The sequence below is a fragment of the Hymenobacter cellulosilyticus genome (assembly GCF_022919215.1).
Classification (GTDB): Bacteria; Bacteroidota; Bacteroidia; order Cytophagales; family Hymenobacteraceae; genus Hymenobacter; species Hymenobacter cellulosilyticus.
Genome location: NZ_CP095046.1, coordinates 5,647,871 through 5,761,008, shown reverse-complemented (window position 1 = coordinate 5,761,008; position 113,138 = coordinate 5,647,871). Strand labels below are relative to the sequence as shown.

At 58.6% G+C, this 113,138-nt stretch carries 113 protein-coding genes and 5 pseudogenes (1 of these 118 cut by a window edge); 43 read left to right on the top strand and 75 right to left on the bottom strand.

What is annotated here, in order from left to right; all coding sequences use genetic code 11:
* Positions 1-32: 32 nt before the first annotated feature.
* Both MUN79_RS28175 and MUN79_RS28170 read left to right on the top strand, forming a co-directional pair.
* Entirely contained in the window at positions 33-611 is a 579-nt protein-coding gene (locus MUN79_RS28175; RefSeq protein WP_244675759.1) for a hypothetical protein, read from the top strand.
* A 42-nt stretch (positions 612-653) separates the two neighbouring features.
* Entirely contained in the window at positions 654-1,214 is a 561-nt protein-coding gene (locus MUN79_RS28170) for an acyl carrier protein (protein ID WP_244675758.1), read from the top strand.
* 73 nt (positions 1,215-1,287) lie between these two features.
* Here MUN79_RS28170 and MUN79_RS28165 read toward each other — a convergent pair whose 3' ends face one another.
* The 3 genes from MUN79_RS28165 to MUN79_RS28155 form a co-directional block, all read right to left on the bottom strand.
* Positions 1,288-1,443 (bottom strand): hypothetical protein, encoded by a 156-nt coding sequence (locus MUN79_RS28165; protein ID WP_244675757.1) that lies wholly within the window; start codon positions 1,441-1,443, stop codon positions 1,288-1,290.
* Positions 1,444-1,864: 421 nt separating this feature from the next.
* A complete protein-coding gene (locus tag MUN79_RS28160) occupies positions 1,865-2,224 on the bottom strand; it encodes a hypothetical protein (RefSeq protein ID WP_244675756.1) in 360 nt (119 codons plus the stop codon).
* A gap of 33 nt (positions 2,225-2,257) precedes the next feature.
* Positions 2,258-2,677 carry a hypothetical protein gene (locus MUN79_RS28155; RefSeq protein WP_244675755.1) on the bottom strand — a complete coding sequence of 140 codons (420 nt, stop codon included), beginning with the start codon at positions 2,675-2,677 and terminating at the stop codon, positions 2,258-2,260.
* Positions 2,678-2,912: 235 nt separating this feature from the next.
* On the opposite strand from MUN79_RS28155, the gene MUN79_RS28150 reads away from it, so the two are divergent.
* Positions 2,913-3,179, top strand: coding sequence for a hypothetical protein (locus MUN79_RS28150; protein ID WP_244675754.1), 267 nt, complete (start codon positions 2,913-2,915; stop codon positions 3,177-3,179).
* Between the two features lie 239 nt (positions 3,180-3,418).
* Here the strand turns inward: MUN79_RS28150 and MUN79_RS28145 are convergent, their stop codons facing one another.
* Positions 3,419-3,880 carry a DUF4268 domain-containing protein gene (locus tag MUN79_RS28145; protein WP_244675753.1) on the bottom strand — a complete coding sequence of 154 codons (462 nt, stop codon included), beginning with the start codon at positions 3,878-3,880 and terminating at the stop codon, positions 3,419-3,421.
* Positions 3,881-4,136: 256 nt separating this feature from the next.
* Between MUN79_RS28145 and MUN79_RS28140 the strand changes: the two genes are divergently transcribed.
* Entirely contained in the window at positions 4,137-4,493 is a 357-nt protein-coding gene (locus MUN79_RS28140; protein WP_244675752.1) for an HIRAN domain-containing protein, read from the top strand.
* Positions 4,494-4,504: 11 nt separating this feature from the next.
* On the opposite strand, the gene MUN79_RS28135 is transcribed toward MUN79_RS28140, so the two are convergent.
* Positions 4,505-5,509: a hypothetical protein gene (locus MUN79_RS28135; RefSeq protein ID WP_244675751.1), complete on the bottom strand. Its 1,005-nt coding sequence runs from the start codon at positions 5,507-5,509 to the stop codon at positions 4,505-4,507.
* A gap of 194 nt (positions 5,510-5,703) precedes the next feature.
* Between MUN79_RS28135 and ruvB the strand changes: the two genes are divergently transcribed.
* Together ruvB and queG are read left to right on the top strand one after the other, a co-directional pair.
* Complete coding sequence (gene ruvB, locus MUN79_RS28130; RefSeq protein ID WP_244675750.1) at positions 5,704-6,795, top strand: Holliday junction branch migration DNA helicase RuvB; 1,092 nt, start codon at positions 5,704-5,706, stop codon at positions 6,793-6,795.
* Positions 6,796-6,984: 189 nt separating this feature from the next.
* Complete coding sequence (gene queG, locus MUN79_RS28125) at positions 6,985-7,947, top strand: tRNA epoxyqueuosine(34) reductase QueG (RefSeq protein WP_244675749.1); 963 nt, start codon at positions 6,985-6,987, stop codon at positions 7,945-7,947.
* Between the two features lie 7 nt (positions 7,948-7,954).
* Here the strand turns inward: queG and MUN79_RS28120 are convergent, their stop codons facing one another.
* From MUN79_RS28120 to MUN79_RS28100, 5 genes are all read right to left on the bottom strand, one after another.
* Positions 7,955-8,143: a hypothetical protein gene (locus MUN79_RS28120; protein WP_244675748.1), complete on the bottom strand. Its 189-nt coding sequence runs from the start codon at positions 8,141-8,143 to the stop codon at positions 7,955-7,957.
* A gap of 236 nt (positions 8,144-8,379) precedes the next feature.
* Positions 8,380-9,261 carry a ferritin-like domain-containing protein gene (locus MUN79_RS28115; protein WP_244675747.1) on the bottom strand — a complete coding sequence of 294 codons (882 nt, stop codon included), beginning with the start codon at positions 9,259-9,261 and terminating at the stop codon, positions 8,380-8,382.
* A 29-nt stretch (positions 9,262-9,290) separates the two neighbouring features.
* A complete protein-coding gene (locus MUN79_RS28110; protein ID WP_244675746.1) occupies positions 9,291-9,980 on the bottom strand; it encodes a ferritin-like domain-containing protein in 690 nt (229 codons plus the stop codon).
* Between the two features lie 205 nt (positions 9,981-10,185).
* The gene (locus MUN79_RS28105; protein WP_244675745.1) at positions 10,186-10,983 is read right to left on the bottom strand and encodes a ferritin-like domain-containing protein; all 798 of its coding nucleotides are present in this window, start codon (positions 10,981-10,983) and stop codon (positions 10,186-10,188) included.
* Positions 10,984-11,011: 28 nt separating this feature from the next.
* Positions 11,012-11,734 carry a ferritin-like domain-containing protein gene (locus MUN79_RS28100; protein ID WP_244675744.1) on the bottom strand — a complete coding sequence of 241 codons (723 nt, stop codon included), beginning with the start codon at positions 11,732-11,734 and terminating at the stop codon, positions 11,012-11,014.
* Positions 11,735-11,997: 263 nt separating this feature from the next.
* On the opposite strand from MUN79_RS28100, the gene MUN79_RS28095 reads away from it, so the two are divergent.
* From MUN79_RS28095 to MUN79_RS28085, 3 genes are read left to right on the top strand one after another with little or no spacing between them, the layout of a single operon-like run.
* Positions 11,998-12,771, top strand: coding sequence for a BatD family protein (locus tag MUN79_RS28095; protein ID WP_244675743.1), 774 nt, complete (start codon positions 11,998-12,000; stop codon positions 12,769-12,771).
* A 38-nt stretch (positions 12,772-12,809) separates the two neighbouring features.
* Complete coding sequence (locus tag MUN79_RS28090; protein WP_244675742.1) at positions 12,810-13,274, top strand: BatD family protein; 465 nt, start codon at positions 12,810-12,812, stop codon at positions 13,272-13,274.
* Positions 13,271-13,483, top strand: a complete 213-nt coding sequence (locus tag MUN79_RS28085) for a hypothetical protein (RefSeq protein WP_244675741.1) — start codon at positions 13,271-13,273, stop codon at positions 13,481-13,483. Before MUN79_RS28090 ends, MUN79_RS28085 begins: the two co-directional genes overlap by 4 nt.
* A gap of 35 nt (positions 13,484-13,518) precedes the next feature.
* On the opposite strand, the gene MUN79_RS32150 is transcribed toward MUN79_RS28085, so the two are convergent.
* Both MUN79_RS32150 and MUN79_RS28080 read right to left on the bottom strand, forming a co-directional pair.
* Entirely contained in the window at positions 13,519-13,764 is a 246-nt protein-coding gene (locus tag MUN79_RS32150; RefSeq protein ID WP_375378206.1) for a T9SS type A sorting domain-containing protein, read from the bottom strand.
* A gap of 34 nt (positions 13,765-13,798) precedes the next feature.
* Positions 13,799-15,052, bottom strand: a complete 1,254-nt coding sequence (locus tag MUN79_RS28080) for a receptor L domain-containing protein (protein ID WP_244675740.1) — start codon at positions 15,050-15,052, stop codon at positions 13,799-13,801.
* A 375-nt stretch (positions 15,053-15,427) separates the two neighbouring features.
* Between MUN79_RS28080 and aroC the strand changes: the two are divergent.
* Positions 15,428-16,502: pseudogene (gene aroC, locus MUN79_RS28075) on the top strand (chorismate synthase).
* A gap of 203 nt (positions 16,503-16,705) precedes the next feature.
* Positions 16,706-17,322 (top strand): annotated as a pseudogene (locus MUN79_RS28070) (NifU family protein).
* 188 nt (positions 17,323-17,510) lie between these two features.
* Here MUN79_RS28070 and MUN79_RS28065 read toward each other — a convergent pair.
* The 13 genes from MUN79_RS28065 to MUN79_RS28010 all read right to left on the bottom strand — a co-directional run bounded on the left by MUN79_RS28065 (position 17,511) and on the right by MUN79_RS28010 (position 27,439).
* A complete protein-coding gene (locus MUN79_RS28065) occupies positions 17,511-18,191 on the bottom strand; it encodes a DUF5777 family beta-barrel protein (RefSeq protein WP_244678409.1) in 681 nt (226 codons plus the stop codon).
* Positions 18,191-18,427, bottom strand: a complete 237-nt coding sequence (locus MUN79_RS28060; protein ID WP_244675738.1) for a hypothetical protein — start codon at positions 18,425-18,427, stop codon at positions 18,191-18,193. The genes MUN79_RS28065 and MUN79_RS28060 overlap by 1 nt, the downstream gene beginning before the upstream one ends.
* Positions 18,424-18,660, bottom strand: coding sequence for a YceI family protein (locus tag MUN79_RS28055; protein WP_244675737.1), 237 nt, complete (start codon positions 18,658-18,660; stop codon positions 18,424-18,426). Before MUN79_RS28055 ends, MUN79_RS28060 begins: the two co-directional genes overlap by 4 nt.
* Positions 18,651-18,998, bottom strand: coding sequence for a YceI family protein (locus tag MUN79_RS28050; RefSeq protein ID WP_244675736.1), 348 nt, complete (start codon positions 18,996-18,998; stop codon positions 18,651-18,653). Before MUN79_RS28050 ends, MUN79_RS28055 begins: the two co-directional genes overlap by 10 nt.
* Before the next feature lie 12 nt (positions 18,999-19,010).
* Positions 19,011-19,382, bottom strand: a complete 372-nt coding sequence (locus tag MUN79_RS28045; protein WP_244675735.1) for a hypothetical protein — start codon at positions 19,380-19,382, stop codon at positions 19,011-19,013.
* A 55-nt stretch (positions 19,383-19,437) separates the two neighbouring features.
* Positions 19,438-21,033 carry a hypothetical protein gene (locus MUN79_RS28040; protein ID WP_244675734.1) on the bottom strand — a complete coding sequence of 532 codons (1,596 nt, stop codon included), beginning with the start codon at positions 21,031-21,033 and terminating at the stop codon, positions 19,438-19,440.
* The gene (locus MUN79_RS28035; protein WP_244675733.1) at positions 21,008-21,604 is read right to left on the bottom strand and encodes an RNA polymerase sigma factor; all 597 of its coding nucleotides are present in this window, start codon (positions 21,602-21,604) and stop codon (positions 21,008-21,010) included. The genes MUN79_RS28040 and MUN79_RS28035 overlap by 26 nt, the downstream gene beginning before the upstream one ends.
* Before the next feature lie 189 nt (positions 21,605-21,793).
* Complete coding sequence (gene secF / locus MUN79_RS31575; protein ID WP_311136627.1) at positions 21,794-22,759, bottom strand: protein translocase subunit SecF; 966 nt, start codon at positions 22,757-22,759, stop codon at positions 21,794-21,796.
* An 11-nt stretch (positions 22,760-22,770) separates the two neighbouring features.
* Positions 22,771-24,810: a protein translocase subunit SecD gene (secD, locus tag MUN79_RS28030; protein WP_311136626.1), complete on the bottom strand. Its 2,040-nt coding sequence runs from the start codon at positions 24,808-24,810 to the stop codon at positions 22,771-22,773.
* A 128-nt stretch (positions 24,811-24,938) separates the two neighbouring features.
* Positions 24,939-25,304, bottom strand: a complete 366-nt coding sequence (locus tag MUN79_RS28025) for a hypothetical protein (RefSeq protein WP_244675732.1) — start codon at positions 25,302-25,304, stop codon at positions 24,939-24,941.
* Positions 25,305-25,538: 234 nt separating this feature from the next.
* Positions 25,539-26,168: a uridine kinase family protein gene (locus MUN79_RS28020; protein ID WP_244675731.1), complete on the bottom strand. Its 630-nt coding sequence runs from the start codon at positions 26,166-26,168 to the stop codon at positions 25,539-25,541.
* A 108-nt stretch (positions 26,169-26,276) separates the two neighbouring features.
* Positions 26,277-26,867, bottom strand: a complete 591-nt coding sequence (locus MUN79_RS28015; protein ID WP_244675730.1) for a non-canonical purine NTP diphosphatase — start codon at positions 26,865-26,867, stop codon at positions 26,277-26,279.
* A 164-nt stretch (positions 26,868-27,031) separates the two neighbouring features.
* The gene (locus MUN79_RS28010; protein WP_244675729.1) at positions 27,032-27,439 is read right to left on the bottom strand and encodes a hypothetical protein; all 408 of its coding nucleotides are present in this window, start codon (positions 27,437-27,439) and stop codon (positions 27,032-27,034) included.
* A gap of 192 nt (positions 27,440-27,631) precedes the next feature.
* Between MUN79_RS28010 and MUN79_RS28005 the strand changes: the two genes are divergently transcribed.
* The 7 genes from MUN79_RS28005 to hemC all read left to right on the top strand — a co-directional run bounded on the left by MUN79_RS28005 (position 27,632) and on the right by hemC (position 32,246).
* Positions 27,632-27,877 (top strand): type B 50S ribosomal protein L31, encoded by a 246-nt coding sequence (locus tag MUN79_RS28005; RefSeq protein WP_244675728.1) that lies wholly within the window; start codon positions 27,632-27,634, stop codon positions 27,875-27,877.
* A 204-nt stretch (positions 27,878-28,081) separates the two neighbouring features.
* Positions 28,082-28,285 (top strand): putative sugar nucleotidyl transferase, encoded by a 204-nt coding sequence (locus MUN79_RS31570; RefSeq protein WP_311136625.1) that lies wholly within the window; start codon positions 28,082-28,084, stop codon positions 28,283-28,285.
* Positions 28,269-28,640, top strand: coding sequence for a putative sugar nucleotidyl transferase (locus tag MUN79_RS31565; protein WP_311136624.1), 372 nt, complete (start codon positions 28,269-28,271; stop codon positions 28,638-28,640). The genes MUN79_RS31570 and MUN79_RS31565 overlap by 17 nt, the downstream gene beginning before the upstream one ends.
* Positions 28,598-29,314 (top strand): hypothetical protein, encoded by a 717-nt coding sequence (locus MUN79_RS31560; RefSeq protein ID WP_311136806.1) that lies wholly within the window; start codon positions 28,598-28,600, stop codon positions 29,312-29,314. Before MUN79_RS31565 ends, MUN79_RS31560 begins: the two co-directional genes overlap by 43 nt.
* Positions 29,315-29,327: 13 nt before the next feature.
* Positions 29,328-29,870 (top strand): hypothetical protein, encoded by a 543-nt coding sequence (locus MUN79_RS27995; RefSeq protein ID WP_244675727.1) that lies wholly within the window; start codon positions 29,328-29,330, stop codon positions 29,868-29,870.
* Positions 29,871-29,978: 108 nt separating this feature from the next.
* A complete protein-coding gene (locus MUN79_RS27990; RefSeq protein ID WP_244675726.1) occupies positions 29,979-31,115 on the top strand; it encodes a DNA polymerase III subunit in 1,137 nt (378 codons plus the stop codon).
* Positions 31,116-31,304: 189 nt separating this feature from the next.
* Positions 31,305-32,246, top strand: coding sequence for a hydroxymethylbilane synthase (gene hemC, locus MUN79_RS27985; RefSeq protein WP_244675725.1), 942 nt, complete (start codon positions 31,305-31,307; stop codon positions 32,244-32,246).
* A 49-nt stretch (positions 32,247-32,295) separates the two neighbouring features.
* Here the strand turns inward: hemC and MUN79_RS27980 are convergent, their stop codons facing one another.
* Entirely contained in the window at positions 32,296-32,892 is a 597-nt protein-coding gene (locus tag MUN79_RS27980) for a DUF2238 domain-containing protein (RefSeq protein WP_244675724.1), read from the bottom strand.
* Positions 32,893-33,204: 312 nt separating this feature from the next.
* Between MUN79_RS27980 and MUN79_RS27975 the strand changes: the two genes are divergently transcribed.
* Together MUN79_RS27975 and MUN79_RS27970 are read left to right on the top strand one after the other, a co-directional pair.
* Positions 33,205-33,849 (top strand): peptidylprolyl isomerase, encoded by a 645-nt coding sequence (locus tag MUN79_RS27975; RefSeq protein ID WP_244675723.1) that lies wholly within the window; start codon positions 33,205-33,207, stop codon positions 33,847-33,849.
* A gap of 92 nt (positions 33,850-33,941) precedes the next feature.
* A complete protein-coding gene (locus MUN79_RS27970) occupies positions 33,942-34,769 on the top strand; it encodes an SDR family oxidoreductase (RefSeq protein WP_311136623.1) in 828 nt (275 codons plus the stop codon).
* Positions 34,770-35,241: 472 nt separating this feature from the next.
* On the opposite strand, the gene MUN79_RS27965 is transcribed toward MUN79_RS27970, so the two are convergent.
* The 4 genes from MUN79_RS27965 to MUN79_RS27950 all read right to left on the bottom strand — a co-directional run bounded on the left by MUN79_RS27965 (position 35,242) and on the right by MUN79_RS27950 (position 39,273).
* Positions 35,242-35,739 (bottom strand): ABC transporter permease, encoded by a 498-nt coding sequence (locus tag MUN79_RS27965; RefSeq protein ID WP_244675722.1) that lies wholly within the window; start codon positions 35,737-35,739, stop codon positions 35,242-35,244.
* Positions 35,740-36,220: 481 nt separating this feature from the next.
* Positions 36,221-37,285: an ABC transporter permease gene (locus MUN79_RS27960; RefSeq protein ID WP_244675721.1), complete on the bottom strand. Its 1,065-nt coding sequence runs from the start codon at positions 37,283-37,285 to the stop codon at positions 36,221-36,223.
* A 3-nt stretch (positions 37,286-37,288) separates the two neighbouring features.
* Positions 37,289-39,028, bottom strand: a complete 1,740-nt coding sequence (locus MUN79_RS27955; protein WP_244675720.1) for an ABC transporter substrate-binding protein — start codon at positions 39,026-39,028, stop codon at positions 37,289-37,291.
* A gap of 80 nt (positions 39,029-39,108) precedes the next feature.
* Positions 39,109-39,273, bottom strand: a complete 165-nt coding sequence (locus tag MUN79_RS27950) for a hypothetical protein (protein ID WP_244675719.1) — start codon at positions 39,271-39,273, stop codon at positions 39,109-39,111.
* A 371-nt stretch (positions 39,274-39,644) separates the two neighbouring features.
* On the opposite strand from MUN79_RS27950, the gene MUN79_RS27945 reads away from it, so the two are divergent.
* Entirely contained in the window at positions 39,645-41,186 is a 1,542-nt protein-coding gene (locus MUN79_RS27945) for a hypothetical protein (protein ID WP_244675718.1), read from the top strand.
* Here MUN79_RS27945 and MUN79_RS27940 read toward each other — a convergent pair.
* From MUN79_RS27940 to MUN79_RS27915, 6 genes are all read right to left on the bottom strand, one after another.
* Complete coding sequence (locus MUN79_RS27940; RefSeq protein ID WP_244675717.1) at positions 41,183-41,743, bottom strand: hypothetical protein; 561 nt, start codon at positions 41,741-41,743, stop codon at positions 41,183-41,185. The two genes, MUN79_RS27945 and MUN79_RS27940, sit on opposite strands and share 4 nt — an antisense overlap.
* A gap of 330 nt (positions 41,744-42,073) precedes the next feature.
* Positions 42,074-42,817: a LytR/AlgR family response regulator transcription factor gene (locus MUN79_RS27935; RefSeq protein WP_244675716.1), complete on the bottom strand. Its 744-nt coding sequence runs from the start codon at positions 42,815-42,817 to the stop codon at positions 42,074-42,076.
* A gap of 51 nt (positions 42,818-42,868) precedes the next feature.
* Positions 42,869-43,675 (bottom strand): response regulator, encoded by an 807-nt coding sequence (locus MUN79_RS27930; protein ID WP_244675715.1) that lies wholly within the window; start codon positions 43,673-43,675, stop codon positions 42,869-42,871.
* 34 nt (positions 43,676-43,709) lie between these two features.
* Positions 43,710-45,746 (bottom strand): OmpA family protein, encoded by a 2,037-nt coding sequence (locus MUN79_RS27925; protein WP_244675714.1) that lies wholly within the window; start codon positions 45,744-45,746, stop codon positions 43,710-43,712.
* Positions 45,747-45,797: 51 nt separating this feature from the next.
* On the bottom strand, positions 45,798-46,862 hold the full coding sequence (locus MUN79_RS27920) for a tetratricopeptide repeat protein (RefSeq protein WP_244675713.1): 1,065 nt from the start codon (positions 46,860-46,862) through the stop codon (positions 45,798-45,800).
* Between the two features lie 123 nt (positions 46,863-46,985).
* On the bottom strand, positions 46,986-47,285 hold the full coding sequence (locus tag MUN79_RS27915) for a hypothetical protein (RefSeq protein WP_244675712.1): 300 nt from the start codon (positions 47,283-47,285) through the stop codon (positions 46,986-46,988).
* Between the two features lie 167 nt (positions 47,286-47,452).
* On the opposite strand from MUN79_RS27915, the gene MUN79_RS27910 reads away from it, so the two are divergent.
* Positions 47,453-47,875, top strand: a complete 423-nt coding sequence (locus MUN79_RS27910) for a BrxA/BrxB family bacilliredoxin (protein ID WP_100337443.1) — start codon at positions 47,453-47,455, stop codon at positions 47,873-47,875.
* 76 nt (positions 47,876-47,951) lie between these two features.
* Here the strand turns inward: MUN79_RS27910 and MUN79_RS27905 are convergent, their stop codons facing one another.
* Positions 47,952-50,039 (bottom strand): M3 family metallopeptidase, encoded by a 2,088-nt coding sequence (locus MUN79_RS27905; RefSeq protein WP_244675711.1) that lies wholly within the window; start codon positions 50,037-50,039, stop codon positions 47,952-47,954.
* Positions 50,040-50,528: 489 nt separating this feature from the next.
* Positions 50,529-52,724, bottom strand: a complete 2,196-nt coding sequence (gene recQ, locus MUN79_RS27900; RefSeq protein ID WP_244675710.1) for a DNA helicase RecQ — start codon at positions 52,722-52,724, stop codon at positions 50,529-50,531.
* A gap of 83 nt (positions 52,725-52,807) precedes the next feature.
* Here recQ and MUN79_RS27895 point away from each other — a divergent pair, with 83 nt between their 5' ends.
* Positions 52,808-53,785: a KpsF/GutQ family sugar-phosphate isomerase gene (locus MUN79_RS27895; protein WP_375378205.1), complete on the top strand. Its 978-nt coding sequence runs from the start codon at positions 52,808-52,810 to the stop codon at positions 53,783-53,785.
* An 82-nt stretch (positions 53,786-53,867) separates the two neighbouring features.
* A complete protein-coding gene (locus MUN79_RS27890; protein ID WP_244675708.1) occupies positions 53,868-54,959 on the top strand; it encodes a mannose-1-phosphate guanylyltransferase in 1,092 nt (363 codons plus the stop codon).
* 87 nt (positions 54,960-55,046) lie between these two features.
* Here the strand turns inward: MUN79_RS27890 and MUN79_RS27885 are convergent, their stop codons facing one another.
* The 9 genes from MUN79_RS27885 to MUN79_RS27845 all read right to left on the bottom strand — a co-directional run bounded on the left by MUN79_RS27885 (position 55,047) and on the right by MUN79_RS27845 (position 62,676).
* Positions 55,047-55,502, bottom strand: coding sequence for a hypothetical protein (locus MUN79_RS27885; protein ID WP_244675707.1), 456 nt, complete (start codon positions 55,500-55,502; stop codon positions 55,047-55,049).
* A gap of 407 nt (positions 55,503-55,909) precedes the next feature.
* Entirely contained in the window at positions 55,910-56,881 is a 972-nt protein-coding gene (gene rlmB / locus MUN79_RS27880) for a 23S rRNA (guanosine(2251)-2'-O)-methyltransferase RlmB (RefSeq protein ID WP_311136622.1), read from the bottom strand.
* Positions 56,865-57,395: a GWxTD domain-containing protein gene (locus MUN79_RS27875; RefSeq protein WP_244675706.1), complete on the bottom strand. Its 531-nt coding sequence runs from the start codon at positions 57,393-57,395 to the stop codon at positions 56,865-56,867. The genes rlmB and MUN79_RS27875 overlap by 17 nt, the downstream gene beginning before the upstream one ends.
* Positions 57,395-58,066, bottom strand: coding sequence for a hypothetical protein (locus tag MUN79_RS27870; RefSeq protein WP_244675705.1), 672 nt, complete (start codon positions 58,064-58,066; stop codon positions 57,395-57,397). The genes MUN79_RS27875 and MUN79_RS27870 overlap by 1 nt, the downstream gene beginning before the upstream one ends.
* Positions 58,067-58,231: 165 nt before the next feature.
* Positions 58,232-59,956 carry a hypothetical protein gene (locus tag MUN79_RS27865; protein ID WP_244675704.1) on the bottom strand — a complete coding sequence of 575 codons (1,725 nt, stop codon included), beginning with the start codon at positions 59,954-59,956 and terminating at the stop codon, positions 58,232-58,234.
* Positions 59,953-61,032, bottom strand: coding sequence for a glycosyltransferase family 117 protein (locus MUN79_RS27860; RefSeq protein WP_244678407.1), 1,080 nt, complete (start codon positions 61,030-61,032; stop codon positions 59,953-59,955). Before MUN79_RS27860 ends, MUN79_RS27865 begins: the two co-directional genes overlap by 4 nt.
* Positions 61,033-61,375: 343 nt before the next feature.
* Positions 61,376-61,588 carry a T9SS type A sorting domain-containing protein gene (locus MUN79_RS27855; RefSeq protein ID WP_244675703.1) on the bottom strand — a complete coding sequence of 71 codons (213 nt, stop codon included), beginning with the start codon at positions 61,586-61,588 and terminating at the stop codon, positions 61,376-61,378.
* Complete coding sequence (locus MUN79_RS27850; protein ID WP_244675702.1) at positions 61,588-61,782, bottom strand: hypothetical protein; 195 nt, start codon at positions 61,780-61,782, stop codon at positions 61,588-61,590. The genes MUN79_RS27855 and MUN79_RS27850 overlap by 1 nt, the downstream gene beginning before the upstream one ends.
* 177 nt (positions 61,783-61,959) lie before the next feature.
* Positions 61,960-62,676: a biotin--[acetyl-CoA-carboxylase] ligase gene (locus MUN79_RS27845; RefSeq protein WP_244675701.1), complete on the bottom strand. Its 717-nt coding sequence runs from the start codon at positions 62,674-62,676 to the stop codon at positions 61,960-61,962.
* A 91-nt stretch (positions 62,677-62,767) separates the two neighbouring features.
* On the opposite strand from MUN79_RS27845, the gene rsfS reads away from it, so the two are divergent.
* The 7 genes from rsfS (at position 62,768) to MUN79_RS27810 (ending at position 70,740) form a co-directional block, all read left to right on the top strand.
* Positions 62,768-63,154 carry a ribosome silencing factor gene (gene rsfS / locus MUN79_RS27840; protein WP_100337452.1) on the top strand — a complete coding sequence of 129 codons (387 nt, stop codon included), beginning with the start codon at positions 62,768-62,770 and terminating at the stop codon, positions 63,152-63,154.
* A gap of 80 nt (positions 63,155-63,234) precedes the next feature.
* Positions 63,235-65,346, top strand: coding sequence for an ATP-dependent zinc metalloprotease FtsH (ftsH, locus tag MUN79_RS27835; RefSeq protein WP_244675700.1), 2,112 nt, complete (start codon positions 63,235-63,237; stop codon positions 65,344-65,346).
* A gap of 145 nt (positions 65,347-65,491) precedes the next feature.
* Complete coding sequence (locus MUN79_RS27830; RefSeq protein WP_244675699.1) at positions 65,492-66,142, top strand: LutC/YkgG family protein; 651 nt, start codon at positions 65,492-65,494, stop codon at positions 66,140-66,142.
* Complete coding sequence (locus MUN79_RS27825; RefSeq protein ID WP_244675698.1) at positions 66,117-66,923, top strand: UDP-2,3-diacylglucosamine diphosphatase; 807 nt, start codon at positions 66,117-66,119, stop codon at positions 66,921-66,923. Before MUN79_RS27830 ends, MUN79_RS27825 begins: the two co-directional genes overlap by 26 nt.
* A gap of 28 nt (positions 66,924-66,951) precedes the next feature.
* Entirely contained in the window at positions 66,952-67,860 is a 909-nt protein-coding gene (locus MUN79_RS27820) for an NHL repeat-containing protein (protein ID WP_244675697.1), read from the top strand.
* A gap of 364 nt (positions 67,861-68,224) precedes the next feature.
* The gene (locus MUN79_RS27815) at positions 68,225-69,649 is read left to right on the top strand and encodes a S8 family serine peptidase (protein WP_244675696.1); all 1,425 of its coding nucleotides are present in this window, start codon (positions 68,225-68,227) and stop codon (positions 69,647-69,649) included.
* Positions 69,650-69,732: 83 nt separating this feature from the next.
* On the top strand, positions 69,733-70,740 hold the full coding sequence (locus MUN79_RS27810) for a T9SS type A sorting domain-containing protein (RefSeq protein WP_244675695.1): 1,008 nt from the start codon (positions 69,733-69,735) through the stop codon (positions 70,738-70,740).
* A gap of 279 nt (positions 70,741-71,019) precedes the next feature.
* On the opposite strand, the gene MUN79_RS27805 is transcribed toward MUN79_RS27810, so the two are convergent.
* The gene (locus MUN79_RS27805) at positions 71,020-71,829 is read right to left on the bottom strand and encodes a M57 family metalloprotease (protein WP_244675694.1); all 810 of its coding nucleotides are present in this window, start codon (positions 71,827-71,829) and stop codon (positions 71,020-71,022) included.
* Positions 71,830-71,954: 125 nt separating this feature from the next.
* The gene (locus tag MUN79_RS27800; protein WP_244675693.1) at positions 71,955-72,326 is read right to left on the bottom strand and encodes a hypothetical protein; all 372 of its coding nucleotides are present in this window, start codon (positions 72,324-72,326) and stop codon (positions 71,955-71,957) included.
* Positions 72,327-72,349: 23 nt separating this feature from the next.
* Here MUN79_RS27800 and ricT point away from each other — a divergent pair, with 23 nt between their 5' ends.
* Positions 72,350-74,473 (top strand): regulatory iron-sulfur-containing complex subunit RicT, encoded by a 2,124-nt coding sequence (gene ricT / locus MUN79_RS27795; protein WP_244675692.1) that lies wholly within the window; start codon positions 72,350-72,352, stop codon positions 74,471-74,473.
* A gap of 97 nt (positions 74,474-74,570) precedes the next feature.
* Here the strand turns inward: ricT and MUN79_RS27790 are convergent, their stop codons facing one another.
* The 4 genes from MUN79_RS27790 to MUN79_RS27775 all read right to left on the bottom strand — a co-directional run bounded on the left by MUN79_RS27790 (position 74,571) and on the right by MUN79_RS27775 (position 77,391).
* Positions 74,571-74,765 carry a cold-shock protein gene (locus MUN79_RS27790; protein ID WP_100337462.1) on the bottom strand — a complete coding sequence of 65 codons (195 nt, stop codon included), beginning with the start codon at positions 74,763-74,765 and terminating at the stop codon, positions 74,571-74,573.
* Between the two features lie 225 nt (positions 74,766-74,990).
* Entirely contained in the window at positions 74,991-75,182 is a 192-nt protein-coding gene (locus tag MUN79_RS27785) for a cold-shock protein (RefSeq protein WP_100337463.1), read from the bottom strand.
* A gap of 403 nt (positions 75,183-75,585) precedes the next feature.
* Positions 75,586-76,470: an SDR family oxidoreductase gene (locus MUN79_RS27780; RefSeq protein ID WP_244675691.1), complete on the bottom strand. Its 885-nt coding sequence runs from the start codon at positions 76,468-76,470 to the stop codon at positions 75,586-75,588.
* Positions 76,471-76,527: 57 nt separating this feature from the next.
* A complete protein-coding gene (locus tag MUN79_RS27775) occupies positions 76,528-77,391 on the bottom strand; it encodes a YjiK family protein (protein ID WP_244675690.1) in 864 nt (287 codons plus the stop codon).
* 188 nt (positions 77,392-77,579) lie between these two features.
* Here MUN79_RS27775 and MUN79_RS27770 point away from each other — a divergent pair, with 188 nt between their 5' ends.
* The gene (locus MUN79_RS27770) at positions 77,580-78,404 is read left to right on the top strand and encodes a phosphatase PAP2 family protein (protein ID WP_244675689.1); all 825 of its coding nucleotides are present in this window, start codon (positions 77,580-77,582) and stop codon (positions 78,402-78,404) included.
* A gap of 6 nt (positions 78,405-78,410) precedes the next feature.
* Here MUN79_RS27770 and MUN79_RS27765 read toward each other — a convergent pair whose 3' ends face one another.
* Complete coding sequence (locus tag MUN79_RS27765) at positions 78,411-79,412, bottom strand: ComEA family DNA-binding protein (protein WP_244675688.1); 1,002 nt, start codon at positions 79,410-79,412, stop codon at positions 78,411-78,413.
* Positions 79,413-79,796: 384 nt separating this feature from the next.
* Here MUN79_RS27765 and MUN79_RS27760 point away from each other — a divergent pair.
* Positions 79,797-80,234 (top strand): annotated as a pseudogene (locus tag MUN79_RS27760) (DinB family protein); the annotation flags it as partial.
* Positions 80,235-80,322: 88 nt separating this feature from the next.
* Here MUN79_RS27760 and MUN79_RS27755 read toward each other — a convergent pair.
* On the bottom strand, positions 80,323-81,084 hold the full coding sequence (locus MUN79_RS27755) for a fatty acid desaturase (protein WP_244675686.1): 762 nt from the start codon (positions 81,082-81,084) through the stop codon (positions 80,323-80,325).
* A gap of 358 nt (positions 81,085-81,442) precedes the next feature.
* On the opposite strand from MUN79_RS27755, the gene MUN79_RS27750 reads away from it, so the two are divergent.
* The 7 genes from MUN79_RS27750 (at position 81,443) to MUN79_RS27720 (ending at position 88,378) form a co-directional block, all read left to right on the top strand.
* Positions 81,443-83,368 carry a hypothetical protein gene (locus MUN79_RS27750; RefSeq protein ID WP_244675685.1) on the top strand — a complete coding sequence of 642 codons (1,926 nt, stop codon included), beginning with the start codon at positions 81,443-81,445 and terminating at the stop codon, positions 83,366-83,368.
* Entirely contained in the window at positions 83,326-83,907 is a 582-nt protein-coding gene (locus MUN79_RS27745; RefSeq protein WP_244678406.1) for an MG2 domain-containing protein, read from the top strand. Before MUN79_RS27750 ends, MUN79_RS27745 begins: the two co-directional genes overlap by 43 nt.
* Positions 83,895-84,164: a hypothetical protein gene (locus tag MUN79_RS27740; RefSeq protein WP_244675684.1), complete on the top strand. Its 270-nt coding sequence runs from the start codon at positions 83,895-83,897 to the stop codon at positions 84,162-84,164. The genes MUN79_RS27745 and MUN79_RS27740 overlap by 13 nt, the downstream gene beginning before the upstream one ends.
* A 166-nt stretch (positions 84,165-84,330) precedes the next feature.
* Positions 84,331-85,272 (top strand): hypothetical protein, encoded by a 942-nt coding sequence (locus MUN79_RS27735; RefSeq protein ID WP_244675683.1) that lies wholly within the window; start codon positions 84,331-84,333, stop codon positions 85,270-85,272.
* A 5-nt stretch (positions 85,273-85,277) separates the two neighbouring features.
* On the top strand, positions 85,278-87,278 hold the full coding sequence (locus MUN79_RS27730; protein WP_311136805.1) for an alpha-2-macroglobulin family protein: 2,001 nt from the start codon (positions 85,278-85,280) through the stop codon (positions 87,276-87,278).
* Positions 87,233-87,703 carry an alpha-2-macroglobulin family protein gene (locus MUN79_RS27725; protein WP_262923090.1) on the top strand — a complete coding sequence of 157 codons (471 nt, stop codon included), beginning with the start codon at positions 87,233-87,235 and terminating at the stop codon, positions 87,701-87,703. Before MUN79_RS27730 ends, MUN79_RS27725 begins: the two co-directional genes overlap by 46 nt.
* A 162-nt stretch (positions 87,704-87,865) precedes the next feature.
* Positions 87,866-88,378 (top strand): hypothetical protein, encoded by a 513-nt coding sequence (locus MUN79_RS27720; RefSeq protein ID WP_244675680.1) that lies wholly within the window; start codon positions 87,866-87,868, stop codon positions 88,376-88,378.
* 82 nt (positions 88,379-88,460) lie between these two features.
* Here the strand turns inward: MUN79_RS27720 and MUN79_RS27715 are convergent, their stop codons facing one another.
* From MUN79_RS27715 to allB, 15 genes and pseudogenes are all read right to left on the bottom strand, one after another.
* On the bottom strand, positions 88,461-88,787 hold the full coding sequence (locus MUN79_RS27715) for a 2Fe-2S iron-sulfur cluster-binding protein (RefSeq protein ID WP_244675679.1): 327 nt from the start codon (positions 88,785-88,787) through the stop codon (positions 88,461-88,463).
* Between the two features lie 85 nt (positions 88,788-88,872).
* Entirely contained in the window at positions 88,873-89,889 is a 1,017-nt protein-coding gene (locus MUN79_RS27710; RefSeq protein ID WP_244675678.1) for an NAD(P)/FAD-dependent oxidoreductase, read from the bottom strand.
* A gap of 193 nt (positions 89,890-90,082) precedes the next feature.
* Positions 90,083-90,499, bottom strand: a complete 417-nt coding sequence (locus tag MUN79_RS27705; protein ID WP_244675677.1) for an STAS/SEC14 domain-containing protein — start codon at positions 90,497-90,499, stop codon at positions 90,083-90,085.
* Positions 90,500-90,578: 79 nt separating this feature from the next.
* Positions 90,579-92,048, bottom strand: a complete 1,470-nt coding sequence (locus MUN79_RS27700) for a glutamate synthase subunit beta (RefSeq protein WP_244675676.1) — start codon at positions 92,046-92,048, stop codon at positions 90,579-90,581.
* A gap of 139 nt (positions 92,049-92,187) precedes the next feature.
* Positions 92,188-96,711, bottom strand: a complete 4,524-nt coding sequence (gltB, locus tag MUN79_RS27695; RefSeq protein ID WP_244675675.1) for a glutamate synthase large subunit — start codon at positions 96,709-96,711, stop codon at positions 92,188-92,190.
* Between the two features lie 388 nt (positions 96,712-97,099).
* Positions 97,100-97,783: a response regulator transcription factor gene (locus tag MUN79_RS27690; protein ID WP_244675674.1), complete on the bottom strand. Its 684-nt coding sequence runs from the start codon at positions 97,781-97,783 to the stop codon at positions 97,100-97,102.
* Between the two features lie 121 nt (positions 97,784-97,904).
* Positions 97,905-98,867, bottom strand: coding sequence for a carbonic anhydrase (locus MUN79_RS27685; protein ID WP_311136804.1), 963 nt, complete (start codon positions 98,865-98,867; stop codon positions 97,905-97,907).
* A 249-nt stretch (positions 98,868-99,116) separates the two neighbouring features.
* Positions 99,117-100,264: pseudogene (locus tag MUN79_RS27680) on the bottom strand (SulP family inorganic anion transporter); the annotation flags it as partial.
* A 665-nt stretch (positions 100,265-100,929) separates the two neighbouring features.
* A complete protein-coding gene (locus MUN79_RS27675; RefSeq protein ID WP_244675673.1) occupies positions 100,930-102,366 on the bottom strand; it encodes a DUF6986 family protein in 1,437 nt (478 codons plus the stop codon).
* Positions 102,367-102,529: 163 nt separating this feature from the next.
* Entirely contained in the window at positions 102,530-102,871 is a 342-nt protein-coding gene (gene uraH / locus MUN79_RS27670; protein ID WP_244675672.1) for a hydroxyisourate hydrolase, read from the bottom strand.
* Positions 102,868-103,374, bottom strand: a complete 507-nt coding sequence (gene uraD / locus MUN79_RS27665; RefSeq protein ID WP_244675671.1) for a 2-oxo-4-hydroxy-4-carboxy-5-ureidoimidazoline decarboxylase — start codon at positions 103,372-103,374, stop codon at positions 102,868-102,870. The genes uraH and uraD overlap by 4 nt, the downstream gene beginning before the upstream one ends.
* 140 nt (positions 103,375-103,514) lie before the next feature.
* On the bottom strand, positions 103,515-104,180 hold the full coding sequence (gene allE / locus MUN79_RS27660; protein WP_244675670.1) for a (S)-ureidoglycine aminohydrolase: 666 nt from the start codon (positions 104,178-104,180) through the stop codon (positions 103,515-103,517).
* Between the two features lie 80 nt (positions 104,181-104,260).
* The gene (locus MUN79_RS27655) at positions 104,261-105,523 is read right to left on the bottom strand and encodes an allantoate amidohydrolase (RefSeq protein ID WP_244675669.1); all 1,263 of its coding nucleotides are present in this window, start codon (positions 105,521-105,523) and stop codon (positions 104,261-104,263) included.
* A gap of 70 nt (positions 105,524-105,593) precedes the next feature.
* On the bottom strand, positions 105,594-105,917 hold the full coding sequence (locus MUN79_RS30480; protein WP_262922957.1) for an amidohydrolase family protein: 324 nt from the start codon (positions 105,915-105,917) through the stop codon (positions 105,594-105,596).
* A gap of 68 nt (positions 105,918-105,985) precedes the next feature.
* Positions 105,986-106,930, bottom strand: coding sequence for an allantoinase AllB (gene allB, locus MUN79_RS27650; RefSeq protein WP_262922956.1), 945 nt, complete (start codon positions 106,928-106,930; stop codon positions 105,986-105,988).
* Positions 106,931-107,150: 220 nt separating this feature from the next.
* Between allB and MUN79_RS27645 the strand changes: the two genes are divergently transcribed.
* Together MUN79_RS27645 and MUN79_RS27640 are read left to right on the top strand one after the other, a co-directional pair.
* Positions 107,151-108,563: a urate hydroxylase PuuD gene (locus tag MUN79_RS27645; RefSeq protein ID WP_244675668.1), complete on the top strand. Its 1,413-nt coding sequence runs from the start codon at positions 107,151-107,153 to the stop codon at positions 108,561-108,563.
* 4 nt (positions 108,564-108,567) lie between these two features.
* Complete coding sequence (locus MUN79_RS27640) at positions 108,568-109,416, top strand: urease accessory protein UreD (protein ID WP_244675667.1); 849 nt, start codon at positions 108,568-108,570, stop codon at positions 109,414-109,416.
* 278 nt (positions 109,417-109,694) lie between these two features.
* On the opposite strand, the gene MUN79_RS31555 is transcribed toward MUN79_RS27640, so the two are convergent.
* From MUN79_RS31555 to MUN79_RS27620, 5 genes and pseudogenes are all read right to left on the bottom strand, one after another.
* Complete coding sequence (locus MUN79_RS31555) at positions 109,695-109,844, bottom strand: hypothetical protein (protein ID WP_311136621.1); 150 nt, start codon at positions 109,842-109,844, stop codon at positions 109,695-109,697.
* A gap of 37 nt (positions 109,845-109,881) precedes the next feature.
* A complete protein-coding gene (locus MUN79_RS27635) occupies positions 109,882-110,445 on the bottom strand; it encodes a GTP-binding protein (RefSeq protein ID WP_311136620.1) in 564 nt (187 codons plus the stop codon).
* A gap of 182 nt (positions 110,446-110,627) precedes the next feature.
* The gene (locus MUN79_RS27630; protein WP_244675666.1) at positions 110,628-111,299 is read right to left on the bottom strand and encodes an urease accessory protein UreF; all 672 of its coding nucleotides are present in this window, start codon (positions 111,297-111,299) and stop codon (positions 110,628-110,630) included.
* Positions 111,300-111,363: 64 nt separating this feature from the next.
* Positions 111,364-112,982, bottom strand: a pseudogene (gene ureC / locus MUN79_RS27625) (urease subunit alpha).
* 121 nt (positions 112,983-113,103) lie between these two features.
* Positions 113,104-113,138, bottom strand: the final stretch of a protein-coding gene (locus MUN79_RS27620; protein ID WP_244675665.1) for a DMP12 family DNA mimic protein. 340 nt of this gene lie beyond the right edge of the window; the window shows 35 of its 375 coding nt (coding positions 341-375); its start codon lies off the right edge, out of view — the gene reads right to left on this strand; it ends in the stop codon at positions 113,104-113,106.

Genomic DNA, 113,138 nt, shown 5'->3' with positions numbered 1-113,138 from the left:
TCTTCTGTTACAATCTTATTCAACATTATCCCATGGGCAGATCCTGTGAGCTAAGGTCAATTTCGGATACGGATGCGCAAGACTTCCTTCAGTATCCGCAGAAGCTGGCTCAGTTGGAAGAGGACCGATATCAGCGCGCCAAGGAAGCCTCCAAGCGGACCGGGGGCTTGTTGTACTCGGACACCGATAATTCGCAAAGCTGCTTCTATGACTGGGTCGTACTGGTCGCCCTGGTTTCCTGCAGCCACACCGCTTGGCATATCCTTGTCAACGAAGGGGAGCAGGTCGGGGAAGACGCTTGGGCACTGGGCTTCGAAGCCCAGATATTCAGGGCCCCGCAGGTGTTGCAGCTTAGCACTGCTTTAGCCAGCGCGTTGGCCGAAATGCCGGAAAGCCCCGCCGCGGCTCCCGCCGACGAACCCCAGCCTCCCGCCGGCTGGGAACTGCTTAACGAAGACGATTATCTGCCCTTTCTCTGGGAAGAGAACAGCAGCCGGGCGCCGGAGGAGGAACAATCACCGGCCCCGACGGAGCGGCAGATGCAGCAGGAACTAGCGCGCTTTATTCAGGAAGCGGCCGAAGCCAACCACGCCCTGCTGCTTCTTGGCTAGGACAAACAACCTAACTCTGAGTCATCTTCACCAAAACTTCTCATGGGCCTGGACTCCGTAGAGCTGATAGTTGCCATCGAAACGCACTTCGGCATAGCCATTCCCGACCGGGAGGCCGAGAACATTGCTACCGTCGGCGACGCCGCGACCTGCGTGACCCGCCACTTGCGGCTACCACCTGAAGAAGGCCGGTCGGCTGTTTTTACCGCTCTGCTAAAGCAGGTAAGCCAATGCCTGCCCGAACCCCACGCGCTAACCTCTGCCGCGCTGCTGACTACGATCTGGCCGCCGGCGCACGTGTACCAAGGCCTTGCCCAACTTGGCAGCTGTCTGCAACTAGCCGTTCCCGAATTGCCCCAACCCCGGCGCCATGCCCTGTCCTGGCTGTTTGATGCTCCCAAGCCCCCGGCTTGGACCACCCAAACCCTAGCCGACCTGGTCGACTGGATGGTTACCCTGAACCATGCGCAGCTGCTGCCCAGCGTAACCCGGCTCTATGACGTTCAGCGCGTTGTAGTCGGAATTACCAGCGACACCTGCGGCATACCCGTACCAGAAATCAAGCTCACCCACAGCTTCACGAATGACCTAGGCATCGACTGATGTTGCCGCTCCACTAACTCATAAAAAAAGGGCCACCCCACGCTGGGGAGGCCCTTTTCTGATGTTAGTAAGCTTACTTCTCCAGTACGTACACCGTCTGGCTGAAGACGGTATTGCCGGTGCTGGTCACCACGTTGGGCGTGCTGCTGATAACGTGCCAGCCAGCCTTGGTGTACTCATTTACCGCGGCCAGGGCGGCCTTGTGCACGATGGCCGTATTGGCGGCCATGCGCTTGGCGCTGCCCCGGCTGAAGTCGAGCTCCTTCTCCTTTTGGGCTCCGTCGGGCCGAGGGTGATAATAGAGGCCTGCGCGTCGAGGCCAAATGACATGTTGCTGATAACCATCATGGTGCCGCCGGCCTCAGCTGGCTTCGGGTAAAACGACCAGGTGCCGAGGGCGGTCAAGGTTAGAGCAGCGGCGAGTAATGCTTTCTTCATAAAACAGGGCAAACTAGAAGGTGTGAAATGCGGACAAGGTAGGCCGAAATATTGGCTGCCACAATAGCTCAACAGCAGCTGTTTTCCCCAGGATGCCCAGCACTGTTTTCGTTGCCGATGGTAACCAGCAGGAAGTACTACCCTGGGTGCCAGAAACCACAAAGCCGACCCCGGGCAGAGGCGGCTTTGTCAGCAGAGTGCAACCCAGCGGGTTAGTTTCTTTCCAGCAGGTAGACTGCCGTAGTTACCACATTGGGGCTTAGCATAGGATGTTCCGGGTCGGGGTTGCGGGTTTCGGTTTGCTGCATCTGGGCTACCGTCCAGCCCTGCGCGCGCAACTCGTTGAGCTTCATTAGCACCAACGCCTGGTATTTGTATTCGCCTTTGGCTTTGGTAGTCAGCGTCTCCTCGGTGACTTCCCCGCGCGGTGAAATAATCACCAAAACAGGCCTGCCGGAGCCCCCATAAACCGAGAGCTGCATGTACTCGGGCGCGGCAGCGGTCTTCGGATAAAACGCCCAGCTGCCCAAGGCCACTACTGCGAGGATGGCCGTAACAAAGATCTTTTTCATACCTCAGAAAATAACGAACCGAACGGCCGACCCCTACTGCGCTGCCATCGCGTCTTTGCGAAACAAATAGCGGGTCGTGGAGCCCTCCTGAGTGGTACTCACCAATTGCCAACCCTCGGCGCTTAGCTCGTTTAGCTTTTTCACTTCCAGCTGGTACAGCTTGTTATGGCCATAGCGCAGGCGGCGGCTTGCCCGGCTGGTCGAGTCGGGCGTGAAGCGGGCAATGCTGGCATTAACCATTTTGGCAGGGTAGGCCGTGGCCTCCACCTGAATTTCCTCGGTTTTGAAGGTTCCGTCGGGCTGTACCACCGTCAGGGAGGCCCGCTGGTTTGTATCTACGGTTTGTTCCAACTCTCGCACCAACATCAGGTAGCGGGAACTAGTCGATTGGCGTTGGGCAAAGGCAATGCTGGTAGTCAGCAGCAGGCCCAGCAGGCAGGTAATCTTACGCATGGCAATAGTAGAGTTAGAATGAAAGAATAAGACGCCTCACCACGATTCTTCAGTCTTTGACAAGGCACAGAAACCAAGCCAAGTACTACCTAAATCCTATATACTGGCTTGCTAAAGCCCCGCAAGCCAAGCTCCGCAAGGAGCTGAGCCATAAGCTTGTAAAATTTTGGCGCGGCCCGCCTGCCTGTCCTCGTTGGTCGTATACGCTTAACCACCAACCCACTACCTCAACGCTATGGATACGAACAACGAGCACGAAAACGCCGAGTCGCGCCGGCAGGAGCGCCGGGAGCACGACAAAGAGCAGTACCGCCAGCAGGGCGACGAAATGCGCCAGGGCGGCCCCGACCCCAACTTGAGCCACCACGACCGGACCCGCAGCGGCGACGGTAACTTCACCCCGACAGTCAGGCCGACACTGGCTCCTCCGACGGCATTGCCAAAACCACTGCCGGCAGCGGTGGCAACAACGGCGGCCGCTACCACAACCTTGACGAAGTAAACAACAGCAGCCCCAACGCTGACCAGGGCGGCACCCCGGGCGCCGGCCAGAGCCGGGAGCCCCAGCTGCGCACGCCCAGCGCCCAAACCTCGCACACCAGCAAAGGCCCTCAGAGTGAGGGCGGCGAAAGCCAGAGCCAGGGCAGCAAAAGCGGCAACCAAGCCTAAAAAAAGCAGTGTAGAGAGCCAAAAAGGCTGCCTCCGTCTGGAAGCAGCCTTTTTGCTTATTGCCATACCCGTCTACCGCAGGTCGTCAAAGGCATACTGGGCCCCGCTCCAAAACTCGTCCAGGGCCATCAGCCGGGGCTTAAAGAACGAAATCAGCTTGGGCCAGTCTTCCCGGTCAAACATATTGGCCGGGCGTAGCTCCCGGTAGATGCGGCTTAGCTGCTGCCCGTTTTCGTCTTCCACCAGCGGCTCCCAGGTCCAGGCTTCGCCCAGGCTTTCCTCCAACATCGTTTTGAGCTCCACAAACTGCTGAAAAAACAGCTCCCGAATGCCTGCGTCCGGATGAGTAATGTCGATGCTGATGGTGGCGTGGCGCACGTCGGCCCGCAGCCGGAAATACACGTGCTTCAGCCCGGTTTTGTAGTTAATCCAATTGGTCGGCACCCCTTCCGCCGACGGTACGGGGGCCATATATTGCCCAAACGTGGTCCAGAAAGCCTGGCGGAGCTGGGCTGCTTCGGTTTTGCTATACATGAGTTAAATACCAGTGTAAAAAACGCACCTGGGCGTCTTTATCGTTGCTGACGTTGTTGAAACTGCCTTGTACGAGGCGGCGCGTCCCAGGTGCTGCCTGGCTCTTTTGGTGGGGTACGTCCAGCAGTCAGGCTTGGCCGCCACGTATACGAAACACCGTTTGCCCGACTACCCGTCGCTGCCGGCTCCGCAACTAAAAGCTTACCTGCCTGCGGCCTTATGCACAAAACCTGCCGCGACTCCGTAAATTGGCCCCATGACTACTGCTTCCGCATCCTCTGCCCCCGACCTGATCTTGCTTGAATGCCTGGTGGCCGGCACCACCCACCGCGAGAATCTGAAAAAGCATGAGCCCAAGCTCTACGTCGACCAGGCGCTCCAGCTGGTGCGCGAGGCCGACAGCAAATACGACGACTGGGCCGTGAAAGTCCTGACTACCCCGACCGAAGGCAGCCTCTGGCTGGGCTACCTGCCCGAAGTGCGCAACGAAACCGTTGCCCGCCTCCTCGATGCCGGCTATACCCTTGGTGCCCGCCTCGTGCACAAAGCCTGGGAAGAAGATTGGCTCCACCTCGAAATCGAAGTGCTGCTGCCCGGCGGCACCCGGGTTTAAGCGCCCAAGGTTTAAATCAGGTCCGTCAGGGCGGCTATTTCCTGGCGGGCCTGCGCTACTTCGGGCTCCTCGGCAAAGTTGGCCTGCACCCACTCGGTAAAGCCGCTCACCATTTCGCCCACGGCCTGCCGGCTGCTCATCGGCCCGCGCGCTGGAGCCTCGGCGGCCACCGGCTCGTTGTCTTCCGCCGGCCCCGACATAAAGTCTTCCAGTCCCAGGGCCACCAGCACATCCGATACAAATACCAGCCCGCACACCTGCATGGCCTGGTAAAGCTGCACCAGCTCGGGCATGGTCAGGGTAAAGTCTTCCCCGGCCTGCAGCGTCCCCAGCCGCTCCGACATAGGTTCCAAGTTATGCGCCTGCAACGCCGGAATCTGGGTTACCGCCCGCACAAACTCCACTTCCGAGTCGGTCGGCAGGCTGTGCACCAGCAGCACCGCCAGCCGCACCATCTGCAGTTGGGGCTCATTAAAGCGCACATTCGCCACCGAAGGTAAGGGCTCCGCCTCCGTCCCCACCGACTCGCTGTGGATGTAGAAGGCTTCCTCAATCTGCAGCCGGTGCTCTACCAGTCGGCCGGCCACGGCCCGGTCGGTTTCCGACAAATGCTGCTCCACGGTGGCCAGAAATGCCTCGCTCAGTTCCACGCAGTACAGCTTTATAGCTACCAACTGCTCTTCCGAAACGTACATCTGCTGCCGCACAAACCGCAGCACGGGCTCGGCCAGCGAGGTATCCAGGCCCAGGCGGCCCAGTAGCAGCAAGTCGTACACCTGACCGGGCTCCTGCCGCAAGGCCTCTATCAGCTCCTCCTGGCTCTGTACTGTGTTCAGGCTAGCTACCGTGGCGGCCGTAATGGGCGTGAGCAGCATCAGCTGCTGCACCAGGGCCGACTCAGGCCGGCTAAACAGCTCGGCGCATACCATCCCGTGCAACGACAGGCAATGGGCCAGCTGTTGGTAGATGTCGGCGGGCAGGTTAGTAATCCAGGTATCGGAAAGCGAAAAATTCATAGACACGGCGAATAGGGACACAAAGAAGGGAAGAAAGGCTTATTTCCAGGCATCTAAAGCCGCAAAACCCTCTGTTTGCTAATAAGGATAGTAGATTTAGGAGGATAAATGCTAAATTTTACTAAAAATCGGGAGCATTTTGGGCGTCGAAAGCGTTACCTTTATTCAACGCAATACCTGAATATAGCCCCGCTATGCGCGAACCATTCATGACCGGTGGCACTGACCACATGGACTCCGGCGAAAAAGAGATTGACAAGGCCCTGCGCCCGCTCAGCTTCGCCGACTTCACGGGTCAGGCCAAAGTAGTCGACAACCTGCAAATCTTCGTGGGCGCCGCCAAGCAGCGCGGCGAGGCCCTCGACCACGTGTTGCTGCACGGGCCTCCCGGACTGGGCAAAACCACGTTGTCGCACATCATCGCCAACGAGTTGGGTGCCGGCATCAAGATGACCTCGGGCCCCGTACTCGACAAGCCTTCTGACCTAGCTGGCCTGCTCACCAACCTGGACCCGCACGACGTGCTGTTCATTGATGAGATTCACCGGCTCAATCCCGTAGTGGAAGAGTATCTGTACTCGGCAATGGAGGACTACCGCATCGACATCCTGCTCGATTCGGGTCCGAATGCGCGGTCCGTCCAGATTTCGCTCTCGCCCTTTACCCTTATCGGCGCTACCACGCGCAGTGGTATGCTCACCTCGCCGCTGCGGGCCCGCTTCGGCATCAGCTCCCGCCTGGAGTACTACGACGCCAAGCTGCTGACCGACATCGTGATGCGCTCGGCCGAGATTCTGGCTACGCCCATTCACGAGGATGCTGCCTTCGAAATTGCCCGCCGCTCCCGTGGTACGCCCCGTATTGCCAACAACCTGCTGCGCCGCACCCGCGACTTTGCCCAAATCAAAGGCACCGGCACCATCACCGTCGATATTGCCCAGTTTGCCCTCAACGCCCTCGACGTGGACGCCCGCGGCCTCGACGACATGGACAAGCGCATCCTGAACACCATTATCGACAAGTTCAAAGGTGGGCCCGTAGGTATCAGCACCATTGCCACGGCTTGCGGCGAAGAAGCCGAAACCATCGAGGAAGTGTACGAGCCTTTCCTGATTCAGGAAGGTTACATCAAGCGCACCAGCCGCGGCCGCGAAGCTACCGAAGCCGCTTACAAGCACCTCGGCAAGCTTATGCCCCAGCACCTGCGCGGCAACTCCCCGGCGACCTGTTCGGAGCTCCGGCCGAGGAGTAGGGTTGTTGAATTCTCACTTCGACTGTCACTGTGAGCCTGCGTGACAAGCCAGATTAAATGGTCAAAGCCCTTTACCAAGAAACGGTAAAGGGCTTTTTCGTTGTTAGAGCCGCCAGTGGGATAAGTGAGGAAGGTATTCTTTCCCTTTGCTTAGGATGACCGGCAGACAAACCGAATATCAACCCTGGATACTGTATTTTTGTAGTTAGCTATTTCCTGACTCATGCTTCCCACTGCCCAGTATACTGCCTTTATCAAGCGCCGCGCGGCGGAGCTGGGCTTTATGTACTGTGGTATTTCCAAGGCCGAGTTTCTGGAAGAGGAAGCGCCCCGGCTCGAAAACTGGCTCAACCAGCAGATGAACGGCAAGATGGGCTACATGGCCAACCACTTCGACAAGCGCCTCGACCCGCGCCTGCTCGTGGACGGGGCCAAGTCGGTTATTTCCCTGCTGCTGAACTACTATCCGGCCCCGGAAGACCAGCAGCCCGCCGAGGATACGCTCAAGATCAGCAAGTACGCCTACGGCCGCGACTACCACTTCGTCATCAAGGACAAGCTAAAAGAGCTGCTACACGATATGCAGCAGGAAATAGGGGAGGTGGGCGGCCGGGTATTCGTCGACTCGGCTCCAGTGATGGATAAGGTGTGGGCCAAGAAAAGCGGCCTGGGCTGGGTGGGCAAAAATTCCAACCTGATAACGCCCGGCGTGGGCAGCTTCTACTTCATTGCCGAGCTCATCGTGGACCTGGAGCTGGACTACGACGGCCCCATCAAGGACTATTGCGGCACCTGCACCAAGTGTGTGGACGCCTGCCCGACGGATGCCATTACCAACCCCTACGTGGTAGATGGCAGCAAGTGCATCAGCTACTTCACTATTGAGCTTAAGGACCAGATTCCGCAGGAGGTGGCGGGCAAGTTTGGCAACTGGGTGTTCGGCTGCGACATCTGCCAGGACGTGTGCCCCTGGAACCGCTTTGCCAAGCCCCACCAGGAGCCGCAGTTTCGGCCCCATGCTCAACTGCCCCACCTCAAGGCCAACGATTGGCAGGAAATAACCCACGAGTTATTCTCGGAATTGTTTCGGCAGTCGGCAGTGAAGCGTACGGGCTACGCGGGCCTAACACGAAACATCCGGTTCGTGACAGACGAACCGGATGCGCAAATGAGCTTAGAAGAATAGAGGAGGGCTAGACGGCCGAGGCAAAAACACGATTAAGAATGCCTTGGTAGACTTTAGCGAACTGTTGATAGCACCAGGCTTTCAACTCGGCTAACTCCGTCGGGACGAGCATGCGGAAACCTTTGCGCAGCTCTTTCTCAAATAGAATTTTGTCGAAGCTGACTTTTAGCAGGATGGTTTTTACGTATTCCAGCATCGGTCAAGGTTGTTTTGGGTAGGTTGGGTAGGAGTAGGTTGGGGGGCAGAGGTGTTATACGAGAGCTGCAGAAAAAGCTGCGGCTGGGAGGCTAATACGGGTGATGTTTATTGAAAGATACAAGAATAAGTTTTGATAGTGCAAGCTGAGCCGTCTACTTTAACCCTTTCTTAATACAAAAAAAGAACGGCCGAAGCCGTTCTTGAAAGTATTCCCAACAGGTGCGTAGCTGGCTGCTAGCTGTAAATGAACAGAGAAGCAATGGTGGAGGCCGTCGTTGAGCTTATGGGCTCATCAAATGCCTCGGCCAAGCTGAGCTTCGCTTTATCCGCAGTGGAGGTTACAATTTGGGTGGTGTCGTTGGGGAAGAAGGGGATTTTAGTATCCACGGCGGGCAGTTGCTGCCGGTCCAGGTCCTCGCCGATGTACACCGCGTCCGTAACGTCCTTCACCGTAATTACTTCTTCTCCCTTGCTAATCCAGGGGCGCACGTTGGCTCCCTGAGCGCGCCGCAGGCCCCGGATGTGGGCCGCGTGCCGGGCTTCCACGGCGTGAATGCGGATGGCTGCTTCCAGCAGGTCGTTGTCCGTGAAGAGGCTGTCGGCCTGGCCTTTGTAGGCTCGCACGCCGGTGTCTTCCAGCAACTGAGCCACTTTAAGAAAGGTGCTGAAATCCTGGAAAACGGTGGGGAAAAGCGCTGCCCGCGTGCCGTTTTTGCTGCCGGTAAAGTCAAACTTGGGCTTGTCGGGCAGGGCAGCCCCCGACAGGCGCAGGGTTTCCTGCAGCAAGGCTACGTGGTCCTGCTCGTGCTGGTAGATCTGCTGGAAGACGGCTTTGGAGGAACCCGGGAATACGAGTGCTGATGCCAGGGCCTGCTTGTAGAACTCACTTTCCAGATATTCCAGGGTCAGGGCCAGCGAAAAGGCATCGAGCACCGTGTTGGAGCGGCGGCCGTATGCCTTGGTGAGCATGGTGCCGAAAGCCAGGGGCACTGCCGCAGCTACTGCCCGGCGGCCAGTTTGGCCCAGGCTGGTCAGAGCCCCGCGGCGGCCACTTAGGCGCTGGTAGGATTCGGGGTCAACGGCGGCAAGATCAGCGAGCAGTTGGAGAATGTTCATGGCAAAGAATAAGCGGAGCCGCAGCCGGGTTAGGCAGTTGGCAATCCGGAAACGACGATGGTATAAGGGAAAAAGCTGGCGGCAGCGGCAATAACCTGCGGAGGCGTCAGAACGGCACCCAAACCGCCGGCACCTACCACGTCGCTGAAAGGATCAGCGGGCTGCACCAGGTCACGGATAAAGGCTGCGTGGCGGGCCTCCACCGAGGCAATCTTGCTGACCAGGGCCAGGTTGGCTTTCGAGGTAAACAGCTTAGCCGCCCCGTTGTAAGCAGCTACGCCCAGGTCCTCAAACGTGCGGGCCGCGGCCAGCACACCCGCCCGGGTATTGAAATTGATGGTAGTAAAGTTAAACTCGACGGTAGCCATGGCATTGCTGCCCAGAAGCTGCCGGAAGAATTCGCGGTGAATCACCTCGTGGTCGCGCACGTCGGTGAGGGCTACCAGCTCTCCAGCCTGCAGGTCGGCCGGGGGCGTGGTCACTACTTTCTGGTAGAAAGCGGCCTCCAGCTGCTCGAGCAGGAACAGGTAGTTGAGCAAGCCCGGGTCGCCGGTCCCCAGGTTCAGGGATATTGCCTCCGTATTGTCGGGCTCGACGGGGTCTTTAACACAGCCCGCAAGTACCAGTGTGGAGGCAGCAACAGTAGCACCGGCTACCCGAAAAAAGGAGCGGCGCCGCATCGTACGGGCCAGAAAGGAAGGAGAAGCAGACTCAGACATTAGCTAAAAATACGCGGCAGAAAGACTTGGTGGCCTGTTTATAGAAAAGCAGCTCTTACAAAGATACTCCGATAAACTGGGATGCCCCAATGACAGGAGTAACGAGCCCAGGCAAAGGTTGCGTGTGCCGAACTGGCTGACAAAAAACAAAAAGGGTGACTCCACTGCGGAGTCACCCTTTTTATTACTGCGAAGAGTAGTGCGCTTAGGGCTGCACCAAGCCGCCGGCGCGGGAGCTGTCGAGCACCTCGGCCCGGGTCAGAATCTCGTCGAACGAGGCAGCAGCATCAGCAGCCGAATAGGTAGTGCCCAGCTGCGTGGTCAGGTTTACACCCGACTGCGAGATGTTGCTCTCCGGAATGGCGCCGGTGTAGGTAGCACCCATTTCGTTGAGGCCCACCCAGGGCGTCTGGCCGCGCATCGTGCGGATGTGCGCGGCGTGACGGGCTTCTACAGAGTGAATCTGCAGGGCTACCTGCAACAGGCTGGTGGTGCCGGCCATGGCTCCAATCAGTGCCCCGGCCTGGCCTTTGTAGGCTCGCACACCGGTGTCTTCCAGGGCTTGCGCTACGGCCAGTTGGTCGGCGTAAGCAGCCGGGAAGGCCGAAGTCTTGAACTTCACCCCAGCCACGGGAGTACCGTTCAGGGCTTTGATCGTGTTGGTGAGCAGCGTTACGTGGGCCGTCTCGTGCTTTTTAATCAAGGCAATGGCCCCGGCGGGAGCACCGGTCGGAACCTGTCCGCCAGCAATCATCTTGACGTAAAAGTCTTCCTCGAGCAGTTCCAGCGTCAGGGCGTAGTTCAGAACGTCGATAACGGCGCTGCCGGTGGTTTGGCCGTAGGCTTTCTGAAACAGGGAGGCTACAAATACCGGAGCGGCAGCCAGGGCACCCTTTTTGGCGGTTTCGCCCAAGGTTTTGAAAGCGGCGCGCCGGGAGTCGAAGCGGCCTAATACGTCGGCGTCTACCTCCGACAATTGCTCGATGATGCGAAATATGTTCATGATGGGGAGTCGTTAAACGGAGAAGAAATTACTTGCCTACGCTGGTCGCGTCGAGCTTTTCCTTGATAAAGCCCTGAGCTGCAGCAATAACATCGACGGGCTCCAGGGCCTTGTCGAGGCCAGTGGTAGCGTCCACGATGGAGTCGTCGGCGAAGCTGCCGTTGGCAATCAAATCCCGCACGTAAGCTGCGTGACGGGCCTCTACCGATACGATCTGACCGGCAATAACCAGGTAAGCCGGCGTTTTGAGGTATTTACCAGCGCCATTGTAGGCCTGCACGCCCAAGTCCTCAAAGGTCTTGGCAGCAGCCAGCACGGTAGCCCGCTTGGTGAAGTCGATTGAATCGAAGTTGGGATTCAGGTTGGCAATGATCTTACCGGGCGCATCACGGTTGATAGCGGCCTTGAGGAAGTCGCGGTGAATGGCTTCGTGCGCAGCTACCTGATTAAAATACTCTTTCTCGGTGGCGGAGAAGTCAGCAGCGGGGCTAGCCTTTACCCGGGCGTAGAAAGCCGCTTCCAGCTGTTCCAGGGCGTAGGCGTAGTTAAGTACTCCCACGTCGCCCGAGCCCAGGCTTACCGCGCCGGGAGCTACCGTTTCGTCGTCGTCATCGTTGCAACCGGAAAGCAGCAGAGCCGTGGCTCCGGCCGTAGCGCCGGCGTACATAAAGAAAGAGCGTCTTTTAATCGGAACGTAGAGGGGCTTGGCGAACTCGGCCTCGTCTCCACCGGAGGTGATGATTTTAGACATGGGAGGAAATTGTAAGGGTGAAAGGGAAAAGTAGGCAAAGCGCTGCCAGTACGGCTTTTGCAGTCGTTTTTTGCAGGACAAAACCTAGAAGCTGTTGAGATTTGAAACCATTTACGGCACTGCTTCAAAATCGGATTGCTATTGTTGAGCTTTTTCTGTATACCAAATAGTGTATATAGAATTTGAGCAAGCGGGCGTTTACCGGCATCTGGCCTGGTAGAGACGTTTTTATGTAGCTTTGCGCCCTCATTTTTGCCTGTAGAATGACCACCAAACTGGGCGTGTTTTTTTTGCTGCTTCTACTCCTGATTGGGGTCGGAGGGGAGCTGCGCGCCCAGACTGGGCCAGGACAGGCCGACATCGTGCTGGGCCGAACCAGCTTTCCGGTCAACGACTATTTCACCATCAGCTTCCGACTGCACGGGGCTCCGCTGGAGCGCTACTCGCCCTTTCCCGATATCGAAGGCTTTAAGAAAAGCAGCAAGTCGAGCACTACGACCACGCGCATCGTGGGCGGGCAAACGTCCACGGAGCTGACCATTACCCAGCGCTACGCGGCCTACAACGAGGGCGAATTTGAGCTCAAGCCTTTCACGATGACCGTGAACGGGCTAACGGTGCAGTCGGCCGGGGCTAAGCTGCAGGTGCTGGCTCAGCAAGCCGTGGTGCCCCCACCGGCCGCGGGTGGGGCCGTGCAGGGCCTGGGGTTGCTCGATAAGCTCTTCGGCAAGCCCAAGCCCCAGGAGTACGTAGAGCCCCACGACAACGCCTTTATGGCCCTGGTACCCGATAAAGCCACGGTTTTTGTGGGCGAAGGCGTGCACGTGGGCCTGTACTTTTACCTGACGCCCGCCGACCAGGGGCTGCTGAGCTTCTATAACTTCGGGGGGCAGCTGCCCGAGATTCTGCGGCGCATGCGGCAGCGCACGGCCTGGGAAGAGCCCTTTAATGAGCAGGAAATCGTGCCCGAAACAGTGGTGGCCGGGGCAAAACCTACCTGCGCTACCGCCTCTACGAGGCCGAATATTACCCGCTGAACACCGAGCCGCTGACTTTTCCGGAAATTCCGCTGCAGATGGTGAAGTACCGGGTAGCCAAAAAGCCCGAAGTCGGCCTCGACAACCGGATGGAAGGCTTTAAAATCTACCGAACGACGCCGCGTACTATTGCCGTCAAGGCCCTGCCGCCACACCCCCTGCGCGACCAGGTACCGGTGGGCGACTACCGCCTGCGCGAATCTATTGACCGCACCACTTTCCAGACCGGCAAGGCTTTCACGTATTCGTTCACGGTGGAAGGCGAAGGCAATCTGGCTGCCCTAACTGCGCCGGTACTGCCTCCGCTGCCGGCCGGGGTGGAAGTGTACGGGCCCGATACTGAGCTGGGCGTAACCCGTCAGGGCGGGCGCGTAGGCGGAAGCAAGCGGTTCACTTACCGGCTAATTGGCCGCCGCCCAGGCGAGCTTGCCCTCGACAGTCTCTTTAGCCTGGTTGTATTCAATCCCGAAACGGCACGCTACGACACGCTGCGGCCGAGGTGAGGCCCCGGCTGAAAGGAGCCCAGAGCACGGTTGGGGTCTTCAATGCCCGCCCCGACGACCCATTCTACCAGGATGTGCTGGACTCGGCCGACAACACGCTGCAGCGCCGCGACGCTTATACCGAAGTGCGGCGCTACGCCAACTATATTTTGCTGGCCCTGGGCGTAGTGGCTTTGGTAGGCTGGTGGCGCAGCGGGCGTCGGGAGTAAGGCGGTATAAAAAGCACCGCCTCGACGAGTCCTGGTTACTGCTTACTAATTCGGAGCTGTCGGTTCAGCCCCTGGCCCGTTTCCACTAGATAGATGCCGGCTGGCAGGTCGCCCATAGAAATATGAGCGCCCTGGCCCTGCAGCTTTACCCGGCCCAGCATGTCACGGACGACATAGGATGTTGGAGAGGGCAGATGCAGGATATCCTGGACGGGGTTGGGATATGCCGGCGCCAGCTCCGCATCAGGAGTCTGTACGGGCAGGATTTGGCAACTCTGCAAAATGGCGGCCGTTGTGCAGCCGGCCGCGTTGTTGTCAAAATAGGCCGAACCCTTCCGCCGCAGATAGCTGCAGATCCACGGCTGCGCACAGGCGGCCAGCTGGGGTTATTTTGAATAAATAAAACTGACAGCGTGATGTAGGATCTATATGCAAAGCCCCCTCAATACCCCGCAGCCGGGGGTTGTTTCTGACGTAAATGACGTACGGCGCATCATCTCCTCCGAAGCCCGAGATGCTGTCTAGCAGGGCGTTGTTCTGAACGTAGATATAATTGCTGGAGAACACAGTGTTTCGAAACCCGGAAATCACAGTCAGTCCTGGGTTGGTGTCAATGTTGACAACTGCGGGCGAGCCGTTGTTAAAGCCGGATACCTTCTGCAGGGCGGGATTATTATTGATGTTGAGCTGCTGCCACACCCGTAGGCGATTAAAGCCAGGAATCTTTTGCAACAGTGGATTGGCCACCACGTTGCAGACGTTTACCTGCAAGCCTCCGCTAAAGCCGGGTATGGTTGTCAGGCGTCCACAGTTCTGAATAACTAGGTTACCCACTTTCCGCAAGTTGGCGAAGGAAGGAATCTGCTGCAGGGCGTCATTTTGGGTGAGGCTAAAATTATCTACAGTACTCAGGGACGTGAAACCCAGAATTTCCTGCAGGGCCGGATTATTGCTGATATTGAATTGCGACGGCTCCTGACTGGTTGGGCCCACCAAGGTCGCTAGGTTTATAAAGCCGTTAATTGAGCGAAGGGCTGTGCATTGCGAAATGGAAAACAGACCAGTTGCCTGCAACGCATTAAACCCAGTAATGCTTTCCAGGGCGGGGTTGCGGGTGATGCTGACCGTTCGGGCAGTTCGTAAGGAGGGGAAGCCAGCAATGGCCGTTAAGCCGGAGCTGTTGAAGATAGTTACGTCTCCTGTTACGGATTCCAGGCTCTGAAACGAATTGACACCCAGGCTGGGATTAGAAGTGGCCGAGTTAATTGTCAAGTTGCCACCGATAGTCCGGATATTGGCCAGGCCCTGAAGGCTGGTAAGGTCACCGACAGAGATGTAAACCCCGCCGGTGACTGCCGTGATACACGACAACGGCGATAGGTCAACGATTTTGTCAGGGTCAGTAGAAGCGTTACTGCCACCGTATATGGCAAGGCTCAAGGCGGTTGTGCAGCCCGACGCGGCTACGTCATTCACTTGCTTTTGCGACGTCAGGTTAAACGCACACTGTTGGGCAGCCCCCAAGCGGGTAATTGCGCAGAGCAAGAAGAATAGTAGAAGTTGTTTCATGGCCAAAGCTGAGGGGCACTTGAACTGAGCATCAGTATCCCAGAAGTATTACTTAATGCTGCACACGGTAGCCGGGGTGTTGCGCAAGCGAAATGCTTGCCCACGTAAAGCTAGGGCTATCAGCAGGCCAGGACAATACCTACTTTCGGGTACTTTTTCTTTTTGGTCAAGCCGGGGCAATTACAGGCTCGCTACTCATTTTTTTAATGGAATAGTGCAGGCTGGCGCTGTCAAGTAGCAATCGGTAAGCTGAAAGGAGCAGGGGTGCTCTGGTCGTATAGTGTACGCTTCGCTTTCAGGGTAAATCCTTTACAGCGTCAGGCCTGCTAACTCAAGTTTTAGCAGTTCCTTTGCGGCCAAACTGATGCTTTGCCCATGAACACCTTCGGTACCTTATTCCGCATTACCACCTTCGGCGAATCCCACGGACCCGGCATCGGCGTTGTCATTGATGGCTGTCCGGCCGGAATTTCCATTGAGGTAGCCACCATTCAGGCGGCACTGGACCGGCGTCGGCCCGGGCAGTCGGAGCTGACGACCCCGCGCAAGGAGGCCGACCAGGTAGAGGTGCTGTCGGGTATTTTCAACGGGCAAACGACCGGCACTCCCATTGGCCTGCTGATTCGCAACCAGGACCAGGCCAGCCACGACTACTCCCACATTGAGCACGCCTACCGCCCTTCGCACGCCGACTATACCTACGACCAGAAGTACGGGCAGCGTGACTACCGGGGCGGGGCCGCAGTTCGGCCCGCGAAACGGCGGCCCGGGTGGCGGCCGGCGCGGTGGCTGGCGAGTTTTTGGCCCAGCACGGCATCCGGGCCCTGAGCTACGTGTCGCAAGTAGGGGCCGTAGTGGTGCCCGTGGGCTATGAGCAGCTGGATCTGAGCCTGATTGATACGAACATGGTGCGCTGCCCCCACCCCGAAACCGCCGAGCAGATGACCGAGCTGATTCGGCAGACCCGGGACCGGCAGGATACCGTAGGCGGCCTGGTGACGGGCGTGGTGCTGGGCGTACCGGCTGGCCTCGGCGAGCCGGTGTTTGATAAGCTCCACGCCGAATTAGGCAAGGCCATGCTCAGCATCAACGCGGTGAAAGGCTTCGAGTACGGTTCCGGCTTTGCGGGCACGCTGCTGTTTGGCTCCGAGCACAACGACGCCTTTTACACCGACGAGCAGGGCCAGGTGCGCACCCGTACCAACCACTCGGGTGGGATTCAGGGCGGCATCAGCAACGGGCAGGATATTTACTTCCGGGTGGCCTTCAAACCTGTGGCTACCATTCTGCAGCCTCAGACTACCATTAATGACCAGGGCGAGGAAATAACCCTGGCCGGCAAAGGCCGGCACGACCCCTGCGTGCTGCCCGGGCCGTACCCATCGTGGATGCCATGACCAACCTGGTCGTGGCTGATATGCTGCTGCGGGCCCGGGCCAACAAGGCGTAAGGCGCCGGCAAGTCTCTGAGCTTCTGGCACTGCGTAGCCACCCGATAGTCATTCTGGCGGGGCCAGAACATATCAAACTGCCACTACTTGCGTACCTTCGCAACATATAGCGCGTGGCACGGTTTTACCGCCACTGCTGTTTACTACTTTAGCGCAGCTTCCTGCGTTTTCTCTATCGTCTCCAAGTCTTTCAAACATGGCTGATACCCTCACTTCCCCGCTGCCCGGTTTCTATTTACGCCGAAGCCAGCCCCAACCCGAATCCATGAAGTTCGTGCTCAACACCCAGCTGCTTAGCGACGGGGTGAGCGTGGATTATCCTAACCTGGAGGCCGCCGCCAACTCGCCGCTGGCCCAGGAGCTGTTCAACTTCGACTACGTGAGCCGGGTGTTTATTGCGGCCAACTTCGTGACCATCACCAAGGCCTCGGACCTGACCTGGACCCACCTGATTCCCGAGCTGCGCACTTTCCTCAAGTCGTACGTAGAAGCCGGCGGACCCATCTTCACCGTGGACCCCGTGGCCGAGCAGAAAGCTGCCCACGAGGCCGTAGCCACCGGCGACGCCTCCGAGCAGGATCAGCAGATCAGCCAAAAAGTAATTGACCTGCTCGAAAACTACGTGCGCCCAGCTGTAGAGCAGGATGGCGGCAACATCACCTTCCGCTCCTACAACAAGGGCGTGGTGACCGTAAACCTGCAGGGCTCGTGCTCGGGCTGCCCCTCGGCCACCGTTACGCTGAAGTCGGGCATCGAAAACCTGCTCAAGCGCATGGTGCCCGAAGTAACCGAAGTCGTAGCCGAAGGCATTACGGTGTAAGTACTCCCCGCATTGATATAGAAAAGCCCGGCTAGCAGTAGCCGGGCTTTTTTTGTGGTGTGCTGCCTAGGGCTGCGTGTGGTTGTAATCAGTAAAAAATAAATTCCATTACAACCACGCTGGCAGTAATCGACTGCTTATAATCGAAATTAATTTTATTCCATTACAACCAGACTGGACCTCACCACCTACCGGCTTTTGACGGTAAAGGCCCGGCTCACATTGAAGCCGAAGTAGATGTCGCCGTCGAAGAAGTTGCCGGTAGTGCGGGGTACAAACAAGCTTTCCTGCATGCCCTGGGCATTGGTGAAGTGCAGCTGAAACACGTGGCCGCCGGTTTCGATATCGACGCCTACACCCAGGGCGTTGCGCATAGCATCGGCGGTGGAGCCGGGCAGCAAGTAGAAGTAGTCGGCCGTGAGAGCCAGGCGCTTGGTGAGCTTCTGCCGCACGGCCGCGCCCAGGGCGTACACGTCGTTTTGGTCCCGCTTGGTGTCCACGAAGTTGCGGTGCACCAGCGTGGGCATAAGCTGCACCGACAACGACGAACTGAACTTGCGCGCAATCAGGGCCTGGTAGGTGTAGGTCAGTCGGGTTTTGTCGGTGCGCTCAGGCTCCGCGAATTTCAGCGAGGTAAGGGCCGACGTGGCTAGCAGCGTCAGCGAAACCGGCATGGCGTGGGTGCCGGTGCTTTGCCGCAGGGCCTTGTATTTGACGAAGCCGTCGAAGGTTTTTTCCTGGGAGCTGCGGCCCACACCCAGAGCCAGCCGGTCGGTGAGGCCGTACTCGAAGCTTAGGCGCAGCACGGCCTGGTCGAGGCCGAAGAAGTTATAGGCCCCGCTGTTGAGCGTCCCGAAGCGGTGCTGAATCAGGAATAGCAGCGTGCCTTCCCCGGCGTCTCCACCGACTGGGAGTTGATGATGTGGGTGCCCTTGAAGGTAGCCAGAGTGAAGTCGGGTACGCGGGAGCGGGTGCTGTCGGCGGCCTTAGCTTCCAGCTCCTGCAGCAGGTCGTCGTCCTGGGCCAAGACTGGCAAAGCGCCGAGCAATACGAATAGCAAGCTGCCGAGCAGTTGCCGCAACGGGAAAGGGCGAAGTAGGCTCATCGGGCAACGGCGGTTTGGGACGTGGGCGCTGGGTCGCAGCTGAAGGCCAGGGTGACTTCCATGCTCTTGGCAATATTGTCGCGGACCAGGGCCGGAATTTCGATATTGTAGTCGGCTGGGGCCACCGCAAACTTGGAGGTTACCAGCAGGCGGTTGTTTTTCAGCTCCAGCGTACCCGGCACTTTCACCCGGCGCTTCACCCCGTGAATAGTCAGGTCGCCTTCTACCTGCACCGGCCGGGGCCGGCCGCCGGTAGCTGCCCGGCCTGAAAGCCCGCAATCCGGCCCACAAATGTGGCCTTTGGGTACTTGTCCGATTCCACGTAGTTTTCATTGAAGTGCTCCTGCATCAGGGTCCGCTTGAAAATGAACGACTTCATAGGCACACTAAAGGCCACTTTGCCCGTGTTCAGGTCCAGTACGCCGGCCGCCTGGGTGCTACGGCCCTCTATGTCTTCCAGGGGCGTGCCGGAGAAAAAGCGGATCATTCCGTCCTGGGTCGAGTATTTGCTCTGGGCCTGGGCGGCGGGCGGCAGCAGCAGGCAGAGCCCGAGTAATAACAGCGTTTTCATAGCAGGGCAGGCTTAGTTATTGGGGGCTTTGTTTTCCACCCACTGCTTGATGCGGGCCACGTCGCAGTCCGAAAGCTTGGGCATTCCCAGGGGCATAGGGTCGAAGCCGGGGGCGTGGCTCGTGACGCCCACCAGCATACCGTTGTCGGCGTAGCGCTTGGCCTGGGCGTAGCCTTCCAGGTTCACGTTGCCGCTCGGAAACCGGGCGCTGTGGCAGTTGCGGCAGCTTTGGTCCAGGATGGGCGAAATGGTGGCGCTGTAGGTGGTGCTCGTAACGTCGCACTGCACCGTGGGCTGCGCGGCAAAAAGCTCCTCCGCGTTGTCGTAGGCGCAACTGCTGAGCATAGCCAGTCCGCCAACCAGAAAAAGTACTGGGCGTAGCATATAAAGCAGGAAATGGTGGCAGACAAAACCGGCGCGGGGCGCGGTCAGGACCCGGCTAGCGGGTCGGGAGCAGGTGGTATTTAAGGCTGAAAAACACGCCGGCGCTGCTGAGCTTTACTTTGCCGAAGCCTACGCCGCCCAATGGCACCTTCACAAACGGCTCCCCCTGCACCGACCAGCGGTTGGCCAGGCTCCGCTCATAGCCCGCCGAGAGGTTGACCACGCTCAAGAAGTGGTTGGAGCCTTTGCTGATGTTCCAGTCGCGGGTGTAGTACTTCCCATAGTACTCGTAGTCGTAGGCATACTGCTCGTCGCGCATCAGCAGGGAGGTGAGCCCAGCCGATACAAACACGGCCATATTCTCACGATTGAGCACGTCGTAGCGCAGGTTGATGGGCAAATCAGTAATGCGGCACACGGCTCCCACTTGGTCGATGGTATAGTTGGCGTCCCAGGTGCCAGCGGGCACGGTGTAGTCACTGCCGCGGGCTACGTAGCGTTTCACGGAGCGAATGGCCGCCACATTGAGCCGGAGCCGGTTGGTGAAGCGGTACTCCACCACAATGCCCAGGTTGCTGCCGGGGGAAGTGGTTGTGGTCCAGCCCACAGTGCTTAGCTCCGGGGCATACAGTCCGCCAATACTGAGGCGGTAAGCCGGCTTCGTGCGGGCCGGCTGTTTGGGCTTTTGGTTATTCACAGAGTCCGCCGGGGCCGGCGCGGGCAGCGGGGTAGTGGGCCCTGCTGCTACCGAAGCAGCAGTAGCGGCCGAGTCAGCGGGTGGCGGGGTGGCTCCTGAAGGGCTGTCGGGTAGGGGCTCACCACCCGGCTGCAAAGCTGCTGCAACAGCTGTTTCAGAAGCCACCGGAGCGGAGGCCACCGTCTTGTCGGCGTCGGGCGTTACGGACGCGGGCACTGGAGCCTCTGGGCGGGGCGTGAAGGTAGGGGCTACCGGCAGCTCAGCCGCCGGCAAACCCGCCGGAACTTGAGTTGAACGCTCAGGCGCCGCCGGCGTGAGTGCCGCCGGGTGGGCAACCGACCTTCCAGCACTCGGGCCAGCCGCCACCACTGATTCTGTTGGGTAAGCCGTAGCCATGGTCTGAAAAGCCGGATTCGGCTTCCGAGTTGGTACTACCGCTATTGGCAGGCGGAAAGAACTCCGAGCTGGCCGGGTAGTCCGCCCGGGGGCTGTATTCGGCAGCGCGGCTTCAACTGGCGCGGGTGACGAAACTGCTGGAGTAGCTTCTGGTCCTGAAAGGCTCGGCAGGGCCACGGCAGCCAGGGTAGCAGCCGGTTGCCGACGAGCCGCAACGCCCTGGGCCGGAGTAGTTGATTCTGGCTTGGAAAGGATAGTCGGCGTAGCGCCTGGAGTTGCCGCTATTGAGGCAGGAGTTTGTCTGGCTGCCTTTCCGGCCTGGGGTTGTTGCGAATAGTTAGAATAGCTCAGCCAGCCCAGTAGGGCTAGCAGTAGCACCACGGTTTCCAACGCGAAGATGCGTACCACCTTCTGGCGCACGAGCTGCCCGGCGGCGGCTTCGTCCAGCTTCCGCTCCATCTGCAGCCAGGCGCTGAGGTTATGTTCGTCGGGATAGTTCTCGGCACTTCGCTGAAACAGCGCGTCGAGTTCCTCATCCGACATATCCGGCGTACGCATGGTGGTTGGTTTGTTTAAGAAGGTGCTTTAGGTGGGCACGCGCCTTGGACAGGTTGGATTTCGAAGCTCCCACTGAGATGCCCAGCTGGGTGCTTACTTCTTCGTGGGTAAAACCGTCGATGACGTAAAGGTTGAAAACCGTGCGGTAAGCCGGGGAAAGCTGCTGAATCAGGTGCAGCAGCTCATCATAGGAAAGGGTATCGAGAGCGGAATGGCCGGTGTCGGCTTCGGCAAAAGCCACGTCATTGAGCTCCTGCTGGTGCTGATGCTTTTCCTGACTGCGGTAATGGTCGATGGCCGTGTGAATCATGATGCGCTTGAGCCAGCCCCGAAACGAGCCGCTGACTTCGTGGCGGGCCACGTCGAAACGGCTCACGTCGCGGAACACCTTCAGGAACCCGTCGTTGACAGCCTCCATGGCCGCGTCGCGGGTGCGGGTGTAGCGCAGGCAGATACTCATGGCAAAGTTATAGTACAGCCCATACAGCCGCCGCTGCGCGTCGCGCTCCGCCCGCTGGCAGCCAGCCAGTAGGGCAACAAGCATCTCGGGGTCGTGGTCAGGTTGGGGCACGGCGGCGGGGGATATATCCAACGACTCGGAGGGCGGCGAAGAATGGTTGCCTCAGTTTATAAAATTTAATAAAATGGCTGGGCAGCAGCTACTAAAACGGCAACAAAAAAGCCTGACCGGCATGGTCAGGCTTTTTTGTTCGGCTATGAAATCGAATTAACCCAGTGAAGCGGGTCAACCCGTACTTCTTTATTGAACTGTGGTCGATAGCTTGGGAGCGTCGGCGTCGGTGATGACCGTCGAAGTGGTCGTGCCACGCTCGCGGGCTTCCTTGCGGCCGTAAGTGTCGAGGATAATCGGCGTAGCGATAAACAGCGACGAGTACGTACCGAAGATAATACCCACGATCATGGCGAAGGAGAACGAACGCAGCGTCTCACCACCGAAGATGTAGAGTACGATTACTACCAGGAATACGGTGGTAAACGTAATCATCGTGCGGGAGAACGTGCTGTTCAGGGCCGGGTTTACTACCTGGGCAAACGTCAGGTGCGGATTCTCGCGCAGGTATTCCCGGATCCGGTCGTAGATAACCACGGTGTCGTTCATCGAGAAGCCGATGATGGTCAGCACGGCGGCCACGAAGATCTGGTCCATTTCGTAGTTCAAACCGAACAGACGGGCAATGGGGTAGGCAGCAATAACCAGCAGGGCGTCGTGGAACAGGGCCACTACGGCCGCCATCGAGTACTGCCACTTTTCGAAGCGGAACAATACGTAGACGAAGATACCCAGCAGGGTCAGGCCCAGGCTCAGTACCGAAGTCTTCTTGATGTCGTCGGCAATGGTAGCGCCTACTTTCGAGGTGCTCTTGATCTGCGGATTGTCGGCGCCGTATTGCTTCAGGCCAGCCAGCAGCGCGTTCTGCACTTTCTCGTCGGCAGCGGTGCTTTCATCCTCGGCCAGGTAGCCGGTGGTGATGCGCAGGCGGGTCGGCGAGCCAAAGGTTTTTACCTCCGTACCAGCACCCTGGAAGTCATCGGCCAACGATTCTTTGATGTCGGAAGCAACTTCAGCCTTGTTGAAATCAACCACGTAGCTGCGGCCACCGCGGAAGTCAACCCCCAGGTTGGGGCCACCCTGCACGGCCATCAGCACGAAGCCGATGATGATGAAGATGGTCGAAACGGCATAGGCAATCTTGCGCTTGCCCACGATGTCGAAGTTCAGCCCTTGAACAGGTGACGCGAAATAGGCGTGCTGAAGGTGATGCTGCTGGTTTCCTTGTCTTTGGTGAGCCACTCAATGATGAGGCGCGACACGAATACGGCCGACAGGAAGGAGGTCAGTACGCCGATACCCAGGGTGATGGCGAAGTTCTGAACCGGACCCGTGCCGAAGAAGCCCAGGATAACGGCAATCAGCATCGTCGTTACGTTGGAGTCGAAGATGGCCGAGAAAGCGCGGGCGTAGCCTTTGTTGATGGCGTCTTTTACGGTCAGGCCATGGTCCAGTTCTTCGCGGATACGCTCGAAGATCAGTACGTTGGCGTCTACGGCCATGCCGAAGGTCAGCACCAGACCAGCAATACCGGGCAGGGTAAGGGCCGTGCCGAACTGGGCCAGTACGCCCAGAATCAGGAAGCCGTTGAAGAGCAGGGCAGCATCAGCTACCAAACCAGCCTTGCCGTAGTACACGGCCATGAAAATCATGATCAGCACCAAGCCAGCCAGCGACGAGTACAAACCCTGGTTGATGGCTTCCTGACCGAGCGAAGGACCTACTACGGCCTCTTCCACGATGCGAGTAGGAGCGGGGAGCTTACCGGCCTTCAGTACGTTGGCCAAGTCCTGAGCTTCTTCAATCGAGAAGTTGCCCGAGATGCTGGAGTTACCACCGGCAATTTCAGCCTGTACCACGGGAGCCGAGTACACGTAGTCATCAAGCACAATAGCCACCTGGCGGCCGATGTTGGCCGCCGTCAAGCGCTGCCACTTCTTGGCACCCGAGGGGTTCATTTGCATGCTTACCTCCGGACGACCACCCTGGTCGTAGTCCTGGCGGGCATCCGATACTACCTCGCCACCGAGCGGGGCGGTAGCCTCCCGCGACTTGCGGATGGCGTAGAACTGCAAGTACTCCTGGCCTTCGATTACGTCGGGCTTCACACCCCACAGGAAGGTCAGGTTGGCGGGCAATACGTTGCGCACCTCGGGGCTCTTCATCAGGGCATTCACGCGGGCAGTGTCGCGCACGTTCGAGCCCAGAGCACCGGGCATCGTGAAGAGCTTGGCCAGGGCGTTGCCCTGCTGGGGATTAGCCGAGTCAGCCTTAGCAGTCGTAGCGGGCTTGTTCTTAGCCAGCTGGCTGGCCAGGGAAGAAGAGTCGCCGGCGGCAGCGGTAGCAGCCGTAGCGGTAGTGTCGGTGGTAGCGGCGGGAGTAGCAGCGGCGGTGCCGTTGAGTTTCTCAGCAGCTTCTTTGGCGGTCAGTACTTCGCTGAGCTGGTTGAAGTAGGGGCCGAACTCGTCGGTGCGCCATACTTCCCAAAACTCCAGCTTGGCCTGGCCCTGCAGCAGCTTGCGCACGCGGTCCGGGTTGTCGACGCCGGGCAACTCGATCTGGATGCGGCCCGTGCCTTTCACGCGCTGGATGTTGGGCTGGTTTACGCCGAACTTGTCGACGCGGGTACGCAGGATGTTGAAGGAGCGGTCAATAGCTTCTTCCTCTTCCTTGTCGATGGCGGCAATTACCTTCTCGTTGGGCGAGTTGATGTCGATGCCCCGGCTCTTGTTGGTCGTGTTAGCAAAGATGCGGGCCAGCCGGTCGTTGGGCGCGATGGTGCGGTAGGCCTGGGCAAACAGCGCCGTGAAGGGCGTCGATGGGTTGGTCTTCTGCAGCTCCTGGGCCTGAGCCAGCGCCTTGTTGAAGTTTGCGTCCTTGGAGTTGCCCGACATAGCGCGCACGATTTCCACCGGCGACACTTCCAGCGTTACGTGCATGCCGCCTTTCAGGTCGAGGCCGAGGCCCAGCTCTGAGGCGCGTACGTCACGGTAGGTATAGTCGGCACCCAGAAAGCTGAATACCGGAGCGCGCCACACTGAGTCGAGGTAGTGTTGGCGCTGACGCTCGTCGAGCTTGCCACCCTGGGTAGCGTACGCCACCGCGTCTTGCTGAACGCCGCGCGAGACGTAGGTGAAGAAGAGAAAGTACGCGCATAAAGCCGTCACGACGGCCGTCAGCGCGATAATAAGTCCTTTATTACGCATTGAGAGAAAGTAAAATGTATTCGGGAAAGTAATCCGGATCGGGCGGCGGAGCTATGTCCGCGGCGCGTCAACTGCACTTGCAAGGGCAAGTCGGCTCCTAATAGAGCCGCACAACAGAACCGCCTCCGTTAGGGAGCGTGTGGCGACAGGGCTGCCACCAGCAGCCGGGAACGAAACAAATCAGGAACGGCACTGGGCCGGGGCTGCAATATGGCCGCTTGCTGTTGCAGACGGGGCCATACCAACGGTTCGAAGTCGGGCTGCCAGGCATCGGCGGCCGGAGCCAGCCATAAGCCCAGGGGGGCCGTGGCTTCTAAAAGAACTTTTTGCTTTACCAGAGCCGCTTTAGGCCCAGCACCCACGCGCGTTTCCTTGCCCACCGGAACCCGGTAGGTAGCAACGGCCTGATGGTTCAACGACAGCACAAACAGCAGGGTAGCTGTGAGCAGCGTGAAGCGCAGGCGAGGCAAAAAGTGGGAGATAAAGACGGACATTCTCAAGGCAATGGCTACAAATATAGCCAAACCCGGTAGCGCGGGCAAGGGAAATCCGGCAGATTAAGCCCAAAAAGACTAACAAACGTTATTAAAATCCGTAGCCAGCCACCGCGCAATTAGCCCTGTGAGCAAGTCAGCCCGCTGAAATTGGGCTAGGCCTGAGCCAGCAAAAAGCCTCGGGCAACTCCTTTTCAGAAGCGGCCCGAGGCTTTTTGTCTTGTCCGAAACAGGCTATTGTTTGGCTTCTACTACTTTGTTTCGCAGGAAGGAAACCAGCACCTCCAAGCCCCGGTCGAAGTGGCGGTTGTTGGGAATTACGATGTCGGCATCCTGCTTGAAGGGCTTGATGTACTTCTCGTAGGTCGGCGCTACGTGGTTGGTGTAGCGGTAAAGCACGTCTTCCAAATCATAGCCCCGCTCGTCCCGGTCGCGCACGATGCGGCGCTGCAGCTTCACGTGCTCCCGGGCATCGATGTATACTTTCAAGTCGAGCAGTTTGGCTACTTCCTCGAAGTAAAATACGAAGATGCCTTCCACGACCACGATAGGGGCGGGCCGGAAGACCAGCTCGGCCGGCTTCACGTTCGGGTTGTTGAACGTGTATTCCTGACGGCGCACCTCCCGACCCTGGCTGATTTGCAGCACATCGGCGGCATAGGCAGCCGAGTCGATGGAAGAGGGCAGGTCGAAGTTGGTGACGCCATTGACATCAATCGACTGGCTTTCGCGCGGGTGGTAGTAGTTGTCCTGCGAAATCAGGCAGATGTCTTCTTCAGGAAACGAGGCCAGCAGGCGGCGCAGAAAGGTGGTCTTGCCCGAGGCGCTGCCGCCCGTAATACCGACGATGAAAGGATGTTGCATGGGGGTGGGAAGTGGCCCGTACCGACAGGGCCAACCCTGCAAAAGTAACAAAATGACTTGTGCCGCGGTGTTTTTGGGCCCTTATAGCCGCGAATATTTCCGGTTTGGCTACCGTTTTCCCGCCTGAGCTTCTAAAAAGCGTATCAACTGCTCCACCGCCCGTGCCCGGTGACTCAGGGTGTTTTTCTCGGCCAGACTCATTTCGGCGAAAGTCAGACTGTGGTCGGCGGGCTGGAAAATAGGGTCGTAGCCAAAGCCGTCCGCGCCCCGCACCTGTTCGGTAATGGTGCCGTCTACGGCCCCGGCAAACTCGTGGACCGCGCCGCTGGGCAGTACCAGCGCCACCACGGTCCGGAACTGGGCCGCGCGGTTAGGCTGGCCTTGGAGTTCCTGCAGCAGCTTGGCCACGTTGTCGGCGGCGGAGCGCTGGGGACCGGCGTAGCGCGCCGAGTACACGCCCGGCTCTCCGTTCAGGGCGGCTACTTCCAGGCCGGTGTCATCGGCAAAGCACGAAGTCTGGTAGTTATTCCACACGTATTCGGCTTTCTGGCGGGCGTTGCCTTCCAGCGTGTCCTGGGTTTCGGGCAATTCCTCGTGGCAGCCAATGTCGCGCAGACTTACGAGCTCAATGCTGGCCGGCAGCAGGGCCCGGACTTCGGTGAGCTTATGCTCGTTATTCGTAGCAAAACAGATCCGCATCGGAAGGAAGAGGTGAGGTGGTGAAATTGTGAGTAGAAACGAGGCACCTAAGGCAAGCTCAGTGCCTCGCTTTGGCCGCGCCAGTAAGCTGCCGAGCAAAGATACACGCACAAAAAAACCGGCTCAGAGCCGGCTTGAGTATTTGATAACTCTCTATTTCACTCCTAGCGAAACATGGACTTGATGCTGCCCCAGGAGCGCTGCACGGCGCTGGGCGTGGTGCTGAGCACGGTAGTATAGTTCTGGTCACCGGTGGTGGTGTGCACCGTCAGGCGGTACGTGAAGGGGCCCCCACCGGTGGTGCCGGCCGTGCCGCGGTACATGTTGGTGTCCAGAAACTGGTAACGCCGCTGGCTGCCGGGCGCCTGGGTGGCCAGGTGGGCAAAAGCCGGCTCGTTGTTGGCCTTGCGCCAGAGGTCGTAGCCCTGCACGCCGGCTTCGTTCGTTATTTCCCACTCCACGCGCACGTTGGTGCCGTCAAAGTTGGCCTGAAACAGCGTAATCGTGGCCCCATAAGCCAGCGTGCCTATTAGTAGGCCGATTACGGTGAATAAAGTAGCGGTACGAAGCATAAAGGGACAATAGGGAGAGTAGAATATAGTCAGGGCGAAACCAAAAATATGCATTTTCCAGTTCTTTCGGCCAACAATCCTGTTAAAAGTAGAAAAGACGGCCGACGTTTTTAAAATCCGGAGCTAACGTGTACTTTTGCAGTCCCTTCCGCAAAATCGGCAGGGCCAGAAGGTTTAAACGGCATCACGACCATGAAAAAAGACATCCACCCCGAGTATCGCCAAGTTGTGTTCCAGGACACGTCCAGCGACTTTAAATTCATCACCCGCTCGACGATGAACTCCAACGAGACCATCACGATGGAGGACGGCAAGACGTACCCCGTCATCAAGGTGGAAGTTAGCAGCGCCTCGCACCCTTTCTACACCGGCAAAAACGTGTTTATCGACACCGCTGGCCGCGTTGAGAAATTCCGCAACCGCTACCAGAAGAAGTAGTTCTGGCCAGTGGCCGCAAGCGGATGCCTGCAGCTTACTAGATTATACAAAACTCCTTTTGGCCCGGCCAGAAGGAGTTTTTTGTTGCCTCAACGCCTGAGTTTTCGGCCTGGCTTACCTGCAAAGTTGACGCCCAGGCAAGCGGTTGTAGGCCTGAGGCGCTAACTTGCGGCTTTGTTTTTCGCTTATCTTTTCTTGCCCTGCATGACTGTTCTGCTCTTCGACGACCCCGCCATCCGGCCCCGCCTGTTGCCCTTTACTTTTACCCGCCCGGTAGCGGCCCTGCGCTGCGGCATCCTGACGGTGGCCGAAAAGTGGGAGCGCCGCCTCGGGCAGCCCGCGCACTACCTTACCGAGCAATATCTGCAGGCCAAGTATCCCGCCGGACCCATTGGGGGCCAGCCCTAGTTATCAACGGGCCGTATGTCCCGACGAGCTGCTGGCCAAGCAGGTGCAGGCGCTGCAGCCGGGTGAGGCCTTGATGGACGGCAACTTGCTGGTAGCGGCTCATCTTGCTGAAGCCCGTAATGTGGCCGAGCTTATTCAGGACGGCTTTTCCAACACCAGGGAAGTAGCCGAGCCGGTGCTGGCCCTGCGGGAAGTGTGGCACTTGTTTTTACACAACGGCGCCGAAATCCGCCGGGACTTTGCCTTGCTCACCCATGGCCGGCAGTCGCAGCCCGTGGGCGACGCGCATACCATCGTGTACGCCCCGAGAACATCTTTATTGAAGAGGGTGTCAAGATTCGGGCGGCTATTCTGAATGCCGAGGACGGGCCGATTTACCTGGGCAAAAACTCCCAGGTTCATGAGGGTGCCATTATCAAGGGCCCTTTGGCCTTGTGTGAAGGTTCGCACATTAATGTCGGGGCCAAAATGCGTGGCGACAACACCGTAGGGCCCTACAGTAAGGTAGGTGGGGAAGTCGGCAACTCCATTTTGCTTGGGTATTCCAACAAAGGCCACGACGGCTACCTGGGCAACTCCGTCATTGGGGAGTGGTGCAACCTGGGCGCCGATACCAATACATCGAACCTGAAGAACAACTACGCTCCGGTTAAAATCTGGAGCCACAGCGCGGGCCGCTTCGTCAATACCGGCCAGCAGTTCTGTGGCCTGATGATGGGCGACCATAGCAAGTGCGGCATCAACACGATGTTTAACACCGGTACAGTGGTCGGAGTAGGGGCCAACATTTTCGGAGCCGGCTTCCCACGCACCTTTATTCCTTCCTTCAGCTGGGGCGGGTCTGCGGGCTTCGAAACGTTCAAGATGCCCAAAGTGGCCGAAGTAGCCGAGCGGGTTATGGCCCGCCGTAATCTGCCTTACGATGCTACCGAGCAGGCCATCATGCAGCACGTCTTCGACACTACCGCCAAGGACCGGATCTGGGAAAAGGCCGTCGGCAAAGACGTTTCAGCTCCGACCACCGAGTAAAACAGTGCATGCCATGCGACCATACCGGGTAGAATATGTGCAGCTGGACAGCTGGGAAGCAGAACTAGTTGGTTTGTGGCTGGCCGAGAATGAGCAGTGGCTGTTGCTGCGCAACATCCCGGGTGATTATGTAGTGGATGGCTATGTACTGGTTGCTAAGTCGCACATTGTAGGGCGTAAGGCTCCGGCCGGCCGTAAGCAAACCGAACAGGTATTGAAGCTTAAAGGCATTGGTACGGACTTGCCGGAGAGCTTTGCTTTCGGCAGCGTCGTCGAATTGCTGAGGTACGCCGAGCGCCACTTTAAGCTGTTTCAAATTCAGGATGAAGAGGAAACCTGCTTTTGTGGGCAGCTGCGCGACGCTGACGAAACCAGTTTCCGGATCAACAGCCTCTCCCCACGCGCCGAGCTGGACCTAAATTACGACCTGCGGTTTCCATTCGATGAGCTGGTTACTATCGAATTCGGGAATGACTACCTAGATTCGCTGCAGCTGCTGTGGCACCACAAGGCCCGCCGCAAATGGAAAATTGACCAGCGTAGTCAGTCAAACTGATGCTGCGCCGGCACAAGCCGTTCTTCCACGCCTGCGCCGAGTTGCCTAGTAGAAAGGAGCCGGCCACTGGTCACTACTAACCCTTTGCCCGAGTAACCAACCAAGCAAATGCGTTTTTCTGAAATACCCGGTCAAGCAGAGATTAAGCGCGTGCTGGTGCAAACGGTGCACCGGCAGCACGTGGCCCACGCCCAGCTGTTTCGGGGAGCCGAAGGCTCGGCGGCCCTGGCCCTGGCCTTGGCTTATGCCACGTTTCTGAACTGTGAGCAGCGCGGCCCCGGGTCCCAGGATTCCTGCGGGCAGTGTGCGGCGTGTCAGAAAAATGACAAGCTCATTCACCCCGACCTGAACTTCATCCTGCCCGTCACGACCACCAAGGCGGTGTCGAAGGATGCGGTGAGCAGCAAATTCGCGGCGGATTGGCGCTCATTCGTGCTCGAAAACCCTTATCAGGGCCTTAACGACTGGATGCAGCACATCGGGGCCGATAACAAGCAGGGCAGCATTTCCAAGGAAGAGAGTCTGCAGCTGCTGAAGCTGGTTTCGCTCAAGGCTTTTGAAGCCCAGTTCAAAATTGTCATTATCTGGCTGCCGGAGCTAATGCATCCGGCCGCGGCCAACGCCGTGCTTAAATTGCTGGAAGAACCGCCACCGGCCACTATTTTTCTGCTCGTAAGCTTCTCGCCCGAACAGCTGCTGCCCACCATCATCAGCCGGGTGCAGCCAGTAGTGGTTCGTCCGTATTCCGAGGCCGACATTTCCGCCTTTTTGCGCGATGAGCACCAGGTGCCCGAGGTGAAGGCCCGGCAAATTGCCCAGCTGGTGGAAGGCAACCTGGGCGCGGCCCTAGCTGCCCGCGAAGCCGCCACCGACAACGACTACTTCACCTTCTTTGTGGAGTGGATGCGGCAGTGCTACGGCTACAAAGTCGATTTGATTCTGGCCAAAACCGACGAGTTCCAGAAGATGGGCCGCGAAAATCAGAAGGAGTTCCTGCAGTTCGGTCTGGGCATTCTGCGCAAGGTGCTGCTCTACAGCATCGACGCGCAGTTTGTCCCTCACCTGCCCGCTGCCGAGCAGCAGTTTGTGGCAGGCTTCAGCCGCTTCGTGCATCGTGCCAATGCCGACGCCCTAACTCAGGAGCTCAACGATGCGCACTACCATATTGAGCGCAATGCTAACCCGCGCATGGTCTTCGTGGATATGTCGCTACGGATTGCTGAATTGCTGAAAATGCCCGTTTAGAGGCTGTAAACGCAGAAAATACAGTTTGCTAATTTGATATAGTGGGCGCTAAAAGCCCTATAGGCAATTCCTCGCGGCCCCGCGGCTACCTTTGCAAATCCAAGTAAGCGCCCCGCTTTCGGAAACCAAAAGAAAACTTTTTGTCCCGTTTGGGTGTCGCCTCAAATTACCACCTTTCTTCCCATGGTTTTGAATCGTCCCATTCGTATTGGTACCCGCGGCAGCCGGCTGGCTTTGTGGCAGGCGCACCACGTGGCTGCCTGCCTGGAGCTGGCCCAGCTGACTACTGAAATTGTCATCATCACCACCAAAGGCGACGTAGTGCTGGACCGCTCCCTCGATAAAATTGGCGCCAAGGGCGTGTTCACGGAGGAGCTGGAGGAAAGCCTGCGCTCGGGCGCAATTGATATTGCCGTGCACAGCGCCAAGGACGTGCAAAGCACGATTCCGGCCGACCTGGAGCTACTGGCTTTTATGGAGCGGGAGAAAGTCAACGACGTCATCGTCAGCTACGACCCCGACCTGGATTTGAGCCGGCCCGACCTGATTCTGGGCACGAGTAGCACGCGCCGTAAGGCTGTGCTGCGCCGCCACTATCCGCACGCTACCACGGCCGAGGCCCGGGGCAACCTGCAAACCCGCCTGCGCAAGCTGGAAGAAGGCCAATATCACGCCCTGGTGCTGGCTTACGCCGGCGTGCACCGCATGGAGTACGACACGCTGATTCGCCACGTGCTGCCCGAAACGCAGTTTGTGCCCGCCACCGGGCAGGGCAGCGTGGCCGTGGAGTGTGCCCGTAGTCTGGAGCCCGAGTTGAAAGCCGAACTGCAGCGCATCCTCGACCACGAGCCGACTCATACTTGTCTGCTGGCCGAGCGGGCTTTCCTGCGCACCATGGAGGGCGGCTGCAGCATTCCCTCGTTTGCCCTGGCTACGTTCACCGACAGCGGCGCCCTGCAGCTGCACGGCGGCCTCGTCAGCCTCGACGGAGCGCAGTACCTGGAAGAAATTATGACGACGGCCGACCTAGCCCAGGCCGAAGCCATGGGCACGGAGCTAGCCGAACGGATTCTTAGCCGCGGCGGCCGCCAGATTCTGGACGAAATCCGGAGCCAGCGGGCCGTGAGCTAGCTGCTGCAATACCCAACAAAAAAGGCCGGAACTGACTTCCGGCCTTTTTTTATGCTAATGCGGGTTGCTCCTGTCTGGAAGGGGCGGCGAGTTTGTTGCGCAGCCAATACAGCAGCAGGGCGAAAATAGCCCCGCTGGTATCGGCCAGCATGTCCTTTTGCGCGTCCCAGATGTCGCCCTGGCTACCCAGAAACGCCGCTCCCGCGTCGCCACCGGCCGTTTCGGCATACACCCACTCGATAAGCTCGTAGGCCATGGCCACCGTCCCGATAACGCAAAGCGGAAACAGGTAAGCCACAGCGCGGTTGCGGATAACTTGGTACCGGTCGAGCAGCTCCAAAATGGCAAACGCGTAAAACCCGACGCTAACGTGGGCCACCCGGTCGTACATATTGCGCTTGAAACCAAAAAGGTTGTTAAACCAATCGAACGGCACTTTCTCGAAGGTGTAGTGCCCGCCAATGGTGTGCATAAACAGCAGCACGCTCATCAGCAGATACGCCAGGTTGGAGAACCGGATGCCGCGCATGTACAGCACTACCAAAGCTGCCGCAATGGCGACAATCGGCAGATTTTCGGCCACCCAGGTGCCCCGCTCGGCCGGGTTGATGGCCAGCACGGCAAACAGAATGATATAAGCCAGCAAAAGCAGCTTGGGAAACCAGTGCGGGGCGGCGTGGCCGAAGGAGAAGCAGACATATGGGAAGAGAATGAAAGACGAGCTTGGCGCAGAATACGGATATTTTGCAGTTTCGCCGCCGAAGGCTTAAAAAGACTGCCTGATACGGCCCGCTGCCCGAGCCTTCAGCCTTTCAGGGAAGAAACCTCGTATCAGCACTTTCGGGGCCGTCAGCATCTGGCCGGCGGGCTTTAGCTGGGGCTGCTGCCCGCCGATTTTGTGGCGCCGCCACCCGAAACCACGTAGTTTTGCCTTCTATCCTTTCACTTACTCCTCGCTATGAAGTCCTTTTCCCGCGCTACGGCGCTCTGCTGGCTGCTGATTTGCTTGCTGGCTCCTGCTTTGCACGCCGCCAAAGCCCCCAAAAAAAGCAAGAAGGATCAGGTGGTCACCATCAGCACTTCCCAGGGCGACATCAGGCTGATTCTGTTTGACGAGACGCCCCTGCACAAGGCAAACTTCCTGAAGCTGGCCCAGAGCGGCTTTTATAACGGCACCACGTTTCACCGCATCATCCAGAACTTCATGGTGCAGGGCGGCGACGGTAACTCCAAAGATGCCGACCCCAACAACGACGGTATGGGCCCGCAGAATGACGTAACCATTCCGGCCGAAATTCGCCCCGAGTTCTCCCACAAGTTTGGGGCCGTGGCCGCCGCCCGGCAAGGCGACATAGTGAACCCCACCAAAGCCAGCAGCAGCTCTCAGTTTTATATCGTGCAGAACCACAACGGCACTCCGCACCTGAACGGCGGCTACACCGTCTTCGGGCAGGTTATTAGCGGCCTCGACGTGGTCGATAAAATTGCGGCCCAGCCCAAGGATATGCGCGACCGGCCCACTACCGATATCAAAATGATGGTGAAAGTGGAGAAGCTGAAGAAGAAGAAAATCACCGAGCTCTACGGCTACAAATACGAATAGCACCGCCTTACCATGACCAAGCGAATTCTGGTAACCGGTTCTAATGGCCTGCTGGGCAAAAACTGGTAGAGCTCCTGCGCCAGCAGCCCGATGTGGAGCTGATTGCCTCCTCGCGCGGCACCAACAAGCTGGCCGGGCTCTATCCAAATCTGCACTTCGTCCCACTCGATGTGACGGACCGCCGCCAGGTGCAGCAGGTGTTGCGGGCCGAGCAGCCTACTCACCTGATTCATACTGCCGCCATGACCAACGTGGACGAGTGTGAGCTGAATCAGGAGTCGTGCTGGCTGCAAAATGTGACGGCCGTAGAATACCTGGTAGAAGCCTGTGAGCAGCTTTCTATTCACCTGACCCACGTCAGTACTGATTTCATCTTCAGTGGAGAGCATGGACCGCTTACGGAGGACGCTACTCCCGGTCCGGTCAATTTCTACGGAGAAAGTAAGCTGGCTGCCGAAAAGGCCGTGCAAGCCAGTTCTGCCCGCTGGGCCATTGTGCGTACAGTCCTCGTGTACGGCACGGCCCACGACTACGGCCGTACCAATATTGTGCTCTGGGTGCGCGATTCACTCCGGGCCGGCAAACAAATCAAGGTAGTCGATGACCAGTTCCGCACGCCCACCCTGGCCGAAGACTTGGCGCAGGGGTGCTGGCTGGTAGCCAAGCACGATGCTGCGGGCGTGTATCATATCAGCAGCAGCGAATTACTCACGCCTTACCAGATGGCGCTGCAGGTTGCCGATTATTTTCAGCTTGACCAAGCCCTGATTGTTAGGGTGGACGCCAATACGTTTACCCAACCGGCCAAGCGCCCCGCCCGCACCGGCTTTATCATCTCCAAAGCACAGCGCGACCTGGGTTACGAGCCGCATACTTTTCAGCAGGGCATTGCGGTGCTAGCGCAGCAGACGGCCAGCTAAAAAGCGGCCTCCACGCATTGGAAGGGTTTAAACGCAAAAAAACCGTTGGCAAAGCCAGCGGTTTTTTTACACACCTATTGCAACAACCTGTGGGTTTTGCCGCTGCGAGCAGAGCAGCGGGTGGCCCGTATTCATTTATTATTCACCGTTCACCGGCGGAACATTTTCATTACATTGGACTGCTTAGAGCAGTCTGAGAAACCGTCTGGCCCATTTGGCTGGCTGTTTCTTATGACAATATTAGGGCAGGAAAGGCCGGGTGTAAAGGATGATTTATTCATAATTGTGACATGCATAAATCAAGTCGGATTGAATTCAAAAAAGATGAAATTGGGGTAAGGCAAGCGCAGTATAAACCTGCGCTCTACGTGGTAAATGCGTTATAGGACATTATTTCAGGGCATTTGCCTGCTTAATTACAGTAGTAGCTGGCTGGAAAATCAATGGGTAATTGTGACGGATTACTTGCTGTTTAATGGGCTTTATCAGCCGAAGAAACGATAAGCCGCCGCAGTGCCAGGATCGTCAGCAAAATAGTGGTGGCAGGAAAGGCAATGAGCCACCAGGCAGTAGGGTCCTGCCGGGCTGTAGCCAGCAAGCGGCCCCAGCTTGCGACTTCAGGCGGTAGGCCCACTCCCAGGAAGGAAAGAGTGGTTTCGAAGCCGATGAGCGTAGCTACACTGAGCGGTAAATAAGCGGCAATGGTTTTACACAGGACGGGCCAAGTATGACGTATAATAATTTGCCAATGCGGTATTCCCAGCGCCTGGGCAGCTTCCACAAAAGGTAACTGCCGAATACGTAGCATCTCAGCCCGCACCAACTGCGCAGAGACTGTCCAGTAAGTAAGCGAAAGTATTGCTAGCAGCGAGAATACAGAAGATGACTGCACTGCGGCAATGGCTAACACCAGAACAAGTCGCGGCACTGAAGTCAGCAGCGCAATGAGGAGAAGCACGCCGGCATCCACGGGATTGAGCGGCGAGAAAAGTGTTTAAAGGAAGCCTGTCGGCACAGAAGTAAGGCTCCACCACTTGCTCCGAGCACCAGAACAAGTCCTGAAAAGGTAGTTTGGAAGAGAAACAGTACTAGCCCTGTACCACCCAGTACCAGCAGCTGCGGCGTGGAAATAGTAAGTCGCCGGTTGCCCCAGTAGCCAGCCAGGCTGCCCAGCAGTGTGCCCAGCACTGTGGCTGCCAGAGCAGCCGGTATACTGATCAGGCAAGCCGTGCGAGCGCCGAAGATGAGCCCAGCCAGCACGTCCCGGCCCTGCGGATCCGTACCAAGCCAGTGTGCGGCCTGCCCGGGCGGCTGGCTAATGGCTCCAAGGTCCGGGGTATCCGGTGCAAAGGATGTGGGCAGTACCCAGGTGCTGCCGGCCGCCAGCAGTACAAGCAAAAGCCACCCTATAGCCAGCCCCCAGCCCCCGGAACGCCTCGTTGCGGACTGTCTCACGTCTCCAGTTGAATTCGTGGGTCTGCTTGGTAGTAGAGCCAGTCGGCCAGGATTTGGCTAAGCAGCCGAACCAATGCTACCAGCAAGACTCCTCCCAGCAAAACGGGAAAGTCCCGGGCCGCAGCAGCTTCGGCAAGAGCACGGCCCATACCGGGTACCGCAAAAATCAGCTCTACTACTACCGCCCCAGCTACCAGGGCGGGCAGCAAATCGGTTATCTGGGTAATGGAGGGAAGAAGGGCATTGCGCAGCGCGTGTCGCCGCATTACCTGACCATGCGCCAGCCCTTTGGCCCGGGCCGTAGTGCTATAATTCTGCTGTAACTCGTGCTGCAGGGACGTGTCAAGTTGTACGACCATTGCCGGGAGACTAACCAACGTCAAGCTCAGCCAGGGCAAAACCAGATGATGTGCGTTGACCAGCCAGCGGGTCAGCCAACTCTGCGCCGGTTCAGAAGGGGCCAGGCCATAAGCCGGAAACAGGTCCAGTAGGTCCGGGTTGGCCAAAAGCAGCAGGAGCAGCAGCGCCACCACGAAAAGCGGCAAGCCCTGCAGCAAATGAAGAATTGCCAACAAGGTGCTGCGCCAACGTCGGGCTTGGCTCAAGCCTATAGCCAGACTGTAAGCCGTGCCGATGGTAAGTAAAAAAGCCCCACTAGTCAGGGCCAGGGTGGAAACCAGAGTTCGGCCCAGCAAGGACGTTACGGGCTGATTATCCCGGAAAGACCGGCCTAGGTCACCGCGTACCATACTGCGCAGCCAGAGGTGATACTGGTTTCGCCAGCCGTTCCACTGCCACCGGTAAGCTACTGTCTCTCTTGATGTTGGAGCCGGAGTAAGGTAGAATAGGGGCAGATCAAGCCCCAGTCGTTGCTGCAGACGAAACTCGGCCGACCGGAGCTGAGCTGCCGTGAGAGCATGGCCGCCCAAGGCACTGCCCTGTAATTCGGATAGCCGTAGCTGGTTGCTAGCCAGCAGCCGGCTTAGTAGGAAGATGATAGAAAGAATTCCCCAGGCCGTAGGCAAGGTGCGCAGGAGGCGGATAAACAGAAAGCGCCCCATTGTTTATTTGGCTCCACTCGGTGCTATTCGGATAGCAGTAGCCGTGTAGCCGGGCCGCAGCCCGGTCACCTGCACATTCGTTACCCGCTGAGACGCTGCCAGGCGGGAACGGAGGAAAAAAAGGACCGTGAGGGGCTTTTCTTCGTGGATCAGGCGTTGGAAGCGGCGCAGCAGGACGGCTTGTCGTGCCTCGTTCTCTTCCGCTGCAATGGCCTCGATAAGCTGGTCGCTGGCGGCATTTCCAAAGCCTGTATAATTACCTGAGCCGATGCTCTTCGAGTGCAGAATCGGCGCAAAATTGTAAACGAAAGGGTTGCCAGTGATAGTAAACAAATATAAGTCAACTGAGCCTGCCCGGAGCTTATCAAAGAATAAAGACGCTTCGAGTGGCTGGGGCTGAATCGGGATTCCTAGCTTGGCGGCGGCCGCTCGTAGCTGCAGTGCTATAGTTTCGAAGGCTGGGTCGCCGGCTCGGTAGCTTAGCGTAAGCGCCAAACGCTGCGGGGTGCCGTTAGTATCCTGGCGAATCCAGCCACCGCTGCCTTGCCGTTGCCAGCCAGCTTTTTGCAACAAGGATGTTGCCTCCTGGGGCGAAAACGTAGGGAGAGGCAGGCTGTCGTTGTAAAATTCCTTGCTATTGGGATTAATCAAACCAACACTGGGGTAGGCCATACCTAGCTGAGTAGCCTGAATCAGCGCCGGAACATCGAACAGGCTGCTCAGCGCCTGCCGCGTAAACCGATCCTGTAGCAGGGGTTGCCGGGTATTGAAACAGGCCGTTATCATCTTGTATGAGTCGGCCGTGAAGAACTGCAGCTTAGATTTAGAGTCAACTTCCTGCCGCAACCGCTGAAATTCCCTGGCCGGCATCATCGGAAATACGTCAATATCTCCGCGCCGCAGAGCTAGCAAAGCCGTTGCCTCATCGGGGATAATCTGATAATCGAGTTGTTGGGGATGGGCCTGCAGGGGTAGTAGAGGGGAGTGCAGCGTATCAGCCCACCAATGTGCTTTCCGTTTAAAGGTAAGAAAGCGCCCCGGCTCCCACTGCGCCAGCGTGTAAGCACCACTCCCGGGCAACCGCTCCGGGTGATGATCCAGCTGGGCTTGCTTATAACGCTGTACAAAAGCCCCAACAACCGGATTACGCCGATCCGCAGTCGTATCGGCTCGCAAAGCAGCCAGAGAAATAGGCCGCAACTGGCCTTGTGGGTCCAGGGGATATTCCGGAAGGATGACATAGTCGCCCGACGACCACGCATACTCTGGGGAGTGGCCCGCGCAGACGAGGGTAAAGCGGCGCGGGTCGGCTGGGTCAAGGCGAATGTCCCGTATGAAGCCCCATTGTGCCTGATTAGACTCGATGGGCAACCCCGGGCAGTTCATTACCTTGAGGGTAAAGGCAACATCACGAGCCAGAACTGGCTGGCCGTTGTCCCAGACCGCCTCGGGTCTTATTCGGTAGGTGAGTAGCGTCAGGGAATCTGTGCGCTCAACAGTAGGCAGGGCCTCGGCCAAGCAGGGGGTAAATTGCTGACGGCTGGGGTCTACAAACAACAAACTGGAATACAGCATATTTGCTGCTTCCAGTGAATTCTCATTGGGAAGAACTAGTGGGTCAAGATTTTCTGGGTCCCGCTCCCAGCGTATGCGTACGGCCGGAGCAGAATCTTCCCGGTGGGTAGAGCAGGCGCTGAAAGCGCCGCTCACCACGACCAGAAAACCAAACAAAAGGTGCTTCATGAAGATGTCAGTGCTCGGAGTGAGGTCCGGGCAAGTTAGCTAACATTCGACAGGAAGCAGAGCGCCAGCTCGAAGTAGGCTTAAATCACCCCGCCGCCCCAGCCGCCGCCACCTTGCTCCGTTTCAGTAGGAGTAGGCGTAATGCTGATAGGAGTGGTATCGGCTGTTTTAGGAACAGGGTTAGCCTCGGTAGTAGCAGTAAAGCTGGCGAGTTGGAGCAGGGCAATTGCGATAAGTTCTAACATGGCGCTTTAGGAGGTTGAGTCGTTCAAGAGTTTGAATGACACAAATTTGCTTTATAACCGGGCTGGCGTAAAGGAAAGATATTGTGTAAAAGTGACTTGAAGTTTTAGCCTATAAAATTGGCTTTAATGCATCTCATAGGCGATATATAGCCTATGCTTAGGTAAAAGAGTAGCTGATAAGACTAATATGTGGCCCAGGTTTTTTGCAATTGTGACTTTTTGATTTTGGGGTGGGTAAAATTACCCAACTACAAAGGTGCAGAAGGGTTCGGCAAGTAATAAAGGAAATATTTTGAATATTTGTGACAAGGGTTATTGCCTTTTCTCCATCTTGCAAAGCTGCTTTCAGCATTTACAGCCCTATTTAGCACATGGAAAAATTAAGCAATCTGGCGCGGATTGTGACAGACCGCCGAGTGAAAGAATCTCCGCTATTCGACTTTGCAGCTAAAAAATCGACTAATAAGGACCTAAAACTCATTCGGATCCTGGAGGAGGCGCCCGATAGTACCCAGTTGCAGCTAACGAAAGCCCTGTACGGGAAGTCATCAGCCACCAGCAATACCTCTTTTCGCAAGCTTAAGTCGCGGGTGCAGCAGAAACTGCTAAATCATCTCTATTTCTTAGAGCAATCGGACCCGCGTCACTTGGTATCAAGAAGATACGAATTGCAATGTATAGGGTTATACCACCAAGTAACGATTTTATACGGGGAAGGGGAGTACATGCTAGCCGAGCAATTGCTGCGCAAATGCCTGCGGCAGGCGTTGGAAGGCGAGTTTACGGAATATGCTGTATTGGCTACCCGGCTTTTAGGTAAGCTGTATGTTGATTTACGGCAGCCGGCGCGTTATCGGGCGGCAAGCAAACAACTGCAACAACTGCAGCAGTTAATGGCTTTGGAGGACGAGGCCGGGCAGATTTACTGGAGCAGCAAGATGGCGCAGGCGCACACGGTACGCGCCCGTCGCGCCCTGCTAAACGATTTGCCTGGGTACTTGGCGCAGTTGCAGCAATTGCATGAAAAAGCCCGTAGCTACACCACCTTCAACTATCTGTATCTTATTCAATTGACCCTGCTCGAGTTTACGGGCAATTACGAGGAAATCATCAAGATCACCACGGCCACGGAAAAGCTGTGGGCCAAGGGCAAGATAAACCGGCGTCGCTTCGATAGCCGTTTTAATAATTACATGACGGTTTATGCCTATCTGCACAACAAGCAGGCGGCTATTGGATTAAGCCTTTCCGAAGACTATCTGAAAGACTTTCACCCTTCGTCGGGTAACTGGTTTTTCTTTATGGAAAACTACGTGCTGCTGGCCTTGCACGCTGGGCAGTACAGCCAGGCGCAGCATCTGCTGGAAATGGCCCATAAGAATCCATATTTCCGGAAACAGCGAGCGGCAGCCCGGCAGCGCTGGGACTTGTATAAGGCTTATATCTACTTTTTACAGCCGGAAAACTCGCCCCTGACGTTGCGGCACTTCAACCAGTTTGTGCAGACGGTACCCGACTACAGCCGGGATAAGCAGGGCTATAATGTGGCTATTCTTATTTTACAGTACCTAAACTTTTTGCGCCGCCAGGATGTGGAAAACCTGCTGGCTCGCTTGGAAAGCCTGCGTAAATACGAGCAGCGGCACCTGCGGGAGTCGGCAACGTTGCGTAGTCAGCTGTTTTTTCGGCTGCTGGTACTAACGGTAAAGGAGAATTTTGACCCCGAATCTTGCGAGAAGAAAGGTCGTCCACTGTTGCACCGCCTGCACGAAGCTCCGCAACCCGGGGAGGCATACGCTGAAATAGAAATTATTCCTTACGAAGCCCTCTGGGGTATTACACTGGATATTCTGCGAGCTAACGTCACGGAAAACAAAGCCGCCGAGCAGGCACGGCGGGCCCGGGTAGCTTAGGGGCGGCTGGCTACTGTATTGGCATGTGGCGCCGTCGTCTTCTTGGCAGGAAGGCCAGGAGCAGGCTTGGCTTTGGGCAGCGTCACCGTCTTGGCAGGCTGAGCTTTCGTAGCCGGAGCTTTCAGAGCCGGAGCGGGCTTAGTCTCCTGGGGAACGGAAGCTACTACCGGAGCGGCAACGGCAGGCGTAGCAGCCGTAGTGACGGGAGCAACGGCCGGAGCATTGGCAGCCGCTACGTAGCTTTCGTAGCGCTTATACTGAGCATCGGATAGCACACTCTTCAACTTCTCGGCATATTCTTTCTCCACCACGGCCATTTTGCTTTGCAGCATGGCCGGGTCGATGCTGTACATCTGCTTGATTTCCGTTTCCTGCACCAAACGCTCGTAAGTAAAGCGCTTTACCTGCTGGGTGCGGGCATCGTCGAGGGCAATTTGCTGGGCCAGGGTCCGGGTGTTAGCCATGGCCTGAGCCCGCAAATCCGGGGCTTGCTGAGCCTGTAGGTTTCCAATAGTGAAGCAGGCAGCAATCAGAGCGGAGAAGCAGAATTTCTTCATAAGAAGAGTTGGCAGAATAGGTGTGATATATAGGTGATGTCACAAAGAAACAAAAGCATATTGATATAATACTGTATCCGAAAAAATATATTGTAGTATGGCAAGAATCAATAGTGTAACTCAGGTGTAAGGCGCAAAATGAGGTCTTTGTGGGTTAAAGGACCTCTGGAGCTACGGCCTCATGCCGACAAAGAGAAGCCCGCAAAAACCAAACGGATAAGTTGGTCTTCGCGGGCTTCTCTTTGTCTGTTGCCCAATCGAGTGAAAAAAGCTTACCGGAATATCGAGCAGCAAATAGCCGTGCGTAACAACCGAAAGCAGGGGAGGCGGCTAAAACTTGTTGAGCCGTTGCAGCACCTCGCGCAGATACGTCTGGCCGATGGGAATCTGCTTGTTTTCAATGGTGATGGTATTATCCTCAATGGCCTGCACGCGCTTCAGATTGACAATAAAGGAGCGGTGGGCGCGGACAAAAATGGAAGAGGGAAATTTCTCCTCCACGGCTTTCATCGTGCTGTACACGATCAGCTTGCTGTGCGGCATAACGATGTGCACGTAGTCGCCCAGGGCCTCGACGTAGCTAACATCATTAAAGAGCACCTTGACCAGCTTCGTATCAACTTTGACAAAGGTAAAATCTGGGTCGGTGCCGGCCGCTATGGCTCCGGCGCTGGCCGAAGCGGCGGCTGAGAGGCTGGCATCAGCGGAAAGCTCCAGCGCTTTTTGGGCAGCTTTCAGAAAGCGCGCGTAGCTGATGGGCTTCACCAGATAATCGACTACATCGTGCTCAAAGGCCTCTACTGCGTAATGCTTGCTGCTGGTAATGAGAATAACCAGCGGCGGGTTCTGGAGCGTGTTGAGCAGGTCAATGCCCGACATCAGGGGCATTTCCACGTCCAGGAAAAGCAGATCAACGGGCTCAGTGCGCAGCACTTCGGCAGCAGCCATGGCGCTGTCGTAAGTTCCGATGGCAGTGAGAAAGGGCGTATTGTTGATACAGTTAATAACGATTTGGACGGATAGCGGATCGTCATCTACAACAAGGCAACGTAGGGGCGAGGAGGGTGCTGGCATAACGCCAAAGGTATAAGAAGAGGTGAGAAAGAGAAGCGCAGCGTGACGGGCTTACCGGCGGAGGTGGTTTTGGAGCCGAAGCTCCAGGTGGGGATACAGCGCGGCCAGTTGATGACCTATCATGGCAACTAGGTGCGAAGCCCCGTCCGCATCGGCCGGCGTAGGGGGCCGTTCGAGCTTTTCCAGGTGTTGCTGAATAGCCGGAACGTCGAAATATACGATTTGCCCTTTCAGCTTGTGGGCCATGCGGGCCAGCGCCTGCCGGTCGGGATTGGCAACCGTAGCAACCAGCTGTTGGTAGAGCCCAGGCGTTTGCTGGAGAAAGGTGGTGATTATTTGGGCAATAAACGCCTCGTTGCCGGCAGCCAGCTCTTCCAGCAAATGCCACCCGGGCCGAATGGTGCCGATATCGGTTGGGTCGGGAGTGGCGGGGCGAACAGCCGGAACCGGGCGGGCCCGCCCAGTATGGCGCACTAAGCTAGCGTGCAGCAGGGTGGGCTCGAAAGGCTTTGCCAGAGTCTCATTCATGCCGGCGGCCAGGGCGCGGGCCTGATCGGTGGGCGAAAAGGAGGCGGTAAGGCCGATGATGGGCAACTGTTGCAGATGCCGCAGCCGCCGCAGCCGCCGGGTGGCCTCATAGCCGTCCATTTCGGGCATCTGAATGTCCATCAACACTGCGTCGAAGAGCTGGGTGCTGGCTGCTTCTACGGCCTGCCGCCCGTTTTCGACCATCGTGGGTACAACATTCCATTCCTCCAGGGCCCGGCACACCACGAGCTGGTTGAGCTCATTGTCGTCGGCGACGAGCACGCGCAGGCTGGGTTCGAAGGGTAGGAGCACGATGGAGGAAGCGGGCATTGCAGGAAATAGCTATACGACGGCCGGCAACAAATTACTTACCGGTAACCTTAAACTCAGTGCGGCGGTTGAGCTGCCGGCCGCCTTTGGTGGAGTTGGTAGCCACTGGCTGGGAGTCGCCGTAGCCGGCAAAGGTAAGACGGCCTTTGTCGACGCCTTTGCCTACAAGGTAATCCACTACGGCTTTGGCGCGGCGCTGCGACAGGTCCTTATTGTATTCGGCCTTGCCCACGTTGTCGGTGTGGCCCGAAATTTCGAGGCGCAGGGCCGGCGTTTCAACCATCAGCTTCTGCAGCCGCTCCAGCTCGGCGGTACTTTCCTTTCGCAGCGTGGCTTTGTCGAAGTCGAAGAAGATGTTGTTGAGCACCACTTTCACGCCCACATCCAGCTTCTTCAGGGCAATATCCTTTACTACTTCCGAATAGGCCGCCCCAGCGGGCAGGTCAAAGTTTTCGGAGTGGAACAGGTAGCCTTCCTGGCGCACCACAATACCGTAGTTGACGCCCGAAGGCAGCGAAACCAGGTAGCGGCCCGACTGCGCATTGGCCCGGAACGAGGCAATCAGCTCGTTGCGGGAGTTGTCGACTACGTCGATAGTAGCCTCCAAGGGCTGCTTGGTGGCTTCGTCCGTCACGACGCCTTTAAGAATGGTTACCTGGGCCGTGGCAATGGGCACGGGCGGAGCCAAGGAGGCTTCCTTCACCGGCTGGGCGCGGGAAGCCAGCAACTGGTCTTCCTGCGACAAAACCGGCGGTTTTTCGGCGCCCAGGAAGGTAATCTGGTAGATGTCCTTGCTACCCAGGCCGTCGTCGCGGAAGGAGGAATAATAGCCGTGGCGGCCCGAGGCCGAAATCACGAAGAATACGTCATCGTCGGGCGTGTTGATGGGCCAGCCCAGGTTTTCGGGAGTACTCCACTTGCCGTTTTCAAACACCGACTTAAAGATGTCGTAGCCGCCCATGGAGTTGTGACCCTCGGAGCTAAAGTACATCGTTTTTCCGTCGGGGTGCAGAAACACGCCTTCCTCGCCGTAGGGCGTATTGATAGTCGGGCCCAGGTTGACGGCCGGTCCACGGCCCTCAATTTCAACTTTGTAAATGTCCCGGCTGCCCAGGCCGCCCGTCTTATCGGTCACGAAGTAGAGCGTGCGGCCATCGGGCGTGTAGGCGGCCGACGACTCGTGGGCCCGGCTGTTGATGCGGGAGCCCATCTTTTCGGGCTTGCGCCAAGCGGCACCACGCAGTTCGGCCTCGTTCAGGTCGCCGCCGTTGTCTTCCAGATATACCAGCAGGCGCTGCCCGTCGGGTGAAAGACCCACGGTCGCGTCGTGGCCCTCGTTATTGACAGGCTTGCCCAGGTTGCGGGCCGGCGACCAGCCCGAGGCCGTGCGGGTGCTCTGGTAAATGTCTTCGAAGAAACCGCCGGTTTCCGGGTCACGCTCCTTGCCGGTGGAATTGTCGCGGCGGGAAGTGAAGAGAATAACCGACTCATCGGCCGAAATCACGGGGCCGTAGTCGGCGTAGGGCGAGTTGACGGACGGGCCCGCGTTGTCGATAAAGACGCGGGAAGGCTTTTGCTCCAGCTTGCGGCCATTCTCGCACTCCTGAATTTTCTTGGTGATGGTGGCCATGATTGCCGCCGCATTCTTGCCGGTAGCGGCGGGCTGGGCGGCCTTATACTCGGCAATGGCTTCGGCCCACTTGGCGTTCAGGTGCAGGCTGCGGCCCAGCATATAATGGATGCTGGGGTCAATATCCTTGTTGAGCTGAAAGGCTTTCTGAATGTAGGGCAGGGCCCGGGGCTTATAGCCCGAGTGCAGGTAACAGTCGCCGATGCGCAGGTTGAGGCGGGCGTTGTTGGGGTTAAACTTCTGGGCTTCGAGGTAATGGGGCAGGGCCAACTCATATCGGGGCGGGTCCATGTCGTACCATTCGTCGCCAGTTTTGATTTCCTTCTGGGCTTCCTTCAGCCCGTCTTTGTTGGATTTGAAATTGTCTTTGTCAAACTCAACGTTTTGGGCGGCGGCCACCTGAGCCAGCAGCACCAGCGCTATCAGCAGAATTCTAGACATAAGGGCGGTTTTCACGCTGAAGTAAGAGCGGAAGAGTAAAACAGAAAGGTGCTATTGGGCGCCGCAGCCGGAGTTAGCGGCGTAGTTGGTGCCGGTTTCTAGGCCCAGCTCCGCGGCTTTGGTCCAGTCCTGGCAGGCACCGGCAGCATCGCGCAGCATTTCGCGGGCGTGGCCCCGGTTCATGTAAGCCTCAGCGTACTGGGCGTTCAGGGCAATGGCCTTGCCGGCATCGGCGGCGGCACTTTTGTAGTCTTCCAGCTTGATGTGGGCCGCGGCGCGGTTGTTCCAGGCAAAGGCGTAGTTGCCGTCCAGCTCAATGGCCTTGCTGAAGTCTTCCACAGCGCCTTTGTAGTCGCCGGCTTCGTAGCGGGTACTGCCGCGGTTGGTGAAGGCCGTGGCGTTGTCCTGCTTCTTACTCAGATAGGCATTGTAGTCGGCCAGGGCGCCTTTCAGGTCGTTGGCCCGGCGCTTGGCGGCGGCCCGGTTCAGCAGAGCCGGCAGAAAGTCGGGCTGCAGGCTCAGAACCTTGGTGTAGTCCTGAATGGCCGCGTCGAAGTTGTTGAGCTTGCGCTGGGTACTGGCCCGGTCGTGGTAGGCGTAAGCGTAGTTCGGGTCGGCTTTGATGGCCGCGTCGAAGTCTTCTTTCGCCGCCTTAAAGTCGCCTTTCTCGAAGCGCAGGGCCCCGCGGTAGTACCAGGAAGGCGCGTAGTCGGGCTTGATTTCGGCGGCTTTGCCGTAGTCCTGTTCGGCCTCGGTGGGCTTGCCCAGCGCCTCTTGAGCCTGGGCCCGACCAAAGTAGTTGCTGAAGCCAGTAGCTTCAAGCTTGATGGCCTGGTCGTAGTCCTGTACGGCCTGCTGATATTCCTTCAACTCGTAGCGGGTGGTGGCGCGGTTGTAGAAGGCCTTGGCGAAATCGGGCCGGAGTGTAAGGGCCCGGTCGAAGTCCTGAATGGCGGCCCGGTAGTTCTTGCTGTTGTACTTGGAAACGCCGCTGTTATAGAGCTTTTCCGCCTGCTGGGCCGGCGGCAGGGTCGATGCCCGCACGGTATCTACCTGAGCCTGAGCAGCCGCTCCCGAGAGGCACAACCCCAGGGCAAGGAGTATGATTTTCTGCATAACCTGTAAATGGAGGAACCTGACTCCTTAAATGTACTTTTATTTGGTCTAACGCCCCAACTACGACAATTCTTTCTTGTCAATAGCACTTTGGCAAGACTCACCTTAACTCGTCAGTAGCGGCTAGGACGTAATGTCCGGCTGGGCCCGCACCATATCTTCCCATTCCTGCACCAGCGGCCCCGTAACCACCGGCCGACCGGCGCGGCGGTACCAGTAAGCGGCATTGCCCAGGTCGCCTTCCTGGCGGTGAAGGTAGGCGTGCAGCCAGTTGTGCAAAGCGTCTTGCTCATTGGCCTGCGCCAGTTGATGGGCGGGGTTCCACTCCTGCCGGCCGGCGTGCCAGAGGCCGCGCAACACGTCCGACACGCCCGCCGGGGGCTCAGGTGCGGCCAGGCTGGCCACGAAGAATTCGTAAGTCATGGGGCGAATATATTGAACAGGAAATACACGAAGCGTTGTTAGGGAGCTAACCATTCGGGCCGCCGGCGGTTTATGCAAGCGCGGCGCCTGGAGTTTGCGTATTTTTGTCCGGCCTCCGGGCCCTTTCTTCTGATTTTTCATTCTCACTTTCAGCCCATTCTTTACCAATGGCAACGTATCCTGAATACATGGTGGCTCCTATCCGGCAAGACCTCACGTCGGCCGGCTTCGAGCAACTGATGACCCCCGAAGAAGTTGATTCGGTTTTGAACACCCAGAGCGGCACGGTGCTGCTGGCCGTTAACTCGGTCTGCGGCTGCGCCGCCGCCAAAGCCCGCCCCGCCCTGAAAATGGCCGTGTCGAGCTCCGAGAAGAAGCCTGCCAAGCTCGTAACCGTATTTGCCGGCATGGAAACCGAAGCCGTAGCCAAGGCCCGGGAGCATATGCTGCCCTATCCTCCCTCGTCGCCCAGCATTGCTTTGTTCAAAGACGGCGAGCTGGTGCACGTCATCGAGCGGCACCACATCGAAGGCAACGACCTGATGCGCATTGTCGACAACCTGCAGGGCGCTTTCGAAGAGTACTGCTAGATTGCTTTAGTGCTTGCCAATAAAAAGGCCCGGTAGCAGCTGCTACCGGGCCTTTTTTGTATGATGCAAACGAAGCTTACAAGCCCAGCGACTTGAAGAAGGCGTCCTGGTTGGGCTCCCGGCCCAGGAAGGCCTTCACCAGGTTATATTCCTCATCGGTGCCGCCGCGGGCCAGGATCATGTCTCGGTAACGCAGACCGGTTTTCTGATCCATAATGCCGTTCTTCTCAAACACGGAGAACATATCCTCGGCGTACACCTTGGACCACATATAGCCGTAATAGCCGGCGCCGTAGCCGGTGAGGTGGCCAAAAGCAGCCTGCATGTTGGTGCCGTCGAGGTAGGCGAAGGGCGTAATCTGGTTTTGCAGGCGCTTCACCACGTCGGTGGTCGTCTCGGTGCCGTTGGGGTCAAACTTATCGTGCAGGGTCATGTCGAGCGTGCCGTACAGAATCTGCTGGGAAGCACCGATGCCGGAGCCCACGTTGCGGGCCGCCCACATCTTGTCGTATAAATCCTTGGGCAGCACTTCGTTGGTCTGGTAATGCTTGGCAAAGGTCTTCAGGGCGTCATAGTTCCAGGCCCAGTTCTCCAGAATCTGGGAGGGAGCTTCCACGAAGTCGCGCTTCACGCTGGTGCCCGATTGGCTGCTGAGCTCAGCCGTGGTCAGCAGGTTGTGCATCACGTGACCAAACTCGTGGAAGAAGGTTACGACCTGCGAGTGGCTCATCAAAGCGGGCTTGCCGGCGGCGGGTGGGTTAAAGTTGCACAGCAGCACGGCCTGGGGCAGCTGGTAGCCCTTGGGCGTGGCCTTGCCGCTGCTCACCCCGAAGCAGGCGGCGTGGGTGTACTTGTTGTCGCGCGGAAACAGGTCGATGTAGAAGCGGCCGATGAGCTTACCGTCGCGCTGCACCTCAAACATGCGGGCATCTTTGTGCCACACCGAGGGGTCTTTCACCTCGTTAAACTTCAGGGCAAACAGGCTCTGCGTGGTCTGAAACAGGCCATCCACCACCTTGCTCACCTCGAAATACTCTTTCACTTTCTCGGCGTCGAGCTTGTACTTGTCCTTCATCAGCAGGTTGTTGTAGAAGGCGCTTTCCCAGGCGTTGATGGTTTTGGCGCTGGGGTCCTTGGTGTAGGCGCGCTTCACCACGAGAAGCTCCTCCAGATCCTGCTGGCTTTTCTGCTTTACCCGGTCTACCAGCTTGGTTTCGAAGGCCCACACCGTTTCGGGCGTTTTGGCCATGCGCGAACTGGTTTGGTAGGCAGCATAGGTCTTGTAGCCCAGCAGCGTGGCCTTTTTCTGACGCTCTACCAGCAACTGCTTCAGTACGTCGAGGTTTTTGTCGGCGGCGCGGTTGTTATATAAGATGTAGAGTTGCTTGCGCAGGGCATCCGACTCGGCATACTTCATAAAGGTGCCGTAAGCGGGGCCGTCCAGCCCGATGCGGTAGGCGTCGCCGGCCTTGGGGCGGCTCTTGATGTAGTCCTCGGGCAGGCCCTTCATGTCGGCCGCATTCACCAGCAAAAAGCCCTGATCCTTGGCAATGTTGGCCCCGAAGGCCAGGCTCAAATCCCCGATTTTGTCATTGATGGCCTGCAATTCCTTGCGTTTCTCGGGCGTGAGGGCAAAACCGTTGCGCTCGTAGTCCTCCACCGTTTCGGTCAGGTACTTCTTGCGGGCCCCGGTCAGGCTCTGGGCTTCCTTGGTCTTGGAGTAGTCCTTCACCGCCCGGTACAGTTGCTCATCGAGCTCCAGCTCGTTGCCGTACTTGCTGATCTGGGCAATGCTGCGCTGGGCCTGGTTGCGGATAGCCGAGTCGGGGCTGGCATTAAACAGGATGCTGATGGGCCCGGCCACATTGCCGATATGGTCGCCCAGGTTGTCGAGGGCCAGCATGGTGTTGGCGAAGGTGCGCTTAGTGGCCGGCACCTTATAGATGGCCTGCAACGACGCCTTGGTGTCGCTGATGACCATGTCGGTAGCTTGCTTCACGTCGGCTTTGGTAGCCCGCCGAAAGTCGATAACCTGGTTGAAGCCCGGCGTGAGCGGGTTGGTGGGCGGCGCGGGTTTGTCGGCGGCCGTGCTCAGCAGACTTGCCAAGCTGGCCAGGGCCGTAAAGCCGAGTTGCCGGGCCCTGGAAGAGGAGAGGTGAAGCATAGAAAGTGGAGTTAGGGAGATGCAGAGCCCAAGATACGCAGGCACCGGAATAGTCTAATTACACGATTCTGCCCGGCGGGCTGCTTGCCTTCCACGTCGGCTTCCTGCAAAAATGCCCCCAGAGCCTGCAAACAGCCTTTCCGAAGAGTACTCAAAGTCATTGGCGGGTTTGGAGCAAAACATTAGGATGTTTTGCTCCACTCTTGGGCAAGAGTTGGACAAGTCCTGCCCAAGAGTTGACTCAATCGTCGGCATGTTTTGCACACCCCACCCCGTAGCCTGAAAAGAATCCTATTCTTACCCAGCCAAAAAGCCACCCCGGCAGAGGTGGCTTTTTGGCTGGGTATAGTAAAGTAAAGCGTCATGTCGACCAACGGGAGACATCTCGCGTGCAATAGTGACTAGATTACTCTGGCAACGTCAGCACGCGAGATGTCTCCTCTCTGCTTGAAGCGCAGAATGGTCGACATGACGTTCTAAATTGTGGCTCTAGTTGGCGTATTCGCTCAGGAACTTGATGCGCATCAGGCGCAGGTCTTCCTCGGTGTACTCATCGGGGCCGAGCTCCTTGAGGGCCACGGCAATGTTGTCGGTGCTGGCCTGCAGGAAATAGTCGGTGATTTCGTCCTGCCGGTCCTGGTCGAGCACCCCGTCGATGTAGTAGTCGAGGTTGAGCTTGGTACCGGAGTAGCAGATGTGCTCAATCTCCTCCATCAGCTCCCGCATATCGATACCCTTGGAGGCGGCAATCTCCTCCAGGTCCATCTTCTTATCGATCTGCTGAATGATGTAGATCTTGATCTTCGACTTGTTGACGGCCGATTTGACCACCACGTCGGCAGCCGTCACGATGTCGTTTTCGTCGACGTACTTCTGGATCAGCGCCAGGAAGGGCTGGCCAAACTTCTGCGCCTTGCCCAGGCCCACACCGCCCACGTGGGCGAGGTCGTCCATCTTGGTAGGGAAGGTCGTGGCCATTTCCTTCAGGCTCGGGTCCTGAAACAGCACGTAGGGGGGCAGGTTCTTCTCCTTGGCTATCTTCTTGCGCAAGGATTTCAGCATCTCAAAAAGGGCGGCGTCGTGACCCGCGGCTTCCTGGACTTCCTCTTTTTCTTGCTCTTCTTTCACCTCTTCCTCGTAGTTGTGGTCCTTGGTGAGTTTGATTGAATGCGGATTCTCAATGAAATCTAAGCCTTTGGGGCAAATTTTCACTACCCCGAAGTTTTCAATATCCTTTTCCAGGAAGCCATTCAGCAAGGTCTGGCGCAGCAACGAGTGCCAGAAGGCCGCGTCGTGGTCTTTGCCTACGCCATAAATTGGCAGGGCGTTATGGCCGTAGCTTTCCACGTGGGCGTTGTTCATACCCATGAGCACGGTGCCGATGTGCTCGATGCCGAAGCGCTCCTCGGTCTGCACCACGGCTTTCAGGGCCATCAGTACCTCGTCTTTGGCCTCGAAGCGCTCCTTGGGGTGCTTGCAGTTGTCGCAAAAGCCGCAGTCCTTCTCGAAATGCTCGCCGAAGTAGTGCAGCAGCTGCTTGCGGCGGCACACGGCCGAGTCGGCGTAGTTAGCCATTTCCTGCAGCAGCAGCTTGGAGTTGTCGCGCTCCGTCACGGGCTTGTCCTTGTTGAACTTCTCCAGCTTCACGATGTCGTCGTAGCTGTAGAACATCAGGCAGTTGCCTTCCAGGCCGTCGCGGCCGCCGCGGCCGGTTTCCTGGTAGTAGCCCTCAATAGACTTGGGCGTGTCGTAGTGAATCACGAAGCGCACGTCGGGCTTGTCGATGCCCATACCGAAGGCAATGGTCGCCACAATCACGTCGGCCTCTTCGTTGAGGAAGGCGTCCTGGTTGGCCATGCGCACGTGCGGGTCGAGGCCGGCGTGGTAGGGCAGAGCCTTCACGTCATTGACGCGCAGCAGCTCGGCAATTTCCTCCACCTTCTTGCGGGAGAGGCAGTACACGATGCCCGCCTTGTTCTTATGCTGCTTCACATACTGAATCAGCTGCTTCTTGGTGTTGTGCTTGGGCCGCACCTCGTAATAGAGGTTGGTGCGGTTAAACGAGGTCTTGAACACCGAAGCCTCGTCCATCTGCAGGTTCTTCTGGATGTCGAGCTGCACCTTGGGCGTGGCCGTGGCCGTGAGGGCAATAATCGGTACCTGTCCGATATTGTCGATAATGCCCCGGATGCGGCGGTACTCGGGGCGGAAGTCGTGGCCCCACTCCGAAATACAGTGGGCCTCATCAATAGCCACGAAGCTAATGGTGGCCTTCTGCAGGAAGTCGATGGTTTCGTCTTTGGTCAGGCTCTCGGGCGCCACATACAGCAGCTTTACTTCGCCGCTGATGACGTCCTTTTTCACCCGGTTCATCTCCGACTTCGACAGGGTCGAGTTCAGAAACTGGGCGTTTACCCCGAAGGCGTTGAGCTGATCCACCTGATTTTTCATCAGGGCAATCAGGGGCGAAATAACGATGGCCGTGCCGGGCAGAATCAGCGCGGGCAGCTGGTAGCACAAGGACTTACCGGCGCCAGTGGGCATTATCACGAAGGTGTTGTTGCCCTCGATGACGTTCTGAATGATGGCTTCCTGGGTACCACGAAACTGACCGTACCCAAAAACTTCCTTTAACTTGCCTTTCAGATCAGCCTCTCGCTTGACTGCTTGTTTTACCGCTGGCATCGACATTTCCACTTGCTCTTTTGAGTTGCAGACTTGAGCACCAGCACAGCTAGTGTTGGTTACTCAATCTAGACAAATTTAGATTGAAACAGCAGAACGACACCAACACAATTGCAAAAAAAGTGCTTCTCGAAGAAGCTGACGCCGTTCGGGGTGTGGCCGAGGCCATTGCCCTGACGCCGGATTTTGCACAATGCGTAGCCGCCATACTCTCTTTACGGGGTAGAGTCGTGGTTACCGGCATCGGAAAGAGTGCCCACATTGCGGGCAAAATGGTGGCCACATTGAACTCCACGGGCACGCCCGCGCTGTTTATGCACGCCGCCGATGCCATTCACGGCGACCTGGGCATGATTCAGCCCGAGGATTTCGTCATTGCCATCAGCAAGAGCGGCGACACGCCCGAAATAAAAGTGCTGGTGCCGCTGCTGAAGCGCAAGGGCGTGCCGCTGGCGGCCCTGGTCAGCAATGCCGACTCCTACCTAGGCGTGCAGGCCGACTACGTGTTGCACGCCCCCGTGACTAAGGAGGCCTGTCCGCACAACCTGGCGCCCACGACCAGCACCACCGCCGCCCTGGCCCTGGGCGACGCGCTGGCCGTGTGCCTGCTCGAGTCGCGCGAGTTCACCTCCGCCGACTTTGCCCGCCTGCATCCCGGTGGCACGCTGGGTAAGAAGCTGTACCTGAAAGTAGGCGACCTGAGCCGGCAAAACCAGACCCCTCAAGTGCTGGAAAACGCCCCGCTCAAGGACATCATCCTGGAAATATCGGGCAAGCGCCTCGGGGCCACGGCTGTGCTGGCTCTAGCCGACGGGCACCTGCTGGGTATTATTACTGACGGCGACCTGCGGCGTATGCTCACCAACTTCACCCGGCTGGAAGACGTGCGGGCCCGCGACATCATGACGCCACAGCCCATGACCATCGATGTGGAAGACTTTGCGGCCGAGGCGCTGGTGCGGATGCAGAGCCGGAACATCACCCAGTTGATTGTCACGGAAAATGGGCAATTTAGTGGGTTCATTCACTTGCACGATTTACTACGCGAAGGCTTGGTGTAGTAAAATTGTTACATTTATTTACGATTAAATACTATGTTTGTTTTCCCCAAACCTGGTATTACACTTTAATCAGCTTTTTCTGATGAATCAGAATACGTTCCTCGTCGTGATGGCCGGCGGCATTGGCAGCCGCTTCTGGCCTTTCAGCCGCACGCACCTGCCCAAGCAGTTTCACGATGTAATGGGCGTGGGTCGCTCCATGCTCCAGCTTACCGTAGACCGGTTCAAGGAAATCTGCCCCGCCGACAACGTCTTCGTGGTCACCAACCGCGACTATATGGATCTGGTGCAGCAGCACCTGCCCGAGCTGCCCCCCAGCCAGATCCTGGGTGAGCCTATTGGCCGGAATACGGCGCCCTGCATTGCTTATGCCAGCTACTGCATTGCCAAGCGCAACCCCAAGGCGACTATCATTGTGACGCCCGCTGACCACGCCGTGCTGCACGAGGAAGAATTCCGAACCATCATTCGTCAGGCGGTGGAAGTGGCCGAAAACCACGATGTACTGCTCACCCTGGGCATTCAGCCGTCCCGCCCCGATACCGGCTACGGCTACATTCAGTACATCGACGAGGACAGCAAGAGCGGCCTGCCCCGGGGCGTAAAGAAGGTTAAGACCTTCACCGAAAAGCCGAATCTGGAGCTGGCCCGCATGTTTGTGGAAAGCGGTGACTTTCTGTGGAATTCGGGCCTGTTTGTGTGGCGCGCCGACGTTATTATTCACGCTTTCCATCAGTACCTGGCCGACATTGCCGAGGTATTCGATGAAGGCATCAGTGAGTTGGGCACCGAGCAGGAAGCGGATTTTATTGCCCAGGCCTACACCCGCTGCCGCAACATCAGCATCGACTATGGGGTGATGGAAAAGGCTGACAACGTGTACGTGCTGCCCGCCGACTTTGGCTGGAGCGACTTGGGCACCTGGGACTCCCTGCACCGCATGGGCCACCACGACGCCGACAACAACGTGGTAGACGGCGACGCGCTGCTCTACGACACGCGGGAGTGCGTCATCAAAACGCCTTCGGAGCGCCTCGTAGTGGTGCAGGGCCTCGACGGCTATATCATAGCCGAGTACGACAACGTGCTGCTGATCTGCAAGCGCACGGAAGAGCAGCGCGTGAAGGAATTCGTAGCCGACGTGAAGTCGAAAAAAGGCACTGGCTACAACTAACCTCCACCTGCTCAACTGCTATACAAAAAGGCCCGCTGCATCGTGCAGCGGGCCTTTTCTTTATACCCCAAACCGGAATTGGCCGGACTAGAAAGCTATAATGGCATTAACGCGGACGGCCGGAGCTTGGAGTTTGGTGCGGGTTTCGTAGTGCTGGTTAAAGCCCGAGGTTCGGTCATTGCTGCTGACGGAGTTGGGCGCACGAAGCACGTCGTAGTACACCTCCGGGTTCAGGTAAAAGTGCTTCCAAGTGCGAATTCTGAAGCCTAAGCCGGTACTGTTGCCTACCCCATTGGATTTCACGGCTACATCCGTGTTCAGGCAGCCGCAAAGGCCGCCGGTATAATTGCTCTCGGAGGTGAAGCGGCGGTAATAAAAGTCGCTGAAGACATACAGCCACGGGGCCGTAGCAATAGGGGAGTACTGGGCCCCGAGCCGCAGCCGCAGGTCTTTCCCTGTCGACCCGCCTACGGGACAGTCGGCGCAGTTATTGACGGTTCCGGTATTGTCTTTGCCGGTATTGTAGCTAACGCCGGAGCGCAAACCGAAGCGTCCGAGGTTGTAGCGGAACACCGCTCCCGATGCCCATTGAGCTTTATCGTTGAGTTGGCTGCTGGCGTAGTTATACGTCTGCTTGGCGAAGGGGAATAATTGACCACCTCCAGGCCCGCCTCAAAACGGTGGGGCTGGTCCTGGGCATGAGCCGCAAAGGTAAAACCAGTTAGAAGGGCCGCAGTCAGGGTAGTTTTCAGCATGATGAATAGGAATAGCGGTTGGCGGGAAAAGGCGGAATACGCCCACGAACTAGAAATAGGAGCCCAGGGTGGGGCCAAAAGTTGCAGCGCATTGCTAAAATCAATTCTGTTCGTAGGCAGGCTTTGGGGTTGCGCTATAAATGAAAAGCCCGCGGAACAGGCGTTCCGCAGGCTTTTCATTATGAGATGTAGAAGCTACTGCCCGCTTTTCAGGCGCTGGCGCAGTACTTCAAACAGCATGATGCCGCTGGCTACCGACACGTTGAGCGAGCCAATCTGGCCGGCCATGGGAATGCGCAGCTTGTGGTCGGCCAGCTTCAGGTATTCGGGCGAGATGCCGTCTTCCTCGCTGCCCATGAGCACGGCTACCGGGCCGGTCATATCCACGGTTTCGGCTTCCAGGCTAGCGTCCGACTTCTCGGTGCAGGCAATGATAGTCACGCCGGACTGCTGCAGAAACGTGATGGTTTCTTTTAAATTCGGCTCCCGGCATACCGGAATCAGGTTGAGGGCGCCGGCTGAGGTTTTCAGCGCGTCGCCATTAATCTGGGCCGCACCCCGGCTGGGCACTACAATGGCGTGCACGCCCATACATTCGGCGTTGCGGGCAATGGAGCCAAAGTTGCGCACGTCCGTAATCCGGTCGAGCAGCAGGAGCAGGGGTGTTTTGCCTTCCTCGTACAAGCCCGCCAGGATGCTGTCGAGCGGCTGGTAGTCGATAGGCGACACGAAAGCCACGGCGCCCTGGTGGTTTTTGCGGGTCAGGTCGTTGAGCTTCTCAATGGGCACCAGCGACATGGGAACGTTGGCAGCTTTGGCCAGCTCCGTAATTTCCTGAGTGACGCTGTTCTTGGTGCCGCGCAGCAGGAAAATCTTCTCCAGAGTCCGGCCAGCGCTCAACGCCTCCAGAATAGGGCGCAGACCAAACAGCATATCGATGCTGCGGTCGGCGGCGGGCTTGTGCGGGTAGCGCGGCTTAAAGTCACCGCCACTGTTGCCGCGCGAGTCCCGGGAACCTTCCCCACGAGACTCCCGGCCGGGCCCGCGCTGCTCCCGGCGGTCATCATTGCCGCGCTCTTCGCGACTTACCGGACGGTTTTCGCTGTTATAAAACGTGCGGCGCTCATTCAGCGGCCGCTCCGGGCGGTCATCATTCCTTTTCTCCATTGCTCAACGGCGGCATACCACAGCATTTCATACTCCGGCCGGCGCACCAATTCATAGTGTTCGGGGGCAAAGGTACTGGGTTTGTGCCGGAACGTATACGTGGTGCTGCCGTCCTTGGTGCTCCGGTACACCCAGTGCTCTTCACTAACTGTCCGATAAACGGTTTCGGGGCACCCAGCACGATGTAGAGCATGCCCCGGTCGGTCATCCAGCCGGCTTTGTGAGCGGTAAACAGCTGATTGGCCGCTGCTACCCGGCCGTAGTACGTGCGAATCAGCTGGCGGGCCTGGGTCTGGTTGCCGCCGGCCACTTTCAGCCAAAACTCGTCTACTGCCCGCTTCGGTACCTGGGCATCCAGCAAAGCCCGGCGCTCGGCAGAAGTCGTTAAGTAGATAAGGGGCTGAATGAGCTCATCAGCCGTGTTTAGCTCGGGGAAGTCTTCATCAGTCACCAGCAGGCCCACGGGAAGTGGTGTGCCTGCCACCCGCAAGGCATACAGGCCCGTCTGGCGCACTACCACCAGCTGCCCGCCGCGAAAGAAAAGGGAATCTCGGGCTGGCAGCTTGCGTGGCTGGGGGGAGCCCCTGCCGTCGACATGGGTGGCAGGGCGGCCGTGAAGCCAGAGTCGTAGCGTTTGACCGTCAGCGGCTTATCGGGACCGTAGCAGTCAATCAGGAACGGTTCTGCAAGGCGTACGTAACGGCGCAGCAGCGGGTCACCAAGGGAGTCGGTGAGCAGGAAGGGGCGGGCCAGGCGCTCTTTGGTAAGGCTGAGCCAAGCAGTTTCACCGGCGTCGGCGTCGTCTTCCGGGGCACAGGTGGCGCTCAACACCTGGCCGGGCTGCAGGGCCGAAGCTGGCACACAAAAGTCAACCCAGGCCGCTGCCTTCACCAGTCGAATACGCCGGGCCAGGTGGCGCACGGTGTCGCGCCAGAGCGGGCGTTTGGCTTGGTAGTTTTCCCAACCAGCCAGGCGCAGCGGCTGTCCGCGCTGCAGCACGCTGCCATCGGGAAAGAATAGGTAAATGCGCAGACTGTCGCCCTCCCGGCGGGTATCGGCCTGAATACGGCGTAAGGGCTGATACTGACCGGTAAAGTCGCGTCGTTGCGCGGTCAGCGGGTGAGCCGCTACACTAAGCAAAAGCAACAAGCCCAGGGTAAGGCAGTGAAGGAAAGCAGCAGGCATACAGTAAAGCTTAGACTACTCGCAATATCGACCAAAAACCGGGCCCGGGCCGTCTGGGCTGCGGTTGCCTTTTTCTACGGTGCTGCGGGGCAAACTGCTAAACACAAAAACAGCCGCCCTGGAGCAGGACGGCTGTTTTTGTATAATGGTTAGGCTGACAGAACCTTATTGACGAGGGTAGTACTGGTTCAGCAAGTCTACAGCCTTTTTGGCCCGGGCCTGGTCACCTACCTCTTCAGCAGCGCGGTACACGCTCTGCAGGGCCAGCAGGTTGGTTTGTACTTCCATGTCAAACAGGGAGTTGCTGTGGGTGCTGTAGTACGCCAACGACTGCTCGGCGCGGCTGGTCATGGTGTCCATGATTTCGTTGGCCCGGGCCTTTTCGCCTACCTGCATCAGCGGTACCACAAACTGCGGCACGTAATAATCGTAGCGAATAGACTTGTCGGGCATTACTTGGAAGCACTTGTCGAGCACCTGCTTGGCCGTGGCTTTGTCGCCGGCAGCCAGGTAAGCTTCGGCCAGGCGCGAGAATTTGTCGCGGTAGTTGGCTGGGAAGCGCAGGTTGTTTTCGTCGTAGAAAATGTCGGCCCGGTCCAGGTTGCGGAAGGCAAACTTTTTCATCATGTTCTCAAACATGAGGTCTTTGGCCACGTAGCCCTCGTTGCCGCGCGGGTCGTAGTTAGGGTCCTTGGCGGGCAGAACTCGATACGCCATGCCTTCAAGCTGGAAGTAGGGCTGCAGGTTCATGAAGTCGGCCGAGTTCACCGTGCTGGAGAAGTAGATAGGCCGCTTCCAGTTGTTGGTGGCCAGCATGTCCAGAATCACCAGGTTTTTCTTCTCGATGGCGCCTTTGCCCATATCCCACTCCATGCGGCTCACAAGCTGCTTGCGGCGGTCTTTGGGAATAATGCCCAGGGCTTCTACGGCCGAGGTATCCACGGGCAGGTAGAACTTGCGGGTCGGAAAGGAGAGCAGGGGCCGGCCGCTTTGGGTTTGCACCTGCAACAGCTGGCTGTTCTGATCTACAAGGCCAATAAACTCGCGCAGGTTTACTTCCTGCACCGCGGGGTTCTCCACGTAGGGCAGGTAGTCGTTGGTTCCCTGGGCGTAGTTGTCGCTCTTCATCGAGATGGGCAGGGGCTGCGACAAATAAGCGCGGCGCTTCATCTGCTCGATGTACCAGTCAGTGTTGAGGTAGCTCAATACGGCCACGCGCACGTCGGTTCGCACGCCTTCCACTTCCTGGGCGTACCAAAGCGGGAAAGTGTCGTTGTCGCCGTTGGTAAACAGAATAGCGTTTGGAGCACAGGAGTTTAGCAGGTTTTTGGCCGAGTCCACCGAGTTGTAGCGGTCCGAACGGTCGTGGTCGTCCCAGCCTTGGGCCACCATCAGCGCGGGCGCCAGCAGGCCTACCAGGGTAGCCGCCACAGCGCGGGCACCATCAGCCTTCAGCACGGCTTTCAGCAGATCGGCCAGACCCAGCACACCCAGGCCAATCCAGATGGCAAAAGCATACGTAGCACCGGTGAAGGTATAGTCCCGCTCCCGGGGCTCAATCGGGGGCTGATTGAGGTAGAACACAATAGCTAGGCCGGTGAATACGAACAGCAGGCCAATTACTAAGGCGTTGCGTCCATCACGCCGCACGTGAAAGAACAGGCCAATCAGGCCCATAATCAGCGGAATGGCGAAGAAATTATTGCGGGCTGGGCTGGTCGCAATCCGCTCGGGTAGCTCGTTTTTGCTTAGGCTAGTTGGCCACACCACGCCGGCCTGCTGGATATCACTGTCGCGACCTACATAGTTCCAGAGGAAGTAGCGCCAGTACATGTGGCCCATCTGGTAGCGCATCAGGAAGCTCAGGTTCTGGCCCATCGTGGGCTTCACGCCTTCCTGAATGTCGACCCACTTCTTGTAGTTGTAGATATGCTCGGGGCCGGGCTGTAGATACGGGGAATCAGCATCTTGTCCGTGTCACGGTAGATGGTTTCGAGGCGGCGCTCGGCCACCACGTACTTATCACCGCGGCGCACGTAGCGCGGAGCACCTTCTTTCTGATCAACGGGCTCGGCATTGAACTGCGGGCCGTAGAGCAGGGGCCGGTCGCCGTACTGCTCCCGCTTCAGGTAGCTCACGAAGGACAGCACATCCTTCGGGGCGTTTTCGTTGATGGTCGGCTCGTAGCTGCTGCGAATCGGCACAATCAGATAAGACGAGTAGCCAATCAGAATGAACACGAAGCTCAGCATGGCCGTGTTGACCAAGCGGTTGTGCGTCGTGAAAGAATAGCGGAAGCCAAACCAGATCAGGGCCACAAACAGCAGCAAGAAGAAAATCAAGCCCGAGTTGAAGGGCAGGCCGATGCTGTTTACAAAGAACACCTCGAAGGCACCGGCCAGCGTGGGCAAGCCGGGAATAATACCGGCCAGAATCAGGCCCACAATCACGCTGCTGATAACCAGCGTGAAGATGCCACCCCACATGGTCGGGTTCTGGTAGCGGCGGTAGTAGTAGATAAAGCCCAGGGCCGGAATAGCCAGCAGGTTGAGCAAGTGGACCCCAATGCTGAGGCCAATAACGTAGGCAATCAGGATCAGCCACTTATCGGAATCGGCCTCGTCGGCGCGGTTTTCCCACTTGAGCATAATCCAGACGACGGCCGCCGTACACAGGGCCGACATGGCGTACACTTCGGCCTCTACGGCGTTGAACCAGAACGAGTCGGAGAAGGCAAAGGCCAGGGCTCCAACTACGCCGGCACCCAGGACCAGCAGAGTCTGGCCGCCGGTGGGTTCCACGTGGCGATTGTCGTGCATGCCTGGCTGGTTTACCACGAGCTTTTTGGCCAGCATCGTGATGGTCCAGAACAGGAACAGCACGGTGAACGAGCTGCTCAGGGCCGACAGGAAGTTGACCAGCACCGATACTTTCGTAACGTCGCCGAAGGAGAAGAGGGAGAACAGGCGGCCCAGCAGCAGGAAGGTGGGGGCACCCGGGGGTGGGGCACCAGCAGCTTATAGGAGCAGGCAATAAACTCGCCGCAGTCCCAGAAGCTGGCTGTGGGTTCTAAGGTGAGTAGGTAAGTAACGGTGGCAATGGCAAAGACGAGCCAACCAACTAGATTATTCAGGCTTTTGTAACTCCGCATACTGGTTTAATCAGAGAAGGGCCAAAAGTAGGCAATAAATCTGGCCATGCCGCACGCCCAATTCACACACCTGCTGGCGGCTATATTCGGCAGCGGACATAAAAAAAGCAGCCAGAATATCTGGCTGCCTCTAAGAAAAGCTTTGAAGCCTGGAAAGTTCAGGCCTGCAAAATCAAGCGTTTGGTGCTGACTACTTTATCATTAACCAGCAGGCTGTAGAAGTATACTCCGGCGGGTAGGTCCGAGAGGTTAATCTGCATGCCTTCGGCTTCAATTTCGGGTTTGAGGCTGATCATACGCACCTCTCGCCCAATAATGTTGCTGAAGCGCAGCTTGTAGTTTTCCCCTGTTTTAGGCACCAATGACACCATTACCAGCCCCGGCTGGGGTTGGGATACACGCTTAGGGTAACGGCCTGAGCGCCTTCACCAGGTCGGCTGGGTGCTTGCTGAATCGGGTAAGCCGGGCGGTGCTGGCCCAGGGAAGTGTGAATCGTGCTGGCTAGGGCAGATACCTGCGCCAGGACCAAGGTCAGCAGTAAAAACAGACGCGTAGAAGTTTTCATATTCTAGGATTCAGAGTAGGAGCCGGGCAAAGCGCCGACTGAGGTTGTGCACTCGGTAAAGACAAGCACCGTGCCTTATTTTTTGCAGCAGTCAGGGCTTACCCGCTGGTAAGGTAGACAATCCTGGCGGTCAAAGGTTTAATGCAAGGGCCAGTCTTGCTGGCGCCGCCTACGAAACTATTTATGTATATATTTAATTTCCTGAAGAGCAAAACTTCTGAGCTCTTTGTTTATTTCTACTACCAGGCGGCCGGTTTCATCCACGCCCACAATCTGGCCTTGCACGGCTTGGCCATCTACTTCGTAGTCGTGGTTTTCCTGGTAGCGGTACAGGGCCTGCAGATAATCGAAGCGCAGGGCTGCCACACGGCCGGCGCGGAGCATCAGGTAGCGCCGCTCCAGGCTTTCGAGCAGGCGGGAGATGAGCGTTTTGAGGGGATATGCCCGGCCCGTCAGCCAGGCCAGGGAGGTGGCGGTGGGCATTCCAAATTCCCGCTGATTCACATTTATCCCAATACCCACCACACTATATTGAATCTTGGAGCCGCTTATGGTGTTTTCAATCAGGATACCACCCAGCTTCTGAGAGCCGTAATAAATGTCGTTCGGCCACTTCAGGCGCAGGCCAGCATCGGGACCCAGCAGGCTTTTGGCCCAGTCGAGCACACCCAGCGCTACAGCTTGGCTGAGCTGAAACTGGTCGGTGGGAGCCAGGAAGGTTGGCTGCCAGATTACCGATAATGTCAGGTTTTCGCCCGGGCTGGCTTCCCAGCGGTTACCACGTTGGCCCCGCCCAGCGGTCTGTTTGTCGGTTATAACCGTACAACCATCGGTGGCGCTGTTTTTGACAATAAGAGCCTGTGCCTCGGTGTTTGTCGAGGCGCATTCGGGCAACCAAACAATTTGTTGGCCCGTGAAGAGGGTTTGGGGGATAGTGCCTCCACCTGATTTTCTTACTTTGTGCGTTCAAACCTAATAATACCCTATGAAAAGTACCCTGGTTCGGCAGGATTCAGACAGATTGGCAGACGTAGTAGTACGCGGCATGCAGGAGAAAAAGGCGGCCGATATCGTGGTGCTCAATCTGAAGGACCTTAAAAACGCAGTAGCGGATTATTTCATCATTTGCTCTGCTTCCTCCGATACCCAACTGGACGCCATTGCGCGTTCCGTGGAAGAAGAAGTTGAAAAGCTTACCGGTCAGAACCCCTGGCAAACGGAAGGCCGCATGAACCGGGAATGGGTACTGCTCGACTATGTCGACGTAGTGGTTCACATCTTCCTGCGTGACCGTCGGCAGTTCTACGCACTGGAAGAGTTGTGGGGTGATGCGGAAATAAAATATATCACGGAAGAAGCCGAAGCCGTTTAAAGTAAAACCGGCTTTGGTACGTCTTAACAACTAGGGTGGGCGGCTGTTCCGCCTTTGTTTTTCGTTTAGAAATCCTTTTCATGCCAGATACAAGCCCCAAAAAGAAAAAACCAATGCTGCCCTCGCCGGCTCCCCGGCCGAGTATGCAGATGTGGGTGCTGGCTGGGTTGGTGGTGTTCATCTTTGGGATGCTCTTCATCAACCGCAGCAGTTCCACAATTGAAATAAAGCAGCAGCGCTTTAAGCAGATGCTGCTGGCCGGCGACGTGAAAGACGTGACGCTGGTCAACGACCGGGTGGTAGAAGTGGCCCTGAAGCCGGAGGCGGCTAATAACGCCAAGTACAGCCAGGAGTTGCGGCAGCGTGGCCCCCTGTCGATGGATGCGGGTCCTCAGTACAGCTTCCGCGTTATTGACGGCAAAAGCTTCAAGGAAGACCTGGACAAAATGCAGGCAGGCCTCCCGGATACCCAACAGGTAGGCCTGAACATTGAGACCAAGCAGGGCTACGGTGAATACATCACCAGTTGGGGCCTGATCCTGGTACTCTTCGTTGGCTTCTGGTTCCTAATGCGCCGCATGAGCGGGGCAGGCGGGCCTGGTGGTCAGATCTTTAACATCGGTAAAAGCCGCGCCGCTCTTTTCGAAGGTGGCGACAAAGTAAAGGTGACGTTTAAAGACGTAGCTGGTCTGGAAGAAGCTAAGGAAGAGGTAGAGGAAATCGTTGAGTTCCTCAAAAATCCCTCGAAGTTCACCGTGCTGGGTGGTAAAATCCCCAAAGGTGCTTTGCTGGTAGGTCCTCCCGGTACGGGTAAGACCCTGATGGCAAAAGCCGTAGCCGGTGAAGCCGACGTGCCGTTCTTCTCCCTGTCGGGCTCCGACTTCGTGGAAATGTTTGTCGGGGTTGGTGCGGCCCGGGTTCGGGACTTGTTTAAGCAAGCCAAAGCTAAGGCGCCCTGCATCATCTTCATCGACGAAATTGACGCCATTGGTCGCAGCCGCAGCCGCGGAAACGTGCCCGGCGGCAACGATGAGCGGGAAAACACCCTAAACTCCCTGCTGGTAGAAATGGACGGTTTCGGTACCGACTCCGGGGTCATCATCCTGGCTGCTACCAACCGCCCCGACACGCTTGACTCGGCGTTGCTGCGTCCCGGCCGCTTCGACCGGCAGATCAGCATCGACAAGCCCGATATTAACGGCCGCACCCAGATTTTCGACGTGCACTTGAAGCCGCTGACCTTGGGTTCCGATGTGGATGCCCGTAAGCTGGCCGCTCAGACGCCTGGTTTTGCCGGTGCTGAAATTGCCAACGTCTGCAACGAAGCCGCCCTGATTGCCGCCCGCCGCGACAAAAAGATGGTGACCATGCAGGACTTCACCGATGCCGTAGACCGTGTTATCGGTGGCCTGGAAAAGCGGAACAAGATTATTTCGCCCAACGAGAAGCGGATTGTAGCTTACCACGAAGCTGGTCACGCCATTGCTGGCTGGTTCCTGGAGCATGCCGACCCGCTGGTAAAAGTGAGCATCGTGCCCCGTGGGGTGGCAGCCCTGGGTTACGCCCAGTATCTGCCCCGCGAGCAGTTCCTCTACAACACCGAGCAGCTGACCGACGAGATGTGCATGGCCCTGGGTGGCCGCGCCGCTGAAGAGTTGGTGTTCGGTAAAATATCTACCGGTGCCTTGTCGGATCTGGAGCGCATTACGAAGATGGCCTACAGCATCGTGACCATGTACGGCATGAATGCCAAGCTGGGCAACATCTCGTACTACGACTCGAAAGGCCAGAACGAGTACGGCTTCTCGAAGCCTTATTCGGAGGCTACTTCCCAGTTGATTGACGAGGAAGTACGCACCATCATTGACAATGCCTACACTCGTACCAAGGAGTTGCTCACCGAGCGCCGCCACGAGCTGGAAGTAATTGCCAAGGAGCTGCTGGAGAAAGAAGTGCTGCTGCAGGAAGACCTCGAGCGTCTGGTGGGCAAGCGCCCCTACGACAACCAGACTTCTTATCAGGCGCACATGGCCGGCACCGACCGTAGCGAGACGCTGAGTGAGCGGAAGCAGGAGCACCCCGTTCCGCTGAGCAACGACTTGCCCGAGAACAACCTGCCGGGCCTGGAAAACCGGCCGCGGGAAGCCGGCAACGACATCCCAACGGGCAGCACGGTTTCGCTCGACGTTTAAAAAGAACTTTATGCTTAGAAAAAGCCAGCCTGTTTCGGGCTGGCTTTTTTGCTTTTACTGAGGTTTGCGTATAGTGCCGCTGTGGCCTGTCGGCGTTACTCTCTATCTTTGACTACTTCCTCACCTGTCTTACGTGGTGATTCCTATGTCCGAAACTTCCCGCGACATCATCCTGCGCCGCATCCGCGAATCGTTGCAGCAGCCGGCTCCCCAGCCTGCCGCGCCCGATTTTACGCTGCCTCTGCACCCCGCACCCTCCGACGACTTAGCCGTTACGTTTGCCGAAAGCTTCGTGCGGGCCGGGGGCGTATTCTACTACTGCGTGTCGGAAGAGCATTTCTACGACCAGCTCTTCACCTACAAAAAAGATAAGTCGCTCGACAACCTGTACGTGTGGGAGCCGGAACTGAAAAAGATGCTGCACGCGGGCGGAATCGGCTTTATCGGCGACGAAACCGACTGGCTGAGCAAGGCCGATGCGGGCCTGACGACCTGCGAGGCCCTAGTAGCCCGGACGGGGAGCGTGCTGGTAAGCGCGGCTACGGCCAGCGGTCGGCGCCTGAGTATCTATCCCGACCAGCATTTGGTGCTGGCCCGCGCTTCCCAGATTGTACCCGACATTGGCGACGCACTCAAGCGGGTGCAGGAAGGCCACGACAAACTGCCCTCCATGATTTCGCTCACGACGGGCCCCAGTCGCACGGCTGATATTGAAAAAACGCTGGTGCTCGGAGCTCATGGTCCGCGCAGCATCGTGTTGTTTTTACTGGATGACGCGCCTGAAGCAACTGCCTGATCTTACTCTAGCGCCTGGCCGCAAAGTATATTTTGCCTCCGATTTTCACTTAGGAGCCCCCGACGCCGCCCGCTCGGCCGAGCGGGAGCGGAAAATCGTGCGCTGGCTCGACCAGGTTTCGGCTGATGCCGCCGCTATTTACCTGGTCGGCGACATCTTCGACTTCTGGTTTGAGTACCGGCACGCCATTCCCCGTGGTTTTATCCGGCTGCAGGGCAAGCTGGCCGAACTAACCGACGCAGGCATTCCGGTGACTTTCTTTACTGGCAACCACGACATGTGGATGTTCGACTACTTTACCAAGGAGCTCAACATTCCCATCCTGCGTAATCCAGTTAGTCAGCGCATCGGCAACCAGGAGTTTCATATCGGCCACGGCGACGGGCTCGGCCCGAAGGATTACACCTATAAAGTCCTGAAGCGGGTTTTTGCCAGCCCCATTGCCCAATGGCTGTTTGCCCGTCTGCACCCGAATTTTGGCATTGGCCTGGCCAACAAATGGAGCCAGCGTAGCCGTATCCAGAATGGCGCGGCCGATGAGAAGTACTTCGGCGAGGATGAGTGGCTGCTGGTGTACTGCCGGGAGCTGGAGCAGCAGCAGCACCACGACTACTACGTGTTTGGCCACCGGCACCTGCCCCTGAACGTGGCCGTGACGCCCCAGAGCCGCTACGTGAACCTGGGGGAGTGGGTCAATTATTGCTCCTACGCCGTATATGATGGGCATGAACTGGTCTTGCGGCACTTCGAGCAGAATGGAGAACTCAAAATCCACGGGTAGAGGCGCCCGACTAGGCAAGCAATGGCTGTTGCCGTCCGTTGCCTTCGGGCTGAGTTTTGTCTTCTCTACCCCGACTTTTGCCCAAACCACGGTCCCCTCGGCGGCTTCGGTGGTGCCCGCTGGCAAGCCCGCCCCGGCGGCTCCCGCTCCGGTAGTAAATGCTGCGGCCCAGACCGTGCCGGTAGCCGATGCCAACGGCTGGACGCTGACCCGCACTATTACCCTAACCCAGCCTGGCCCGGCTTCTCTGGACCGGCGCGGTAATCTGTACCTGGCCGATAACCAGAACAACATCCGGCAGTACGGCCCTGATGGGCAGGCACTGAATACCTTTTCGCCCCCGCAGCCCGGCAACACCGCCCAGATTGAAGCCTGGAATACGGCCAAGGTACTTGTGTTCTACGACGACCGGCAGCAGATTCTGATGCTGGACCGGTTTATGGCCCCGCTCACCCAGTTTCGCCTCTCGGATGTGCTGGATGGACTGGTGCGCACCGCTACGCTGGCTCCCGACGACCGGCTCTGGCTGCTGGATGAAAGCAACCTGGCCCTGCGTCAATATGACCCGGCCGGGCAGCGCATGGTGGTTTCCACCCAGATGGACCTGCTGATTGGTCGTTCCAAGCCCGACTTTCGGTTTATGCGCCAGTATCAGAACAACCTGTATCTGGTAGACCGCAGCAGTGGCATCTACGTGTTCGATAACCTGGGCAATTACCGCAAAAAGCTGCCTTTCCCGGGCTTGAGCACTATTGGCTTCCGCAACGACGAGCTGTATTATCTGGCCGACAACGTAGTACACTTCTTTCACCTTTACAACCTCACTGACCGGACGTTGCCGCTGCCTGCCGGAACTGCGGATGTGCGGCAGGTGCTGCTAGGGGAGCAGTTTGCCTATGTTATAACACCGCTTGGAGTGCAGGTATACAAGCTCTAAGAGTAGGTAACGCAGCCAGATTTCCGGCCCGTGAAGAGCAACCAGGAGCCTGCCGCCAGCAGGCTCTTTTTGTGCACATATTCAAAGTAGATTTGAAATATCTTTAAAATAATGGGCTGAATATTACGAGGTCTACGGCTTAGGTCAGGTTGCTGCCGCTGTTTTTTCTATCTTTAACAGGTCCGCCTGCCTAAGGCCGGACCCCGTATCCTCGTCCTTTAGCTTACTTGATGCGCTACTCTGTTGAGCTGTATTCCCGCTTTTTCGTTTCTCCCTTAGTTCTTACTGCTGCACTTCTGCTGGGTGCCGCCACTGCGGCCCTCGGGCAACAAGAGCGGCCGGCCCTGTTGAAACTGGCCCCGCCGTGCGTCGGGTAGCCCCGGGCAGCCCGCAGACGGTGCGAATAAGTGTCCGGCAGAAAGATGCTTTCCTGACTTGGGCCCAACAGGCGCTGCCGGCCCTTAAGGTAAAAACCGTACCGGCGGCTGGCGCCGCTATTCTGCAAGTCGAGAACGTGACGGCCGCTCAATTGCAGCAACTCAGCGCCTCGCCCTACGTCAACTTTGTCGACGTGCCCAACCGTCGGGCTCACGATGAACGGCAGCTTAATCAGTCGGACCTTTCGGTCAATAAGATTACCACCGCGCATTCCCGGTTTCCCCAACTGGGTGGGCAGGGCCTGACTATTTCCATCAAAGAAGATTCTTTCGACCCAACCGATATTGATTTTAAGGGCCGTGTGGTGTCCAGCAACTTGTTTAAGCAAGCCGCTTCCCCGCACGCCACGGCTATTGCCACGCTGGTAGGCGGAGCCGGCAACTCGGCTCCTTCGGGTAGGGGAGTGGCCTGGCAGGCGCGCTTGGCCACTTCCAGCTACGACAACCTGCTCCCCGACGACGGAGCAATTCTAACTCAGGCCGGAGTTTCGGTGCAAAACCACTCTTATGGCGTAGCGGCCATTGAGAATTACTACGGCTTGGAGTCGCAGGCGTATGATCAGCAAAGCCGGCAGTACCCGAACTTGCTGCACGTGTTTTCGTCCGGTAACGTCGGCACCCAAACCAGTACCGAAGGCCGGTACGCGGGTATTCCCAAGGTGGCTAACCTGACCGGGCAGTTCAAAACGTCCAAGAACACCCTGAGCGTGGGAGCTACTGATGAAGCCGGCCAAGTGGCGCCGCTCAGCTCCCGCGGTCCGGCTTATGATGGGCGCATCAAGCCCGAGCTGGTAGCATTCGGAGCGGGTGGTACCTCCGAGTCGGCGGCGCTGGTGTCGGGCATTGGGGCCCTGGTGCAGCAGTCATACCAGCTGCAAAACGGTGGGGCGTTGCCTTCGGCCGCGCTGGTCAAGGCCGTGCTACTCAACAGCGCCGACGATACCGGCCGCCCCGGCCCCGATTTCGACAGCGGGTTTGGACAGGTAGATGCCGTAGGAGCCGTACAAACGGTGCAAGCCAAGCGTTATTTCCTGGGCTCAACGGCCGCCGCTGGCCTGCGCACCTTTCCGGTGACCGTGCCTGCCGGGCAGCAGGAACTGAAAGTAACCCTGGCCTGGGCCGACCCCGAGGCGTCGCCTACGACCCCGCAGGCGCTGATTAACGATTTGGACTTGGTGCTGGTGCACGTGGCTTCCGGCCGGCGCTGGCAGCCCTGGGTGCTGAGTTCTTATCCGCACGCCGACTCTCTGACCCTGCTTCCCAAGCGCCGGGCCGACCATCTTAATAACGTGGAGCAAGTCAGCATTGCCGTGCCTGAAGCCGGGAGTACATCATTCAGGTGCGCGGATTAGCAATAGCTGGGACCCAAGACTTTGGCGTTGCTTACGAATATAGCGCGGGCTTTGAGTGGGTGCGGCCCGGGGCTGCTACTAATTTGCGTCCGGGAGCTACCAGCTTTCTGCGCTGGCAATGGTCGGGCCCGGCAGCTACGGTCGGCCAGTTGGAGTACCAGCCTCTAGGCTCCAGCAAGTGGCGCGTACTGCAAGCCGGCATCCCGCTGGCGCAAAGCAATTATGCCTGGCCCGTACCCGATACGACTACCCTGGCTCGGGTGCGGATGGTGGCTGGCAGCGGCACCTTTGTTTCCGATACGTTCACTGTGGCCCGGCCCCTGACGCCCACCGTCGGCTATGCCTGCCAGGATGAAGCCTTGATTCAGTGGGAGCAGGTGCCGGGCGCCAGCCGCTACCAGGTCTACCAACTAGTGCAGAATTACCTGGAGCCTTATGTAATTACTACCGATACGGCGCTGGTGCTGAACAAGGCGCAGATGCAGATTCGTTATTACGCCGTGGCGCCCATTATGGGGAAGCTGCTGGGCGAGAGAGGCAACACCATCGAGTTTACGGAGCAGGGTACGGCCTGCTACGTCAAAAGCTTCATTCCCCGGTCTGTCGTAACCGACACCGTGCTGTTTGATCTGGAAATCGGGACTACGTTCGGGGTGAAGTCTATATCCCTGGAGCGTCTGACTGCGGCTGGGCCCACGGTAGTCCAGACAATTTCGCCGGTAACGGCTCGGCAGCTGAGCTTTCTGGACAACAACCCGGCTCCGGGCCGCAATGAGTACCGGGTGCGGCTCGACTTAGCCAAGGGCGGGGTGGTATACAGCGACACGGAGCAAGTGCAGTTTGCGCGTCCCCGCGAAGTCCAGGCTTTTCCCAACCCAATTGTGGCCGGCGAACAGCTTCAAATCCTGGTAGCGGAAAGCGGCCCGGCCAAGATTCAGCTCTACGATATGACGGGCCACCTCGTGCGGGAAAGCACCGACACGGGCACCATCCGAACATTGTCGACGGTCGGCATAGCCAAAGGCTTGTATCTGTTGCGCGTCCAAACCGGGGACCGCACCACGATGACGACCAGGGTAGTGGTGCTATAAGCCTGCTGAGAACCGGGCCAAGTAGAGAAGCAGCACGCAGCAATAGCCGAAGAGCTCCGCTAGCCGGGCTCTTCGGCATTAGAGTCCGGTCACTCAGTACCAGCAGCCACGAAGCGCGTCGAACCTGCGGGGCTGCATAAGGAAGCAGCGTAAAGGCTGCTTGATCCTCCTTGGGCTGGGTGCTCTTGGGTAAGAATGCCAGCAAAGTGCGGAGTAAAAACATACAAAAAGGCCCGGCTCCTTGCGGAACCAGGCCTTTTTGGTTAGCTGCCGAAGTGGCTAGTAGATGTAGCGCAGAGCCGTTACGTCGTTGGTGTTGAACGGACGGTTGCCGCCCGAGCCAATGCAGGCCAGCATCCACGAGTTAGGATCAGCCGTGGTAGGCGTGCCGGGGATGTGTACGGCACCAACCGTGCTGGCACCTTCGTTGGTGTAAGCACCGCCGCAGCTATAAGCGCGGTTCATGTAGTCGGTGTGGCGGAAGCCGATGCAGTGACCCACTTCGTGGGCCAGAATGGTAGCAATGTACGTCGACGCGTTAGCCGTGCCGATAGCGCCATTGTTTACCAGTACCTGGCCGTAAGGATTGCCGCCCGAGGGGAAGCCAGCCGAAGCCAGGTAGCCCGAGCCAGCGGGAGCCGGGTTCAGAACGATGTTGCCGCCCGAGGTTACGCGGGTGAAGCGAATCAGCAGGTTTTGAGCGTTGTAGCGACGAATCAGCTCGTCGGTAGCCGTTACGTAGGCCGATGGCAGCGAAGTCGACACCCGGATGGAAATGGTGCGGCCCGAGCCTACGCTTACCAGGTTGTTGGTGCGGTACTGCTCGCCTTCGGCAATGCGCATCAGCTTGTAATCTGGCTTGTTGTTCAGCGCCTCATCCGTCAGCATGATGTCACCTTCCACGATGTAGCCACCCTCAACTTTCTGGGCATCCTTGGTCGTGAAGCCCAGCTGCTGGATTTTGCTGATAACATCGGCCGAAATCTCGTCTTTGGCAGTTACCTGCTCAGCTTCTTTCGAGCACGATGACAAGGCGGCTAGCGAGCCAGCACAGATGGCTACTGCGGAAAGTACTTTAGTAATTTTCATAAGAAAGGTTTGGTTGGGTTGGTGAAGGATGAGGTGGATGATGGGTCCAAATAGAAGATAATAATTATCAATGTCAACGATTTGGACTCATATTTTTAAAATTATTGCAAATAATGGCGTTTTAATCAGTCTTTAATCCAGATAGAATAGGGTTTTTGTGCTTTATCTTCATTATTGAATGTTGCGGAGAAATATGTGTATTTTGGCCCTGCAACGGGTTTCTGCCCATTTTTAGCTGCCCAGCCGGACCGCTGGAACTCCTCAGTAACTGCTGCTCTCACGGCTGAGCTACCGGCTGGCTGGTAAGTGTTGGCAAGAGTGCTGGCTGGGCACCACGAAGCCTGGCCAAACCTTTTGTAGGCTAATTGGTGTTCGTCGTTGCGGGCCCGAAAAGCGCCCGAACGAAGCAGTAGAGCGGCATTTTGGCCAAACCAGGCCAGAGGCCCGAAATGCTTATCTTTGTTCAAAACCGATTCCGTGTGAACTTCTGTGTTCACCTCACGATATAAATTCCCAAGCCGTGGCTTGCACTTCTTGTTCCTCCGGCGGCTGTTCTACCTCCGCTACGGGTTGCGGCTCTAAAGGCAGCTGCAGCTCTGGCGGCTGCACGCGCCTGAATGTATTCGACTGGCTGCAGGACGTAGACCTGCCCGTCGACTTCAAAGAGTTTGATATAGTTGAAATCCGCTTTAAAGGCGGCCGCAAAGAGTTTTTCCGCAATACCAACCGCCTGCCCCTGGTCACCGGTGACGCCGTCGTTATTGAAGCGGCCGGCAATGGCTGGCACCTGGGCCACGTCTCGCTGAAGGGTGAGCTGGTAAGGCTGCAGATGCGCAAAAAGAAAGTCCCGCTCGACTCCAAGGAGATTCGGGGCATTCTGCGCGTTGCCACGCCCCAGGACGTGGAGCGCTGGGAAGCTGTGCGCGACCTCGAAACGGGCACCATGTTCCGGGCCCGCTCGGTGGTGGAAGAGCTGCGCCTCAAAATGAAGCTCTCCGACGTGGAGTACCAGGCCGACCGCACCCGCGCCACGTTCTTCTACTCCGCCGACGACCGGGTAGACTTTCGTGACCTGATCAAGCGCCTCGCCGACGAGTTTCGGGTGCGGGTGGAGATGCGCCAGATTTCGCTGCGCCACGAAGCCGGCCGCCTCGGTGGTATCGGTTCCTGCGGGCGGGAGCTGTGCTGCTCTACCTGGCTTACCGACTTTAAGAGTGTAAGCACCACCGCCGCCCGCTACCAGAACCTGAGCCTGAACCCGGCCAAGCTTTCGGGGCAGTGCGGCCGCCTCAAGTGCTGCCTCAACTACGAGCTCGATACCTACCTCGATGCTTTGAAAGACATTCCGCAGGTGTCGCGCCCTTTGCAAACCGAGAAAGGGGAGGCCTTCCTGCAGAAAACCGACATCTTCAAGCGGCGTATGTGGTTTGCCTTTCGCGGCGACAACAACTGGGTGATGCTGGCCACCGACCGGGTTCGGGAGATTCAGGATATGAACAAGCGGGGCGAAAAACCGGAAAACCTGCTGGCTCCCGTGCTCGAAGCCGAGCGGGAGCCGGAGGTATCGGCCCACGTGGAAGGCAACCTCGACCGCCTCGACGATAAAATCAAAGGCAGTAAGCGACCCAAGCGTAAAAAGAAAAAGGATGGTGCTGCTGCTCCCGCGGCCCCGGCTGCTACGTCGCCCCAGGCGGCTCCGCGGGCGGGGGTGCGGATGGATGGCGCTGCCAAGGCACCGGCGCCCATGCCTGCTGATTCAAGTTCACCTAACGGCGAAACATCGGGTGAGCCCCGCCGCCCGCGTGGGGCAGCAGCTCGCCCTTTGAACCGGCGCAACAACCGGAGCCGTGGGGAAGGTGGCCGCAGCGCGGAAGCAGGGGCCAAGGCGGAACCCCGCGAAGGACGGGAGCCGCGGGAGGGCCGCGAACCTCGTGAAGGCCGTCCCCCACGGGGCGAGGGCCAAGGCGAGGCTCGGCCCCCGCGCGGAGAAGGCCGCCCCCGCGTAACCCGGCTGCCGCCGATGGTACTCCCCGTCCTCCACGCGACGAAAACGCGGAGCGGAGCGCGCGCAATGGTCGTTCTTCACGCCGTGGGCCCCGTCAGCCCCGCCCTGGTGGCGGCGAAGGAGCAGGTTCTGGTTCGGCTCCCGCAAATGCTTCGTAGAATGCGGAAGGTACTGACCTTAATAACCGGCCTGGCGCTACTAACTGGGCTGGCCGCCTGCGACGCCAACCAGGTATTCGAGAAGAACCTCGAGCTCGACAAAGCCGTGTGGACCGTGCAGCAAAAGCCCACGTTTGAGTTTGATATTCAGGACACCACTCAGCGTTACGATATCTACTTCAACATTCGTAACGAGTCGATGTATGGGTACTATAATCTGTATGTGAAGCACACGCTCCTGGACCCCAGCGGCAAGCGGCTCTCGCAGCAACTGCACCAGATGCTGCTGATGGACCCTCAGACCGGGGAACCACGCGGCCAAGGTTCGGGCGATATCTTCGACCACCAGTTTCTGGCGCTGCGGCAGCAGAAGTTTGCCCAGCCCGGTAATTACCGCGTGATTTTGGAGCAGTACATGCGCCAAGACCAACTGCCCGGCATCATGGCCGTGGGCGTGCGGGTAGCTAAAGCAGCCCAGTAAAGCGCAAATCAGCAAGCATAAAAAAGACCTCCCTGGCCGAGGCCGGAGAGGTCTTTTTTATGCGGCTAGCTCGGTGGAGCCGGCCACGGAGAGGCAATTAGTCAACCAGACGCACGCTAACGGCGTTCAGGCCTTTCTTGCCCTGCTGTACTTCGAATTCTACGCGGTCAGCGTCACGAACTGGCTGCTTCAGACCCGTGGCGTGTACGAAGATGTCCTCACCACCGCCATCCGGCGTGATGAAGCCAAAGCCCTTGGCTTCATTGAAAAATTTGATAATACCGGTACTCATGCTGGAAGATGGTGAGATGAAAGAATGAGGTAAATGTAAGAGGATTTTTTTCCAAACAAATACGGCTTTCCCGAACCCAGGCCCCGCCCGCTTCTACTACCGCTCCCACACATTAGGCTGCTTGGGGTCCTGACAGGGGCTATTTTATAAAAATACCACCCTGCTCCAAGCCAGGTCGGAGCAGGGTGGTAGTAGCCAAGAGAGGCAGGAAAGGGGGAGGGAAAATTAGATACGCTCTACTTTCACGGCATTCAGCCCCTTTTTGCCCTCAATTACGTCGAAGGTAACCCGGTCATTCTCCCGGATTTCATGAATCAGGCCGGTCTGGTGGACAAAAATATCCTGGTTAGTGTCATCCTGAACGATGAAACCGAAGCCTTTGGACTCATTAAAAAATTTCACTTTGCCAGTTTTCATAACTAGGGCCTGGTTGTGGTGGTAAAAGGTTGATTATTGAAGTGGCAGTAAAACTAAGCGGATTTTTTAATTGTAGTACACCCCCGGCTGAGAATAAAAAACCCGGCTGATTTGCTGATAACGGCTTTTCTCAGCAGCGCAGCGCATAATATGCCACCAATTATACGGGCTTTTTCCGGGAGGCAGGCCCAGGTAAAAAGCTTCCCAAGCTATCAGCTAGCCCGGCCGCGCCACGGGGGTATCTGGCTGTTTTTCATGGCTAACGGGCTTGCTAAATCAGTTAAGCGGCCCGGCTAGCATACCAGTTGGAAGATGCACCGTCTGCCCTGTCTTTCCTCTAGCCAGAAGCGGCCTTCTCCCTGGGGAAAAGGCCGCTTCTGGCTAGAGGAAAGTAGCACTGCCGTTATTCGTGGGTGGGCTTGAACCGGGAGCTGTTGTCGTGGGCAAACTCGGTGAAGGTGCGAGGCGGGCAACCGGTAATTTTCTCCACGGTATTCGTAACACCGGCCGTATAGCCCGCCTTCGACGCGCCGTATAGCTCCAGCATGGCGTCGCGCATCCAGGCGGGCGCCTGAGCCATGCTCTGGCGGGCGGCTTCTTCGGGGACGTCCACGTAGCTTACGGGCCGGCCGGTAGCCTCACTAATGGCGGCGGCTACTTCGGCAGTACTCAGCGCGGCGGGGCCGGTCAGCTCGTAGGCCTGCCCCTGGTGAGCCGCAATGTCGGCACTGAGGATGTGGGCAGCCGTGGCGGCAATGTCGCGCACGTCGATGTAGCTTACCTTGCCTTCGCCCAGCGGCATGTAGATTTTGCCTTCCTGGCAAATGGATTCCGCGTTGTAATTGCTGAAGTTCTGCATAAAGCTGCCGGGCCGCAGAATGGTGTAGGCAATGCCGCTTTGCTCCAGATACCGCTCGATTTCACGGTGCCAGCGCCCCAGCTGAATAGCGGGCTCAGCATCGGCGCCGGCTGCCGATAGCCGGACGATGTGCTGCACGCCGGCCTGCTTGGCCGCGTCAATTGTGCGCTTGGCTACCTCCACCTGATCTTCGCTGAAGGGCGTTATCAGGCACAGGCGCTCCACGCCGGTCAGGGCCACGTGCAGGGTTTCGGGCTTGCTGTAGTCGATTTCGACCAGTTGGACTTCGTGGTTCAGGTGCTTGAGCCGGTCGCCCTTAATAATGGAGTGTACGCCGGCGCGCACCGTCAGGCCGCGGTTGGCCAGGGCTTTGATCAGCTCGGAGCCCACGTTGCCCGTGGCGCCGGTAACCAGAATAGTGTGAGGCATGATGCAGGAAGTTTAGAAGGAAAGGGAAGCCAGTTATACGGCGAAGTCGACCGTTTACTAGCGGTGAACAGCGCGAAACAGCTTGCCTTTCTCGTTGCTGAAGATAAAGTCGCGGTCATTGACGAAAACCAGGGCCTCGGCCTGTCCGCTCGACGGAATCGGCAAACAACTCTTGGCCCCGTCGAAAAGCTTGCGGCCGGCCGCCACGTCAATCAGGTAGACTTTGCCGTAGCCGAGCAGGGCCACGGTGCGCCCGTCGGGACTGATATCGGCGCTGGTAATCCAAGTATTGATCCGGATACTGTCGACGAGGCGGGCTTTGTAGTTGCCGGGCGTGGCGGGTATCACGTATTCTTTGACCCACTGACCTTCCCCGCGGTTCTTAGTGAACAGGTACAAGCTGTCCGCCCGGTAGAAGAAGGCCTCGCAGTCGAAATTGCGCTGGGGCTTTTTCGGGGGAAACTTGCGTTGGTCGGGGTAGTGGAAGCGGATAGTATCTATATCCTGCAGGGTGGGGCCACTGAGGCGGTAGATGGCCAGGTTGCGGCGCTTGTTCTGGTTGTTGCCGAAGTCGCCGATGTAGAGGCGGCCCTGCTGGTCCTGGGCCAGATCTTCCCAGTCGTTGTTGGCCAGCGGGTCCAGGCTGAGTGTCTGGAGCAGGTCGCCCTGCTGGGTGATGCGGTAGAGCTTGGCCGTGTTACCCCCGTCGCCGTGGGTCCACAGGTCGCCGGTAGCATTGGCTATTTCCAGGCCCGAACTTTCCACGACCTCTTCCTTAGCCAGCCGGCCGATCTGCTTCACATCGTAGGCCTGGCTTACTTTTTCGAAGTTGCCCCGGTCCTGGTCGTTGGCGCAGCCACAGAGCACGGACTGGATAAATACCAAAATCGGAAACAGCTTGTCACGCAGTAAAAACAGCATTTCGAAGGAAAATTGACGATAAAATACGGCCTAGCACGGCTGCCAAGGCTTGTGGTCCATACGCAGGCCAGCAGAAAAACGGCCAGCTTAACAGTAAAAAATATCGGTCAAGTGCAAGTGAAATGTTTTTCAAGAGCCAGATTAGCAGTATATTGCTACGATAAACACACCACAATTCAGCTTCCTTAATGGGTTTTCGCTACGTTTTGCTGCTGGTCGGCAGCCTGATCAGCCTACGCTCAGTGGCTCAGGTCCCGGCTCCTTCGCTCACACCTGATTCCAGTGCAACTATCGTAGCGCCGGCCCCGCTGCCGGTACGCCCCCTGGCACCCGCCTCGCCCTGGCGGCGGCTCGCTCAGCCGGCCACGCTGCGGGTAGCCGTGCCGCTATCCCTGATTGGGGTAGCCTGGCTTAGCAATAAGGACAACGTGCTGCGGCGGGCCAAACGGGAAATTCAGGAAGAAACCCTCGAGGCCTTTCCTACCTTCGACACCCGCCTCGACGACTACACCCGCCACGTGCCCATCGCCGCGGCGTATGCCCTGCAGCTGGCCGGCGTGAAAGGCGAGCGGGGCGTGGTGCCGTTTACGCTGATTTACCTGCTGGCTCACCAAGTCAATATGGGCGTGACCAGCAACCTGAAGCGCCTGTGCCGGGAGCAGCGCCCCGACATTCCGACGGATTACAGCTCGTTTCCTTCCTCCCACACTAGTGAGGCTTTCATGACCGCGACGCTGCTGCACGAGCAGTACGGCAAAACCAACCCCTGGATCAGCGTGGGCGGCTACGCGGTGGCTACGGCCACGGGCACCATGCGGGTGCTGCACAACCGCCACTGGGTGACCGACGTGGTAGCTGGGGCCGGTATCGGGTTTCTGTCGGCCGAGGCCGTGTGGCACCTGTACCCGGCCCTGACGCGGCTGTTGCCAGCTAAGCTGGCCCAAAAATGCCTGCTGGTTCCAACCTACGTGCCCGGAGGCGGCATGGGTCTGTCGGTAGCAATCAAGCACTAGCCGGCGTTAAAAGCGCAGGTAAGGCCGCAGCTTGTCCAGGGTTTCGGCGTCCAGTATCCGGATTTGGCGCAGGTCGTCAGCCTGCTTGAAGGGTGGATGCTGCTGGCGAAACGCTACTATCACCCGGGCCAGCCGTTTGCCCACATAGGGGTGAGCCTGCAGTACCTCAAAGGGAGCAGAGTTAACTTCCAGCAAGGCCGGCGCGAAGCCCGGTGCTACAAACGAGTACTTGCGCAGGCTGTCGACCAGGTCGGGGGCGTCGCGCAGGCTGTAGATTTCAGTGAGTTGATCTTCGCGTAAAAAGCCGCCCAGCTGCTGCCGGTATTCCACCACCCGCCGGGACAGGCCTCGGCCGATGCCGCGAATCTGCATCAATTGGGTGGTATCGGCCGTGTTCAGGTCGAAAGGCGCCAAGTGCGTAGGCTTGTGGGGAAATTTGCTGGCGGGTCGGTCGGCAAAGGCGGGTGAAGCGGCATCCGGAGTGCGGACAAAGCGGGATTCACGCGGCGGCAGCTGATCGGGCAGCAGGATGTAAGGAGCCAGGCGGGCATACACCGAGTCGGGCAGGCCGTAGGTGCGCCGAATCTGCTCTTTGGCTTTAAAGCCGCCGATAACGTCCCGGAAATGCACCACGCGCTGGGCCAGGTAGTGCGAAAGGCCCCGGGCTTCCCAGTCGGGCGCCGTCAGAGCATTGGGGTCGAAGGGCGCCAGCGGCACCTGAGCCACCGGCTGCCGCCGCGGGTAGGTACGCCGGGCATAGCGCGGCTGAAAGGAGCGGGGCTGATGCCGCGTAGCCAGCTCAGCCGCCAGCTGATTCAGCTGCTGTTGGTCGGGGGCAGGGTCGTAGCGGGGTAGCACTGGCAGCAGCAGCCAGGGCAGGACCAGCAGTAATAATAGTAGTAAGAGCAAACCAACGAAGCCAGATGTTTCGCGGCGCGAGAAGCTGAAATAACGGCGGATTCCGCGCAGCCAGCCGGCGGCGGAAGGTGGGGTAACGCTAGGTTTCACGAAGAATAGGCTAAATAACTACCGCATAATAGAAAAATAACCCCAGAGCCAGTGCTGGTAACGGCCGTTATTTTTAGCAAGTTAGAGACCCTGCTACCGCCGGCAAGCTAGACGACCGGCGCGGCGGCCCCGGGCGGTGGTAAATGCAGTATCTGAAACGGTCTGCGGTGCGTAAGTGCCAATTAACCGGCGTTCGGGCGTAATATTACGTTCCCTTGCCTGCTACCCGTATTTCGACCCGTCTGCCATGAGTAAGTCTGCCCCGCGTACCACCGATTTCCTTGACCAGCTTGCTGCCCAGCTGCAAACGTTGCGGGAAACGACCGTCCGGCGCTTCCGGCCCCTGACCGACGACCAGCTCAACCGGCGGCCCGCCCCGACAAATGGAGCGTGGGCCAGTGCCTGGAGCACCTCAACATTGTGGGTGGCCACTACTTGCCCACCATCAACCGCAAACTTAAGCAGGCCCAGGAACGCGGCACCCGTCCATCCGATACCGTAAAATCGGGCTTTTTTGGCCGCAAGCTCATTGACGCCATGCGCCAGCCGGCCAGCGAAAAGCCGCTCAAGTCGCCGCAGCAGTACGCGCCCAGCGGCAGCCGCCTGCCCCGTACGGTAGTAGAAGTATTTGGCCGCCAGCTCGACGAGCTGATCAACATTGTGCAGCAGGCCCGGGGCATTAATGCCAACGCTGTGCGCATTCCTAACCCCATTATTCCGCTGCTGTACCTGCGTCTCACCGACCAGCTGGAGTTTATCGTCACGCACTTGCAGCGCCACGTGGCCCAGGCCGAGCGAGTGCTCGACAATAATCAGAAGTAGGACAAACCTCCTAAAACAAGTCGTCCGCTTTTCCAGGGAAGCTCCCTGGAAAAGCGGACGACTTGTTTTAGCCCAAGCTCCCCGAGGTTTAATGATGATGGTTGTGCTCGGGCGGGGGCGGCAGCTCGGCCGCGGCGCGGTAGAGCAGGGCGGTGGGCACCCGCGGGTAGTGGTGGTGCACGTGGTGAAAGGCAAACGACGACACCACCGGCGTCCAGATTTGGGCCAGGGCGGCTGCGGTGCGCGCAGCGGGGTGGCGGGAGGCCATGCGGTGCGGAATGTAGGAAGCCCAAATTGGCATGGTGGCACTCATAAAGAAGGCCACACCCCAGTAAACCAAGCCCACGACCGAGCCGGTAAGAAAGTATACGCACACAAAAACGGCCAGCAACACCGCCGTCAGGGCCGTTTCCAGGAGCTGAATCCGGCGGGTGTGGGGCGCAATGCGCAACGACTCGCGGCGCAGCATCAGAATGTGCCAGGGCCCTTGCCAGAGCACCCGCGAAAACGACCAGGTGGCCGGCGCGCCCTCGGGGTCGTCGTCGGTGAGGCAGCGGCCGTGGTGGCGCAGGTGGGTAACCTGCAGGGCGTGGCCGCTTTTGAGAATCAGCAGGCCGCTCAGGGTCAGAATCCGCTCATTGGTGGGCTTCGAAAGGCCCAGAGCGTTGTGCATGGCGTCGTGCATCTGCACGAAGGCGGCTAGGCACACGGCCACCGCTACCGGCACGGCCAGCCACCACCAGCCGGCCAGGGCCGAGGCCGTGTACAGGGCGGCCAGCGCCCAGGGCCGGGCCAGCTCAATGCGCCGCTGGCCGGTGGTAAGCTGCAGATGAGCCGAGTTCTTTTTCATGAGCACACTCCGTAAATACAGTAGAAAACCGTCGGACCAGGATTACTCCCGGCCTTCATGGCGGCGGGGCAGGTATTGAGTTTCGCTCAAGAGTGATTCCCACTGCTAATGCAGCTTCGGCTGCTGAGTCTGGACCCAGGGCGCGTCCAGGGGAAAGTTGATGCGGATTCCGATGTAAATAGGGGGGCTCTTCAAGGCATAAAACCCAGGACTACGGGCGGCTAAGTAGATAAGAAAGATACTGCGGCGCGGCCGGAAGCCAAGCCAACCCCGACAGTTTTTAGCCACTGACGGTGGGGTTTGGCAATATTTTTCGAGCGGGGGCGTGTGGAATAAAGCTCAACCAGGCATCAAAACTTTGCCAACTTGCCCTCCTCTTAGTCTATCCTATGCGTCCATTCCTGTTAAGCCTGCTGGCTCTGCTGATGTTATTTTCCACTGGCTCTTCCCGTTCTCTTCCCCCGGCAGCAACGGGCCCGACCCCAAAAAGTGGCAGCAGGTAGACCAGCTGCTGAAAAAAGACCAGACTGCCTCAGCTGGCAAGTTGGTCGATGAGCTTTACCGCGCCGCCCGTCAGCGCCAGGACACGCCCGAGTACCTGCGGGCTTTGCTCTACAAGCTGCGCCTGCTCGAAGCCAAGGAGGAAAACGCCGATGTGAAGTCTATTGCCCTGGTGGAGGCCGACCTGAAAACGGCCAAATTCCCGGCCCGGCCCATTCTGCACAGCCTGCTGGCCCAGCTCTACGCCCAGTATTACGACGCCCACCGCTATGAGCTTTATGACCGCACAGTTGCGGCCCCCAACGCCGCCGATGCCAGCGCCGCCGACATTCAGACCTGGGACGCCGCCCGCCTGGGCAGCGCCGTGGTGCAGCACTTCCGCGCCTCGCTCCAGGACGAGCCCCAGCGCCAGCAGAAGCTGCTGCTGAACGCCCTGGGTTACGCTGTAACCGGCGGCACAGCCGAAGGCCGGCAGCTGCGGCCCACGCTCTATGACCTGCTGGCCCACCGCGCCATGGAGGGCCTGGGCAACGACGAGCTCTACCTCACCACGCCCGCCGTTCAGTTCGAGCTTCAGGACCCGACCTTGTTCGGGCCCGCTACCGACTTTGCCCGCCTGCCGCTGGTAGCTCCGGCCGCCGACTCGCTCAACGGGCAGTTTCACGCCTTGCAGGCGTTGCAGCAGCTTACCGCTTTCCGCCTTACCGACGCGGCCAACCCCGCTGCCCTTGCTGATGTGACCCTGAAGCGTCTGCTCTTCGTGCACCAACACGCCGTGGTGCCGGATAAAGATGTGCTTTACCGCGCCGCCCTGGCCCGCGAGGCGGTGGCCCTCGAGCGTCTGCCGATTTCCACGGAGTTTTTGGTTGCGCAGGCCCAAAGCCTGGAGTTAACCGAGCCGGCCCAGGCCCGTGAAATTGCCCTGCAGGCCGAAAAGCGGTTTCCCAAATCCCGGGGAGCACAGATGGCACAGGCTCTGCGCCAGCGTATTGAAGCTGTGCAAGTAAGCTTTACTGCGGAAGAAGTAGTGCTGCCTAGCCAGCCGTGGCTGCTGAAGCTGCAGGTGCGCAACGCCCCTAAGCTGTATGCCAAAGCCTATCGGGTAAGCAATGCCTACAACGTGCGTCTTTCCGAGCCGGGCAGCGTGAGTGAGCCATACAACTTTGAGAAGCTCTTTGCCCAGGCACTAGCCAAAAAGCCGGTGGCGGCCTGGGAAATGAGCCTCGCCGGGCCGGAGGATTACCGTCCACACAGCGTGCAGCAGGCTGGTAAGCCATTGCCGCTGGGCTTTTACCTGATAGTGGTAAGTACCGCCGAGGAAAACCCAACGCGGGAGCGGAAAGGACTGGTTACGACCCGCTCATTTATAAGCGTGAGTGAGCTAAGCTATGTCCAGCGAAACGAAGATAGGGCCCGCCAAACGCAGCTGCTGCTAGCCCACCGGCAAAGTGGTAGCCCCTTGCCCGCCGTCAAAGTTTTGCCTTTGTTTCAATACTACGATGCCAAAGCCCGCACCACTAAACAGCGGCGCGGCCCCGCTATGCTGACGGATGCCGACGGACAGGTGCGCATTCCTATGTTGGCTGGTGAAAGCAGCAACACTCGCTTGTCCGGTATTTTTCTTACCAGGGCAATGACTCTTTATTGGTTGAAAATTTCAACGGCTACTATTATGGGCCAAGACGTCCAGAAGCGCCGGAGCAGGCATACCGCCGTACCTTTCTCTACACCGACCGCGCCATCTACCGGCCCGGCCAAACCCTATACTTCAAGGGCATTCTGACGGAAACCCGTGCGGGCAAGTCGCAGCTGCTTACCCGGCAGGCCATATCCGTGCGCCTGATAGACGTGAACGGGCAAACCGTGCAGACCTTGCCCTTTACTACTTCCGAATTTGGCTCTTTCCACGGCACGGTGGTGCTACCTACTGGTTTGCTCAACGGAGAGATGAGCCTGCAGACCGATGAAGGCGGTGCGAGCTTCGCGGTGGAAGACTACAAGCGCCCCACTTTTCAGGTCACGTTTGAGCCCGTGCCGGGTACGCCCGTGCTGGGTCAGGAACTGACCGTGCGGGGCAAAGCGGCGGCCTATGCCGGCCAGCCCGTCGATGGGGCTTTAGTGAGCTACCGGGTGGTGCGCCGCACGTTCTGGCCGCTGTTTAGCCGCGGGTATGATGGTGGTCAGCCCGAAATGGAGATTCTGAGCGGCACGGCCCAAACCGACTCGGCCGGCGGTTTTGCGGTGAAGTTTGTGGCAAAAGCAGATGCGCAGCTGGGTCGCAACAAGCGCGGCCCTGGAACCCTGGCTACGTGTTCGAGGTAACAGCCGATGTGACCGATGCGGCCGGCGAAACCCGCACTGGTCAGCAGCACATCAGCCTCGGCAGCACCGCTCTAACCCTGCGCCTGGACGTGCCTGAGCAGCTGAACCGGGAAAAGTTGCCAGCTCTGCGACTCTTCAGCACCAATGCGGCCGGTGAGGCCCGCCCTGCCCGCGGGCAGCTGCGCCTGTTCCGACTCACGCCCCTGCCCGCGCCCTGCGGCCCCGCGCCTGGGCGCGGCCGGAGCGGGAAGCTTTAAGCCAGCAAGAATTTAAGCGGCTGTTTCCCCTGGATGCCTACGGCTTGGAAGACAACGACAGCACCTGGGCCCGCACCTTAGTGCTCACCCAGGAGTTTGACACCGATAAAAGCCCAGGGCTGCCCTTACTCCCGGGGGCCTGGCCGGGCAAGAGCCCGGCCGCTATGTGCTGGAAGCTACAGTGCCGGCCACGGCGGGCAGTGAGGCCGTGCAAACGGAGCAGCCCTTTACGCTCTACTCTGCCGCCTCTGCCAAGCTGCCCCTGCCCACGCCCGACTGGTTTGTGACTTTGCAGGACAGCGTATTACCTGGTCAGCCGGCCCGTTTCCTGGTGGGAAGCTCCGAAGCCGAGGCCCGCATTCTGGTAGAAGCTGAAGCCAAAGGCGAATCCCTGCGCCGCGAATGGCTCACGCTACAGGCCGGGGAACAGCGCGTATTGGAGGTTCCAACGACGGCTGCACTAAGTGAAGCCCAGCTCTACGTACACGTGACGCAAGTGCGCGACAACCGTCTGTACCTGCACTCGGCCACAGTGCAGGTAGCCACCCCGCCCGCTCCGCTGGTCCTTAGCATTGCCACCTTCCGCGACAAGCTGCAGCCCGGCCAGAAGGAAACCTGGCGCGTCACGATTCACCAAGCCGCCGGACAGCCCGCCCAGGCGGAGCTATTGGCCACGCTCTACGACAAGTCCTTGGATGTTTTTCGGGCTCACAGCTTTAGTGGGTTGGAGTTTCCTAGGCCTTATTATCCGGCCGGACTAGCCTGGACCGGGCGGTTTGGGGTAGAGGAGTCGAATGGGTTATTTGACGTTGAGCCAAACGATAGTGATGTAGCGGTGCTGTATCCACACCTGAATTGGTGGCGGTATTCGCTAGGTAACGAGGAAAGCAGAAACGACTACAAGCTACTTTCCAAGAACTCCCGGGTGAGGTTTACACCGCCTATGATTAAGCAAGATGTTGAAGTTATAGCGGCTGGTGCCCCTGCGCCTCAGGCCCTGCGTATGTCGGTCAGTAGTGACAAGGTGAGTGATACAGCGTCAGGAGAAAACGCTGCCGAAGCCGCTGCCGCACCACCACCCTCTACTGCTGCCCCGCGCCTGATTTAGGCAATATCCAAGCCCGCAAGGATTTCCGCGAAACAGCCCTCTGGCTGCCTGACCTGCGCACCAATGCCCAGGGCGAAACCGTGCTGGAGTTCCAGATGCCCGAAGCCGTAACGCGCTGGCAGCTGCTGGCCCTGGCCCACGACCAGCAGCTGCACAGCGGCCTGCTGCAACGGGAACTGGTAACCCAGAAGCAGCTGCAGGTGACGCCCAATGCCCCGCGCTTTTTTCGGGAAGGCGACCAGCTGCGCTTCTCGGCCAAGCTCAGCAACCTCACCGACCAGCCCCTGAGCGGCACCGCCCAGCTTTTCCTCTTTGATGCCCGCACCCAGCAGCCAATAGAAGCCCGGGTGTTGAAAAGTGCGGCCCAGCTACCCTTCAAGCTCAGCGGCAACCAAAGCACGGCCGTAAGCTGGGAACTGAGTATTCCTGAAACCACCGAGGGCCAGCTGCCCCTGGAAGCCCTGACTTACCGCGTGGTGGCGCAAGGCCAAGCCACCGCCAACGGCAAGAAGCCCAAGCGCACCAAAAAGGCCAGCTCAAAAACTATAAACAACCAGCCGACTTTCTCCGATGGTGAGGAAAATACCCTGCCGGTGCTGCCCAACCGGATGCTGATTACTGAAAGTCTGCCGTTGCCCGTTGTGGGGCCGACCACGCGGGAGTTTGAGCTCAAGAAGCTGACCAGCACCACCTCGGCCACCCGCCGCAACTATTCCCTGACGTTGGAAATGACCCAGAACCCGGCCTGGTACGCCGTGCAGGCCCTGCCATACCTGACCGAATATCCTTATGAGTGCTCGGAGCAGGTCTTCAGCCGGCTCTATGCCAATCTGCTGGCCGCTAAAATTCTGCAGAGCAACCCCCGCATCCGGCCCGTGCTGGAAGAGTGGAAGCGCGCGGCCCAGAGCGGCGACAAAGCTGCCTTTACCAGCAAGCTGGAGCAAAACCAGGAGCTAAAGTCCCTGCTGCTTCAGGAAACGCCCTGGGTGCGCGACGCTCAGTCGGAAACCGAGCGGATGCGCCGCCTGACGGAGCTGTTTGATGAAGCCCGCCTCAAAGCCGAAACCAGCCGGGCCCTGACCAAGCTAGCCAAAATGCAAAGCCCAACCGGGGCCTTTCCCTGGTTTGAGCGCATGCCCGACGACCGGTACATCACCCAGCTTATCGTAGCCGGCTTTGGCAAGCTGCAGCGTCTGGGCGCCTTCTCAGCTCTGCAGGATGAGCAGGCCGGCCCGATTCTGACCGGGGCGCTGTCGTACCTGGATGGGCAGCTGCAGAAAGACTACACCGAGCTGCGCCGCCAGAAAAGCGTGGACCTTCAGCAAAACCACCTGACCGACCTGCAGATTCACGCCCTGTACGCCCGCAGCTTCTGGCCTGTGCCAGCCGTAACGAAGGCCGACCAGCCCGCCCGCACGTACTACCAGCAGCAAGCCGCCTCGTTCTGGACCGAGCAGACGCGCTACCTGCAGGCCCAGATTGCCCTGGCTTTGCACCGCCAGAAAAATCAGCCTACGGCCGTAAAAGAAATCATGACGGCTCTGACGCAGAACGCCCTGCATTCTGAGGAGCTGGGCATGTACTGGAAGGAGGTACGCGGCGGCTACTATTGGCGCGAAGCTCCCACCGAAACCCAGGCCACGCTCATCGAGGCCTTCGACGAAGTGCAGAACAACCGGCGGGCCGTGGACGAAATGAAGCTCTGGCTGCTCAAACAGAAGCAAACCCAGAACTGGCCCAGCACCCGCGCCACCGCCGATGCCTGCTATGCCCTGCTGCTGCGCGGCTCCGACTGGCTGCAGCCCGCCCAGCCCGTGCACATCTCGCTCGGCGGCGTAGCAGCCCCTGTGCCCACAAGTCAGCAGGCCGGCACCGGCTACTTCAAAACCACCTTCGATGCGGCCAGCATCCGGCCCGAGCAAGGCAAAGTCACGGTTCGGAAAACCGACGCGGGCGTGGCCTGGGGGCGCTGTACTGGCAGTATTTCGAGCAAATCGACAAGGTAACGGCGGCCACTGCCGGTCTGCAGCTGGAGCGCCAGCTGTATCGGGAACAGCGCACCGCCGGTGGTCCCGTGTTAGAGCCGCTCACGGCCGCCACGCCCCTGCGGGTGGGCGACGTGCTGGTGGTGCGCCTGGTGCTCCGCGCCGACCGCGACCTGGAATACGTGCACCTGAAGGACCAGCGGGCGGCGGGCCTGGAGCTCATTGCCCAGACCTCGGGCTACCGCTACCAAAGCGGGCTGGGCTATTATGAGAGCCCGCGGGATGCGGCCACCAACTTTTTCATCAGCTACTTCCCCAAGGGCACCCACACCTTTGAGTATCGGCTGCGGGCGGCACAGAGTGGCAACTTTTCGGGCGGCCTCAGTCAGCTGCAGTGTCTCTACGCCCGGAGTTTGCGGCCCATTCGGCCGGCACCCGGGTGCTGATAACGGCACTAGCAGATAAGCAGAGTAAATAGGATTTTTTAGGATGAAATGCCGGTTCAACGCGTTGAAAAGGCCTTTGGCGCAGTTTAAATAAGTAACCCGTTTGGTATTAAAAAATGGCAATAGTAATTTTGCCATTTCCCAGTCCTTGACCTGATATCAATGCGAATACTATCTGTTGTGGCCGGCCTGCTATTAATCAGCACGTCGGTCCTTGCACAAGAAGGAAAAAAAGCTGGTTCAACTGAGCATAAGGGCCAGGTAGCGCTGCCCGTTACGGCCACGTTGCCCGGCGAAGAGAAGCTCTCGGCCCGGGAGCGGGCCGAGCGTGATTTTCTGATGCCGGTACGGCGCAAGCAGGCCGCGGCCCTTAAAGCTGCTGCCCAGGAAGAAGCCGCCAGCCAGCAGGCCGCCACGGCGGAGGAAATGACGGCGCGCAATTTCATTGGGCCGGAAGAAGCCAAGGTTGAAGAAGCGGCGGCCCCGGCCGCCAAGCCCGCTACCCGGCCCCACACTACCCGTCGGCGCCGCTCTACGCACCATTCGTCCAGCTCCTCATCCCGCCGCTCCTCTGCTAAAAAGAAGACCAGCAGCACCCGAAAGAAAAGCAGCTCCTCAAAAAAGAAATCCAGCTCTGCCAAAAAGAAGAGCAGCTCAAGGAAACGTCGGCGGTAATCTTGCTCCGCCCGCACGACCCAACAAAAAAGGAGAACCAGTCTGGTTCTCCTTTTTTGTTGGGTCACTCTTCGCTCAGCGCCTAGGTGTTCTGGGGCATCAGGCGCACCACTAGGCCGTCGAGGCGGTTGTTGATGCGGATCTGGCAGGAGAGCCGGCTGCCCTGGGTCATCACGGGCAGGCTTTCGAGCATGGCCAGCTCGTCGTCGCTGGGCTCGTCGAGGGCCGGGCCGGCCAGCACCTCCACGTGGCAGGTACCGCACAGGGCCATGCCGCCGCAGGTCGCCTGAATATCGTAACCGCTGGCCTTAAGCACTTCCATCAGGCTCAGGGCCATGTCGGTGGGAGCCACTACTTCGCGCCGCTGGCTGGGCGCTTCCTCTACATATACGCGTACTTCGTCGGTCATATTCTTGGTTTACGGTTTCTTGTTTAGGGCTGTTGGCTTTGGCTACAACAAAGCAGCTCGGAAACCAACAGCCCTAAACTAAAAACTACAGAGTGGGCACCCCGTTCACGGTCGTGTACTTGAGCACGTAGCGTTTGTCGGGGAACATGTACTTGTAAGCACCCTGGGCCATAAGTGCCGCCTCGTGGAAGCCGCAGAGAATAAGCTTCAGCTTACCGGGGTAGGTGTTGATGTCGCCGATAGCGAAGATGCCGGGCACCGAGGTAGAGTAGTCCAGCGTGTTGACTTTCACCGCGTCGTCTTCGAGCTCCAGGCCCCACTCGCCAATCGGGCCGAGCTTGGGCGTGAGACCGAACAGCGGAATAAAGGCGTCCACGTGCAGGGTTTCAGTCGTGCCGTCGTTGGCTGTAATAGTCACGGCTTCCAAGCCATCCTGCCCGTGCACGTGCGTCACGTTGGAGGAGAGAACCAGGCGGGCCCGGCCGGCCTCGTGCAGCTTCTGCACTTTCTCGGCCGAGTCGGCGGCGCCGCGGAAGGTGGTGCCGCGGTGTACCAGGGTTACTTCCTTGGCCACGTCGGCCAGGAAGATGGTCCAGTCGAGGGCCGAGTCGCCGCCGCCGGCAATGACGATGCGCCGGTCGCGGAAGGTTTCCGGGTCGCGCACCATGTAGTACACACCACGGCCACCTTCGTAGTTTTCGAGGCTTTCCACGGCGGGCTTGCGGGGCTCAAACGAGCCCAGGCCGCCGGCAATGGCAATGGCTTTGCAGAAGATTTCGGTGCCGTCGGTGGTGAAGAGCTGGAACGAGCCGTCTTCAAGCTTGGCCAGGCGCTCTACCCGCTCACCCAGCGTGAAGGTAGGGTGGAAGGGCTCAATCTGCCGCATCAGGTTCTGGACCAGGTCGCCGGCCAGAATGTCGGGGAAGCCGGGAATATCGTAAATCGGCTTCTTAGGGTAGATTTCAGAAAGCTGACCGCCCACCTGGGGCAGGGCATCTACCACGTGGCAGCGCAGCTTCAACAAGCCCGCCTCAAACACCGCAAATAAGCCCACTGGGCCCGCCCCGATAATGCAGATATCGGTAGAAATGGAATTGGTCATGAACTAAGCAATAAGATGAGCGGCCGGCGCGGCCAGTAGCTTAACAACTAAGCCGCTGGAAACGTTGGCGCAAACGTCGGTTTGGCGGGACAAAACCCCACAAAATGCCACAACGCGTGGCGACTTTAGCTGAGTGGTAAAAGTCTGACGGGGCGCAAAGATACAAACAAGCGGGGCGTTTTCGCCGCCTGCCCTACGCTTTGCTTAACCAGGCCCTGGCCTCCTCCAGTGTACTGAAATAGCGGAAATCCAGCGGCAGACTCAGGGCGTCGCCCACGGCCCGGGCGGCCAGTCGCCCCAGCGGGGTCTGATTTTCCAGGATGGCGCAGTGGCTGTAGCCGGCCTCGCGCATGGCCCGCGGAATCCACTCCTGGGCTATCCATTGCTGAGCCGAGAGGGGCAAGGGCTGGCGCAGGCGGTGGTCGGTGAGTAGCTTACCCGTGCCGTGGTGCCGTAGGGCCTGCAGCGTGTGCTCATAAATGGAATGCAGCTCCTGGTCCTGGCACACTACATTAGCCCACACCAGCAGGATAAAGCCCTGGCTGTCGTAAGAAATGCTACAAAGCGCGTTGCGGAAGTAAATCGACGAAACGGAAGATGGCAATGACATGCCACAAAGAAACAGCGCTTTGGTGAACATCCACACGGAATGTTACCAAAGCGCTATATAATAGGGACCAACGCGCCGATTAGGCAAACATTCCCACTGCGTCCTTGCTCGGTAAAGCCGTTTTGCCGGTCAGCAGAGCATCCACCCGGCGGGCTACCTCGCGCCCTTCGGATATGGCCCAGACCACCAGGGACTGGCCCCGGCGCATGTCGCCGGCCACGAAAATCTTGGCCCGGCTGGTCGAGAAGTCGCCGTCGGCGGCCTGCACGTTGCCTCGGTCATCCAGGGCCACCCCCAGCTGCTGAAGCAAGCCTTCGTACTGCGGGGCGGCAAAGCCCAAAGCCAGCAGCACCATCGTGCAGGGAATTTCGCGCGCCGAGCCCTCGATTTCGGTGAAGTGCAGGCGGCGGCCCAGCACGTCGGTTTCCCAGGTGATATCCGTGACCAGCAAGGCCCGGAGCTGCCCGTTTTTGTCGGTCAGAAAAGCCTTGGTATTGACGCCCCAATACCGCTGGCAGCCTTCCTCGTGGGAGGTGCTGGTCCGGAAAATAGCCGGTTCCTGGGGCCAGGGCGTGTGAGCCGGCCGCTCGGTGCCGGGTTGGTGCATCAGGGCAAACTGGGTGATGGAGCGGGCCCGCTGCCGGTTGGCCGTGCCCACGCAGTCGGAGCCTGTGTCGCCGCTACCGATAACCACTACATCCTGTCCTTCGGCCCAGATGGCCTCGTCGAGCACAGGCAGGTTACTCACTCGGCGGTTGTGCTGGGTAAGGTAGTCCATGGCAAAGTGAATGCCGGCTAGCTCCCGGCCCGGCAGGCCCAGGTCGCGGGGCACGGTGGCTCCGCCGGCCAGCACCACCGCGTCGAAGTTGCGTGTCAGCTCCTCGGCGGGCAGGTCCTTACCAATTTCGGTATTGCAGCGGAAAATAATGCCGTCCTCTTCCAGGAGCTGAATTCGCCGGTCAATTACCCACTTATCCAGCTTGAAATCGGGAATGCCGTAGCGCAGCAGGCCGCCGGGCCGGTCGTCGCGCTCAAACACCGTGACGGTGTGGCCGGCCTTGGCCAGCTGGGCGGCAGCCGCCAGCCCGGCCGGACCCGAGCCCACCACGGCCACCGTTTTGCCCGACTTAAGCACCGGGGCCGTGGGCTGCACGTAGCCTTTGGCGAAGGCAATTTCGATGATGTGCTTCTCGATTTCCTCAATGGCTACCGGGGCCGAGTGGATGCTCAGCACACAGGCCGACTCGCAGGGCGCTGGACAAATCCGGCCGGTGAATTCGGGGAAGTTGTTGGTCGACGACAAAATCTGGTAGGCCTCGTGCCAGTCCTGCTTGTGCACCGCGTCGTTGAACTCGGGAATGATGTTGCCCAGCGGACAGCCGGCGTGGCAGAACGGAATACCGCAGTCCATGCAGCGGGCCGCCTGCTGGTTGAGCTGAGGCTCGGAGTACAGGCCCACAAACTCGTTGTTGTGCTGCACCCGCTCCTGGGGTGCGGCCTTGGGTGGCAGCTCGCGGCTGAATTCCTTGAAACCGGTAACGTGTCCCATGTTGCTATTCTGTGGTAGTCATGTGAGGGCAGCGAAACCTTTCCTTTTCTGGCCGTTGCAGCGCCCAGAACTTCAGTTTCGCCCGAAAGAGGTTGCCGCTGCCCTTCACATGACGTTCTTTTTAATGAGGAGTAAGCGCCTATCGGGCCGTGGCATAGTGGGCCTGCTGCAGCACTTTCTTGTATTCGGAAGGAAACACCTTGACAAAGCGCCCGGCTTCCTCGCCCCAGTTGCCCAGCAGATAGGCCGCCAGCTGGCTGCCCGTGAGCTGCTGGTGCTTGCGCAGCAAGGCCTGAATCTGGGCCTCGTCGTCGGCATCGAGCGGGTCGAGCTCCACCATTTCGGTGTTGCAGTTGTCGGGGAAGGTGCCGTCGGGGTCGTACACCCAGGCAATACCCCCGCTCATGCCGGCAGCGAAGTTGCGGCCCGTGCGGCCCAGAATCAGGGCCCGGCCGCCGGTCATGTACTCGCAGCCATGGTCCCCAACGCCCTCCACCACGGCCGTGGCCCCGGAGTTGCGCACGGCAAACCGCTCCCCGGCCTGCCCGCGCACAAACAGCTCCCCGGAAGTGGCGCCGTAGAGGGCCACGTTGCCGATGATGATGTTGTGCTCGGGTACAAACTTGCCGTCGGCGGCCGGGAAAATAGCCAGCTGCGCCCCGGAAAGGCCCTTGCCTACGTAGTCGTTGGCCTCACCTTCCAGGGCAAACGACAAGCCTTTCACGCTGAACGCCCCGAAGCTTTGCCCCGCTGAGCCATGGAAGCGGAAATTGACCGTATTCTCGGGCAGGCCGGCGGCATGGTAGCGCTTGGCTATTTCGTTGGAAAGCAGTGTGCCGATGGTGCGGTCGGTGTTGCGCACCGGAAACTCGGCAAACACCGGAATCCGCTCTTCCAGAGCCACCTGGGCGTGGTACAACAGCTGCCAGTCCAGAATATTGTCGAGGCCGTGGTCCTGAGCTTCGCTGTGGTAGAGCGTGCCGCCGGAGGGGTTGGCCGCCGGCTGCAGTACCCCTGACAAATCCAGCTTGCGGGCTTTCCAGTGGGTTATTCCCTCGCGCACCTTCAGAAACTGGGTGCGGCCCACCATGTCGTTGATAGTGCGGAAGCCTAGCTCAGCCATGATTTCACGCAGCTCTTCGGCCAGGAAACGGAACAGGTTTACGATGTGCTCGGGCTGCCCGCTGAAGAGCTTGCGCAGCTCCGGGTCTTGCGTCGCCACGCCCACGGGGCAGGTGTTGAGGTGGCACTTGCGCATCATCACGCAGCCGCCGGCTACCAGCGCGGCCGTGGCCACGCCCCATTCCTCGGCGCCCAGCAAAGCGGCTACGGCCAGGTCGCGGCCGGTTTTCATCTGCCCATCGGCCTGTAGCACCACCCGGCTGCGGAGCTGGTTGCGCAAAAGCGTCTGGTGGGCTTCGGCCAAGCCTAGCTCCCAGGGCAGACCGGCGTGTTTGATGGAGCTGATGGGCGAAGCCCCGGTGCCGCCGTCGTAGCCGGCAATGAGAATCACGTCGGCGTGGGCCTTGGCTACGCCCGCGGCAATAGTGCCTACGCCCGCCTTGCTTACCAGCTTCACGTTGATGCGGGCGGCCCGGTTGGCGTTTTTCAGGTCGAAGATTAGCTGGGCCAGGTCTTCGATGGAGTAGATGTCGTGGTGGGGCGGGGGCGAAATTAGGCCCACCCCGGGCGTGGCGTGCCGGGTTTTGGCAATCCAGGCGTCGACCTTGTGGCCGGGTAGCTGCCCGCCTTCCCCGGGCTTGGCACCCTGGGCCATCTTGATCTGCAACTCGTCGGCGTTGGTCAGGTAGTGGGCCGTGACGCCGAAGCGGGCCGAGGCAATCTGCTTGATGGCCGAGCGCATGGAGTCGCCGTTGGGCAACTGCTCGTAGCGCATCGGGTCTTCGCCGCCTTCTCCGGTGTTGCTCTTGCCCCCGATGCGGTTCATGGCAATGGCCAGGGTGCTGTGGGCCTCGTGCGAAATCGAGCCAAACGACATAGCACCCGTGGCGAAGCGCTTCATGATGCCTTCGGCCGGCTCTACTTCGTCGAGGGAAATAGAGGGCCGGTGGCGGGCAAAGTCGAGCAGGCCGCGCAGGGTAAACATCCGCTCGGGCTGCTCATTCACCAGCTTGGCGTAGCGGCGGTAGGTTTCGTAGTTGCCGGTGCGGGTAGCCAACTGGAGCAGGTGCACGGTTTCGGGATTGAACATGTGCGCCTCGCCCCGGCGCCGCCACTGGTACACGCCGCCGTCGGGCAACAATTGCTGCTCCTCGGGCGTGCTGCTCTTGAAGCCCTGAAAGTGCTTGTAGAGGGTTTCGCGGGCAATTTCATCGAGGCCCAGGCCGCCGATGCGGGTTACGGCGCCAGTGAAGTAGCTGTCCACCACTTCCTGGTTCAGGCCCAGAATTTCGAACACCTGGGCCCCGTGGTAGCTTTGCAGCGTGCTGATGCCCATTTTGGAGAAGATCTTCAGCAGCCCGTCGCACACGGCCTTCACGTAATTTTTCACCAGCTGGGGGTGCTCCTGACTGGTGTTGAAGTCGCCGCCCTGGTGCATGGTCTGAATGGTGGCCAGGGCCAGGTAGGGGTTGATGGCCGTGGCCCCAAAGGAAAGCAGGCAGGCAAAGTGGTGTACTTCCCAAATGTCGCCGGCTTCGACTACCAGGCCCACCGAGCCCCGGTGCCCCTTGCGAATCAGGTGGTGGTGCACGGCCGATACGGCCAGTAACGACGGGATGGGGGCGTGCTTGGAATCCAGGCCCCGGTCGGAGAGAATTAACACCTCAAAGCCGTCATTCACCGCGTCTTCGGCGTAGCGGCACAGGCGGGCCAGGCCGTCCTGCAACGAGCCGGGCTTGCCATCGGCCTTAAAGTAAGACAGCAGCGTCTTGGCATTGAACATGCCCGTGTCGATGCTGCGCAGCTTTTCCAGCTCCAGATTGTTCAGAATGGGCTGGCGCAACGCCACGCAGTGGCAATGCATCTTGTTCTCGTCGAGAATGTTGCCGTTGTTGCCGATGAACGTGGCCAGACTCATCACCAACCGCTCCCGAATCGGGTCAATCGGCGGATTGGTGACCTGGGCAAAGAACTGCTTGAAGTAGCTGCTCAAATGCTGGGGCTGGTCGGAAAGCACGGCCAGGGGCACGTCCACGCCCATTGAGCCGATGGGTTCCTTGCCTTCCAGAGCCATGGGCGTGATAATTGTGTCGATATCCTCGCGGGTGTAGCCAAATACCTGGTGGTACTTGAACACTGAGTCGGCGGCCAGGTCGGTAAACACCTGCCGGGGCTCGGGCAGCTCTTCCAGCCGAATCTGATAGTCATTCAGCCACTCGCCGTAAGGCTGTTGGGCGGCGGCCTGGGCCTTGATGCCCTGGTCGGTAATAATCTGGCCGGCTACGGTGTCGATGAGCAGCATCTTACCCGGCTGCAAACGGCCTTTCTGGATGACGGTCGACTCCGGAATGCTCAGCACCCCGGCTTCGGAAGCTACCATCACGCGGCCGTCGTCCGTCACCACGTAGCGCAGGGGCCGCAGGCCGTTGCGGTCCAGCATGGCCCCAATTTTCTGGCCGTCAGTGAAAATTAGCGCCGCCGGGCCGTCCCAGGGAGCCATAAAGGTGGCGTGAAACTCGTAGAACGCCTTTTTCCACGGGTCCATCTGGGTGTTGCCGTCCCAGGCTTCGGGCACCAGCATCATCATTACGTGCGGCAGGGAGCGGCCCGAGTGCAGCAGGATTTCCACGATGTTGTCGAGGCAGGCCGAGTCCGACTGCCCCTCGTCGATAACGGGCAGCAGCATGTCCATTTCCTCGGCGGAAAAGTACGGCGACACGTAGCTGCGCATGCCGGCGTAAAACCAGTTCAGATTCCCCCGCAGCGTATTGATTTCGCCGTTATGGGCCAGCAGCCGGAAAGGCTGGGCCAGCTTCCACGACGGAAACGTGTTGGTCGAAAAGCGCGAATGCACCATGCCGAAGGCCGAGGTAACCCGCTCATCCGACAAGTCGGGGAAGTAGCCGCGCACTTGGTAGGTGGTGAGCTGGCCCTTGTAAACAATGGTTTTGCAGGACAGGGAGGCGAAGTAAAAGTCGCCGCCGGCCTTGAGGTTGGCTTCCAGCACCAGCTTGGTGATGTAGCGGCGCAGTACGTAGAGCTTGCGCTCAAAATCCTCCGGATTGGTAACCCCGGCCGGGCGGCCAAAGAAAACCTGCTCCATGTCGGGCTCGGCAGCCAGAGCCGTAGGACCGATTCCGGCGGGGTTCACCGGCACCGGCCGGAAGCCCAGCACGGCCATGCCCAGCGTTGCCGCCGCGTCGTGAATCAGCTGGCGGCAGGCATCCTTGGTCGAGTTTTTCTTGGGCAGAAACACCATGCCCACGCCGTAACTGCCGGGCTCGGGCAGGCGGATGCTCAGGGCGGTGCATTCTTCCAGGAAAAACCAGTGGGGCAGCTGCAGCAGCAGGCCGGCGCCGTCGCCCGAATCGGAGTCGCAGCCACAGGCACCGCGGTGCTCCATGTTTTCGAGCATGGTCAGCGCATCGGCAATAATCTGGTGCGACTTCTGCCCGTTCAGATACGTAATAAAGCCGGTGCCACAGGCATCGTGCTCAAACTCGGGGCGGTACAGACCCTGCGCGCTAGTATCGGGTGTCATCGGATATCGGTGTCGTGGGGAGTCCGTCGGCCAGTGTGGATGCAGGCCGAAATGGCAAGATATTCCCCTGCACGAAGCAGGCACGCCAGACTTACTCTGGCCTACGATTTCCAACGGCGCCCAAAGGCCGGGATTTACTTTGTTAATACACTGTAAATCAGTGTATAAGCGTGTTTAATAGCGGCGTTACGTTACAATAGCCGATGCGTAGCATCTGGGGCAGAGGCTCTTATTGAGGTTGAAATGGGTGCCAATGACAAGGGCTTCAGTCCGCTGATTCACGCCTTGCGGCAGCCGGGCTTGCAGACCCAGGCTGGGCAATGGAGCGGAACGGCGGGCTGAAGCCCCGAGCCACACTTTCACTAACTATCGAGCGATAAGAATAAAATCAGGCGGTGCGCTCTTCCAGGATGTAGCCGATGCCGTTGAGCGTATGAATCAGCTTGGGCGAGAAATTCTTATCTACTTTTTTGCGCAGGTAATTCACGTAGACGTCCACCACGTTGGTGCCGGTGTCGAAAGCCAGGTCCCAGACCTTTTGCACAATTTCCTGGCGGGTAACGGCCCGGCCCTGGTTGTGCATAAAATACTCGAGCAGGGCCAGCTCCCGGCCCGTGAGGTCGATGCGCTTGTCGCCGCGCTTCACTATGCGGCTACGGCCGTAAAGCTCCAGGTCGGCTACCTTCAGCACGTTTTCCGGCGGGGCCGCCGCGGGGTAGCGCCGGTGCAGGGCCCGCAGCCGGGCCAGCAGTTCGCCGAACTCGAAGGGCGTGACGAGGTAGTCGTCGGTGCCGGCTTCGAAGCCCTGAAGCTTGTACTCGGTGGTGGGGTTGTCGGTAAACATCAGCACCGAGAGCTTGTCGTGGTGCTGCCGGATATAGCGGCACAGCTCGAAGCCGCTGGATTCGGGCAGGTCGGCCTTGAGCAGCACCGCGGTGTAGATGGTGGTTGCCAGCATCTGTTGGGCCGAGGGTGCATTCAGGGCCACGGCTACGGTCAGGTTATGTTGTTCCAGGCCGCGCTTCAGCAGCGCGGCGGCCATTAAATCGTCTTCTACCAGCAAAATATTCATCCGCGCACAAGCAGTGGTCATCACGGCTCCCGGCGGCCGGTGGGAGGCTGCCGGAAGCAATGACCGGGTTGACAAAAGGTACTCAGGGTGGGATGGGAAGCGGGTGGGGCAAACAATCGGGCTACGGTACGCCCAGGGCAGCGTCGGCGTCGAAGGGCGGAATGGCAATGATAGGACCCGCGCCGGTGCTAACCGAATAGATGGAAGGAGCCTGGGTGAGGCTGCCAGCCAGGCGGCGCAGGCCTTCGGGCGCCACCTGGTAGCGGAATATCGTGTCGTACTCGGCAAAGTCGCGGCGCACGTCCACCTCCAGGTCGCGGATGACGCCGCCGTGGATGTCGTACACCCAGCCGTGCAGGTGCAGCGGCGTGGTGGCGTTCTGTACGGTCGAGCTTTGCTGCAGGTTGTAGACTTGCTCAATAACGTTGAGTTCGACCAGGCGGCGGTAGCGTTCCTCCTCGGTTTCCAGCGCGCCCAGCTCATGGTCGTGCTTGTGCATTACCTCGCGCACAGTGCTCAGCCAGCTGTGCACCACGCCCGCGTCTTCGTTCTGCATGGCCGTTTTTACGCCCCGGCAGCCGTAGTGCCCGCACACAATAATGTGCTGGATGTGCAGCTGCTCCACGGCGTATTGCAGCACCGAGGCCAGGTTCAGGTCGGTACTCACAACCAGGTTGGCCACGTTGCGGTGCACGAATACCTCGCCAGGCGCCGTGCCGGTCATCTCACTAACCGACACGTGGTTGTCGGAGCAGCCGATAAACAGGAATTTGGGCGTCTGCTGGGCCGCGGCCTCGAAGAAGTGGGGGTTGCGGCGCAGCTTCTCGGCCACCCAGTTGCGGTTGTTGTCGAAGAGCTTGTAGTAGGCTTCAAAGTCGGCTTCCTTGCTGCTCACGTGGGGCTGACCAGCCAGGTTCTGGGCGTAATCTTCGCCTTTGCGCAGGAAAATCAGCTGAATGTTGCGCTGCCGGGCCGTTTCGCGGAAGTTCTCGATGGCGCTGAGCACGTCCCGGTCGATGTAGGCCGAGTTGGTGCCATCAATTTCCACGGTGGTGTTCACCGGAATATCCTTGAGCACGGTCATGATGCTGGCCTTGTTCAGGAACGAGACATGCTCGCCCAGGCTGATGCGCAAGTGCTCCTGGCCCTGCACCGAGTAGCTTTGGAAGAAGTGGGCATTCTTGTAGGTTTCGCGCAGCACAAAGAACAAGCCCACCGCCGCGCCAATGCCGATACCAATGAGCAGGTCGGTCAGCAGAATGGCTACGATGGTCACGATGAAAGGCAGAAACTCGGTGATGCCGGCCTGGAAATGCTGCTTGAAGATGCTGATGCGGCCCAGCTTGTAGCCGGTCACGAGCAGGATGGCTGCCAGGGCTGCCCAGGGAATCAGGTTGAGCAAGCCCGGAAACAGCACCACGCTTATTACGAGCAGGCTGCCGTGGACCAGGGCCGCCAGCTTGGTGCGCCCCCGGCGTTGATGCTCACCGAACTGCGCACGATAACCGAGGTGAGGGGCAGGCCGCCCAGCAAACCGCTCACGATATTGCCGACGCCCTGCGCCTTGAGCTCGTGGTTGGTGGGCGTTTTACGCTTCAGCGGGTCCAGTTCATCCGTAGCTTCTACCGCCAGCAGGGCCTCCAGGCTAGCTACCAACGCAATGGAAAAGGCCGCGGTATATACTTTCAGGTTGGTAAGCTGGGAAAAGTCGGGCAGGGTAAACAGGTCGAGAAACTCCCCGGCACTTTTGGGCACGGGCAGCTGCACCAGGTGCGTGCCGGCCAGCATATAAGCCGGGTTGAGCAGGCCCGCCACGGTGTTGAGCGTAATGCCGATGATGATGACAATCAGCGCCGCCGGTACCGCCGACAGCACTCGGTTATTCTTAAAGAAGGGCTGTTCCCAGGCAATGAGGACGGCCAGGCTTACCAGGGCAATGACCAGGGCCGTGGGGTTGAACTCGCGCACGGCGTGTTCCATCAAGCCTTCCAGGTTGCCGCCGTTCCAGGAGAACAGGGCCAAGGACTCCACCGCGTCGGCGTCGTAGCCCAGAATATGGGGCAGCTGCTTCAGAATCAGAATAATGCCAATAGCGGCCAGCATGCCTTTGATAACCGAGGACGGAAAAAAGTTGCTGATAATACCGGCCCGCAGCACGCCCATCAGTATCTGTAGGCCACCAGCCACGCACAATGCCAATTGTAGGGCCCGAAATGAGCCCAATGCCTCCAGGCTACTAACCACAACCAGAATCAGACCGGCCTCAGGCCCGGAAATACTGACCGCCGAGCGGCTCAGAGCGCCTACTACCAAGCCCCCGACGATTCCGGCAATAATGCCCGAAAACAGTGGGGCGCCCGACGCCAGCGCAATACCCAGGCATAGGGGCACGGCCACCAAAAACGACACCAGGCCACCTTGCAGATCATTCTTGAAGTATGAAAAATCCCAGGTTTTGGGCGCAGCAGATATACTAGACATAGGCGAAGGAAAAGGCATGGTGATTCCGGCGCGGCCCAGAAGCCGCGAAGTGGAAATGAAGGACAGGAAGTCGGACACAGAGCCGGGCACATGGACTCGGATGCGGGCGGCGCAGCGTTAAAGAGGTTTTCTAATCAGGTGGGCCGACAAAAAGAGCTTCGTACTCAGATGGTTGAAATATCCGCTACAAATGTATAGTCTTAATACGGGGCTAGAATTAAAGCAGTATTATAAGCTTATTAGATTCTGGTTAAAAATTTATTAGAAACTGATGAAAGTAAATTGTTTTGAGAAATTGGAAATTAACGGCATAAAACAACTTTAACTATAATTTAATCGGAGTAGTGATGTTCAATCAAGATATTGATAGTAAGGCAACTATAATGTTGAGCTTGGCTTAGTAGTTTTTTGAAAGGCGAAATATTTTGTTTTTATATTCCTGTATGAAAACGTTTTAATTTTAAATTAAAGACTTCTAATCAGTGTTTTTAAGCAGTAATTACTACATGTCATCTAAAAGTATTTTGATCTTGTTTAAGGCTTCTTAATATTATTTTAATTTACGGACAGAGCCTAATTATTGCAGAGTTAGCCATACACAAAAGCACCCTGCAAGCCATTGAGTAGTGGCCTGCAGGGTGCTGATATCTAGGTGACGTTACGGGCTACGCCTTCTGCTTGCGGCGGCCTTCCAGAATGCGGAAGAAGGAGCGGGTATGGATTTCGTCCAGGGTGAGGCCGGTGGCCAGCACTTCCTCTTCGGTGATGGCGCCGCAGTTCATGGCCTTGAGGAAGAAGTTGAGCAGGCCCTGACCCGTGGCGGCGTCGTCGAAGATGTCGCCGGTGAGCGTGGAAATGGCGGCCCGCTCCACGAAGGTTTTCAGGCGGTTCAGCGCGTCGTCGTAGGAGCTCAAAAAGAAGTTGTAGGTGGCCGCGTAGCGCATCGGCAGCTGGGCCGGGTTCAGGTCCCAGCCCTGGTAGAGGCCGTTGACGAGCGAGTGGGTGGTGTGGTGGAAGCCCTGCCGCCAGGCGTTGTGCACCGAGTCGCGGTTTTCCTTGAGCTGCTCAAATGAGAGGTTGTCGCCGCGGTGGGGGCCGATGGGCATCACGTTGGTAGCCCCGTCGGAGAGGAAGATGCCGGTGCCGCCCAGGGCCACCTTGGTCATATGGTGGGCAAAGTCGCAGACGGGGTGGGCCATGGTCTGGTACTTGGCCGTAATGCCGGCCGAGGCCGTGTAGTCGTAGGTGCCGAAGTGAGCCGCCACGCAGCGGCCCTCACTGGCCCGGATGATGCGCATAAGCGGGTTGCGGCCTTCCTCATCCATGATGATTTGGGTGGCCTCCACCATAGTTTCCATCTTCAGCGTACCGGGCGCCAGGTTGTTGGCTTGCTCAATCAGCTCAAACAGACGCACCATTGTGGTCATCTGCTCGGGAATGGTCACCTTGGGCAGCATCACCACGAAGTTGTCGGGCAGCTTGCCGCCGGTAGCTTCGAGCAGGGTGGTCAGGAAGATATCGAGCGTACGGACGCCCCGGGCCTTGAGGTCCTCGGTGAAGGGCTTGATGCGGATACCAATAAAGGGCGACAAGGTGCCGTTCTGCATGCCTTTGGCTACTTCCTGGGCGGCGCGCACGGCCGTTTCGTCTTCTTCCGCGTCGGGCCGGTTGCCGAAGCCGTCTTCGAAGTCGACCCGGAAATCTTCCACGGCTTCGCGCTGCAGCTTCTTGATGATCTTGTTATACACCGAATAGGCCAGCCAGGCGTGTTCCTGCTTCCGCTCGGCCTCACTCATGGCGTCGAGGCGCTCGGTCAGGGCATGAATGTCTTTTTCCAGGCTGGGCAGGTGCTCGTGGCCCTTGAGCTGGAGCACGCGGGCCAGCTCGGTGAAGTTGGGGGCATAGGTGCGCAGGTTGTTCAGGGCAATTTCGCCCATGCGCACGCAGGTATCGGACTTAAACAGGTTGGCGCCACCGTACACGGTGTGTACCGGCTGGCGGTCAGGCTTGTCGCCAGGATAAGTCTGCTGAAAATGGCGGTTTGCCACGCCGAGCTGGTCCAGCAGCTGGCTTTTGTCGGTGTCTTGTAAGCTGAGTTTCATATGGGAGAAAAAGGCGGGAATTCTGGGAAGTCGGAAAGGTATTTTGTTCGTCATTCCGAGCGCAGCCGAGGAATCTCGCGTGCTGACGGTTGAGTACTAATCAAACGACGCCACGCGAGATATCTCACTGTGTTCGAAATGATCAACGACTGTATATGTAGCCTCAGCTGCCGCGGTAGGTGCTGTAGCCGAAGGGGTTGAGGAGCAGGGGAATGTGGTAGTGCTCGGCGGCCAGCACGTTGAAGACGATTTCGACGAAGGGGTAGAACACCGTGGTGCCCTGCTGCTGGAAGTAGTCCTGGGTGAAAAACTTCATTTTGTAGGTGCCCAGCCGCAGCTGCTGATCTTTGGGCAGCAGGTCGGGGATGCGTCCGTCCGGGTTGGTGCGGCCCCGGGCCAGCTCCTGCCAGGAGTCATTTTCCAGCAAGCCGGAAAGGGCAATGGTGACGCCCTGCGCCGGGCGGCCCAGGGTGGTATCCAAAATGTGGGTCGTAATCTGACTCATGCGGCTAAGAGTTTTTCGAGGCGAATCCGGGTGATTTTATCCTGCTCAGCCATGGCTACGTGAATTTCTTCCGCGGGCGAATTGGGCAGCCGGGCCTGCAGCAAAGCCAGCATTTCGTCGGCCGACTTGCCCGTGGCGCACACGATAAAGATGTAGCCAAACTTCTGCTCGTAGGCGTCGTTGCCAGCGGCCAAGGCTTTCAGTGTGTCCTGGGAAGCCTGCTTGACGGCGCCTTGCTCACCCGCGGCCCACTGGCTGGTGCTGGCAAACTTTTCCTTGAGCGAGTTGACGTCCCCGATTTTGGGGTGGTGGGTGAAAGCCTCGCGCCAGTCGGCTTCCGAGAGGTCGTACCAGATGGTTTTGGCCTGCTGAAAAAGTGTGTCAGCGTCGGGCACAGGTAAAGCGGCGTTCAGCTGCGCTACCCAGGCCGTGGCGCCGCAGCACTTGGCCAGGGCCTCGGCCCGGGAGGGAGCAGGGAGGGAATTGAGTTCGGAAAGAGTCATGGGGTGTTTGGGCAAACAAAACGCTGAAAAACGGTTGTCATCCTGAGCCCTGCGAAGGTCCTTATCACGCTAGCACGCGTCGCTCAACTGGCGTAAGGTCCTTCGCAGGCTCAGGATGACAACAGTAGAGAAGTGGATGCCTACAGCACCGTCGGGAAGCGGTTCACGTTCTTGTAATAGATGTACACCGACGGCTCCTTGCCCAGGGTAGTAGCCCACTGCTGGCAGTAGGGTGCCATCCAGATAGAGTCGCCTTTCTTGACCGGGTACCACTGCTGGTCGAGCACATAAATGGCCTGGCCTTCGAGGTACATCAGGCCGTGCTCCATGATGTGGGTTTCGACCATGGGCAGGTGTCCGCCCATGTCGTAGGTAAAGATGTTGACGGCCATGTCGAAGCTCAGCTCATTGGGTAGCAGCTCCTGAATGCGCAGCGCGTCATTGTTCATGTAGATGGGCGCCTTAGCAATATCCCGCTCCCCAAACAGCACGTCGGGCACGGTGTAGCCTTCCAGGGGTTCGTACACCTTGTGAAACGTCAGCACCTGGGTGCCTTCGGTGGGGTTTTGGAACAGGTAGGTCTTCTCGATGGGCACGTACACATACTGGCCCGCTGCCAGGGTTTTTTCCTGCCCGTCGATGGTGGCCTGGAGTTGGCCTTCCACTACGTAGAAGAAAATCTGGGCGGCCTGGGTCTGGCCTTTCAGCTCGCCGCCTTCGCGCAGGGTAATGAGGGTTTGGGCCAGCCGGGCGCCCATCTGCTCGTTGATGATGACGTTGACGGTGCAGTTGGTCCAGCCAGGCACGTTGCTATTGATGTAGCCGTCGGGGCAATAATGGCGTGGTTGTGCTTTACCACGGAGCGGGTCAGGGCAGAAATTTCCATCTAGTTCGGAAGGGTGGATTGGTAATGGGAGAAGAGAAGCTGCAAAAACCGCTCGGATACCTGCACGGCGGCGGCTACGTCGGACAGCTCCACGTTTTCCAGCGGGTTGTGACTTATGCCCTTAAAGCAGCGGATAAAGAGCATGGTAGCCGGCGAAACGGCCGAAATCGGTACCGCGTCGTGGCCGGCTCCGCTTACCAGGCGCACCGTTTCGTAGCCCGATTCGGTAATGGCCTGGCTGAGCAAGGTATTCATTTCCGGGGCGCAGCTCACCGGGGCCGTATACTGAATCAAGTTCCAGTGGAGCGTCAGGTTGCGTTTTTGGGCAATGCTGCGGGCTTTTTGCTCTAGCTCGGCGTAGGCCGTGGCCAGGCGGGCGGCGTCGGCGCTGCGCAAGTCCAGGCTGCAGACCACCTCGCCGGGAATCACGTTGCTGGCCGAGTGGCGCACGTCGAGCTTGCCCACGGTGGCTACCAGCTCGGCTTTATTGGCTACGCCAAACTGCTCGGCGGCCAGTACAAATTCGGCGGCCCCGGCCAGGGCGTCCTGGCGCATGTGCATGGGCACGGTGCCGGCGTGCCCGGCCATGCCCTGCCAGGTCAGCTCCACGCGCTGCTGCCCGGCAATGGCGGTGACCAAGGCCACGGGAATCTTGTTTTCCCAGAGCACGGGGCCCTGCTCAATATGGGTTTCGAAATAGCCCAGCCACTGGTCGGCAGGCAGGGCGTCGGCGGCCAGCAGCTGGGTATTGCCGCCCATGGTTTCGATGGCCTGGGCCAGGGAAATGCCGTGGGCGTCGGTTTTGGTCAGCAGACTATGGTCGAAAGAGCCGGCCACTACTTTGCTGCCGAGGTAGGTGGTGTGGTAGCGCACGCCTTCCTCATCACTGAAGGCAATTAGCTCGATATGGAAAGGCAGCTCGGTTTGGCTCAGCACAAACTGCTCCAGTAAGTCCAGGCCCATGAGCACACCCAGCGGCCCGTCGTACTTACCGGCATTCACTACCGTATCGATGTGAGAGGCTAGGACGAAGGTTTTGGCGCCGGCATGGCGGCTCACCAGCCGTCCGCGCACGTTGCCGATGCTGTCGACGCGGGTGCTGAGTCCGGCCGCGTCCATCCAGGACTTGACCAGGGCGCTGCCCTGCAGAAAAGCCGGGGTGCCGAAGGTGCGCGTCACGCCCTGGGTTTCTTCGCTAATGGCGGCCAGGGCCTCAATGCGGCGCAGGATTTTCTCGGCGCGGGAAGTGTAATTGTCGTCCACTCAGGTCGTGGGTTAGGTTATTAGATTGAAGAGGCCAGAACTCCGAACTAGGTTTGGCTCTGCATTCGGTTTACCGACTGGTCAGCAGCTGACCCTGGTTCAGGGCCACGAACTCGGGCCGCTGGTACACCGGCTGCCCGGCCAGATACGTCTGCTCCACCACGCCCCGCAGCCGTTGCCCCACGTAGGGCGACACTTTGTGCCGGTGCTGCAGCAGCTCGGCGGTGACTTCAAACGTCTGCTCCGGGTTTAGAATCAGCAGGTCGGCGTCGTAGCCTTGGGCAATCTGACCTTTGCGGTGGCTTTGGCCGATGAGCTTAGCCGGGTTGGTGCTCAGCCAGTGAGTAAGGTCACTTAAACTTGCGCCTCGTTTTTGAGCCGCCGTCCAGAGCACGGGCAGGGCCAGCTGCAGGGAGGCAATACCACCCCAGGCCGTGGTAAAGTCGCCGGAGTCAATCTGCTTCAGATCGGGCGGGGCGGGGAGTGGTCGGTGGCCACGAAGTCGATGATGCCCTGCTGCAAGGCGGCCCAGAGCTGGTCGTTATTGGCCTTTTCCCGAATCGGCGGGGCGCACTTAAACTGGGTCTGTCCGTCGGCAATATCCTCGGCGTTGAAAAACAGGTAATGCTGCCCGGTTTCCACCGTCAGCGGCAGGCCCTTCATCTTGGCCACGGCCACGGCCGCAATGGAGTCGGCCGACGACAGGTGGACGATGTGCACGGGGCAGCGGAACTCCTCACAGAGCCGAATCATCAGGTCCACCGCGTTGTCTTCCCAGTGCTTGGGCCGCGAAGCCAGGTAGTTTTGGTAGGAGCGTTTGTCGTGCTGCTTCCACTCGGCATCGTCGGTGGTTAGCTCGCAGTGCACCAGCAGCGGCAGATTGTGCCGGGCCAAAAGGGGCATTACCTGCCGCAAGTCGGCCTCGGTGGCGTTGGGGAAATCATCGATGCCGGAATGGGTCAGGAAGGCTTTGAAGCCCAGCACGCCGCGCTCAATGAGGCCCTCTACCTCCGCCGCATTGCCGGGCACGATGCCGCCCCAGAAACCCACGTTGGTGTGCAGCTGCCCCTGGGTAGCGGCCAGCTTGCGCTCGAAGTTGGCTACCGAGGTCGTAACCGGGGCCGAGTTCAGGGGCATGTCCACGAGCGTGGTAAGGCCGCCGGCCAGCGCGGCGCGGGTGGCCGTGTTGAAGCCTTCCCACTCGGTGCGCCCCGGCTCGTTGATGTGCACGTGCGGGTCGATGAGGCCCGGCAGCACGGCGTGGTCCCGCATATCCACGACGAGGCAGCTTACCTGGGCGTCGAAGGGCAAAACAGCGGCAATGCGGCCGTTGTCGATGAGCACCACGGCGGGCTGCTCTCCTTGGGGCAATACTACACGCTGGCTTTTTATGGCTACCTCTGGCATACGGAAGGTACTTTCTCTTTAAATTGGAGGCTTTTCCAAGCCAGTTTCCCACGACTTTCCCTCGCGGCACGGGTATTCACCTGCTTGCCCTGCGACCAAAGAACCTGCCTAGCGTGCTGCTACCGCGGAATCTTTGCCGGAAGTCGGCCTGTTGGACTGAAAAATCCTATTTTTCCCACTCTCCCAAAGGCCCTGCGGTAGGGTCTTGCTTTTTGACTGCATGACTCAAGTTTTACTTTTTTCTGCTTTCCTGCTGGGCCTCGTGCTGCTGCTGGGAGCCACGTACGCGCTGCAACGCTTCGCCAAAGTCGACAAAAGGGGTGGTAAGCTAGGGGAAAATGGCCTGACTATGCAAGGCTTCTCCTATCTTCTTATTCTGCTGACGGTTATTTACGTGTTGGCCGTCTTTTACATTCTCATCAAAGGCACGCCCTGGGAGGGGCATTTGATGGAGTGGCTCAACATTGTGGTGCGCCTGATGCACATCACCTTCGGCATTGCCTGGATTGGGGCCTCGTTCTACTTCGTGTTCCTGGAAAACGCCCTGAACCGCACCGACAACGTGCGCGAGGAGCTGGCCGGCAACCTCTGGGCCGTGCACGGCGGGGGCTTTTACTACTTGGAAAAGTATAAGCTGGCGCCCAAGGAAATCCCCCGCGACCTGCACTGGTTTAAGTACGAGGCCTATTTCACCTGGCTCTCGGGCTTCAGCCTGCTGTTTGTGGTGTATTACTTCAACGCCGGCTCCATGCTCATCGACCCGCAGGTGCTCGACGTGGCCCCGCTCACGGGCGTAGCCATCGGCGTGGGTTCCTTTGTGGTGGCCTGGCTGATATATGATGTGCTTTGCAAGTCGCCTCTGGTGAAGAAGGGGACGTGGTTTGCCTTGCTGGGCTTTCTGGTCATTGTTGGGTTTGCCTTCTTCTACTGCCAGGTGTTCAGCGCCCGGGCCGCCTACATTCACTTCGGGGCCATGCTGGGCACGCTCATGGTGGGCAACGTGTTCTTTACCATCATTCCGGCCCAGAAAGCCATGGTGAAAGCCGCCACGCTGGGGCAGCCTTTGGACCCTACGCTCGGCAAAAACGCCCTGACCCGCTCCCTGCACAACAACTACTTCACCCTGCCGGTGCTGTTTGTGATGGTCAGCAACCACTTTCCCAGCACCTTCGGACACTCCCAGCCCTGGCTAATTCTGGCCGCCATTTCTCTGGGTGTGGCGGGCGTGAAGCACTGGCTCAACCTGCGGGAAAAGAAGCAGGCCACCGTCTGGATTCTGCCCGCCTCTGTCGTGTTTTTGCTGGCCGTAGCCTTTGTTTCGGCCCCGCCCAAGCAGGCGGCGGCCGGTGGTGCGGCGGCCTGCACGCCCAACGTAAGCATAGCCCAGGTCAATGCTATTGTGCAAAACCGCTGCGTACGCTGCCACTCCTCCAACCCGACCGATGAGGTGTTTAAATCGGCGCCGAACGGGGTGAAATACGACACGCCGGAGGATATTATCCGGCTGCAGGACAAGATTATGCAGCGGGTGGTAGTGACCAAAACGATGCCCCAGAACAACAAAACCAACATGACCCAGGAGGAGCGCGACCTTATCCGGTGCTGGATTGAGCAGGGCGCCCAGAACAAGTAGCCGCATGAACGACTGGAGCACCGTGGAGGTAGCGCAGGTGCGGGGCCAGAGCCGGCTCATCACCTGCCACAACCTGCAGCCCCTGAAGCTGCTGAACCCGAAGTCGCCGACCCCGGCCTGCCACGTGGTGCTGAGCAGCTACGGCGGCGGCATGGTGGCCGGCGACGCTATCCGGCTGCGCGTCCATGTGGAAGAGGGCGCCCGGCTGTTTGTCAGCACCCAGGCCAATACCAAGATTTTTAAGTCGACCGATGGGGCGGTGGCCGAGCAGCACATTACCGGCCGGGTGGCCGAAAATGCTTTGGCCGTGGTGTTTCCCGACCCGGTGGTGCTACAGGCCGCCTGCCGCTACCGACAGGTACAGCAGTGGCAGCTTCATCCCACGGCCACGCTGCTGCTAGTCGACTGGTTTCATTCGGGCCGCATGGACCAGGGCGAGCAGTTTGCCTTTACCAGCCTGCACTCCGAGCTGCGGGTGCGGCGAGATGAAAAGCTGGTGCTGCTCGACCGGCTCAGCTTTGAGCCCGAACAGCACATTGCGGCCTCGCCCGCCAACTTCGCCGGCTACCAGACCTTTTTCTCGCTCTACCTGGTTGGCAGCCCGGAAAGCACGCTTTTCCAGCGCCTGGCCGCCCGCCTGGAGCAGCAGAAGATGCCCGGAAGCACTGGGCCCCACTTCCAAATCAGCAGCCAGGCGTGCCTAGTGGCCGTGAGCCGGGCGAAGGATGACGTCTACATTCTGCGCGCCGCTGCTCACAGTCGGGAGGCGTTGCAGCCCTTGTGTGAGCAGATTTTGCAGGAGCTGGCCTCAGAGGAAGTGCTGGGCTACAACCCGTTGTTGCGCAAGTATTAGCTTGGGAGTAGAGACACGTACTCGTGTCTGCTCGTGAGACATCTGCTCGTCTGCTGTTTTTCCGGCTTGCTATAGTTGCGGAGCGCGAAAACAAGTGTTTCTGTGCTCCGCAACTGCCCCGGGGCTTAGAAATATTTATTTGTAAGCTCCGCTACTCCCCGGAGCTCAAAACCATTTGTTTTCGTGCTCCGCTACTCGCCCGGAGCACGAAACCATTTGTTTTTAAGCCCTACTACTTCCTCTGTGGTCAAAAACAATTGTTTCCAGGCACAGAGGAATTACCGACGGTCTTCGCGCACGGAGGCCAGGGCCCGGGCCTTGGCTGCTTTGATGTGGTTGATAATCTCGTCCAGGCCGTGGCCGTCGATGGCGCGGGCGAAGAGGAAGGGACCTTCGCCTCGCATCTTGAGCGAGTCGCGCTCCATCACGCCCAGGTCGGCTTTGATCAGGTCCTTGAGGTCGATTTTATTGATAATGAGCAGATCGGACTGGGTGATGCCGGGCCGCCCTTACGGGGATTTTGTCGCCGCCCGACACGTCGATGACGTAGATGGAATAGTCGACCAGCTCCCGGCTGAAGTGGGCGGCCAGGTTGTCGCCGCCGCTTTCCACAAACAGAAACTCCAGCTTGTTCTCGAAGCGGGTCATAAGGCCTTCGAGGGCGTCCATGTTCAGGGAAATATCCTCCCGGATGGCGGCGTGGGGGCAGCCCCCGGTTTCGACGCCCACAATCCGGTCTTCGCTCAGGGCACTGTTTCGAATCAAGAAGTCGGCGTCTTCGCGGGTGAAAATGTCGTTGGTAACCACGCCCAGCTCGTGCTCGTGGCGCATTCGTTCGCACAGGGCTTTGAGCAGGGCAGTTTTGCCGGTGCCTACCGGTCCGCCGATGCCCACGGTGAAGGCCCGCTGGCGAAAGTTGCGGTAGGAAGGCAGGCGGCGGGTTTCGCGCTGGGCAAAGTCGCCCGGCGACTCGTAGGCTTCGTGGGTGTGCCCGTGGAGGAGCAGGGCGAGCTTATCGACAAAGGCCATGGGGTGAGATGGTGAAATGGTGAAGTGGTGAGTTGTCGTTCTTATTCTTCTTTCGTCTGTCATCCTGAGCTTTGCGAAGGATCTTATCACGGTAGCATGAGTTGTTGTTCCGCTCGCCGTTCGTATCCCATAAGGTCCTTCGCAAAGCTCAGGATGACAGCTTAAGCAGCCGATTTCGAACGTCAGTTCTGGAACAGCTTGGAGTAAATGTCGTCGTGCAGAACCTGGGCTGCATCGAGCACGAAGGCCGAGCGGGTGGCGTGGTGGTAGGTTTTGCCGGCCTGAGCGGCCAGGATGTGCTCGAAAACGGCGTAGAAATCGTGCTGAAGCTGGTGGCCTTCCATGGGGCCCAGAAAGCCCAGGCGGATGGCGGCGCTGAGCTGGTCGCGCAGCAGCATATGCAGAAACATGGTCTGCACCTGGTCGAGGGCAAAGCCGACTTGCTGTAGGCCCAGGGCAAATACCAGCGTGAAGTGCGGCGGTACCTGCTGCCTGGCAAACCACTGGCTGATGGCGGGCAATTCAGCTTCTGGGTAAAAAGAAACGAGCAGCTTGAGCCAATTGCGGCCCTGTACCACGCTGGCCTTGTGCAGGGCCGGCACCAGCAGCAGGGCTTCGTATTCCTGGACGACAGGCTCTAGTTCCGGACTCAGGCCTAACGCAAAGCAGGAGGTCATAAAAGGTAATTCCAGGCTCCCAATCTGCTGCAGGTGCGAATAAAGGAAGTTGCGTAGCTGGGTTTGGGTCTGAATCAGCCCAAATGTGACACTGCTTTCCAACCCGTAGGAATAGGCAAACGCGCCCGTCGGGATAGACGAGTCAACGAGGTGGAGCAAGCGGGCAAACTGGGACATTAAGGGAGGAAAAAAGGCTACTCTGGAACGTCATGTCTCCCGTTGATCGACATGACGGGCTAACTTAAAACAAGCTATACAGCTGGGCCAGGGGCAGCTTTTGGGCCGGCTCGCAGGTCAGGTGCACGCCGTCGACGGTCACGCGGTAAGTTTCGGGGTCGACCTGGATGTTGGGCAGGTAGTCGTTCAGGGCCATATCCTTTTTGGTCACCGTGCGGCAGCCTTGCACCGCTACCACTTGCTTTTGCAGGCCGTAGGTGCTTTGCACTTTCTCTACCGAGGCGGCCGACACGAATACCATCGACGCCTTGCCGATGGCCGCGCCCAACGAGCCGAACATAGGCCGGGAAAAGGAGGGCTGGGGCGTGGGGATGGAGGCATTGGCGTCGCCCATCTGGCTTTGCACGATGATGCCGCCCTTGAGAATCATTTCGGCCCGTACCCCGAAAAACTGCGGTTTCCAGAGCACCAGGTCGGCCAGCTTACCTTGCTCGATGGAGCCGATTTCGTGGGCAATGCCGTGGGCCCGGGCCGGGTTGATGGTGTACTTGGCCACGTAGCGCCGGGCCCGGAAATTGTCGGAAGTGCCAGCCGCGTCTTCGGGCAAAGCGCCGCGCTGCTGCTTCATCTTGTGGGCCGTTTGCCAGGTGCGGGTAATGACCTCGCCGACGCGGCCCATGGCCTGGGAGTCGGAAGAAATGATGCTCAGGGCGCCCAAGTCGTGCAGGATGTCCTCGGCGGCAATGGTTTCCTCTCGGATGCGGCTTTCGGCAAAAGCCACGTCCTCGGGAATGTTCTTGTCGAGGTGGTGGCACACCATGAGCATGTCCAGGTGCTCGTCGATGGTATTCACCGTGAAGGGCCGGGTGGGGTTGGTGCTCGAGGGAATAACGTTGGGCTCCCCGCAGATTTTGATGATGTCGGGGGCGTGGCCGCCGCCGGCGCCCTCGGTGTGGTAGGAATGAATGGTACGGCCCTTAAACGCCGCCGTGGAGGTTTCCACAAAGCCGCTTTCGTTGAGCGTATCGGTGTGGATGCAGACCTGCACGTCATACTCCTCGGCGATGGTCAGGCACTGGTCGATGGCCGCGGGCGTGGTGCCCCAGTCCTCGTGCAGCTTAAAGCCCAGGGCTCCGGCTTCCACTTGCTCCCGCAAACCCTCGGGCTTGGACGTGTTGCCCTTGCCTAGAAAGCCGAAGTTCAAGGGATACGCCTCGGTGGCCTTGAGCATCATTTCCAGGTAAAAGGCGCCGGGCGTGCAGGTCGTAGCCGTGGTGCCGGCCGCCGGGCCCGTGCCGCCGCCTATCATGGTGGTCAGGCCCGAGGCTAGGGCTTCGGGAATCTGCTGGGGGCTGATGAAGTGGATGTGGCAGTCGATGCCGCCGGCGGTGAGAATCTGGCCTTCCCCGGCTATGACTTCAGTTGTTACGCCCACGGTCATGCCGGGCGTCACGCCGGGCATAATGTGGGGGTTGCCAGCCTTGCCGATGCCGCTGATGCGCCCGTTCTTGATGCCAATGTCGGCCTTGTAAATACCGGTGTAGTCGAGCACCAGGGCGTTGGTAATAACCAAGTCCAAAGCTTCGTCCTGACTGATGCCGGCGGCCTGGCCCATACCGTCGCGCAAGACCTTACCGCCCCAAACTTGCATTCCTCGCCATACACGGTGTAGTCTTGCTCCACCTGAATCAGCAAGTCAGTGTCGCCCAGGCGGACTTTGTCGCCGGTGGTGGGCCGTACATATCGGCGTAAGCGCGGCGGGAAATAGGGAGGGACATAAGGGCAATATGTAAGAAGCGGTGACTTAAAAATTGAAGTAGAGATGCTTTCGGGTTTCAA

Coding starts and splice junctions, on each gene's coding strand:
- MUN79_RS27690 (WP_244675674.1), bottom strand. CDS start 97,783: ATGAATATTTTGCTGGTAGAAGACGATTTAATGGCCGCCGCGCTGCTG.
- MUN79_RS27870 (WP_244675705.1), bottom strand. CDS start 58,066: ATGCCTGCTGCTTTCCTTCACTGCCTTACCCTGGGCTTGTTGCTTTTG.
- secD (WP_311136626.1), bottom strand. CDS start 24,810: ATGCGTAATAAAGGACTTATTATCGCGCTGACGGCCGTCGTGACGGCT.
- MUN79_RS27720 (WP_244675680.1), top strand. CDS start 87,866: ATGCGAATACTATCTGTTGTGGCCGGCCTGCTATTAATCAGCACGTCG.
- MUN79_RS27975 (WP_244675723.1), top strand. CDS start 33,205: ATGAAGTCCTTTTCCCGCGCTACGGCGCTCTGCTGGCTGCTGATTTGC.
- MUN79_RS27940 (WP_244675717.1), bottom strand. CDS start 41,743: ATGAAGAAATTCTGCTTCTCCGCTCTGATTGCTGCCTGCTTCACTATT.
- MUN79_RS27790 (WP_100337462.1), bottom strand. CDS start 74,765: ATGAGTACCGGTATTATCAAATTTTTCAATGAAGCCAAGGGCTTTGGC.
- MUN79_RS27910 (WP_100337443.1), top strand. CDS start 47,453: ATGGCAACGTATCCTGAATACATGGTGGCTCCTATCCGGCAAGACCTC.
- MUN79_RS28095 (WP_244675743.1), top strand. CDS start 11,998: ATGACCACCAAACTGGGCGTGTTTTTTTTGCTGCTTCTACTCCTGATT.
- MUN79_RS28040 (WP_244675734.1), bottom strand. CDS start 21,033: ATGCGTACGCCGGATATGTCGGATGAGGAACTCGACGCGCTGTTTCAG.
- MUN79_RS28010 (WP_244675729.1), bottom strand. CDS start 27,439: ATGCTTCGTACCGCTACTTTATTCACCGTAATCGGCCTACTAATAGGC.
- MUN79_RS28115 (WP_244675747.1), bottom strand. CDS start 9,261: ATGAACATTCTCCAACTGCTCGCTGATCTTGCCGCCGTTGACCCCGAA.
- rsfS (WP_100337452.1), top strand. CDS start 62,768: ATGAAAAGTACCCTGGTTCGGCAGGATTCAGACAGATTGGCAGACGTA.
- MUN79_RS27930 (WP_244675715.1), bottom strand. CDS start 43,675: ATGCCCGCTTCCTCCATCGTGCTCCTACCCTTCGAACCCAGCCTGCGC.
- MUN79_RS28050 (WP_244675736.1), bottom strand. CDS start 18,998: ATGAAAACGCTGTTATTACTCGGGCTCTGCCTGCTGCTGCCGCCCGCC.
- uraH (WP_244675672.1), bottom strand. CDS start 102,871: ATGAGTCAGATTACGACCCACATTTTGGATACCACCCTGGGCCGCCCG.
- MUN79_RS27785 (WP_100337463.1), bottom strand. CDS start 75,182: ATGAAAACTGGCAAAGTGAAATTTTTTAATGAGTCCAAAGGCTTCGGT.
- MUN79_RS27630 (WP_244675666.1), bottom strand. CDS start 111,299: ATGTCCCAGTTTGCCCGCTTGCTCCACCTCGTTGACTCGTCTATCCCG.
- rlmB (WP_311136622.1), bottom strand. CDS start 56,881: ATGGAGAAAAGGAATGATGACCGCCCGGAGCGGCCGCTGAATGAGCGC.
- MUN79_RS28140 (WP_244675752.1), top strand. CDS start 4,137: ATGACTACTGCTTCCGCATCCTCTGCCCCCGACCTGATCTTGCTTGAA.
- MUN79_RS28110 (WP_244675746.1), bottom strand. CDS start 9,980: ATGTCTGAGTCTGCTTCTCCTTCCTTTCTGGCCCGTACGATGCGGCGC.
- MUN79_RS27915 (WP_244675712.1), bottom strand. CDS start 47,285: ATGACTTACGAATTCTTCGTGGCCAGCCTGGCCGCACCTGAGCCCCCG.
- MUN79_RS28105 (WP_244675745.1), bottom strand. CDS start 10,983: ATGAACATATTTCGCATCATCGAGCAATTGTCGGAGGTAGACGCCGAC.
- MUN79_RS27805 (WP_244675694.1), bottom strand. CDS start 71,829: ATGAAAATTACTAAAGTACTTTCCGCAGTAGCCATCTGTGCTGGCTCG.
- MUN79_RS27950 (WP_244675719.1), bottom strand. CDS start 39,273: ATGTTAGAACTTATCGCAATTGCCCTGCTCCAACTCGCCAGCTTTACT.
- MUN79_RS28155 (WP_244675755.1), bottom strand. CDS start 2,677: ATGCGTAAGATTACCTGCCTGCTGGGCCTGCTGCTGACTACCAGCATT.
- MUN79_RS27700 (WP_244675676.1), bottom strand. CDS start 92,048: ATGGGACACGTTACCGGTTTCAAGGAATTCAGCCGCGAGCTGCCACCC.
- MUN79_RS28025 (WP_244675732.1), bottom strand. CDS start 25,304: ATGTCCGTCTTTATCTCCCACTTTTTGCCTCGCCTGCGCTTCACGCTG.
- MUN79_RS27905 (WP_244675711.1), bottom strand. CDS start 50,039: ATGCTTCACCTCTCCTCTTCCAGGGCCCGGCAACTCGGCTTTACGGCC.
- MUN79_RS27890 (WP_244675708.1), top strand. CDS start 53,868: ATGAATCAGAATACGTTCCTCGTCGTGATGGCCGGCGGCATTGGCAGC.
- MUN79_RS27715 (WP_244675679.1), bottom strand. CDS start 88,787: ATGACCGACGAAGTACGCGTATATGTAGAGGAAGCGCCCAGCCAGCGG.
- MUN79_RS28060 (WP_244675738.1), bottom strand. CDS start 18,427: ATGAGCCTACTTCGCCCTTTCCCGTTGCGGCAACTGCTCGGCAGCTTG.
- MUN79_RS28160 (WP_244675756.1), bottom strand. CDS start 2,224: ATGAAAAAGATCTTTGTTACGGCCATCCTCGCAGTAGTGGCCTTGGGC.
- allB (WP_262922956.1), bottom strand. CDS start 106,930: ATGCCAGAGGTAGCCATAAAAAGCCAGCGTGTAGTATTGCCCCAAGGA.
- MUN79_RS27635 (WP_311136620.1), bottom strand. CDS start 110,445: ATGGCCTTTGTCGATAAGCTCGCCCTGCTCCTCCACGGGCACACCCAC.
- MUN79_RS27705 (WP_244675677.1), bottom strand. CDS start 90,499: ATGTCATTGCCATCTTCCGTTTCGTCGATTTACTTCCGCAACGCGCTT.
- MUN79_RS27955 (WP_244675720.1), bottom strand. CDS start 39,028: ATGAAGCACCTTTTGTTTGGTTTTCTGGTCGTGGTGAGCGGCGCTTTC.
- MUN79_RS27775 (WP_244675690.1), bottom strand. CDS start 77,391: ATGCTGTTTTTACTGCGTGACAAGCTGTTTCCGATTTTGGTATTTATC.
- MUN79_RS27995 (WP_244675727.1), top strand. CDS start 29,328: ATGCGACCATACCGGGTAGAATATGTGCAGCTGGACAGCTGGGAAGCA.
- MUN79_RS27755 (WP_244675686.1), bottom strand. CDS start 81,084: ATGAAAAAGAACTCGGCTCATCTGCAGCTTACCACCGGCCAGCGGCGC.
- gltB (WP_244675675.1), bottom strand. CDS start 96,711: ATGACACCCGATACTAGCGCGCAGGGTCTGTACCGCCCCGAGTTTGAG.
- uraD (WP_244675671.1), bottom strand. CDS start 103,374: ATGACTCTTTCCGAACTCAATTCCCTCCCTGCTCCCTCCCGGGCCGAG.
- MUN79_RS27780 (WP_244675691.1), bottom strand. CDS start 76,470: ATGCCTCACACTATTCTGGTTACCGGCGCCACGGGCAACGTGGGCTCC.
- recQ (WP_244675710.1), bottom strand. CDS start 52,724: ATGCCAGCGGTAAAACAAGCAGTCAAGCGAGAGGCTGATCTGAAAGGC.
- MUN79_RS28175 (WP_244675759.1), top strand. CDS start 33: ATGGGCAGATCCTGTGAGCTAAGGTCAATTTCGGATACGGATGCGCAA.
- MUN79_RS28005 (WP_244675728.1), top strand. CDS start 27,632: ATGAAAAAAGACATCCACCCCGAGTATCGCCAAGTTGTGTTCCAGGAC.
- MUN79_RS27935 (WP_244675716.1), bottom strand. CDS start 42,817: ATGCCAGCACCCTCCTCGCCCCTACGTTGCCTTGTTGTAGATGACGAT.
- MUN79_RS28145 (WP_244675753.1), bottom strand. CDS start 3,880: ATGTATAGCAAAACCGAAGCAGCCCAGCTCCGCCAGGCTTTCTGGACC.
- MUN79_RS27960 (WP_244675721.1), bottom strand. CDS start 37,285: ATGGGGCGCTTTCTGTTTATCCGCCTCCTGCGCACCTTGCCTACGGCC.
- MUN79_RS27945 (WP_244675718.1), top strand. CDS start 39,645: ATGGAAAAATTAAGCAATCTGGCGCGGATTGTGACAGACCGCCGAGTG.
- MUN79_RS31570 (WP_311136625.1), top strand. CDS start 28,082: ATGACTGTTCTGCTCTTCGACGACCCCGCCATCCGGCCCCGCCTGTTG.
- MUN79_RS27675 (WP_244675673.1), bottom strand. CDS start 102,366: ATGAAACTCAGCTTACAAGACACCGACAAAAGCCAGCTGCTGGACCAG.
- MUN79_RS28170 (WP_244675758.1), top strand. CDS start 654: ATGGGCCTGGACTCCGTAGAGCTGATAGTTGCCATCGAAACGCACTTC.
- MUN79_RS27685 (WP_311136804.1), bottom strand. CDS start 98,867: ATGACCGTGCTCAAGGATATTCCGGTGAACACCACCGTGGAAATTGAT.
- MUN79_RS28135 (WP_244675751.1), bottom strand. CDS start 5,509: ATGAATTTTTCGCTTTCCGATACCTGGATTACTAACCTGCCCGCCGAC.
- MUN79_RS28120 (WP_244675748.1), bottom strand. CDS start 8,143: ATGCTGGAATACGTAAAAACCATCCTGCTAAAAGTCAGCTTCGACAAA.
- MUN79_RS28100 (WP_244675744.1), bottom strand. CDS start 11,734: ATGTCTAAAATCATCACCTCCGGTGGAGACGAGGCCGAGTTCGCCAAG.
- MUN79_RS27920 (WP_244675713.1), bottom strand. CDS start 46,862: ATGCAGAAAATCATACTCCTTGCCCTGGGGTTGTGCCTCTCGGGAGCG.
- queG (WP_244675749.1), top strand. CDS start 6,985: ATGCTTCCCACTGCCCAGTATACTGCCTTTATCAAGCGCCGCGCGGCG.
- MUN79_RS28165 (WP_244675757.1), bottom strand. CDS start 1,443: ATGGCCGCCAATACGGCCATCGTGCACAAGGCCGCCCTGGCCGCGGTA.
- ftsH (WP_244675700.1), top strand. CDS start 63,235: ATGCCAGATACAAGCCCCAAAAAGAAAAAACCAATGCTGCCCTCGCCG.
- MUN79_RS28020 (WP_244675731.1), bottom strand. CDS start 26,168: ATGCAACATCCTTTCATCGTCGGTATTACGGGCGGCAGCGCCTCGGGC.
- MUN79_RS27830 (WP_244675699.1), top strand. CDS start 65,492: ATGTCCGAAACTTCCCGCGACATCATCCTGCGCCGCATCCGCGAATCG.
- MUN79_RS27640 (WP_244675667.1), top strand. CDS start 108,568: ATGAACGACTGGAGCACCGTGGAGGTAGCGCAGGTGCGGGGCCAGAGC.
- MUN79_RS27925 (WP_244675714.1), bottom strand. CDS start 45,746: ATGTCTAGAATTCTGCTGATAGCGCTGGTGCTGCTGGCTCAGGTGGCC.
- MUN79_RS27645 (WP_244675668.1), top strand. CDS start 107,151: ATGACTCAAGTTTTACTTTTTTCTGCTTTCCTGCTGGGCCTCGTGCTG.
- ruvB (WP_244675750.1), top strand. CDS start 5,704: ATGCGCGAACCATTCATGACCGGTGGCACTGACCACATGGACTCCGGC.
- MUN79_RS28015 (WP_244675730.1), bottom strand. CDS start 26,867: ATGCGGATCTGTTTTGCTACGAATAACGAGCATAAGCTCACCGAAGTC.
- MUN79_RS28150 (WP_244675754.1), top strand. CDS start 2,913: ATGGATACGAACAACGAGCACGAAAACGCCGAGTCGCGCCGGCAGGAG.
- MUN79_RS28080 (WP_244675740.1), bottom strand. CDS start 15,052: ATGAAACAACTTCTACTATTCTTCTTGCTCTGCGCAATTACCCGCTTG.
- MUN79_RS27710 (WP_244675678.1), bottom strand. CDS start 89,889: ATGACCAATTCCATTTCTACCGATATCTGCATTATCGGGGCGGGCCCA.
- MUN79_RS27850 (WP_244675702.1), bottom strand. CDS start 61,782: ATGAAAACTTCTACGCGTCTGTTTTTACTGCTGACCTTGGTCCTGGCG.
- MUN79_RS27990 (WP_244675726.1), top strand. CDS start 29,979: ATGCGTTTTTCTGAAATACCCGGTCAAGCAGAGATTAAGCGCGTGCTG.
- MUN79_RS27825 (WP_244675698.1), top strand. CDS start 66,117: ATGACGCGCCTGAAGCAACTGCCTGATCTTACTCTAGCGCCTGGCCGC.
- MUN79_RS27855 (WP_244675703.1), bottom strand. CDS start 61,588: ATGGTGTCATTGGTGCCTAAAACAGGGGAAAACTACAAGCTGCGCTTC.
- MUN79_RS28090 (WP_244675742.1), top strand. CDS start 12,810: ATGGTGAAGTACCGGGTAGCCAAAAAGCCCGAAGTCGGCCTCGACAAC.
- MUN79_RS28045 (WP_244675735.1), bottom strand. CDS start 19,382: ATGCTACGCCCAGTACTTTTTCTGGTTGGCGGACTGGCTATGCTCAGC.
- MUN79_RS27770 (WP_244675689.1), top strand. CDS start 77,580: ATGGGTTTTCGCTACGTTTTGCTGCTGGTCGGCAGCCTGATCAGCCTA.